At 68.4% G+C, this 115,343-nt stretch carries 90 protein-coding genes, 2 tRNA genes and 2 pseudogenes; 50 read left to right on the top strand and 44 right to left on the bottom strand.

Going from position 1 to position 115,343, the window contains the following annotated elements; translation table 11 throughout:
* Positions 1-63 precede the first annotated feature (63 nt).
* Positions 64-140, top strand: a tRNA-Pro gene (locus P5F91_RS28325).
* Between the two features lie 134 nt (positions 141-274).
* Here P5F91_RS28325 and P5F91_RS28320 read toward each other — a convergent pair.
* Positions 275-1,297, bottom strand: coding sequence for a polyprenyl synthetase family protein (locus P5F91_RS28320; protein ID WP_145608940.1), 1,023 nt, complete (start codon positions 1,295-1,297; stop codon positions 275-277).
* A 194-nt stretch (positions 1,298-1,491) separates the two neighbouring features.
* On the opposite strand from P5F91_RS28320, the gene P5F91_RS28315 reads away from it, so the two are divergent.
* Genes P5F91_RS28315 through rfbC form a run of 3 tightly spaced genes read left to right on the top strand, consistent with a single transcriptional unit; the run spans position 1,492 to position 3,133 of the window.
* Entirely contained in the window at positions 1,492-1,713 is a 222-nt protein-coding gene (locus P5F91_RS28315; protein ID WP_088872728.1) for a putative signal transducing protein, read from the top strand.
* Positions 1,710-2,519, top strand: a complete 810-nt coding sequence (locus P5F91_RS28310; protein WP_338424088.1) for a tRNA1(Val) (adenine(37)-N6)-methyltransferase — start codon at positions 1,710-1,712, stop codon at positions 2,517-2,519. Before P5F91_RS28315 ends, P5F91_RS28310 begins: the two co-directional genes overlap by 4 nt.
* A gap of 59 nt (positions 2,520-2,578) precedes the next feature.
* A complete protein-coding gene (gene rfbC / locus P5F91_RS28305; RefSeq protein WP_145608941.1) occupies positions 2,579-3,133 on the top strand; it encodes a dTDP-4-dehydrorhamnose 3,5-epimerase in 555 nt (184 codons plus the stop codon).
* A 5-nt stretch (positions 3,134-3,138) separates the two neighbouring features.
* Here the strand turns inward: rfbC and P5F91_RS28300 are convergent, their stop codons facing one another.
* From P5F91_RS28300 to P5F91_RS28245, 12 genes are all read right to left on the bottom strand, one after another.
* On the bottom strand, positions 3,139-4,191 hold the full coding sequence (locus tag P5F91_RS28300; RefSeq protein ID WP_277908902.1) for a glycosyltransferase: 1,053 nt from the start codon (positions 4,189-4,191) through the stop codon (positions 3,139-3,141).
* Between the two features lie 77 nt (positions 4,192-4,268).
* Positions 4,269-5,810, bottom strand: a complete 1,542-nt coding sequence (locus P5F91_RS28295; protein ID WP_145608943.1) for a tetratricopeptide repeat protein — start codon at positions 5,808-5,810, stop codon at positions 4,269-4,271.
* 138 nt (positions 5,811-5,948) lie between these two features.
* Positions 5,949-6,896 (bottom strand): hypothetical protein, encoded by a 948-nt coding sequence (locus P5F91_RS28290; RefSeq protein WP_145608944.1) that lies wholly within the window; start codon positions 6,894-6,896, stop codon positions 5,949-5,951.
* A complete protein-coding gene (locus P5F91_RS28285; RefSeq protein WP_145608945.1) occupies positions 6,893-8,521 on the bottom strand; it encodes a tetratricopeptide repeat protein in 1,629 nt (542 codons plus the stop codon). Before P5F91_RS28285 ends, P5F91_RS28290 begins: the two co-directional genes overlap by 4 nt.
* Before the next feature lie 6 nt (positions 8,522-8,527).
* Positions 8,528-8,719, bottom strand: a complete 192-nt coding sequence (locus P5F91_RS28280; protein ID WP_145608946.1) for a hypothetical protein — start codon at positions 8,717-8,719, stop codon at positions 8,528-8,530.
* 99 nt (positions 8,720-8,818) lie between these two features.
* Complete coding sequence (locus P5F91_RS28275) at positions 8,819-9,142, bottom strand: hypothetical protein (RefSeq protein ID WP_145608947.1); 324 nt, start codon at positions 9,140-9,142, stop codon at positions 8,819-8,821.
* Positions 9,143-9,159: 17 nt separating this feature from the next.
* On the bottom strand, positions 9,160-10,797 hold the full coding sequence (locus P5F91_RS28270) for a sigma-54-dependent transcriptional regulator (protein WP_145608948.1): 1,638 nt from the start codon (positions 10,795-10,797) through the stop codon (positions 9,160-9,162).
* Between the two features lie 195 nt (positions 10,798-10,992).
* Positions 10,993-11,922, bottom strand: a complete 930-nt coding sequence (locus tag P5F91_RS28265) for a peptidylprolyl isomerase (RefSeq protein ID WP_277908901.1) — start codon at positions 11,920-11,922, stop codon at positions 10,993-10,995.
* A 108-nt stretch (positions 11,923-12,030) separates the two neighbouring features.
* Positions 12,031-12,531, bottom strand: a complete 501-nt coding sequence (locus P5F91_RS28260; protein ID WP_186454548.1) for a spore coat protein U domain-containing protein — start codon at positions 12,529-12,531, stop codon at positions 12,031-12,033.
* 120 nt (positions 12,532-12,651) lie between these two features.
* The gene (locus tag P5F91_RS28255; protein ID WP_186454549.1) at positions 12,652-13,623 is read right to left on the bottom strand and encodes a spore coat protein U domain-containing protein; all 972 of its coding nucleotides are present in this window, start codon (positions 13,621-13,623) and stop codon (positions 12,652-12,654) included.
* A gap of 170 nt (positions 13,624-13,793) precedes the next feature.
* Positions 13,794-16,424, bottom strand: coding sequence for a fimbria/pilus outer membrane usher protein (locus P5F91_RS28250; protein ID WP_277908900.1), 2,631 nt, complete (start codon positions 16,422-16,424; stop codon positions 13,794-13,796).
* A gap of 115 nt (positions 16,425-16,539) precedes the next feature.
* On the bottom strand, positions 16,540-17,322 hold the full coding sequence (locus tag P5F91_RS28245; protein WP_277908899.1) for a fimbrial biogenesis chaperone: 783 nt from the start codon (positions 17,320-17,322) through the stop codon (positions 16,540-16,542).
* Positions 17,323-17,591: 269 nt separating this feature from the next.
* Here P5F91_RS28245 and P5F91_RS28240 point away from each other — a divergent pair, with 269 nt between their 5' ends.
* Together P5F91_RS28240 and P5F91_RS28235 are read left to right on the top strand one after the other, a co-directional pair.
* Positions 17,592-18,020, top strand: coding sequence for a hypothetical protein (locus P5F91_RS28240; protein ID WP_145608952.1), 429 nt, complete (start codon positions 17,592-17,594; stop codon positions 18,018-18,020).
* Positions 18,021-18,170: 150 nt separating this feature from the next.
* Complete coding sequence (locus P5F91_RS28235; RefSeq protein ID WP_145608953.1) at positions 18,171-19,067, top strand: bifunctional helix-turn-helix transcriptional regulator/GNAT family N-acetyltransferase; 897 nt, start codon at positions 18,171-18,173, stop codon at positions 19,065-19,067.
* 9 nt (positions 19,068-19,076) lie between these two features.
* Here P5F91_RS28235 and P5F91_RS28230 read toward each other — a convergent pair whose 3' ends face one another.
* Positions 19,077-19,739, bottom strand: coding sequence for a DsbA family oxidoreductase (locus P5F91_RS28230; RefSeq protein ID WP_145609099.1), 663 nt, complete (start codon positions 19,737-19,739; stop codon positions 19,077-19,079).
* 131 nt (positions 19,740-19,870) lie between these two features.
* Positions 19,871-20,893 (bottom strand): flagellar motor switch protein FliG, encoded by a 1,023-nt coding sequence (gene fliG / locus P5F91_RS28225; protein WP_004271656.1) that lies wholly within the window; start codon positions 20,891-20,893, stop codon positions 19,871-19,873.
* 221 nt (positions 20,894-21,114) lie between these two features.
* On the opposite strand from fliG, the gene P5F91_RS28220 reads away from it, so the two are divergent.
* A complete protein-coding gene (locus P5F91_RS28220; RefSeq protein ID WP_277908898.1) occupies positions 21,115-21,630 on the top strand; it encodes a DUF6491 family protein in 516 nt (171 codons plus the stop codon).
* Positions 21,631-21,683: 53 nt separating this feature from the next.
* Here P5F91_RS28220 and P5F91_RS28215 read toward each other — a convergent pair whose 3' ends face one another.
* From P5F91_RS28215 to P5F91_RS28200, 4 genes are all read right to left on the bottom strand, one after another.
* The gene (locus tag P5F91_RS28215; protein ID WP_145608955.1) at positions 21,684-22,046 is read right to left on the bottom strand and encodes a hypothetical protein; all 363 of its coding nucleotides are present in this window, start codon (positions 22,044-22,046) and stop codon (positions 21,684-21,686) included.
* A 149-nt stretch (positions 22,047-22,195) separates the two neighbouring features.
* Entirely contained in the window at positions 22,196-24,514 is a 2,319-nt protein-coding gene (locus tag P5F91_RS28210; RefSeq protein ID WP_145608956.1) for an ATP-binding protein, read from the bottom strand.
* Between the two features lie 96 nt (positions 24,515-24,610).
* The gene (locus tag P5F91_RS28205; protein WP_338424087.1) at positions 24,611-25,342 is read right to left on the bottom strand and encodes a 2OG-Fe(II) oxygenase; all 732 of its coding nucleotides are present in this window, start codon (positions 25,340-25,342) and stop codon (positions 24,611-24,613) included.
* Positions 25,342-26,058, bottom strand: a complete 717-nt coding sequence (locus tag P5F91_RS28200) for a 2OG-Fe(II) oxygenase (protein ID WP_145608957.1) — start codon at positions 26,056-26,058, stop codon at positions 25,342-25,344. The genes P5F91_RS28205 and P5F91_RS28200 overlap by 1 nt, the downstream gene beginning before the upstream one ends.
* A 219-nt stretch (positions 26,059-26,277) precedes the next feature.
* Here P5F91_RS28200 and P5F91_RS28195 point away from each other — a divergent pair, with 219 nt between their 5' ends.
* The 10 genes from P5F91_RS28195 to P5F91_RS28150 all read left to right on the top strand — a co-directional run bounded on the left by P5F91_RS28195 (position 26,278) and on the right by P5F91_RS28150 (position 41,911).
* Positions 26,278-27,969 (top strand): methyl-accepting chemotaxis protein, encoded by a 1,692-nt coding sequence (locus P5F91_RS28195; protein WP_145608958.1) that lies wholly within the window; start codon positions 26,278-26,280, stop codon positions 27,967-27,969.
* Between the two features lie 317 nt (positions 27,970-28,286).
* Positions 28,287-28,445: a hypothetical protein gene (locus P5F91_RS28190; RefSeq protein WP_157999591.1), complete on the top strand. Its 159-nt coding sequence runs from the start codon at positions 28,287-28,289 to the stop codon at positions 28,443-28,445.
* Positions 28,445-29,821 (top strand): efflux RND transporter periplasmic adaptor subunit, encoded by a 1,377-nt coding sequence (locus P5F91_RS28185; RefSeq protein ID WP_145608959.1) that lies wholly within the window; start codon positions 28,445-28,447, stop codon positions 29,819-29,821. Before P5F91_RS28190 ends, P5F91_RS28185 begins: the two co-directional genes overlap by 1 nt.
* Positions 29,822-29,874: 53 nt before the next feature.
* Complete coding sequence (locus P5F91_RS28180; RefSeq protein ID WP_199902739.1) at positions 29,875-30,555, top strand: ABC transporter ATP-binding protein; 681 nt, start codon at positions 29,875-29,877, stop codon at positions 30,553-30,555.
* 64 nt (positions 30,556-30,619) lie between these two features.
* The gene (locus tag P5F91_RS28175) at positions 30,620-33,100 is read left to right on the top strand and encodes an ABC transporter permease (RefSeq protein ID WP_277908897.1); all 2,481 of its coding nucleotides are present in this window, start codon (positions 30,620-30,622) and stop codon (positions 33,098-33,100) included.
* A 12-nt stretch (positions 33,101-33,112) separates the two neighbouring features.
* Positions 33,113-35,587, top strand: a complete 2,475-nt coding sequence (locus P5F91_RS28170; RefSeq protein ID WP_277908896.1) for an ABC transporter permease — start codon at positions 33,113-33,115, stop codon at positions 35,585-35,587.
* 44 nt (positions 35,588-35,631) lie between these two features.
* Positions 35,632-38,079, top strand: coding sequence for an ABC transporter permease (locus P5F91_RS28165; RefSeq protein WP_277908895.1), 2,448 nt, complete (start codon positions 35,632-35,634; stop codon positions 38,077-38,079).
* Between the two features lie 12 nt (positions 38,080-38,091).
* The gene (locus P5F91_RS28160) at positions 38,092-40,542 is read left to right on the top strand and encodes an ABC transporter permease (protein ID WP_145608963.1); all 2,451 of its coding nucleotides are present in this window, start codon (positions 38,092-38,094) and stop codon (positions 40,540-40,542) included.
* Between the two features lie 94 nt (positions 40,543-40,636).
* Complete coding sequence (locus P5F91_RS28155; RefSeq protein ID WP_145608966.1) at positions 40,637-41,623, top strand: threonine ammonia-lyase; 987 nt, start codon at positions 40,637-40,639, stop codon at positions 41,621-41,623.
* A gap of 84 nt (positions 41,624-41,707) precedes the next feature.
* Positions 41,708-41,911 carry a hypothetical protein gene (locus tag P5F91_RS28150; protein WP_145608967.1) on the top strand — a complete coding sequence of 68 codons (204 nt, stop codon included), beginning with the start codon at positions 41,708-41,710 and terminating at the stop codon, positions 41,909-41,911.
* Here P5F91_RS28150 and P5F91_RS28145 read toward each other — a convergent pair.
* On the bottom strand, positions 41,893-42,210 hold the full coding sequence (locus tag P5F91_RS28145) for a hypothetical protein (protein ID WP_145608968.1): 318 nt from the start codon (positions 42,208-42,210) through the stop codon (positions 41,893-41,895). The two genes, P5F91_RS28150 and P5F91_RS28145, sit on opposite strands and share 19 nt — an antisense overlap.
* A 778-nt stretch (positions 42,211-42,988) precedes the next feature.
* On the opposite strand from P5F91_RS28145, the gene P5F91_RS28140 reads away from it, so the two are divergent.
* The 4 genes from P5F91_RS28140 to P5F91_RS28125 all read left to right on the top strand — a co-directional run bounded on the left by P5F91_RS28140 (position 42,989) and on the right by P5F91_RS28125 (position 46,879).
* On the top strand, positions 42,989-44,008 hold the full coding sequence (locus tag P5F91_RS28140) for an ABC transporter substrate-binding protein (RefSeq protein ID WP_277908894.1): 1,020 nt from the start codon (positions 42,989-42,991) through the stop codon (positions 44,006-44,008).
* 10 nt (positions 44,009-44,018) lie between these two features.
* Complete coding sequence (locus P5F91_RS28135) at positions 44,019-44,858, top strand: ABC transporter permease (protein WP_422394502.1); 840 nt, start codon at positions 44,019-44,021, stop codon at positions 44,856-44,858.
* 1 nt (position 44,859) lies between these two features.
* Entirely contained in the window at positions 44,860-45,645 is a 786-nt protein-coding gene (locus tag P5F91_RS28130; RefSeq protein ID WP_145608970.1) for an ABC transporter ATP-binding protein, read from the top strand.
* Positions 45,646-45,766: 121 nt separating this feature from the next.
* A complete protein-coding gene (locus P5F91_RS28125; protein WP_277908893.1) occupies positions 45,767-46,879 on the top strand; it encodes an L-dopachrome tautomerase-related protein in 1,113 nt (370 codons plus the stop codon).
* 57 nt (positions 46,880-46,936) lie between these two features.
* Here the strand turns inward: P5F91_RS28125 and P5F91_RS28120 are convergent, their stop codons facing one another.
* Positions 46,937-48,724: an acyl-CoA dehydrogenase gene (locus P5F91_RS28120; RefSeq protein WP_277908892.1), complete on the bottom strand. Its 1,788-nt coding sequence runs from the start codon at positions 48,722-48,724 to the stop codon at positions 46,937-46,939.
* A gap of 315 nt (positions 48,725-49,039) precedes the next feature.
* Between P5F91_RS28120 and P5F91_RS28115 the strand changes: the two genes are divergently transcribed.
* On the top strand, positions 49,040-49,957 hold the full coding sequence (locus P5F91_RS28115) for a transglycosylase SLT domain-containing protein (protein ID WP_277908891.1): 918 nt from the start codon (positions 49,040-49,042) through the stop codon (positions 49,955-49,957).
* Here P5F91_RS28115 and P5F91_RS28110 read toward each other — a convergent pair.
* The 5 genes from P5F91_RS28110 to P5F91_RS28090 form a co-directional block, all read right to left on the bottom strand.
* Complete coding sequence (locus tag P5F91_RS28110) at positions 49,954-51,057, bottom strand: sensor histidine kinase (RefSeq protein WP_277908890.1); 1,104 nt, start codon at positions 51,055-51,057, stop codon at positions 49,954-49,956. The two genes, P5F91_RS28115 and P5F91_RS28110, sit on opposite strands and share 4 nt — an antisense overlap.
* Positions 51,058-51,129: 72 nt before the next feature.
* Positions 51,130-51,342, bottom strand: a complete 213-nt coding sequence (locus P5F91_RS28105) for a hypothetical protein (protein WP_277908889.1) — start codon at positions 51,340-51,342, stop codon at positions 51,130-51,132.
* A 165-nt stretch (positions 51,343-51,507) separates the two neighbouring features.
* The gene (locus P5F91_RS28100; RefSeq protein WP_277908888.1) at positions 51,508-52,947 is read right to left on the bottom strand and encodes an FAD-binding oxidoreductase; all 1,440 of its coding nucleotides are present in this window, start codon (positions 52,945-52,947) and stop codon (positions 51,508-51,510) included.
* Entirely contained in the window at positions 52,944-53,483 is a 540-nt protein-coding gene (locus P5F91_RS28095; RefSeq protein WP_145608976.1) for a DinB family protein, read from the bottom strand. Before P5F91_RS28095 ends, P5F91_RS28100 begins: the two co-directional genes overlap by 4 nt.
* A gap of 101 nt (positions 53,484-53,584) precedes the next feature.
* Positions 53,585-54,547, bottom strand: coding sequence for an L-threonylcarbamoyladenylate synthase (locus P5F91_RS28090; RefSeq protein WP_145609103.1), 963 nt, complete (start codon positions 54,545-54,547; stop codon positions 53,585-53,587).
* Positions 54,548-54,755: 208 nt separating this feature from the next.
* Here P5F91_RS28090 and parA point away from each other — a divergent pair, with 208 nt between their 5' ends.
* The 5 genes from parA (at position 54,756) to P5F91_RS28065 (ending at position 59,617) form a co-directional block, all read left to right on the top strand.
* Complete coding sequence (gene parA, locus P5F91_RS28085; protein ID WP_145608977.1) at positions 54,756-55,424, top strand: ParA family partition ATPase; 669 nt, start codon at positions 54,756-54,758, stop codon at positions 55,422-55,424.
* Between the two features lie 106 nt (positions 55,425-55,530).
* Positions 55,531-56,793 carry a phytanoyl-CoA dioxygenase family protein gene (locus P5F91_RS28080; RefSeq protein ID WP_246134217.1) on the top strand — a complete coding sequence of 421 codons (1,263 nt, stop codon included), beginning with the start codon at positions 55,531-55,533 and terminating at the stop codon, positions 56,791-56,793.
* Between the two features lie 31 nt (positions 56,794-56,824).
* On the top strand, positions 56,825-58,114 hold the full coding sequence (locus P5F91_RS28075; protein ID WP_246134218.1) for a phytanoyl-CoA dioxygenase family protein: 1,290 nt from the start codon (positions 56,825-56,827) through the stop codon (positions 58,112-58,114).
* Between the two features lie 100 nt (positions 58,115-58,214).
* Positions 58,215-59,114, top strand: a complete 900-nt coding sequence (locus P5F91_RS28070) for a helix-turn-helix domain-containing protein (protein ID WP_277908887.1) — start codon at positions 58,215-58,217, stop codon at positions 59,112-59,114.
* A gap of 77 nt (positions 59,115-59,191) precedes the next feature.
* Positions 59,192-59,617, top strand: a complete 426-nt coding sequence (locus P5F91_RS28065) for a VOC family protein (protein ID WP_277908886.1) — start codon at positions 59,192-59,194, stop codon at positions 59,615-59,617.
* Between the two features lie 55 nt (positions 59,618-59,672).
* Here the strand turns inward: P5F91_RS28065 and bcp are convergent, their stop codons facing one another.
* Together bcp and P5F91_RS28055 are read right to left on the bottom strand one after the other, a co-directional pair.
* The gene (gene bcp / locus P5F91_RS28060) at positions 59,673-60,137 is read right to left on the bottom strand and encodes a thioredoxin-dependent thiol peroxidase (protein ID WP_145608981.1); all 465 of its coding nucleotides are present in this window, start codon (positions 60,135-60,137) and stop codon (positions 59,673-59,675) included.
* Between the two features lie 109 nt (positions 60,138-60,246).
* Complete coding sequence (locus P5F91_RS28055) at positions 60,247-63,219, bottom strand: bifunctional [glutamine synthetase] adenylyltransferase/[glutamine synthetase]-adenylyl-L-tyrosine phosphorylase (protein WP_277908885.1); 2,973 nt, start codon at positions 63,217-63,219, stop codon at positions 60,247-60,249.
* 197 nt (positions 63,220-63,416) lie between these two features.
* On the opposite strand from P5F91_RS28055, the gene P5F91_RS28050 reads away from it, so the two are divergent.
* Together P5F91_RS28050 and P5F91_RS28045 are read left to right on the top strand one after the other, a co-directional pair.
* Positions 63,417-66,821: a YhdP family protein gene (locus tag P5F91_RS28050; RefSeq protein WP_277908884.1), complete on the top strand. Its 3,405-nt coding sequence runs from the start codon at positions 63,417-63,419 to the stop codon at positions 66,819-66,821.
* A gap of 57 nt (positions 66,822-66,878) precedes the next feature.
* A complete protein-coding gene (locus tag P5F91_RS28045; protein WP_277908883.1) occupies positions 66,879-68,009 on the top strand; it encodes a JmjC domain-containing protein in 1,131 nt (376 codons plus the stop codon).
* Between the two features lie 3 nt (positions 68,010-68,012).
* On the opposite strand, the gene P5F91_RS28040 is transcribed toward P5F91_RS28045, so the two are convergent.
* The 7 genes from P5F91_RS28040 to P5F91_RS28010 all read right to left on the bottom strand — a co-directional run bounded on the left by P5F91_RS28040 (position 68,013) and on the right by P5F91_RS28010 (position 74,645).
* The gene (locus P5F91_RS28040; RefSeq protein WP_277908882.1) at positions 68,013-69,173 is read right to left on the bottom strand and encodes an acyl-CoA dehydrogenase family protein; all 1,161 of its coding nucleotides are present in this window, start codon (positions 69,171-69,173) and stop codon (positions 68,013-68,015) included.
* 11 nt (positions 69,174-69,184) lie between these two features.
* Complete coding sequence (locus P5F91_RS28035) at positions 69,185-71,308, bottom strand: 3-hydroxyacyl-CoA dehydrogenase NAD-binding domain-containing protein (protein ID WP_277908881.1); 2,124 nt, start codon at positions 71,306-71,308, stop codon at positions 69,185-69,187.
* A gap of 186 nt (positions 71,309-71,494) precedes the next feature.
* Entirely contained in the window at positions 71,495-72,178 is a 684-nt protein-coding gene (locus P5F91_RS28030; protein ID WP_145608987.1) for a hypothetical protein, read from the bottom strand.
* An 83-nt stretch (positions 72,179-72,261) separates the two neighbouring features.
* Positions 72,262-73,062 carry a hypothetical protein gene (locus P5F91_RS28025; protein WP_277908880.1) on the bottom strand — a complete coding sequence of 267 codons (801 nt, stop codon included), beginning with the start codon at positions 73,060-73,062 and terminating at the stop codon, positions 72,262-72,264.
* Positions 73,063-73,065: 3 nt separating this feature from the next.
* Positions 73,066-73,395, bottom strand: coding sequence for a PadR family transcriptional regulator (locus P5F91_RS28020; RefSeq protein ID WP_145608989.1), 330 nt, complete (start codon positions 73,393-73,395; stop codon positions 73,066-73,068).
* 87 nt (positions 73,396-73,482) lie between these two features.
* Positions 73,483-74,307 carry an IclR family transcriptional regulator gene (locus P5F91_RS28015; RefSeq protein ID WP_246134219.1) on the bottom strand — a complete coding sequence of 275 codons (825 nt, stop codon included), beginning with the start codon at positions 74,305-74,307 and terminating at the stop codon, positions 73,483-73,485.
* Between the two features lie 41 nt (positions 74,308-74,348).
* Positions 74,349-74,645 (bottom strand): hypothetical protein, encoded by a 297-nt coding sequence (locus tag P5F91_RS28010; protein WP_145608990.1) that lies wholly within the window; start codon positions 74,643-74,645, stop codon positions 74,349-74,351.
* Between P5F91_RS28010 and P5F91_RS29950 the strand changes: the two genes are divergently transcribed.
* Complete coding sequence (locus P5F91_RS29950) at positions 74,557-75,546, top strand: protein-tyrosine phosphatase family protein (protein WP_422394501.1); 990 nt, start codon at positions 74,557-74,559, stop codon at positions 75,544-75,546. The two genes, P5F91_RS28010 and P5F91_RS29950, sit on opposite strands and share 89 nt — an antisense overlap.
* Before the next feature lies 1 nt (position 75,547).
* Here P5F91_RS29950 and P5F91_RS28000 read toward each other — a convergent pair whose 3' ends face one another.
* From P5F91_RS28000 to P5F91_RS27990, 3 genes are all read right to left on the bottom strand, one after another.
* The gene (locus P5F91_RS28000; protein WP_145608992.1) at positions 75,548-76,813 is read right to left on the bottom strand and encodes a 3-phosphoshikimate 1-carboxyvinyltransferase; all 1,266 of its coding nucleotides are present in this window, start codon (positions 76,811-76,813) and stop codon (positions 75,548-75,550) included.
* A gap of 144 nt (positions 76,814-76,957) precedes the next feature.
* A complete protein-coding gene (locus P5F91_RS27995; RefSeq protein WP_145608993.1) occupies positions 76,958-78,250 on the bottom strand; it encodes an adenylosuccinate synthase in 1,293 nt (430 codons plus the stop codon).
* A gap of 84 nt (positions 78,251-78,334) precedes the next feature.
* Positions 78,335-79,486, bottom strand: a complete 1,152-nt coding sequence (locus P5F91_RS27990) for an ATP phosphoribosyltransferase regulatory subunit (protein ID WP_145608994.1) — start codon at positions 79,484-79,486, stop codon at positions 78,335-78,337.
* 234 nt (positions 79,487-79,720) lie between these two features.
* Between P5F91_RS27990 and P5F91_RS27985 the strand changes: the two genes are divergently transcribed.
* A complete protein-coding gene (locus P5F91_RS27985; protein WP_088872782.1) occupies positions 79,721-79,987 on the top strand; it encodes a ribbon-helix-helix domain-containing protein in 267 nt (88 codons plus the stop codon).
* 7 nt (positions 79,988-79,994) lie between these two features.
* Positions 79,995-80,420, top strand: coding sequence for a putative toxin-antitoxin system toxin component, PIN family (locus tag P5F91_RS27980; protein ID WP_145608995.1), 426 nt, complete (start codon positions 79,995-79,997; stop codon positions 80,418-80,420).
* 28 nt (positions 80,421-80,448) lie between these two features.
* Here P5F91_RS27980 and P5F91_RS27975 read toward each other — a convergent pair whose 3' ends face one another.
* The 4 genes from P5F91_RS27975 to P5F91_RS27960 form a co-directional block, all read right to left on the bottom strand.
* Complete coding sequence (locus tag P5F91_RS27975; RefSeq protein ID WP_145609107.1) at positions 80,449-81,870, bottom strand: homospermidine synthase; 1,422 nt, start codon at positions 81,868-81,870, stop codon at positions 80,449-80,451.
* Positions 81,871-81,986: 116 nt separating this feature from the next.
* Positions 81,987-83,342: a type III PLP-dependent enzyme gene (locus P5F91_RS27970; RefSeq protein ID WP_277908877.1), complete on the bottom strand. Its 1,356-nt coding sequence runs from the start codon at positions 83,340-83,342 to the stop codon at positions 81,987-81,989.
* A 533-nt stretch (positions 83,343-83,875) separates the two neighbouring features.
* Positions 83,876-84,895, bottom strand: coding sequence for an MraY family glycosyltransferase (locus tag P5F91_RS27965; RefSeq protein ID WP_277908875.1), 1,020 nt, complete (start codon positions 84,893-84,895; stop codon positions 83,876-83,878).
* A gap of 75 nt (positions 84,896-84,970) precedes the next feature.
* On the bottom strand, positions 84,971-85,477 hold the full coding sequence (locus P5F91_RS27960) for a lipocalin-like domain-containing protein (protein ID WP_145608998.1): 507 nt from the start codon (positions 85,475-85,477) through the stop codon (positions 84,971-84,973).
* Positions 85,478-85,583: 106 nt separating this feature from the next.
* On the opposite strand from P5F91_RS27960, the gene P5F91_RS27955 reads away from it, so the two are divergent.
* A complete protein-coding gene (locus tag P5F91_RS27955) occupies positions 85,584-86,153 on the top strand; it encodes a CGNR zinc finger domain-containing protein (RefSeq protein WP_145608999.1) in 570 nt (189 codons plus the stop codon).
* A 46-nt stretch (positions 86,154-86,199) separates the two neighbouring features.
* On the opposite strand, the gene P5F91_RS27950 is transcribed toward P5F91_RS27955, so the two are convergent.
* A complete protein-coding gene (locus P5F91_RS27950; RefSeq protein ID WP_145609108.1) occupies positions 86,200-88,077 on the bottom strand; it encodes a PHA/PHB synthase family protein in 1,878 nt (625 codons plus the stop codon).
* Between the two features lie 352 nt (positions 88,078-88,429).
* Between P5F91_RS27950 and P5F91_RS27945 the strand changes: the two genes are divergently transcribed.
* The 17 genes and pseudogenes from P5F91_RS27945 (at position 88,430) to drmB (ending at position 114,831) form a co-directional block, all read left to right on the top strand.
* Entirely contained in the window at positions 88,430-88,663 is a 234-nt protein-coding gene (locus P5F91_RS27945) for a hypothetical protein (protein ID WP_145609000.1), read from the top strand.
* Between the two features lie 370 nt (positions 88,664-89,033).
* The gene (locus P5F91_RS27940; protein ID WP_186454551.1) at positions 89,034-89,675 is read left to right on the top strand and encodes a hypothetical protein; all 642 of its coding nucleotides are present in this window, start codon (positions 89,034-89,036) and stop codon (positions 89,673-89,675) included.
* 201 nt (positions 89,676-89,876) lie between these two features.
* Complete coding sequence (locus P5F91_RS27935) at positions 89,877-91,094, top strand: LL-diaminopimelate aminotransferase (RefSeq protein ID WP_277908873.1); 1,218 nt, start codon at positions 89,877-89,879, stop codon at positions 91,092-91,094.
* A 32-nt stretch (positions 91,095-91,126) separates the two neighbouring features.
* Entirely contained in the window at positions 91,127-92,422 is a 1,296-nt protein-coding gene (locus P5F91_RS27930) for a homoserine dehydrogenase (protein ID WP_145609003.1), read from the top strand.
* Between the two features lie 125 nt (positions 92,423-92,547).
* Positions 92,548-93,519, top strand: a complete 972-nt coding sequence (gene glpX / locus P5F91_RS27925) for a class II fructose-bisphosphatase (protein ID WP_145609109.1) — start codon at positions 92,548-92,550, stop codon at positions 93,517-93,519.
* Positions 93,509-95,356, top strand: a complete 1,848-nt coding sequence (gene recJ, locus P5F91_RS27920) for a single-stranded-DNA-specific exonuclease RecJ (protein WP_277908870.1) — start codon at positions 93,509-93,511, stop codon at positions 95,354-95,356. The genes glpX and recJ overlap by 11 nt, the downstream gene beginning before the upstream one ends.
* Before the next feature lie 614 nt (positions 95,357-95,970).
* Complete coding sequence (locus tag P5F91_RS27915; protein ID WP_145609005.1) at positions 95,971-97,479, top strand: hypothetical protein; 1,509 nt, start codon at positions 95,971-95,973, stop codon at positions 97,477-97,479.
* 133 nt (positions 97,480-97,612) lie between these two features.
* Positions 97,613-97,688: transfer RNA gene (locus P5F91_RS27910), tRNA-Glu, on the top strand.
* 67 nt (positions 97,689-97,755) lie between these two features.
* Positions 97,756-97,962: pseudogene (locus tag P5F91_RS29945) on the top strand (DUF6538 domain-containing protein); the annotation flags it as partial.
* A 12-nt stretch (positions 97,963-97,974) separates the two neighbouring features.
* A complete protein-coding gene (locus tag P5F91_RS27905) occupies positions 97,975-99,438 on the top strand; it encodes a site-specific integrase (protein WP_277908869.1) in 1,464 nt (487 codons plus the stop codon).
* A 396-nt stretch (positions 99,439-99,834) separates the two neighbouring features.
* Positions 99,835-100,350 (top strand): hypothetical protein, encoded by a 516-nt coding sequence (locus tag P5F91_RS27900; protein WP_277908868.1) that lies wholly within the window; start codon positions 99,835-99,837, stop codon positions 100,348-100,350.
* 219 nt (positions 100,351-100,569) lie between these two features.
* Positions 100,570-103,728, top strand: coding sequence for a DISARM system SNF2-like helicase DrmD (gene drmD / locus P5F91_RS27895; protein WP_277908866.1), 3,159 nt, complete (start codon positions 100,570-100,572; stop codon positions 103,726-103,728).
* Positions 103,729-107,694: an Eco57I restriction-modification methylase domain-containing protein gene (locus tag P5F91_RS27890; RefSeq protein ID WP_277908865.1), complete on the top strand. Its 3,966-nt coding sequence runs from the start codon at positions 103,729-103,731 to the stop codon at positions 107,692-107,694. It begins immediately after the preceding gene.
* 96 nt (positions 107,695-107,790) lie between these two features.
* Positions 107,791-108,897: a helix-turn-helix domain-containing protein gene (locus P5F91_RS27885; RefSeq protein WP_277908864.1), complete on the top strand. Its 1,107-nt coding sequence runs from the start codon at positions 107,791-107,793 to the stop codon at positions 108,895-108,897.
* Between the two features lie 9 nt (positions 108,898-108,906).
* Positions 108,907-109,413 (top strand): hypothetical protein, encoded by a 507-nt coding sequence (locus P5F91_RS27880; RefSeq protein ID WP_277908863.1) that lies wholly within the window; start codon positions 108,907-108,909, stop codon positions 109,411-109,413.
* A 1-nt stretch (position 109,414) separates the two neighbouring features.
* Positions 109,415-112,933, top strand: a complete 3,519-nt coding sequence (gene drmA / locus P5F91_RS27875) for a DISARM system helicase DrmA (protein WP_277908862.1) — start codon at positions 109,415-109,417, stop codon at positions 112,931-112,933.
* 11 nt (positions 112,934-112,944) lie between these two features.
* Positions 112,945-114,831: a DUF1998 domain-containing protein gene (gene drmB / locus P5F91_RS27870; protein WP_277908861.1), complete on the top strand. Its 1,887-nt coding sequence runs from the start codon at positions 112,945-112,947 to the stop codon at positions 114,829-114,831.
* Positions 114,832-115,094: 263 nt separating this feature from the next.
* Here the strand turns inward: drmB and P5F91_RS27865 are convergent.
* Positions 115,095-115,343: pseudogene (locus P5F91_RS27865) on the bottom strand (adenine nucleotide alpha hydrolase family protein); the annotation flags it as partial.

Here is a 115,343-nt window from a genome sequence, read left to right as displayed (position 1 = left end):
TTGGATGAAAGAGAGGGCTTGCGGCGGCCGGCGGATGTCGATATATACCCGCCCACCCCGAGACGGAGAGTAGCTCAGCCTGGTAGAGCACTGCTTTCGGGAGGCAGGGGCCGGAGGTTCGAATCCTCTCTCTCCGACCATCTCAGGGACGCACAAGCGGCCGGCTTCTCCCGAAGCCGGCCGTTTCGCTTTTGGGGCGATGGCATCCACAGCCAAACAAAAAGGCGCGCCGATCGAGGGCGCGCCTTTTCGAGAATCTGGCTGAAGCGGGCTGTCAGAAATCCCGGTCGACGACGAAGTCGATCACGTCCAGCAGGGCGCGCTTGATGGGGCTGGCGGGGAACAGGCCCAGGGCGTCGCGGGCCATGGCACCGTAATGGCGGGCGCGCTCAACGCTGTCGCGCAGGGTGTTGTGACGCTGCATGAGGCTCAGCGCGTGCTCCAGGTCGCCATCCCGCTGGTCGATGTCCTCCAGCGTGCGGCGCCAGAAGGCGCGTTCCTCGTCATCGCCCCGGCGGAAGGCCAGGACGACGGGCAGGGTGATCTTGCCCTCGCGGAAGTCGTCGCCGATGGACTTGCCCAAGCGGGCCTGCACGGCGGAATAGTCCAGCACGTCGTCCACCACCTGGAACGCGATGCCCAGGTTCAGGCCGTAGCTGCGCAGCGCCTCCTCCTCCGCCGCGGGGCGGCCGGCCACCACGGCGCCGATGCGGCAGGCGGCGGCGAACAGCTCCGCCGTCTTGGCGCGGATGACCTCCAGATAGGCCTCCTCGCTGGTGGTGGTGTCGTTGGCCGTGATCAGCTGCAACACCTCGCCCTCGGAAATGACAGCGGAGGCGCTGGACAGGATGCGCAGCACGTCCAGCGACCCGTCCTCCGTCATCACCTGGAAGGCGCGGGAGAACAGGAAATCGCCCACCAGCACGCTGGCCTTGTTGCCGAAGACGGCGTTGGCCGAGGGCTGGCCGCGGCGCAGGTCGCTTTCGTCGACCACGTCGTCGTGCAACAGGGTGGCGGTGTGGATGAACTCGACGCAGGCCGCCAGCGGCTGGTGGCGTTCGCCCTGATAGCCGCACAGTCGGGCGGCGGCCAGGGTCAGCACCGGGCGCAGGCGCTTGCCGCCGCTGGCCACGATGTAGCCCGCCAGCTGGGGGATCATCTCCACGTCGGAATGCATGCGGCGGATGATGAGGTCGTTGACCGCCGCCAGGTCGGTCGCCACCAGCTCCACCAGCGCCTCCAGGGCATCGGTGCCAGCCTTCCGGCGCTTGGGATCGAGGGGGGTGACGACGGCCACGAAACGAACTCCTGCCAGTAGGGGCCAACGGTGGCGGAACGCAGACCTGTTGACGGCCCTGGATAGGACAGCGAGCATACCGGCGCAACCCCCGTGGTCAAGCTGGCAGACCACATCGCCGCCCCCCATCTATGCCGCGTGCGTCAATCAGCACCCGATGCATCGCCAACCGGCGCACTTCTTATGAGGCCTTCATGCAACCCATCCTGACCAGCAACAACGCGGTGGAGATATCCTGGGCGCGGGCCGTGCTGGCTGACGCCGGCATCGAGGCCGTGCTGCTGGACGACTACACCGCCGCGGTGGAAGGCAGCATCAGCGCCATTCCGCGCCGCCTGATGGTGGCCGATGGCGCCGTCACGGCCGCCACCGCCGCGCTGGCCGTGGCACGGGCGCAGCTGGAGGCCGCGCCGTGATTCCCGCGCCCGCCGCCGCGGAACCCCGGAGGGAGGATTGCGCGGACGGCGGCATCACCGAGGATCGTCTGCTGAACGGGCGGGTGCGTCTGTTGCAGTCGGCGCAAGGATATAGAGCCGCCATCGACCCCGTGCTGCTGGCCGCCGCCACGCCGGCCGAGGGGGCTGAGCGGGTATTGGACCTGGGCTGCGGCACCGGTGCCGCCTCCTTCTGTCTCGCCGCCCGGCTGCCCGGTGTGCGCATCGCGGGACTGGAGCTGCAGCCTGAGGCGGCGGACCTCGCCCGGCGCAATGCCGAGCTCAATGGTGTCGCGCCGCGCGTACGCATCACCTTGGGCGACGCCGCCCTGGCGCCGGCTCACTTGCCGCCGGGATCGGATCCCGACCTGGTGGGTGGCCGCTTCGACCATGTCATGACCAACCCGCCCTTTTATCCCGGTGGCCGCCATACCCGTTCCCCACGGGCGGGCAAGGCGGTATCGCATGGCGAGGGCACGGCCGATCTCGCCACCTGGGTCGCGGCGGCGGCCCGCCTGCTGGCGCCGCGCGGCACATTGACCATGATCCATCGTGCCGACCGGGTGGATGAGATCCTGGCCCGCCTGGCCGGCCGTTTTGGTGCCGTGGTGCTATATCCCCTGTGGCCCCGCGCCGGGACGGAGGCCAAGCGCGTCATCGTTCGCGCCCGCCTGGGGGCCCGCACCCCGGCCCGCCTGCTGTCGGGCCTGGTGTTGCATGACGAGGGCGGGCGCTACACGCCGGCGGCCGACGCCGTGCTGCGGCACGGCGCGGCCCTGGACTTCTGATGGCCTCCGGCGTATCCCGGGCGGCACGGCACAACCGGCAGATAAAGTGGGAACCCAGCATGGACGTGAAGCGCCTGGACATCGATGGCCTGGTCATGGTGAAGCCCCGTCGCTTCGGCGACGAGCGGGGCTGGTTCGTGGAGACCTGGAACGACGAGAAGCATACGGCAGCCGGCATCACGGGTCCCTTCGTCCAGGACAACCAGTCGCTGTCGCGGATCCAGGGCACGGTGCGCGGGTTGCACTTCCAGTTGGCGCCGGCGGCCCAGGGCAAGCTGATCCGCGTCATCCGCGGCCGCATCCTGGACGTGGCGGTGGATTTGCGCCAAGGCTCCCCCACCTATGGCCGCCACGTCGCCGTGGAACTGGACGCCGAGGAAGGCTGGCAGTTGTGGGTACCGGTGGGCTTCGCCCACGGCTTCTGCACCCTCGTCCCCGATACCGAGATCGCCTACAAGGTGACGGCGCTTTACAGCCCCGCCCATGACCGTGGCCTGCTGTGGAATGATCCGGCGCTGGGCATCCCGTGGCCGGAGTTCGCCGGCGCCGTGCTGTCGGACAAGGACGGCAAGCAGCCCACCCTGGCGGACATCGGCACGCCGTTCCCGGCTTGAATGTTTCAGACCCTGGCCACCTGGGCCAGCGCCGCCGCCAGGCGGGGGCCCAGGACGGCCAAGTCATATTCCCGCGCCACAAGGTCGCGGCCGGCTGCGGCGAGGCGGTTGCGCAAATCCAGGTCGGTGCGTAACGCTTCCAGCGCCTGTACCCAGCCTTCCGGGCTGTCGGCCCAGAGGCCGGTGACGCCATCGGCCACGATGCGGCGGTTCTCTCCCACCGGGCTGGCCACCACCGCCTTGCCGGCGGCCATGTACTGCAGCAGCTTGAAGCCCGACTTGCCCTGCGCGAACGGCGTGTGGGGCAGGGGCATGATGCCGACGTCGATACCGGCCAGGGCCTCCGCCTCGCCCGTCTCGCTCCAGGGGATGAACTCCTCCGGCACGCCGGGCAGGGCGATGGGGCGGCTGGCGACGGTCACCAGGGTCAGGGGGCCGCTGGCCGCGAGCGCCGCCAGCGGCTCGGCCAGTGCCGCCAGGTAGCGGGCGGAGGAGGGTGTGCCGATCCAGCCGACACGGAACCCGGCCGCCGTCCGCTCCGGCGCCGGTGCCGCCTGATACCGGGCCAAGTCCACCGGTGTCGGCAGGCGCAACAGGCGCCGGGCGCCCGCCCCTTCCGCCCACGCGGCCAGGGCCTCGTTGGCCACCACCGTCAAGGCGGCCCCCGCCACCAGCCGTTCCAGCTTGTCGCCCAGCAGCCCGCGCACCGGCGCCAGGCGATGGCCGGCATAGCGCAGGTGCCAGGCGTCGTCGAAGTCCAGCACGTAGGGCCGGCCCCCGAACAGCAAGCGCTCCGCCCCCGCCGGCAGCCAGGGCAGCGCCTCCTTCTCGATCCACAGCAGATCCGTTCGCCCAGCCGCCCTCAGAGCGGCTATGCGCCGACGGTAGCGGCCGGCCAGGGGCCAGCCCTTCGCCGGCTGGCCGGCGTACAGCCGCCGCAGGTAGTCGTCGTCGAAAAAGGGCGCCGTGCTCACGTCGAGGCCCGCCGCCACCAGGTGGGGCAGCGGATCGAAGAAGCGCAGCCGGCTGCTCGCGCCCAGCCGGTCATAGCGGGGCAAGGCCAATACCCGCCCCGTAGGGTTGGGGGCGGGGGGCGGAAGTGGCGACATGGCGGGCGGACGCAAGGGGGTCGTGATCAGCCCTTGCGGGCCACGACCAGCAGACGCTCCACCCCGGCGGCGGTGGCGGGCGGCAGGGGTACCGCTTCAACGACCGCCAGGCCCGCCTGGCGCAGGGCCGTCTCCACGGCGTCGCGGCGATGCAGATAGCGGCCGTTTTCCTTCAGCGTCACGGCGGGGGCCCAGGGCTCCGCCGCGTCCATCACCAGGGCCAGGACGCCGCCGGGCAGCAGCGCGTCGGCGGCCGCGGCGGCCAGGGGCGCCAGGTCGCCCAGATGGTTGGCGATGTCGGTCGATACGATCAGGTTGGCGCTGTCGGCCGACTGTTCCAGCACCTGGGCGTGGTCGCCATGCACCAGCTGGTCATACAGTCCGCTGCGGGCCGCCATTCGCAGGGCGGGGTCGGACGGGTGCACGCCCACCAGATGGCTGGCGTACGGCTTCAGCAGCGGCGCCAGGGCGCCCACGCCGCAATCGATCTCCAGCACCTGCAGGGTGCCGGCCGCCGGTCCCAGGTGACGCGCCAAGGTGCTGGCCAGGGTCGGCGACAGCGTGGCGGCGGCGCTGGCCACCGTCTGCTCCGTCAACATCGCGACCTGGGCGTCGTACATCTGCTGCAGATAGGCGGGGTCGGCCCTCGGGGGCGTGGGGGCCACGCCCAGGGCGGCCTCGGTATGGCGCAGGATGGGGGTGACGCCGCAGGCCCGCCACGCGCCCACCAGGGCCTGGGCGGCGGCTCCGTTGCCGCCGGCCTGCAGGGCGGCCGCGATCTGCGCCGCTTCCAGCTCCGCTGAAATGGTCGGTTCCGGCCGGCTCAGCGCCTGGCGGATGGCGGTGGCCGCCTCGGTCAGGTGTCCCAGGCCGCGCAGGGCGTGGGCGCGGCCCACATGCGGGGCGGCCTCGAAGGGGCGCAGCGCCGCCAGCCGATCGAAGGCGGCCAGTGCCTCCTGGTACTGGCCGGCCTCGTTCAGGACCAGTCCCAGGTTGGAGAAGGTCTGCGCCACGTCGGGCTGGGCTTGGGCCGTGGCGCGCAGGTAATCCAGCGCCTCGCCCAGGCGGCCCAGGCGGCGCAGGACTAGGCCCAGGTTGGCGGCGGCCTCGACATAGGCCGGTCGCGCCTCCAGGGCGTTGCGATAGTGCTGCTCGGCGATGTCCAGATGGCCGGCGTCCTGGAACAGGGTGGCCAGGTTGAAATAGGCCTCCGCCAGCATGGGTTCGCGCTCCAGCGCGTCCAGGTAATGGGTGGCGGCCTCATGGCCCTGGCCCAGGCGCTGGCAGGCGGCGCCCAGGTTGAAGCGATAAATGGGGTTGTCTGGATCCAGCGCCACGGCCATGGCGTAGGCGCCCTTGGCGCCCTCGTTATCCTGCTGGCGTTCCAGGGCCATGCCCAGGTCGGCCCGCAGGACGGCATCGTCGGGGCGCAGGCCCACGGCCTGGGTCAGCAGGGATACCGCCTGGGCGTTGTCGCCGCTTTCCAGTGCCGCCAGGCCTTCCGCCTGCAGGGTCAGGGCGGCCGCGTCTTCCGGGGTGGCGGGCGTGCTGTCGGTCGTGTCGGTCATGCTTCCTCCGCCGGCCGGCCCCGTCCCGGGATTGCCCCTGGGGCCCGCCTTGCTTCTCTCATCGCGAGAGGATAGGGGGCGCCGCCGCTGGTGAACAGAGGCAAGATATGCCCACTGGGCGCCGATTCACCGGTTATTTCAGGGATTTCGCCCGGCCGGCGCATCCCCCAGCAGACCGTGGCGGGCCAGTGCGTCACCATGGCGCGTCACATGATCATGCAAAAGGTCCGTCTGCAGGGCGCGCAACGCCGGATTATGCAGGATGCGGAAATACCCGGCCAAGGCCCGTCCGTTGACTTCGACATGGCTTTTATAGACATCCATGAACCAGTAGCCGCAGGAGGTGCAGTGCACCAGCCGCACGGTGCGGCCCCGCACCCCATAGCCGTCGCCGGACGGGCGGATCAGCGGCAGCAGATGGTTTTGCGGTTGCCATTCCACCGGATCCAGCAGCAGCGCCCGGCCGGCATGGCCCCAGCGTGGCCCGTGGATCAGCAGGGCCATGACGTTCTGCTCAAACAGGGAATGCGGCCGCATCCCCCGGCTGCGCCGGTCCCATTCGACCAGCAGATCCCGTGACCGGCACAGCCAAAAGCCCACGCTGATATAGGGCGCGGCGGGGGTGGCGGCGCTCTCGGCCAGCAGGGCGCGGAAGGGCGCCATGCCGGTGCCCCCCTTGTCCATGGCCGCCACGTCGGACAGGGTCAGGCTGTTGATGTCGGTGGTCAGCGCGATGTCGGCGCCGCCCGCCTCCAGGCGCTGGAGGAGCTGGGCCATGACGGCGTCATTCAGACCGACCGCCAGCATGTCGGCATCGATCCAGCAGAGCGCCCGCCAGGGCAGGTCGCCGACATAGTCCAGGATGGCGGCCTTCTTGGCATAGGGATGCAGGGTTTCCGGCAAACCGGGGGGCCGGGGCAGAAGCTGTCCGCGTTCCGCCAGATAGGCGCGCTGCCCGGGACCCAGGCCATAGTCGCAGACCATCAGCCGCGCGTCCGGCAACTGCCGGGCGAAGCTTTCCAGCAGCAGCAGGGTGGTGGCGAAATAGCGCTCATCGGCGCCGGTGACATAGAGGATGCCGCTCATGACGGCGATTCCAGGTTCGGGCCCAGGCTGGCGGGCCAGCTGGCGGCATGGACCAGGCGCAGCGACGGGTACCACGGGGTGCGCTCGGCCGCCGCCGGCCAGCGCCAGTCGGCATCCAACGGCACCAGCACCACGCCTGGGCGGCCCATGGCGCCGGCCAGGTGGGCCAGCGGGCCGGCCGGCAGCGCCACGGCGTCCAGCGCGGCCAGGGTTGCCGCCAATCGGCCCCAGGCTTCGGGCTGGTTTGTGTCGGGCACGGCCAAGGGCACGGCCGTCACGCCCGGCGGCAAGGGCGGCGCCAGGTGTGGCGGCACGTTGGCGGCCACCCCCACCCCCCGCCCGGTGAAGGGCTGCGGCGGTATGCCGGCCGGCGCCGCCAGGTAAGGGCCGGTCCAGAAGTCACCGGCATCCCACAGCGACAAACGGTCGGGCAGTTCCTGCAGGGGCACCTGCAAATCGGCGCGCACCGCATCCGTTCCCCGCGTGGCGACGGTGATGCCGGCCAACGGCTGGCCCGGCCCCGTGGGCAGCAGGGCGGCCCAGCCGGGCGACACCTCCACGATCACCTCCGCGCCCCGATCCCGCAGGCGGGGCAGAAAGCGGGCCAGGTGGGGCAGGACATCCAGCTCCGCCTCGTCCCAGACCAGCAGACGTCGTCCGGAAACGTCCTGGTCGGCCCGTTCCCACAGGGGGATGGAGCCATAGAGGCGGGCGGCGGTCGGACGCATCCAGCGCCAGGAAAGATCGGCGAAGCCGTCCCGCCACGCCCCCAGGCGCAGGCAGGCCTCGGCATGCGCCAGCCGGGCCTCGGCGTGACCTGGCTCCAGCGCCAGGGCCTGGGCGTACAGGGCACGGGCGCCCGTGATATCTCCTTGGGTCTGAAGGAGCTTGCCCGACAGGTGGCGCAATTCGGCGCTGGCACCCCCGATGCTTTCCATATGGACCAGGGCGGCAGCGGCGTCCTCCGGCCTTGAAGTCATCAACAACTGCGCGCGTAGGCCCTGGGCCACGGCTTGGGCGCTGGGATTGGGTGTGGCCTGGGGCGAATCCGGTGGCGGCAAGCCGTCCAGCAGGGACAAGGCCTCGGCCCGACGTTGCCGGGCGATCAACAATTGGGCGAGACCCACCCGGGCCGGCAGATTCTGAGCGCTTGCGACCGGGCCAGCCGACAGCAGGGCGCGGTAATGCCCCTCCGCCTCCGTTCCCGCCTGCACCAGCGACAAGTTATCGGCTAGGGTCAAACGGTCGGCCGGCGTCAGGGGCAGGCCCAGCTCCTCCACCTCCAGCAGGGTTTCCAGCGCCCGGGTCCGGGCGTCCGTTCTGGCATATGCGCGGGCCAGGGCGCTCAATCCGCGCCCCAGGTTGGTGGCGATGTCGGGGATGGCGGTGGCGCCCGGCTGGGCATGGGCGCGGCGGATCAGGTTCACGCCGGCCGCGATTCGGGCGGGGTCGGCTGGCGTCATGCTAACCGCCCGCTGCAGTCTCAGGACTCCCGTCAGGTGCAGGGCGTCGATCTGGTCCGGCACCTGCTCGAGGATGGCTGCGTAAATGGCCTCCGCTTCATCCAAGCGGCCGGCGCCATGATGGGCGACTGCGGTGGACAGTACTTCGGACAGGGACGCCAAGGGGGGTCAGGCGCTGATGTCGACCAGCTGGCCGCGACCGTCGGTGGGGGCGGGGCCGGCGCTCTGCCCGGTCAGCAGTTCGGTGGCGACGGCGGATTGGGCGTCCGTGGTCTGCTTCAGGGCCTGCACCTGGAACTTCAGGCTGGCCTGAAGCACGTTGGCGGCGGTGGCCGCGGCGGCCTGGCTGTCGATCTGCATCTCAACTACTCCGGGGGTGTGCCCTTCGGGGCCGGCCCATCATTCGCACTATCGCGCCGATCGGCCGGCCGCTCAAGAGATAGAGTCGTGAAGGTTTGGCTAGCTGAGCGAGCTCATGATGCTGAAGCACAGCTGGTCACCCTGGGCGTGTAGGGTTTTCAGCGCGTCCTTGGGCAGGGGGATGCGCTTCTTCTGGCAGTAGGCCACGATCAGCCGAGCCAGCTGGTAGGATTCCAGCTGCATCACCTCACGCCCGCCGCCGGTGGGCAGCTCGCTGGTCAGCTTCACCGTCGGGGGGGGACCTTCGACCACCTGAATGCTCAGGATGCGGCGGCCGGCGTCGAATTCCTCCGGCGGCACGGTCTGGAAGATGAGCTTCAGCTCGTCATTGGAGAAGATGATGTGCCGGATTTCCGTGATCATGACCGTTTCCTTAGACGTCAGGCCGTGGCGCGCTTCTTCTGGCGGCGGCGGTAAATGGTGCAGGGGTTGATCTCCAGCAGCGCGGCAGCGCGGGTGATGTTGCCCTGGCAGAGGCGGATGGCTTCCTCGATCGTCTCCTCCTCCACCATCCACAGCGGCCGGATGCGGCGCTCAGGATTGGGATCGGTCTCGAGGGCGGCGGGCGCATCGTCCAGCGGAATGGGGGCGGCCCAGCTGGTTGCGCCGGCGGGAACGCCGGGAATGCGCGCACCGCCCACCGACACCCCCCCCGGCGCCGGTGCCGACGGCGCCATCGGCGGCAGGCCGAATCCGGTTGGCGCCACGCCGCCCAGCGTTCCCCCAGAGGCGGGGCCGGCCAGATTCGCGGCCGGCGGCGGCGTGAAGGGGAAGGGCATGGGCCCCGCCATGGCCGCCCAACGCGGGTCGTTCAGCATGGGCGGGACGATCATGGTGGGCTTGTTCAGCGGCGGCGGCAGCATGAAGGGCTGGATGACGGCGCCATCGTTCAGCACCACGACGTTGCGCACCACGTTCAGCAGCTGGCGGACGTTGCCCGGCCAGTTGTAGGTGCGCATGATCTCCTCCGCCTCATCGCTGAAGCCGGTGAAGGACTTGCGTTCCTCCTGCGTGTACTTGGCCAGGAATTCCCGCGCGATCATCAGGATGTCGTCGCCGCGGTCGCGCAAGGGCGGCAGCTCGATGGAAATGACCTGCAGGCGGTAGAACAGGTCCTCGCGGAAGCGGCCGGCCTGCACCTCGGCGAAGGGGTCGCGGTTGGTGGCGCAGACGATGCGCACGTCCACGGCCTCCGCCTTTTCGCTGCCCACCTTCTTGACCATGCCGGTCTGCAGGAAACGCAGCAGCTTGGCCTGCAGCGACAGGTCCATCTCGCCGATTTCGTCCAGGAACAGCGTGCCGCCGTCGGCCTGCAACGCCGCGCCTGCGTGATCCGTCGTTGCCCCGGTGAAGGCGCCCTTCACGTGGCCGAAGATCTCGCTTTCCATCAGGTCTTTGGGAATGGCGGCGCAGTTCACCGGGATGAAGGGGCGCCCGGCGCGCGGGCTGCGGCGGTGAATGGCCTCCGCGCAGACCTCCTTGCCCGTGCCGCTCTCGCCGGTGATGAACACCGTGGCCTTGGATGGCGCCGCCGCCTCGATCATGCGGTAGACGCCGCGCATGGCGGGCGAGGTGCCGACGAAGCCCAGATAGCCCAGCGGATCCTCCACCGGGGCGGCGGGCGGGGCGGCTTCCAGCACCTTCGCCCGTTCGGCCAAGGCGGCGGCCATGGCCTGGCGCAGGCGCTCCGTACCCGCCGGCAGCAGCAGCACGTCGACAGCACCCGCGCGCATGACGTCCACCGCCATCTGCACCGAGCCCTGGGCCGTCAGCGCCACCACCTGCGGCGCCTTGGCGTCGGCCTTCAGCTCCTTCAGCAGATCCAGGCCGTTGCCGCCCGGCAGCTGCAGGTTCAGCAGCACCACGTCGGCCGGCGCCTCCGCCAGGGCGCGGCGGGCGGCCGGCGCCGTGTCCACCACCTGCAGGGCATGCCCATCCTTGCGCAGCGCCTGGCTGTAGGCGGCGGCCAGGGACGGCGTGGGTTCGACGATCAGGACACGGCGCGGACGGGTTTCCATAGGGCGGACGCTTTCACCGGGACTTGAAGCCAGCGCCTATCCATACCGGAAATGCGTCAGGCATTGCAGCTTGCAGTTTCTCAAGCAATCGCCCAGCGCTGTCAACGCCGGACCTTGCAGGATGCAACGACGCCGACGTGTTCTTTGGGTTAGGGTCGGGCGGCCGTTGATGCCCCCGCTTCTACCCTATGGGGCTTATTTGGGCGCGTCCGCCATACGGATGGGTAGGGGAATATTACAAACGTCCACGTGGCCCGCCGGCACGGGGAAGAAGTCCTCCCGCCGGTTGCGCCGTGCCTCGACATAGGCGGCCCAGGTGGGGGTGTCGGTGCGCAGCACCGTCAGCTTCTCGCGTTGGTCGGCCGGCAGGTCGGCCGCCAACCGCACCTTGGTGATGGGAACGCGCTGTTCCGGCTTGTCATAGAAGCCCAGGGCGGCGGTGCCGCGCGGTAGACTGCTCAGGATGTCCATGCCGCGCAGGACCCGGCCCACGACGGTGATGTTGCGGTCCAGGTGGCGCGGCGCCTGGCCGATGACGGCGTACAGTTCCGCCCCGCTGCCCGTGTCCAGCGCCATGTCGCGGCCCACGCCCACCATGCCGTAGCAATGGACCAGCCAAGCCTGCTGCCCCTTGGCGTCGCGTGCTGCGGGGAAGCCGTCGCTGTAGCCCGCCTCGGGGGCGTAGGTGTCGCGGTCGGGCAAGGGGGTGAAGGCCAGCTTGGCCACGGCGGCACCACGCACCACGAATTCGGGCGCCAGCTTGGTCTGCGCCGTCCTGGGCGTGCGGGTGTTGTCGGCGTCGCCCCACTGGGTGACGTAGTTGTCCTGCACCCGGTCAACGGCCAGGCCGTCGAACCAGCCCTCGCGCACCAGCTTGCGGATGTTGTCGATATGCGCCGGGGCGAAGGCGGGCGCCAGCTCGATGATGACCCGGCCCTGGGCCAGATCCATGTACAGCAGGTTTTCCGGGTCGGGGGAGCGCCAATCCGAGGGGCTGGAAGCGGCCAGCACGTCGGCCGCGATGGGGCCGGTCTTTGCTGGCTTGGCCGCGTCCGCGGCGTTGACGGTGGCGGACAGGCAAACCAGGGCTGCCGCCAGGTGGGCGGCTACCATCGAACGACGCATCGCTTCCCCTTCATTCATCGTGGCGGCCATCTCACCCGGAAAAGGGGGGCCACCTTCCAGGCCGCAGGATCGGTCCTGGGCCTGGCCAAGGGCAAGTGATTTGAAGGGCTATTTCGCGGCGATCGAAATGGTGACCGTGTCCTGATACTGCCCGGCCACGGCTTGGTTGTTGCCCGGCAGGCTGACGGCCAGGGTGCCCTGGCGGGCCTGCCCGGAACCGGACCGGTCCGTGGTCAGCGACCCGTTCTTGGCGGCGGCCGTGTTGTCGTAGGTCAGGTTGTAGGCTACGGCGCCGGATCCGGTGGCACTGCTCTTCAGCGTGCCGCTGTTGGCCGATGCGACCGAGACGGTATAGCCGCTGCCGGCGTTGCACTGCTCCGTCACCGATCCCACGGTCACGGCGTTCTGGCCGTTGACCAGGTCCAGCGTGGCGTTGCTGTCGGTGACCGCGACGGTGCACACGGTGGGCACGGTGGCGCCTATGTGGATGGTGCCGCTGGTGCCGGCCGCCCAGGCGGCGGAGGCCAGGGCCAGGGTGGCGGCGACGGTCAGGGCCAAACAAACACCATGCGCGGGGGCATGGGGCGTATCGGGCAGATGCTGGGACATTTTAGTCTCCAAGGACACCGGCGGGGCCGGGGCCATCTGTCGTTCATGTGGGGTCACCGCCTTCTGCGGCCCCCGCGTCGGATCACATGGGCGATCCTGGACGCTGATCCAGAGCTTACGTCAGTTCGCCGTAACCGTCATCAACAGATAGTCGGTGTAGGTGCCGGCGATGACCTTGGTGACGTCGCCGATGACGACGATGAAGGTGTGCCGGTCCAGGCTGGAATAGCTGTAATAGGTCAGGGTGGTGCCGCTGGACGGCACGCCCCGGCCGTCCACGGTCATGCTGTAGGGAATCGAGGTGCCGGCGCTGTCATTCACCAATCGGCCGCCGTTCTGCGACTGGATGGAGACGCTGTAGCCGGTGTTGCCCGACACCTCCAGGTCGAAGCTGCGGCTGGCGCCGGTGGTCAGCTCCCCGAAATCCACGTTGGCGGCCGACGCGCCCAGGTTGGTGCGCACGCCGCCGACATTGACGGTGGCGGAGACGGAGGTGCGCACGGTCGCCCGCACCTGGACGATGGCGCTGTCCATGACGGCGACGATGTTGCCCGAGCTGTTCAGCTGGTACAGCGTCACCGTCACCTGATCGAAGTAGTAGTTGGATCCCACCAACTGGCCGGCGGGGACGGAGGCATAGAAGCCGGTGGTGACCGTCTGGGTGCCTCGGCCGTTGTTGACCGAACCGGTGATCAGGTTGCTGACGTTGCCGGTGCCATAGTCGCCCACCCGCTGGGTCAGCGCCGCGTCCTTGTACAGGTCATAGCTCAGCCAATTGCCGCTGAGGCCCAGCATGCGCCGCGTGCTGCCCCACAGGCCGCTGTCGATGCCGATGCCGAAGGTGCAGTTGCTGCCGGCGATATACTGCACCGTCACCGTGTTGTAGGTCGGGGGTTGCAGGGCCGCGAACGGGTCGTAGCTGGTAACCGGCGTCACCTGCGACAGGCCGCTCAGCTGGGCGAAGCACGTTTGCAGCGCGCGGGCCGGGGTGGCAGGCAGGGCCATCAGCAGGGTCAGCGCCAGCAGGGCCCATAAATGGACGCCCTGGAACCGGGCGGCAAAGGGAGGGCGAAGGCGGGTCGGCTGGTCCATGGCATCCAAAATAGCGGCGTCCCCGACCGGGCGCACCCGGTCAAGGGGATGGGCCCGGCGGCGGAGGCCGTCGGGCGATGCCGCGTCATCAAGCAAGAAACGTTCCGGCCGGGCATGCTTCGCGGCTTGGCGGCCCAACCCTATCCCCATGATCCCCAAGGTCTGGTTTCTCATGAGGGTCCGCCTCCCGTCGTCGATGCCGGCTTGGTGGGCGACAGGTTGATGGTCTGGCCGGGCAGCGCCTCCAGCTTCAGCGTGCCCAGCGGGAACATGCCTTCGGCCTCGGCCGGCACCGTCACTGGGATGGGCTTGTGCGGCACGCCCATCAGCTGCATCTGCCACTCGCCGGGGCGCACGCCCTCCACCCGGAAGCGGCCCTTGCGGTTGGTGAAGAACTGCACCTCTTGCCCGGCCTTGGGGTCCTTGGCGTTGGCGGCCTTCACGCCCTTGCCGTCGGTGCGGTGCAGGACGCCGGCCGCCAGCGGCACGGGCTTGCCCTCCGGGTCCAGCAGCACCCCATCCAGCGACACGGTGGCGTCGGTGCCGATGGGCACCAGGGTGCCGGTGTGGTTGCCGGGGACGATGGCCGGGCGGTCGTTGCCGATGTCATAGCCCATGGGCGCGTCCGGCACGTCCAGCAGCAGCGGCCGCACCAGGTATGCGGAGATGTTGGGCACCACCGGCGGGCCCAGCCAGTCGCTGGACGACAGGTAGTGGCCGGTGACGGGATCGACGCCGATCTCCTCATCCGCGATGCGGGGATGGGGCACGACCAGGGCGAAGCTGTTGGTCACGGGCCGGGTGACGCCGACATGGCCATCGGCGAAGACCAGGCCGGTGGCGAAGTTCAGGGTGGTGCGCTCATCATTCTGCAGCGGCCCGTCCAGGGTGGACAGGCGCTGGCTGTAGTCATGGCGGACGGAGGCTTCGAACCGGTCCATGGTGTACCCGACGGAGCCGCTGGCCTGGTAGGTGCCGGTGGTGTTGGTCGCGTCCACGCCCAGGTTCCAGGAATTCGTGGGCCAGGGATCCTGGTAGCGCCAGTCCAGCTCGCGCTGGCGGCTCAGCGTGTCCATGGTGAAGCCGGCGGACTGGACGCCGTCGCCGAACGTGTAGCGGAAGGCGAGGTAGGCGCTGTTGTCGGCCTCGCGCGTCACGGTGTTGCGCGCCCGGCTGAAGGTCAGCTCCAGCGTGGCATGACGCCCGAAACGGCGGCGGAAGCCCAGATCGACCGAATAGCCGTCGATCTGGCTGTCATCGCGCACCAATTGGTAGCGGCCGCTGAGCGTCGCGGTCAGATCCTCGTCCAGCGGCTGGCCATAGCGGGCGGCCAGGTCGTAGGACACGGTGTTGCGCGGGTCCAGGGTGCCCAGGCTGGCATAACCGCCGGACCGCCAGCTGCCCTGCGCCGTCAGGGTGCGCTGCTGATAGAACTGCTCGTCATTCGTATAGTTGCGGTAGGTCAGGTCCACCGACGCCCCGCGCGACGCGCCCAGGCTGGCGCCGGGGTTGATGCCGATGGTGCCCAGGCCGGTGACGAACAGCACCTCAGTGCCTATGACCTGCTGGCTTTTGTCCGCCTGCAGGCTGGCGCCCAGGGTCAGGTCATCGGTGATGCCCTGGCGGTGATAGGCGGAAAAGGTGGGGCGGCTGCGGTCGTAGATCAGGCGATCGCTGCCGGTGGTGTAGGGAATGCCCACCGTGTAGTTGAACTCCGACACGCCTTCGGCCAGCAGCTCGGAATCGAAGAAGAAGGGAAAGTCGATGGTCCGCGTCTGGCCATAGGCGTCGGTGATGCGTACCTGCACGTCGTTGGTGCCGGACGTGCCGGGAAAGTCGGACAGGTTCACGGGGCCCGCGTCCTCACGGAAGACGCGGGTGGGGCGGCCGTTCACCAGCACCTCCACCTGCGACGGCGTATCCAGGATGAAGTCCCGGCTGCCCGTGGGCTGGATGGCGCGATAAGGCTGCAGGGTGTAGTTGCGAGCGATGGACAGGCCGGTCAGGGGGCGGTTGGTCTGGATGCCGGTGATGGAATAGTCCAGGTCGCCGGCCTGCAGGCGCACCGCATCCTCGGGAAAGTCGCGGATCAGCCGGGCGGTGCCGCGCATGAAATGGTGGCTGTACTGTTCCTGGTACTGCCCCTCCCATTCGAAGGACCAGCCGTCGATGTTGCCGCCGCCATCCAGCCCCACGTTCAGCGGCTGGCGGTAGTTGCCGCTGTCGGTGGCGGGTTGGGCCAGGAAGACCTGGGCGGTGCGCAGGTTGATGTAGGCGGCGGCGTCCGCCGGCTCCAGCACCTGATAGCCGCTGGCGGCGTTGGCGCGGTTCACCACCGTCAGGTTGCGCACGGCGCGCAGCTGCGGCGGCACCTTGACCGACAGGGTCAGCTCCTTGGGGTCCACCGTGATGGAAATGGCGGCCGCACCCGGACCGCTCCTGGGGCCGCCGGCCGGCCCGCCCAGACTCAGCGCGCCCAGCTTGGCATAACCGTCGGGCCCGGCCTGGGCCACCAGGTCGCTCAGCACCTTGGCCTGGACGAAATCGCGCAGCAGCAGGGCCAGGCGGTTCAGGTCCACCTGGGTTTCGGCGGCGTCGGGCGCCACCTTGGCCGGCACCTGCCCGACCTCACGCCCCTCCACTTTCACCGGCAGGTCCAGGGTGGTGGGTTTCTCCGCCTTCTTCTTCTTACCGAAGGCCTTCTCGAACAGAGCCTCCGTGTTCTGGTTGGCCGGCGGGGCCGTCTGGGCCCGCGCCCCCCCACACACGACCAGCGCCGGCACAGCGGCCAGCAGCGCCATGAGGGTGCAAACAAGGGCGCCCCGGCGCAGTCGGCCGGGGCGGTCAAGGGGAAAGGCGCCGCCAGTCAAGCGGTTACCGGTATTCAGGCGCGACAGGCGCAACGCCGTCCTCGTATCAGGGCACCGACAGGGTCACTGTGGCGGGGCCCTGGGGCAGATCCGCCGGCCAGGGGATATGGAAACGGCGGGTGACCCCGGCAAGGACGTTTTCACCGACCATGCCCGTCAGCTGCTCCTTGCGCAGGGTGACGGTCTTGCCGTTCACCTGGGCGGTCACCTCCAGGTCGCGCATGACCTGGCGCGAGGTGCCGTCGTTGCGCACCACCACTTCCATGACGGTACCGGTGGCCGGTGCCGCGGCTGGCTTGGGCCCGGCCGATACCACGGTCAGCTTGGGCTTGGCCCCTTCCGGCACGACGTAGAGCGAGGCGACGTACTTCACCAGCAGCTTCACCTGCCCGCCCTGCACGGGCGTGCCGCCCAGGTCGATGGGCAGCTGTTCGGCCACCAGGCGAAAAGGCAGTTCCTTGGCCGGCTTGGGATCGCCCGACCATTGCACGCGGATGGACTGGTTTTCGCCGGGCTGCAGGATGATCTGCTCGGGCACGATGGCGAAGCTGTCTTCCGCGTCGGTCAGGACATCCTGGCCATCTTGGTCCATGCCGCGCGCCATGACCTTGACGTCGATGGCCACGGGGTCCTTGCCGTCATTCTCCACCCGGAAGATCTGGGTGGCGCCGCGCCCGCTGGGCTCCATGTCCATCTCTATGGGGATCAGGCGGAACGAGGCCAGCGCGCCGGTGGACAGCAGCCCGGTGAACAGCATCAGGGCGCCCGCCAGGGTCGTGGCCAGGACCCGCGTGAAGCGGAAGAAACGGAACCGGTGAAGTGCCGACATGGATGATCGCCCGACTCTTGTAGCGTTTTAGTACAGCGCGTGTGAATGCGGCCGCAGGTGTTAAATAACGGTGTATGGGTCTACTTGAACGCCGCCCCCCGGCGTTTGCGGCCTCACCATACCCACATGCGGGCGGCGTTGCATCCGCTTCCGTGACCCGTTTGCGCGAATTCCGAAAGTGTCGCGATTGGGGGCGGCTAAATCTGGTCTCCGCAGGCGCCCTGGGGTAGACCAGGGGATCGCCTTTCAACAACAGACCGGTTTCCATCATGGCCACCCTGTTCGTCGCGCGCAGTGCCAACCTGTCGAAATGGGCGTCCGATGTCGGCCTGCCCAAGAACATCTTCAAGGTGGGCGTGGTCGAGGGCGGCGCCGATGCCGTGGCCGCGGCGCTGGCCGCCGGCTGGGCGGCGGAAAAGGACTGGACCCTGGTGAAGAAGGTCGAGGTCGGCGACTGGACGGAGGAAGAGGCGCTGGAACGCCTGTCCGCCAAGGAAAAGCCCGTTGACCCCAACTACTACCCCCGCCTGAGGGGGGCTGCCGGCGTCTACAAGCTGACGCCCACCACGGTGGGCAACCACCTGATCGTGGCCCGCGCCATGGCCGGCAACGAAAGCCTGGACTTCAAGCTGAAGGTCGCCGACTACGCCAATTACCTGATCCAGTTTGCCCAGCCGCCGAAGGCGGCGGGTGAATAAGAGGGCCGAAGGCGGCGGGTGAATAAGAGGGCCGAAGGCGGCGGACTAATGAGGCGGCTGAGGCATCGGCCCGGTGGGAAAACTGCCGGGCCGTTTGTTATCCGGCGGGGATGATTGACGTCGGAATATTGTCTGACTAAAGTCAGAGATATGGACGACGACCAACTCTCCCGCGTGCGCCGTTTCAACCGGGCAGTCACCCACCGCATCGGTGTGCTGGACGGCAACTACCTGGGCAGCGGCCGCCCGCTGGGAGAGGCCCGCCTGCTGTTCGAGATTGGCCGGGAAGGGACGACGGTGCGCGAGCTGCGCGCCCGCCTGGGCCTGGACTCGGGCTATATCAGCCGGCTGCTGCGGACCTTCGAGGCAGAAGGGCTGACGAGATTGGAACCCGACGCGCGGGACGCGCGGGTGCGGCGGGTCACCCTGACGCCCAAGGGCGAGCGGGAGTGGGACATGCTGGACCAGCGGTCACGGGACCGGGCGGCAGCACTGCTGGAACCGCTGGGCCCCTCGCAGCGCCAGCGTTTGCTGGACGCCATGGCAGAGGTGGAGCGGTTCCTGCGGGCGTCGGCCGTGGCCATCCAGCCGGCCGACCCTTTCAGCGACGAGGCTCAGGCTTGCCTCCAGGCGTATTTCCAGGAGTTGGCGGCGCGTTTCGACACCGGCTTCGATCCGGCGCGCAGCGCCCCAGCGGAGCCTGGGGACCTGGTGCCGCCGTCGGGCTGGTTCCTGGTCGCGCGGCTGGACGGGGCGGCCGTGGGGTGCGGGGCCCTGAAAATCCAGGGGGATGGCTACGGCGAGATCAAGCGCATGTGGGTGGCGCCCCCCGTCCGTGGCCTGGGTGTCGCCCAGCGCCTTCTGCGAGCGCTGGAGGAGCGCGCGGCCGCCGCCGGCGTGGACGTGCTGCGGCTGGACACGAACGGCAGCCTTACCGAGGCGCGCAAGCTCTACGCCCGCAATGGCTATGGCGAGATTCCGCCGTACAACGACAATCCCTATGCCCAGCACTGGTTCGAGAAGCGGGGACTGCAGTCCGCCCGCTGACCCGGCTGGTCAGGACGCGGCGATCTTCTTCAGGGCATTCTCATAGGCGTCGGGCGGCTGGCCGCCGGAGATGAGGTAGCGGCCGTTGACGATCACGGCGGGCACCGACTGGATGCCGCGTGACAGCCACAGCTGTTCCGCCTCGCGCACCTCGGCGGCATAGCGGTCTCCGGCCAGGAGAACGCGGGCCTCCTCTACATCCAGGCCGGCCTGGGCTACGGCTGCCAGCAGCACGCCGGTGTCGGACGGATCCTCCCCCCGGGTGAAGTAGGCCTCAAACAGGGCCAGCTTCAGGGCCAACTGGTGCTCGGACCCCTGGGTTTCGGCCCAGTGCAGCAGGCGGTGGGCGTCGAAGGTGTTGTAGATGCGGCGCTTGCCGCCATTGGCGCCAGTGGCCGACATGGTGAAGCCGACGGCCGCCGCGCGGGCGCGGATCATCTCCCGCGTCTGGGCCATCTGGTCGAGGGTGGAGCCGTACTTCTGGCTGATGTGCTCATCCAGGTCCTGGCCCGCCGCCCCCATCTGGGGGTTCAGCTCGAACGGCTGGAAGTGGATGTCGGCCTCAACCTCCCCCTCCAGCCGCGCCAGCGCCGCCTGCAGACCCTTCAGCCCGATGACGCACCAGGGGCAGGAAACGTCGGAAACGAAGTCGATGCTGAGATGCTTGGACATGGGGGACAGGCTTTCCGGCAGACGGGGGCTGAGGCGGGCACCCTGCATCAGTCAGGGTCGCTATGCCGTGGTCCCCATCACAGCAACGGTATGAAGCAGAGACTTCCGCCGTTCAGGCCCAAGCGACAACCCTAATACACCAGCTCGTCGTCACCCTTGCCGGAGGCGATGACGATTTCGCCGCGGGCGGCCATGTCCTTGGCCAGCTGCACCATGTACATCTGTGCCTCGTCCACATCGCGCAGGCGCACCGGGCCCATGGCGGCCATGTCCTCGCGCATGATCTTGGCGGCGCGCTCGGACATGTTGGTGAAGAACAGGTCCTTCAGGGTTTCCGAGGCGCCCTTCAGCGCGGTCGCCAGCTTGGCCTTGTCGACGGAGCGCAGCAGCGACTGCACGCCGGACGGGTCCAGCTTGCCCAGATCCTCGAAGGTGAACATCAGGGCCCGGATGCGCTCCGCACTGTCGCGGTTGCGCTCCTCCAGTGCTGCGATGAAGCGGCTTTCCGTGCTGCGGTCCAGGCTGTTGAAAATTTCCGCCATCATCTCATGCGCGTCGCGGCGGTTGGTGCGCGCCAGGTTGGACATGAACTCGGTGCGCAGCGTGCGCTCGATGTCGTCCACCACTTCCTTCTGCACCGATTCCATGCGCAGCATGCGCATGATGACTTCCATGGCGAAGCTTTCGGGCAGCAGCTGCAGCACGCGGCCGGCATGGTCGGCCTTGATCTTGGTCAGGATGACGGCGACGGTCTGCGGGTATTCGTTCTTCAGGTAGTTGGCCAGCACCTGCTCGTTCACGTTGGCCAGCTTGTCCCACATGGTACGACCCGCGGGACCGCGGATCTCTTCCATGATGGTATCGACCTTCTCCTTAGGCAGAACCTTCATCAGCAGGCGTTCGGTGCTGTCGAAGGTACCGACCAGGGAGCCGGTGGAACTGATCTGCTCCGCGAACTCGACGAACAGGCGCTCCACGATGTTGGAACTGACCGAGCCCAGGTTGGCCATGGTCTGGGACAGTTCCTTGATCTCGTCTTCCGCCATCAGGGCGAACAGGCGGCTGGCATGCTCCTCGCCCAGCGCCAGCATCAGCACGGCGGCCTTTTCCGGCCCCGTCAGACCCCGGTAATCTTCACGTACCCGGATCGCCATGTATCGTCGTCTCCTGTCCGGCGGATGATGCCGCCGGATTGTTCCGTAAGGGCCGGGCTTTAGTCATGCCACGGTCCCTGAACCACTAGGGAAAGTACACCCGGCCCCGGCGGCAGGATAGAATTTTTGTCGCAAGCGGGTCCGGCCGGGACTCCCCCGTATAAGGGGTGTGGAACCGGGGCCTTCCAGGGCCGTTTCCACGGCAATTCGGGAGTAGGACGATGACCAAGCGGTACGTGCAGATATGGGCGGTGATGGCTTTGGCCTTGGCGGGTTGCCAGTCCGCTCCGCCGGACGCGGCCACCAAGAACGGCCCCGCCGGGGGAGCCGTAGCCCAGGCGAATGAGGCGCCCGGCGCTCAGCCCATGGCGGCGCAGCCGGCCTGCTTCTTCACCCGTGACATCGATGGCTGGAACAGCATCGACCCCTACACGGTGCGTATCCGCGTGGGCGTCAACAAGCGTTATGACTTGAAGCTGTTCATGCCGCAGCCCGACCTGTCCACCCGTCTGCAGTTGGCCATCGTGACCAAACCCGGCGGGTCGGATTGGGTCTGCTCCCCCATGGATATCGAGATCATCGGCGAGCCCCTGCACCTGCGCGTGCCGGTGCGGGAGATCATCGCCGTGCCGCCGGACCCGAAGGGCAAGGGCGGGGACCATGACAGGGATGGGGATGGTGCGGCCAAGGATGCGGCGCCCCAGGATGCTCCGAAGCCAGGAGCGACCGGCGCCTGAGGCCGAAGACAGCGGGGCACGGGCATAAGGCCCGGCCCCACGATCCCTGACGTTTACTCTTCGCTGTCGCTGTCGGCGGCCGAACCCGGTGCGGCGCGGCGGCGCGGGGGGAAGCGGTCGCCCCCGGCGGGGCCGCCATGGCTGCGTGGCGGCGCCTCGGCCCGCTGGGCGGCGGCGCCGTCGATGGAACCGGTCCAGCCGGACGACCGCGGACGCGCGCTGCGCTCCTCGGCGGCGGCGATGGTGCCTTCCAGTTCGCGGATACGCTCCTTCAGGGGGGCGATCATCGGGCTGCTGCGATTGCGGGCCAGATATTGTTCCAGGTCGCCCTTCAGGCGCTGCAACTGATTGCGCAAGGTCGCCAGGTCCGTTTTCGGCTTGGCGGAGCGGAAAACCCGTTCCTCGTGTCTGGTCACACCCGTCCTCCATTCGCGCCGGCATCAACTGTCGGCGGCTGGTCTGCCCCCCAGATATAGCAGCGACGGGCGTTTCATGAAACCCGGCGCGATGGGGGAGGGGTGACGCCGTTCTTATCGGGGTAGTCCTGCTTCCGGGGCGGCGTACGCTACCGGGCGCCCAGACAGCGGGATATCGCCTGCCGCAGCTGGGTGCTGTCCAGGGGTTTGGGCACGATGGCGAAGCCCAGGCTCTCCGCCTCCGCCACGCGGTCGCCATAGCCGCTGACCAGCAGGACGGGCAGGCCGGGGTGCAGGTGGCGCACGGCCTGGGCCAGTTCCAGGCCGTTGCGCCCCCCGGGCAGCACAATGTCACTCACCATCAGCGAGATGTCCGGCCGGTCGGCCAGCAGCGACTGGGCGGCGTCGGCCGTCGTGGCCGCCAGCACGCGGAAGCCCAATGCCTCCACCATGTCCCGCATGACCTTGGCCACCGTCGGATTGTCCTCCACCAACAGAATCTGACGTCCGTTGCCGGCGACCTCTGGAACGCCGTTGGCCGCAACGCCTTTGGCCGGGACGGTGCCGGTACCCGTGGCGGTGGCGGCGTCCTCTTCGGCCCGGGGAAGGTAGAGGGTGATGGTGGTGCCGGCCGCGGCGCTGTTCGGGACGGCCGCGTTCAGGCTGTCGGCCAGCGCCGCGCCGCCGGACTGGCGGGCCAGGCCGTGCACCTGAGCCAGCCCCAGGCCCGTGGACTTGCCGTCCCGCTTGGTGGTGAAGAAGGGGTCGAAGACCCGGTCCAGGATGTCCGGCGGAATGCCCGACCCCGTGTCGCAGACCGTCAGGCGTACGAAGTCGCCCATCAGGCCGCCGGTACGGTCGCTTTCGTGGCTGGCGGGATCGATGTGGACATTGGCGGCCGCCAGGCGCAGCACGCCGCCCCGGGGCATGGCGTCGCGGGCGTTGACCGCCATGTTCAGCAGCGCCAGGTCGAACTCCGTCCTGTCCACGCGCAGGGGCCACAGGCTGGGCGGCAGCGCCGTTTCCAGGCGGATGTCGCCGCGCAGCGCCGGGCGCAGCAGATCGGCGATGTCGCCGGCCATGTCCGACAGCCGCACCAGATCCAGGTGCAGGCGGGGCCGGCGGCTGAAGGTGCGCAGATTGTGGGTCAGCCGCTCCCCCCAGGCGATCGCCTGCAGCATGGCGTCCAACACCTCGCGCTGGGGTTCGGTGTGCGGGCGGCGGCACAGCACCTCCGCCCCGCTGCGCACGGTCATCAGCAGGTTGGCGAAGTCGTGGATGATGCCTCCCGTGATCTGGTCCAGCGCCTGCAGCCGCTGGGTGCGCAGCAGCGCGCCCTCCGCCTGCTCCCGTCGGGTCTCCGCCGCGCGCAGGGCCTGGGCCGCCAGCCGTTCCCGCCGGGCGCGGCGCATGGCCAGCAGCGTGGTGGCGCACAGCGCACCCATGACCGGCAGGGCCAGCAGCGCCAGCCATCCCAGGCGCCGGTGCCATTGGCGGTCCAGCTGGGCCCGGTCCACGCCCACCATCACTGTCAGCGGCGCGTTGGCGATAAGCCGGCAGGCCGTCAGCCGCTGTTGCCCCTCACTCGCGGCGCCGGCATCCGGCGGACTGGCGTCCCGGGAACCGGCATCCGGGGCGCCCTCGGCGCCAGCGGCGGGCCCAGTGGCGGGCCCAGCGGCGGGCCAGCCGGCGCGCCAGGCCGCGTGAAGGCCGGGACAGATGGGATCGACCTGCGCCCCGTCCATCGCGACTGGGCGGCCCGCCATGATCATGCCCTCGCGGTTGACCAGCAGGACGGTCGTCGCCGGGTCGTCTTGCGTCACCCGCCGGTAGAAATCGTCGAAATAGGCCAGCGACATGGAAACGGCGGCGATGCCGGCCAGGCTGCCGTCGGGGTGGCTTAGGCGGCGGGCCAGGCTGAAGACGCGCTGATCGCCCGATGTTCCGCTGGTGGCTGCCAGGCTGTCGGACGGGGGAATCAGCATCTCCGTCTGGCCGGCGCGCAACTGACCGTAGGCGGGGCTGTCGGTGATGTCGGGCCTGCCGGCGGCGGCGGTGTGGCGGCTGACGGCCAGGGGGCGGCCCTGTGCATCCCACAGCCACAGCGCCTGGATTTGGGGAATGCCGGCCACCATGCCGGCCAGGGCGGCACCCACCTGATTCGCGTCCCGGGGGCGGGCGAGGACGAGATGGGCGGGGTCGAGGTCGCGCACCCGGTCCAGGATCAGCCGGTCGCTCTCGATCACCTTTTGGGCGTGTTCGTCCACCGCGGCGGCGATGCGCTCCACCCGGTCGCCGGCTTGTGCGACGATGTCCCTGCGGCTTTCCAACCCCGCCGCGGCCAGCAGGGCCAGGGGGATCAGCACGGCGGCCAGCATCTGCAGGCGCAGGGCCGCGATGGTGGAGGGCGCCCGCGGCAGCTCCGCCTCCGCCACCCGCGGCGCCCCGATGTCGGAATTGACCGTCACGACCGCCCTTGCGTCCCTCAGTCCACGCCAGGCCCGATCATATGGTCCGGTTTACGCAATCTCCAATGGCGTTGCAGCCTATCCTTTTAGTTGAACTCAGGGTAGGCCGACAGGCTCGGTGGGAAAGGCCAGTTCGTGCCGCGCCCGCCACTCCGGCTTCACATAGTTGATGATGATGGTGCGGCGGATGCCCTGGAAGGGGCGTCGGGCGAAGCCGTGCCAGGTGTCGCTGCCGGGAATGAACACCAGCCCGGTGTTGAAGCGGCCCGACGCCCGGCCGGCATGGCCGCCCTCGGGCCCGTCCATGATGTCGGTGCCGAGGTTTTCCGCGTCCGGCCCGGTGCTGAGGTAGACCAGCATGGTGAACAGCTTGGCGCCGATGTCGGTATGCGGCTCCAGCCAGAACCCCTCGCGGTCCAGGCAATATTCGATGCGCAGCGATGATCCGCCGAGATCCACGCCGAACTGGCGCGCCAGGGTGGCCACCGTCTCAGGCGCCTGGAAGGCGGCCGCCACGGCGCCGCATACCGGATATAGCAGCTGGTTGTCGGTCGACAGGAAGGTGCGGGTGGAGTTGTGCGTCTCCCGCCGGCCCCGGGTATCGTCGATCTCCGGCGCCGCGAAGGGCAGGGTGGCCAGCGCCTCCGCCACGGCGGACGGGAAGACGCTGTTGAGATACCAGTGGCGGTATGGACGATCGTCCCGGTCCGCCGCGTCCAGGCAGGCGCGCACATGGCGGCCGGTGGCGGCATCGAAGGCCTGCGGGTCGAAGGCAGGCGTGTCGGCGCGAGGATGCGGGGCGCCAAGGTGGGGTGCTGGAAAGCTCATCACATCTCCCCCTTGCCGGAGAAGGCGCTGCCCAGGCGCTTCAGGCCGGCGGTGACGCCGTGGCGCAGGGTCTCGCGCCGGGCGGTGCCGGCATCCACCATCCAATTCAACATGATGTAGCGTCTCACGCCGTCGTGCGGCTTGTGGCCGTGGAAGGAATTGTCGGTGCGACGGAACGCCACCAGCGTGCCGTCCAAGGGCAGCACCTCGGCCAGCATGTCCTCCATATCGTCGGCGCTGCGCAGCAGGCGCAGGCGGCCGCCCGGCGCCGTCCAGGTGTCGTTCAGGTACAGCAGCGCCGTCAGGCGCTTGGTGACGCTGTCGGTGTGGATGCGCCCGTCCTTGGGCACGCAGCGGCTGCGCACCGTCACCATCAGGGCATCGGGGTCCAGGTCCAGGCCGAAGGTCTCGGCGAAGGCCTGCGTCGTCTCCGGCGCTGTCAAGGCGGCCAGCAGGCGGGTGAAGCCGTCCAGGTCGCCCCGCTCCAGCTCCGCGCGCGATGGGGCCGGCACCAGGCCGCCATGGGGGCTGTCGGGAAAGTCATGGCGGGCGGTGACGGCCACGACGGGAGCGATGAAGCCGGTCATCACCAGGTGGGGAAACGGCTCCATGGCCGGGCGCAGGGCGCGCAGACCATCCAGGTTCAGGACACCGTCCGTCCGATTGGCCGGCGGCACTGGGGCCACGGACGGGGCGGGGGAGGAAAGGGCGGGCATGGATTGGAAACCTTGAGAGGAGCCAGCCGGGACGGACCCCCTGGCGATGCCCCCTTTTCCACCTGTCCCGCCGGCGGGGCGTTGATCCAGGTCAAGGCCATATCCCTCCGCATATGTCGCCCACGTTAACGGAATCCACCAGACTCATCATGGAGAATGCCGGCAGCGAGGGGACGCCCCGTACGGGGTTCGCCCTTTGCGATTTCGGGAGTGGTGGCGATGCGTTGGATTTCCGATCTGGCCTTGACCCGCAAGATGGCCATACCGCTGGGCATGCTGTTGATCGTGGTCTGCGGCCTCATTCTCTATGCCGGGGCGGCGATGACCACGCTGAACCGCCAGGCGGACCAGTTGGTCGACGTGCTGGCCCTGCGCCGGCAGACGGTGATGCAGCTGGCCAACGCCATGAATGAGGGCACGATCGCCGAGAAGAACCTGCTGCTGGAGCGCAACGCCGAGGCCCGCGCCGGCTTCGACAAGCAGCGGCACGACTACTTCGCCCAGGCCGTGGACCTCGCCAACCTGCGCTTGGCCCAGGTGGACACCGCCGCCGACCGCCAGCTGACGGAGGATATGGTCAAGGCGGTGAAGCGCCGGGCCGAGGTGTCGGACATCGTGGCGCCCATGGGCCTGCGCCAGGAACTGGACCAGGCTTACGACTTCTCGGCCAAGGAAGGCCGTACCGCCCGCAAGGCCGCCGCCGCCGCCATCGCCCTGCAGGTCAAGATGACGGATGGCGAGCTGGTGGCCGGCAAGGCGGCGGCGGCGGAACAGGGCCGCCGTGCCGTCATGCTGCTGGTTGTGGCCAGCGCCATCGGCCTGGGTGCTGCCGTCACCGTGCTGTGGCTGATCGTGCAGCGCCTGGTGGCGCGTCCGCTGGTGCGCATGGCGCACACCATGGAACGCCTGGCCGGCGGCGACCAGGACATCATCGTGGAGGGCACGGACCGCAAGGACGAGGTGGGCTCGCTGGCCCGCTCGCTGGAGGTGTTCAAACAGAACGCCCAGCGGGCGGAGATGCTGGCCCTGGAACAGATGGCGGCGCAGGAACAGCGCATGCGCCGCACCCAGGTGGTGGAGCGGCTGATCATGGACTTCGACCATGCCGTCGCCGTCGTGCTGGACAATGTCTCGACCTCCGCCGACCGTCTGCACGGCGCCGCCGGCACCATGAACAGCATGGCCAACGAGACGCGGGAGCAGGCGACCGTGTCGTCCGCCGCGGCGGAGCAGACCTCGGCCAATGTGCAGACCGTGGCGGCGGCGACGGAGGAGATGACCAGCTCCATCGCCGAGATCGGGCGGCAGGTGGTGCGCTCGTCCCAGGTGGCGTCGCGCGCCGTGGATGACGCCCGCATCACCAACCAGACCATGCAGGGCTTGGCCGAGGCTGCCACCCGCATCGGCGCCGTGGTGCAGATGATCCAGGACATCGCCGGGCAGACCAACCTGCTGGCGCTGAACGCCACCATCGAGGCGGCCCGGGCGGGTGAGGCCGGCAAGGGCTTCGCCGTCGTGGCGGGCGAGGTGAAGAGCCTGGCCAACCAGACCGCCAAGGCCACGGAGGAGATTTCCGGCCAGATCGCCGCCATCCAGACGGCCACGGGCGGGGCGGTGGACGCCATCCAGGCCATCGCCGCCACCATCGGCGACATTTCGGAAATCACCACCACCATCGCCTCGGCCGTGGAACAGCAGAACGCCACCACCACCGAGATCAGCCGTAGCGTCGCCCAGGCGGCGGTGGGCACGCAGGAGGTGACCAGCAGCGTGGTGCATGTCACCCGTGCCGCCGGCCAGGCGGGCGCTGCGGCCGGCGAGGTGCTGTCCGCCGCCGGCTCCCTCTCCGGCCAAGCCGCCACCCTGAAGCGCGAGATCGAGGCCTTCCTCACCGGCATCCGCGCGGCGTGACGTTCAATCGGGCCTGAAGCGGGGCAGGACTGTCGATGGGTGGTTCCATCCCGCCCGTCTGGCCCGCCCGTCTGGCCCGCCCATTTGGCCTGTCCGTTTCGGTGGAGAGTCCGGATTCAAGCGGCAAGGGGTGTCCGCATCCGGACACTGTTCGCAAACGGACGCGGGGAATTCACGTTCAATCCATTGATAAATAAACGAGTCTGGATCTGGCATACCCTTTGCCATTGGAAGCCCGCAGCGTCCGCCTTGTGATGGGATGCTGGCGGGGTGGCCCTTCCCGGCCCGCCCTGTCCGACTGAAAAGGAAGTGGGGTTATGATGGTCCGGAACGACATCCTGATGGATATGCAAGAGGTCGCTGACACCCGGTCGCTGATCGAGCGGGTCGAGGATGCGCTGCTATCGGTCAATCCGGACCTGTGGCTGGTGAGCGCCCTGCTGGTGGTGGCCATCCGCTGCCTGGGGGCGCTGTGATGGGCGCGCCGGGTTCCTCCAGCGCGGAAGGTTCCGTTGGTGGTGTCCACATCGTCAAGGGGACGGGCGTGGGTGGCACCGGCGGCATGGGCATTGGCATGGACCGCCGGGTGGAGAAGCCCAAGGGCTGGAAGGGTTGGGTGCACCGCGCCCGCACCGACAGGCGCGCCTGGGCGGCGGGCGTGGCGCTGCTGGCGCTGACCGGCGGGGCGGTCGTCCTGACCCAGACCCAGGGAGGCCAGACCGTTCGTGTGGCGGAGTCCCGCCTGACCGTGGCCACCGTGTCCCAGGGCACGTTCGAGGATTTCATCCCCGTGCGCGGCGCGGTGGAACCGCTGAACAGCGTCTACCTCGACAGCATCGAAGGCGGCCGGGTGGAGAAGAAGCTGGTGGAGGTGGGCCAGAAGGTGAAGGCCGGCCAGCCACTGGTGGAGCTGTCGAACACCCAGCTGCAGCTGGACATCATCTCGCGTGAGGCGCAGGTGATGGAACAGATCAACCGCCTGCACGACACCGAACTGCAGCTGGAAACCAACCGCATCAGCAACCAGCGTGAGTTGGCGGAGTGCGACTACAATGTGTCCTGGCTGTCCAAGGACCTGGAGCGCAAGACGGCGCTGATCAAGACGGGTGCGTCTTCGCAACGCGACATCGACATCATCCGCGATCAGATCAAATGGTATGAGCGCCGGCGCGACCTGACGCTGGAGACCATGCGCACCACCGACAAGATGCGCGCCAGCCAGTACACCGAGATGCAGGACAGCACCCGCCGGCTGGAGGAGAACCTGGCCATGGCGCGCAAGAACCTGGACAGCCTGGTGGTGCGGGCGCCGGTGGACGGCCAGATCACCGTGCTGGACGTGGAGATCGGCCAGACCAAGCAGAAGGGTGAGCGCCTGGGCCGCATCGACCGCGACGACGGCTTCAAGGTCCAGGCCCAGATGGACGAGTTCTACCTGTCGCGCCTGGAATTGGGCCAGACGGCGGAGGCCGCCATCGGTGCCGGGGAGTACAAGCTGAAGGTCGCCAAGATTTATCCGCAGGTTCGCGACGGCCAGTTCCAGGTGGATCTGGAATTCTTGGGAGCGGCACCGCAGGATATCCGCAGCGGCCAGACCCTGCAGATGCGCCTGAAGCTGGGCGCGGCCACCACCGCGCTGCTGATCCCTAACGGCGGCTTCTACCAGGACACGGGCGGCGACTGGATCTTCGTGGTACAGCCGGGTGGCGCCTATGCCGAAAAGCGGCGCGTGCATCTGGGCCGGCGCAACGCCCAGATGATCGAAGTGCGCGACGGGCTGGCGGCGGGCGACCGGGTCATCGTCTCCTCCTATGGCGACCTGGCCCGCATGGACCGCATCGAACTGAATTGATCCGTTCGCGAAACGATCTTTGAATTTGTTGTCATAAGACGGGGATGGCAAGGATGCTGAAGCTAGTCGATCTGACCAAGGTCTACCGCACGGAAGAGGTGGAGACCACGGCCCTGAACCAGGTGAACATCCACATCAAGCAGGGCGAGTTCGTGGCCATCATGGGTCCGTCGGGCTGCGGCAAGTCCTCGTTGCTGAACATCGTGGGCATGCTGGACAACCCCAGCAGCGGCCAATACTGGTTCGGGGATGAGGATGTGGCCGGCTATGGCGAGCGTAAGCTGGCCGACATCCGCAAGAAGAACATCGGCTTCATCTTCCAGAGCTTCAACCTGATCGATGAGCTGACGGTGTTCGAGAACGTGGAGCTGGCGCTGCTCTACCACGACATCCCGGCGCGCGAGCGGAAGGAGCGGGTGAAGGAGGCGCTGGCCAAGGTCAACATCGCCCACCGTGAAAGCCACTTGCCGCAGCAGCTGTCGGGCGGCCAGCAGCAGCGCGTGGCCATCGCCCGCGCCGTCGTCTCGCGCCCCCGCATGCTGCTGGCGGACGAGCCCACGGGCAACCTGGACAGCGCCAATGGCGAAGAGGTCATGAACATGCTGACCGAACTGAACGGCGAGGGCACGACCATCGTCATGGTCACCCACTCCATGCCCCACGCCCAGTACGCCCGGCGCATCATCAACCTGTTCGACGGCCAGGTGGTGGCGGAAAACCTGCGCGCCGCCTGACGCTCCGCTTCCGTCCCGCCCGTTCCTGCCGCCGCCCTTCGCCGCAAAGGGGGAATGCTGCCCCATGTTCGCCAACTACCTGACCGTGGCGCTGCGCACGCTGATCAAGCACAGGCTCTATTCCGCCATCACAGTGGCGGGGTTGGCGCTGGGCCTGGCGGCGGCCATCCTGATCGGCCTGTTCGTCCATAACGAACTGACCTATGACCGCGACGTCACCGATGCCGACCGCATCCAGCAGGTGCTGGTCACCGCCACCCTGCCCGGCCGCGCGCCGGAGGATGGGGCGGCGCTGCCCATGCCTGTGGGGCCTGCGCTGAAGCAGGCTTTTCCCCGGCAGGTGGCCGAAATGGCCCGCATCCTGCCCCAGACATCCAGCCTCAAGCGGGATGAAACGCTGTTCAGCGAACAGGTGGCCGTGGCCGACACCAGCTTCTTCCGACTGTTCGACTGGCCCTTCCTGGCCGGCGACCGCGCCACGGCGCTGGACGACCCCAATTCGGTGGTGCTGACGCGCAAGACCGCCGCCAAGTATTTCGGCGACGCCGACGCGCTGGGCCGGACGCTGATGGTGGACGGGCATCCGCTGCGGGTGACGGGCGTCATGCGCGACCTGCCGGCCAACACCCAGTTCGCCTTCGCCCTGCTGCTGCCCATGGACAGCCAGGCCAACCAGACCCCGGACTACCTGCGGGACCACTGGGGAGGGCTGATGACCCTGACCTTTGTGAAGCTGAAGCCGGAGGTCGACCCGCAGGCCGGCGCCGACGCCATCCGGGCCGGCCTTCCCGCCTTTGGCGCCGCCATCCCGCCCATCCGCACCAGCACGGGTGAGGTTCACCTGGGCGAGGTGTTCAAATTCTTCCTGGTGCCGCTGACGCAGGCCCATCTGCATCCGGTGCGCAACGCCATGGTGGAGGGGACCAGCCCGCTGGAGGTCGGCATCTTCACCGCCGTCGCCGTGCTGGTGTTGGCCATCGCCTGCATCAACTTCATGAACCTGGCGACGGCGCGGGCCTCCTTGCGGGCGCGCGAGGTGGCGTTGCGCAAGGTGGTGGGTGCCAGCCGCGGCCAGATCATGGCGCAGTTCCTGGGCGAATCCATCCTGCTGACCGGCCTGGCGCTGATCCTGGCGGTGGCGCTGGTGGAGGTGCTGCTGCCATCCTTCGCTGCCTTCCTGGGCAAGCCGTCGCTCGCCTTCAACTATCTGCGCGACGCGCGGGTACTGGGCTGCCTGGCGGCCCTGGTGCTGGCGGTGGGCGGCGTCGGCGGACTTTATCCGGCCGTCTTCCTATCCGCCTTCCAGCCGGGACCGGTGCTAAAGGGCAACAGCGGCGGCACCGGCGCCGGTGGCCGCCTGCGCGTGGTCCTGGTGGTGGCGCAGTTCGCCATTTCCATCGGCCTGATGGTGGCGACGGGCGTGGTCTACGGCCAACTGGCCTACGCCCAGGGCCGGGCGCTGGGTTTCAACAAGGAAAACGTCGTCGTCCTGACCGACCTGTATGGCCCGGACCTGCAGCGGAAGGCGGAGACGCTGCGCGACGCCCTGCGGCAGGACCCGCGCATCGCCTCGGCGGCGCTGGCCGACTCCTATCCCGGCAGCGGCACCGAGAACAACACCGGCGTGAACCATCCCGGCGCGCCGGCCGATGACGGGGCCGTGGTGCTGCGCCGCGATGCCGTGGATCCGGACTATTTCGTCACCCTCAACGTTCGGCTGGTGGCTGGCCGCGCCTTCGACCGCGAACACCCGGCCGACACCATTCCTCCGGCCGACCCTGCCAATCCGCAGAAGCTGCGCCATGGCGGTGTGGTCCTGAACCAGTCGGCGGTGCGGCGCCTGGGCTACGCCTCGCCCGAGGCGGCGCTGGGCCAGCCGCTGATGCTGCCCGGCAAGGAGGGTGAGGCGGGGGTCGAGATCACGGTGGTGGGCGTGGTGGAGGACTTCCATCAGGGCAGCGTTCACACCGCCGTGGCGCCCCAGATTTTCATCATGACGCCCAAGAACTACAGCCAGCTGCTGATCCGGGTGAAGGCGGGGGAGATGGCGGGCGCGCTGGAGCTGATCGACCGCAGCTGGCGCCAGCTGGTGCCGGACCGGCCCGTTCCGCGCGTCTTCCTGGATGCCCAGCTGCAAAGCGTCTATGAGCGCGAGACCAAGACCGGCCAGCTGTTCGCCGCCTTCTCCGGCCTGGCCATCGTCATCGCCGCCCTGGGCCTGTTCGGCCTCGCCTCCTTCACCGCCGAGCGGCGGACCAAGGAGATCGGGCTGCGCAAGGTGCTGGGCGCCGGCGTCACCGACATCGTGCGCCTGCTGGTCTGGCAGTTCTCCAAGCCCGTGCTGGTGGCCAACGTCATCGCCTGGCCGATCGCATGGGTCGCCATGCGCCACTGGCTGGACGGCTTCGCCGATCGCGTTTCCCTCAACCCTCTACTGTTCGTGGCGTCCGGCCTGTCGGCCCTGGTGGTCGCCTGGGCCACGGTGGGGCTGCACGCCGCCCGGGTGGCGGCCACCAAACCCGTCGTCGCCTTGCGCTATGAATAAGGAGTCCTCGCCATGAAGATGCTGGGTAATTTCCTGCGGGTGGCGGTGCGCATCCTGGTGCGTGATCGGCTGTACACCCTGCTGAACGTGGCGGGCCTCGCCATCGGCATCGCCGCCGCCAGCATGCTGGGCCTCTATGTCTGGCATGAGACGCACTACGACGGCTTCTTCAGCAAGGCTGGCCAGATCTACCGCGTCGACAAGACGGAATTCGTGCCCGGCCGCATGCCCATCACCTACGATTCCACGGCCAAGCCCCTGGGTCCGATGCTGAAGCAGGATTTCCCCGAAGTCGAGGCCATGGTGCGTGTCCACAGCGAGTCGGTGGTGGTTTCGCGCGACGGCAACGCCTTTCGCGAGCGGATGCAGGTGGTGGACGGCGACTTCTTCCGGCTGTTCGACCTGCCCTTCATCGCCGGCGACCCCGGCACGGCGCTGGCCGCCCCCGGCACCGTCGTGCTGCCGGAAAGCCTGGCGCGGAAGTATTTCAATGGCGTGGACATCCTGGGCCGCACGCTGACGCTGACCAACGGCATCAGCCTGACGGTCAGCGGCGTCATCCGCGACCTGCCGACCAATACCCACCTGCGGCGTGATGCCATGCTGACCAACATCGGAACCCGGCTGGGCGAGAATTTCGACGGCTGGTTCACCCGCATGGACACGACCTGGAACACCAACTTCATCCGGACCTACATCCTGGTGAAGCCCGGCACCGACCCGGCGGCGCTGACGGCGCGCTTCCCCGCCTTCCTGGCGGCGCGCGACCCCAACTATCTGTCGACCGGCACCAACAAGCCGGCCAAGGCCCTGGTGCTGACCGGCCTCACCCACATCCACACCGATCCCACCGGGGTCAGCGCCAACCTGCTGGGCGTGCTGCGCGGCCTGCTGGCCGTGGCCGCCGTGGTGTTGGGCATCGCCATCGTCAACTTCGTCAATCTGTCGACCGCGCGGTCCTCCCTCAGGGTGCGTGAGGTGGCGGTGCGCAAGGCGCTGGGCGCGCCGCGCGGCATGCTGATCGGGCAATTCATCGTGGAATCGGTGCTGCTGACCCTGGTGGCGGCGGTGCTGGGGTACGTCCTGCTGGAAATGCTCATGCCCACCTTCGTGTCCGCGCTGGGTATCCGGTTCGACCGGGGCTATCTCTACAGCCCCTGGCTGCTGGTGGCGGAACTGGTGGGTGTGCTCGCGGTGGGCGGCCTGGCCGGCCTCTATCCGGCGCTGGTCCTGTCGCGGCCCACGGCGTCGGTCCTGTTGAAAGGCGGGACGGTGTCGTCGGGCGGATCGGCGGTGCGCACCCTGCTGGTGGTGGCGCAGTTCAGCGCCGCCATCCTGCTGGCCATCTCCACCATCGTCATCTTCCAGCAGACGCGCTACGTCAGCAGCCAGCAGCTGGGCTTCAACGCCGAAGGCGTGCTGCTGGTGCGCGAGTTGCACCAGCCTGAGGCGCGCGCCCACATTGAAAGCTTCCGCCAGGCGCTGCTGCGCATCCCGGGCGTGGCCCAGGCGGGCGCCAGCTTCCATGCCCCCGCCGACGGGTCAGACAGCACCGACAACTACCATGTGCCCGGCACGGTGGACGACGGCACCATCGTCTTCCGCAGTGAATTCATCGGGCACGATTATCTGCAGGCCATGGGCGTGCGGCTGCTGGCCGGCCGCCTGTTCGACCGTGCCGCCACGGCGGACGCGCTGCGCGATCCGGCGGCGGCCCCGGGTGAGGGCATCAACAATGTGCGCCCCACCGACCCCCTGGGCCGCACGGTGGTGCTGTCGTGGCGCGCCGCCCAGCGCCTGGGCTTTCACACGGCGGAGGAGGCGGTGGGCCGCCAGGTGGTCTATGACGTCGACTACCCGCTGACCATCATCGGCGTGGTGGACGACTTGCAGTTCAACAGCGCCCGGACGGAACTGCAGCCCACCGCCTTCCTGCTGGACGAACGCGGCCTGGACGTCATGGCCGTCCGCCTGACACCCGCCGCCGGGGCCGCCACGCTGGCCGCCATCGACCAGCTGTGGAAGGACACCTTCCCCACCATCCCCGCGAACCGGGAGTTCCTGGACGACCATATCCGCGACGCCTACACGGGCGAAATGCGCCAGGGGACCCTGTTGGCGGGCTTCACCGGCCTGGCCATCCTGATCGCCTGCCTGGGCCTGTTCGGCCTCGCCGCCTTCACCGCGCAGCGCCGGACGAAGGAGATCGGGTTGCGCAAGGTGCTGGGCGCCGGCGTCACCGACATCGTGCGCCTGCTGGTCTGGCAGTTCAGCAAGCCGGTCATGGTGGCCAACCTGATCGCCTGGCCGCTGGCCTGGCTGGGGCTCAGCCGCTGGCTGCAGGGCTACGCCTACCGCATCGCGCTGAACCCGCTGGTCTTCGCCGTGGCCGGGCTGGCGGCGCTGGTCATCGCCTGGGTGACGGTGGCAGGCCATGCCGCCCGCGTGGCGGCGGCCAAGCCGGTGGATGCGCTGCGGTACGAATAAAGGGGCGACCGCTGACGGAGGGAAGAAAAGGAAAGGAGGGGGCAATGTTCGGCAATTTCCTGAAGGTCGCCGTGCGGGTCCTGGTGCGCCAGCGCCTCTACACCGCCCTGAACATCGCCGGCCTGGCGCTGGGCATGGCCACGGCGGCCATGATCAGCCTCTTCGTCTGGCATGAGATGCACTATGACGGCTTCTTTTCCCACGCGGACCACATCCATCGCCTGATCCGCACCTTCCACACGCCCAGCGGCGCCGCCGTGACCGTGGCGGCACAGGCCAAGCCCATGGGCCCGGCCCTGGCGCGCGATTTCCCGGAGGCGGAGGCCGTGGTGCGGGTGGTGAACCATGCCGTGGCCGTGCGTCGCGACAGCGCCGTGTTCGAGGTGCACCTTACCCTGGCCGACGCGGACTATTTCCGCCTGTTCGATTGGCCCTTCCTGGCGGGCGATCCCGCCACGGCCATCAGCCAACCCGGTACCGTGGTCCTGACGGAAACGACGGCGCGCAAGCTGTTTTCCAGCGTCGACATCCTGGGCCGCGCCGTCACCCTGACCTCGGGCGTGACGCTGACAGTGGCGGGCGTCATCCGTGACCTGCCGTCCAACACCGTCTTCCATATGGAAATGCTGGCCAACATCGCCACCCGTCTCAACGACGGCTGGGATGAGCCCTTCGCCGCGGCCGACACCCAGTGGCACCACAGCTTCCTGCGCACCTACCTGCTGCTGAAGCCGGGGGTGGAGCCGGCGTCCCTGGTGGCACGCTTCCCCGGCTTCCTGGCGGCCCGCATGACGGAGTACCTGGACACGGCCACGGGCAAGCCCAGCGCGACCCTGGACCTGCAGCCGCTGACCCGGGTGCATGTCGAGGGCATCAGTGACGATGGCGTGCCTCTCAGCCTGCTGGTCACCTTCCTGGGCGTGGGGGCGCTGGTGCTGGGGATCGCGGTCATCAACTTCATCAACCTGTCCACCGCCCGCTCCTCCTTGCGCGCGCGAGAGGTGGCCATCCGCAAGACGCTGGGCGGGCGGCGCGGCATGCTGGTGATGCAGTTCCTGACGGAATCGGTGCTGCTGGCCCTCATCTCCGGCGCCCTGGCCCTGGTGCTGGTGGAACTGGCCATGCCCCGCTTCCTGGCGCTGCTGGACCTGCGCATGGATGCGCACTTCATATCCGGCCTGTGGATCGCGGCGGTGTCGCTGCCCCTGGTGGCTGTGGTGGGCTTGGCCGGCGGCCTTTACCCGGCGCTGGTCCTGTCGCGGCCCCGGCCGGGCGATCTGCTGAAGGGCGGGCCCATGGCGGCCGGCGGCGGGCGGTTGCGCGCCATCCTGGTGGTGGCCCAGTTCGCCGCCGCCATCGTGCTGGGCATCTCCACCGTCGTCATGCTGCAGCAGACGCGCTACGCCAGCACCCAGCGCCTGGGCTTCATGCCGGAAAACGTGGTGCTGCTGCGCGGATTGGACACGCCGGCCGGCCATGCCCACCAGCAGGCCTTGCGTGAGGCGCTGCTGCGCATCCCGGGCGTGATCGCGGCGGGCGGCAGCCTGTGGATGCCGGGCGACGGCGCCGATCGCTTCTCCTCCTACCGCCTGCCCGATACGCCCAAGGAGAAGGAACTGCAGCTGCGCACCGAGGGGGTGGACTTCGGCTACATGGAAGCCGTGGGCATGAAGGTTCTGGCCGGCCGGCTGTTCGACCAGGCCCACCCCATGGACGGCCAAGTCACCCGACCCGACGCGCCGGAGGATGAGGAGGCACCCCAGGGTGACAGCGTTGTGCTGTCCACCCTGGCCGTGACACGCCTGGGTCTGGGCACTCCGGAACAGGCCCTGGGCCGCACGGTGATCTATGGCGACCACACGGCCTTGACCGTCATCGGCGTGGTGGACGACGTGCAGTTCGACAGCGCCAAGTCGGTGCTGGAGCCGACCCTCTACCTGATCGAACCTCGGTTCATGGACGTCATGGCGGTGCGGGTGGCCGCCGGCGGCGGGGTTGGCACCTGGGCCGCCATCGACGACACCTGGCGCCGCCTCTACCCCGACCTGCCGCTGAAGCGGGAATTCCTGGACGACCACATCCGCGACACCTACGCCGCCACAGCGCACCAGGGCCAGCTGCTGGGCCTGTTCTCCGGCCTCGCCATTCTCATCGCCTGCTTAGGCTTGTTCGGGCTGGCGGCCTTCACCGCAGAGCGGCGGACGAAGGAGATCGGACTGCGCAAGGTGCTGGGCGCCACCGTGCCCGACATCGTGCGCCTGCTCGTGTGGCAGTTCAGCAAGCCGGTGGTCGTGGCGACGCTGGTTGCCTGGCCGGTGGCCTGGGTGCTGGCCGGCCGCTGGCTGGGCGAATTCGTCTACCGTGTCGATCGCGATCCCCTGGTCTTCGTCATCGCCGGCCTGGTGGCGCTGTTGATCGCCTGGGTGACGGTGGCCGGCCACGCCGCCCGGGTGGCCGCCGCCAAACCGGTGCGCGCCCTGCGTTACGAATAGGATGCCCGCCCCATGCTGCTGAACTATCTGCGTGTCGCGTTTCGTGTGCTCGTGCGCCAGCGGCTTTACGCCGCCCTGAACGTGGCGGGCCTGGCGCTGGGCATCGCCACGGCGGCCATGATGGCGCTGTTCGTCTGGCATGAGACGCACTTCGACGGCTTTTATCGCGATGCCGGCCGCATTTTCCGCGTGCTTCCGGCGCAATACCTGCCCGGCCATGAGCCCAGCCGCATGACGGTGACGGCGAAGCCCCTGGGGCCCGTCCTGGCGGCGGACCTGCCCGAGGTGGAGGCCATGGTGCGGGTGGTGCGCCATGCCGTGGTGCTGCGCGACAAGGGCGCGCCTGTGGAGGACCGCATCGCGCTGGTGGATGCGCCTTTCTTCCGCCTTTTCGACTTTCCCTTCCTGGCGGGCGACCCGGCCACGGCGCTGGCCGGACCTGGCACTGTGGTCCTGACGGAGGGGCAGGCACGCCGCTATTTCGGGACGACGGAGGTCTTGGGCCGCACCCTGACCCTGACGTCGGGCGCTGGACTGATGGTGACGGGCGTGGTGCGGGATCTGCCATCCAACACCCTGTTCAGCCGCGACATGCCCACCCAGATTTGGACCAACATCGCCACCAAGTTCCAGGACGGCTGGGACCCCTTGTTCGCCGAAAAGGACACCCGGTGGCGGGACGAGTTCCTTCAAACTTTCGTGATGCTGCGGCCGGGTGTGGCTCCGGCGGCCCTGGCGCCGCGCTTCCCGGCCCTGCTGGCAGCCCACCGCGAAGGAATGCAGGCCGTGGCGCCGGGCCTGGTGGAAACCCTGGAGCTGCAGCCGCTGACCGCCATGCACACCGAGCCGATCGAGGGCAGGGGCACATCTCCCGTCACGCTTGCGGGGTTCGTGGGCGTCGCCGGCCTGGTGCTGGCCATCGCCATCGTCAATTTCGTGAACCTGTCGACCGCCCGGTCCTCGCTGCGGGCGCGTGAGGTCGCCATCCGCAAGACCCTGGGCGGGCGGCGCGGTCAGCTGGTGGCGCAGTTTCTGTTGGAATCGATGCTGCTGGCCCTGGTGGCCGGCCTGTTGGGGCTGGCGTTGGTAGAACTGGCCATGCCCCGGTTCCTCAACCTTCTGAACGTGCGGTTGGACGCGGGCTTCCTGTCCGGCGCCTGGCTGCTGACGGCCATCTCGCCGCTGGTGCTGATCGTGGGTCTCGTGGGTGGCCTCTATCCCGCCTACGCCCTATCGCGGCCCCGGCCCACCGACCTGTTGCGGGAAAGCCGGGCCACCGGCGGCGGCCGGTTGCGCGCCGCCCTGGTGATGCTGCAGTTCACGGTGGCCATCGTGCTGGGCATCGCCACGATCGTCATCGGCCAGCAGACCCGCTATGCCAGCACGCAGAACCTTGGCTTTCGGGCGGAGGGGGCGGTGGTGTTGCGTGGATTTGACCGGCCGGCGGGATTGGCCGGCATCGACGTCCTGCGCCAGGCGCTGCTGCGCATCCCGGGCATCGCCGCTGTCGGTGCGGCCGCCAATGTGCCCAGTGACCGCAGCGAATGGACCAACAATTACCGCCTGCCGGATGCGCCGGAGGGATTGCCCGACCTGCTGATCCGCACCGAGCCGGTGGACGCAGACTATCTGCAGGCCCTGGGCGTGCCCTTGCGGGCGGGACGCCTGTTCGATCCGGCGCGTCCTGGCGACATCACCAGCCATGCCGCCCTGCGGGCGGGTGGTGGCGGCGTCACCATTCCCGCCATACTGTCGACCACGGCGGTGCGGCGCCTGGGCCTGGCCACGGCGGAACAGGCCGTGGGACACACGGTGATGTATGGCGGCGGCACCGCGCTGACCATCATCGGCGTGGTGGACGACGTGCAGTTCGACAGCGCCCGCTCCGGCTTCGAGCCCACGATTTACCTGGCCATGCATGACGACCGGTCCATTATGCTGGCACGTCTTGCGCCCAACGCTGACGCCGCCACCCTGGCCGCCATCGACGACACGTGGCGCCGGCTGTTCCCCGACCTGCCGCTGACACGTGAATTCCTGGATGATCATATCCGCCAAGTCTATGCGGACGAGGCGCGGCAGGGGGATCTTCTGGCCCTGTTCTGCGGCCTCGCCATCCTGATCGCCTGTCTGGGCCTGTTCGGCCTGACGGCCTTCACGGCGGAGCGGCGGACCAAGGAGATCGGCATCCGCAAGGTGCTGGGCGCCACCGTGACCGATGTCGTGCGACTGCTGGTCTGGCAATTCAGCAAGCCGGTGCTGGTGGCCAACCTGATCGCCTGGCCCGTGGCGTGGATGCTGATGGGCTGGTGGCTGGGCGGCTATGTCTATCGCATCGACCTCAATCCGCTGGTCTTCGCTTTGGCCAGCCTGGCCGCCCTGCTGGTCGCCTGGGCCACGGTGGCGGGCCATGCCGCCCGGGTGGCGGCGGCGAAGCCGGTCACGGCGCTGCGGTACGAATAAGATGACCGAATAGGCGCCATGCCCGTCGGCGGCTTGCCTTCCACAGGGCGGCGGTCCAGCCTGACGCCTCGGTTTCAACGAGGGGAAACGCATCATGGCGGCGATGGCGGTGACGGGCGCGGATGTCGAGGCGGCGGCGCAGCTTCTGGCGGGCAAGGCGGTGGCCACACCGCTGGTCACCAACGCGGCGCTGGACGCGGCGGTGGGGGCCCGCGTGCTGCTGAAGCCCGAGGTGCTGCAGCGCACCGGTTCCTTCAAGTTCCGCGGCGCCTACAACCGCCTGGGCCGCCTGACGGCTGAGGAACGGGCGCGGGGCGTGGTCGCCTGGTCGTCCGGCAACCATGCCCAGGGCGTGGCGGAGGCCGCCCGCCTGGTGGGCACCAAGGCCACCATCGTCATGCCGGCCGACGCCCCGGCCATCAAGGTGGCCGGCACGCGCGCCCTGGGCGCGGAAATCGTCTTCTATGACCGTTACACCGAGGATCGTGAGGTCATCGGGCGCGACCTGTGCGCCCGCACCGGCGCGGTGCTGGTGCCTTCCTACGACGACGCCCACATCATCGCCGGCCAGGGCACCGTCGGGCTGGAGATCGGGCGCCAGGCGGCGGCCCTGGGCCTGACGGTCGACGCCTGCCTGGTGAACTGCAGCGGCGGGGGCCTGGCCACCGGCACCGCCCTGGGCCTGAAGCAGACTTGTCCCCAGGCCAGCGTGCACACGGCGGAGCCCGAGGGCTTCGACGACATGGCGCGGTCGCTGGCCGCCGGGCAGCGGCTGGCCAACACGCCGGGCGGTAAATCCTCCTGTGACGCCCTGCTGGCGCCCATCCCGGGCACCATCACCTTCCCCTTGGCCCAGGCGCTGCTGGGGCCCGGCCTGGTGGTAACGGAGGCGGAGGTGCGCGCCGCCATGCGCTTCGCGGCCGCGAACCTAAAACTGGTGGTGGAGCCCGGCGGGGCCGCCGCTCTGGCGGCGCTGCTGGCCGGCAAGGTGGAAACGGCCGGCCGCACCATCGCCGTGGTACTGTCCGGCGGCAATGTCGACCCGGCCTTTTATGCCGAGATCTTGGCTGAGGCCGCCTGAGGCAAGCTTGCGGTAAGGGAAATGACCCCGGCGCGTCTGCGCACCTGGTCATGGGAAAGGGGTTACGGGAAAGGGATGAGCGGCATGGAACTCGAAGACCGGTTGGCGGTGAAGCTGCTGGCCCAGGCTCAAGCCCTGCTGGGCAAGGCGATGAACGAGACGCTATGCACCCATCCCGACCGCCGCCTGGTCCGCGCCCTGGTGGACGAGGCCCAGGCGATGATCGCCGAGTTCGGGGACACGTACTTCGAGGACAGGGCCGCTAAGGATCAGGCCGCTTCCGGCTGACCCGCCCCGTTGCCGTCCAACTGGGGGCCTTCCCAGCTGCGCCAGATCTGGCCGCGGCTGTCGCGGGTGCGGCGCTGGTCGGCGATGGCCGCCTCCAGGCTGCTCACGGCCCGCTCCAGCGCCCGCACGCTGCGGAAACGCTGCCCGTCCAGGGCCTGAAACAGGCTGTGCGAGGCGAAGAACTGGACGTCCCTGCCGTCCTGGACGGCCAGCCCCGCCGTATGGCGGGCGGTTTCGATGATGACCGCGGCGGGCGCGGGCGCCCGGGCGATGTCTTGATTTTGAATTCGCTGGCTCATGATGAGCTCCCTCTACACCCCGGCCATGACGGGGGTGTGAAAACAACACGATGGTTTTGTGGCTCGGACCCTGTGGGGGAGGAGCGCTGCGGCTGGACAAGGGCGGGGCGTGCATGCGCGCGCCCGGCGGATCGTCAACAGCGGCAGCCCATGCGCATGTGGGGACAGCGTCCGGCCAGGGCGGAAGCCTGGCGGTGGAATGGGCGTCGGGTCGGGAAAGTGCGGGTCATGGCTGGTCCTTCACGTTCCGGAGGAACCACGAAGGGGCTTCGTGGCGCTTTAGCGGTTGGTGACGCGGCGCAAGCTGCTCCGTCAAATGGCCGCGGGCCGGTTGGCCGGGCCCAACACCGGAAAAGGGAACGAACGGGCGGTTGTTCCTGAACGGCGAAGGGCCCGGCACTGGCCGGGAAGGAGGGCTGGGAGCGCCCCTTCCTTGGCGCCAAGGCTGTCATCCGCAGTTCATGCTGTCAATAAAGATAATAATGACGAATCTTTAATGTTGAATTGAGGATGGCGTCACTATCGGCAGATTTCCTGGGATCTCTCCCCCCGCGATGGCGTGGCGGAGAATGCCGATGGGGCCAGCCGCTGTCGGTGACGGTCGTCACGCAGCCCTTACCTCATTCGGATGTGCGGCAATTCAACATATTGCCGTGTTGAATTTACGGTAGATCACGCACGCGGGCACGGGCATTGACAGTTGCCCCGGCTCGTTGATCCTATGCCGGCCGGCTTAATCCCCGTCATTCGCCTGCCCATCCTTGAAGGGAATTGCCCCATGCGTCGTGCGTACTCGTCCCTGCTGACGGCCCTGCCGCTGATCGGCGCGCTGCTGGCGGCCCCCGCCTCCCAGGCCGCCGACCCGGTGGTCCACATCGGCTACATTCCGGTGCTGGGTGCGGCACCGGCCTACATCATCAGCCAGGAAGGCTGGGACAAGCAGGCGGGCTTCGAGCTGAAGCTGACGCAGTTCGACAGCGGGCCCAACATGATCCTGGGCCTGGCCTCGGGCACGCTGGAGGCCTACATGGGCGGCATCGGCCCCCTGATGGTGGCGGGATCGCAGGGCATCACGGTCAAGGTCGTGGCCTCCACCGCGGTGGAGGAGCTGGTGGTGGCCGGCGGGCCGGAACTGTCGGCCGAGGCGGCCAAGGGCGGCAGCAAGGCCGAAGCCATCGCCCGCCTCGCCGCCAAGCTGGGCCGCCCGGTCAAGATCGCGACCCAGCCCGTGGGCTCCATTCCCGACACGGTGCTGAAGTACTGGCTGCAGGAGGACGAGCATGTCGACGCGGCCAAGGTGCAGATTGTGCCCATGGGCATCGACGCCACCCAGCAGGCGCTGCTGGCGGGGGCGGTGGATGCTGCCACCGTGCGAGAGCCGGCCCTGACCATCATCCAGGACCGCCTGCCCACGGTGAAGGTGCTGGCCTATGGCAAGGACATGATCAAGGACCAGCCGGGCACCGTGCTGGGCGTTACCGGCGCCCTGGCCAAGGACCATCCGGAACTGGTGCAGAAGCTGGTGGAACTGGTGGACAAGGCCGTCACCCTGATCGCCCAGGATCCGGCGCGCGCGGCGGCGGACGTGGAAAAGGTGCTGGGCCGCGGCATCTTGGACGTGAAGACCATGCAGCGCGCCCTGACCTCTCCCGCCTCGCAATTCGTGGTCGATCCCCGCCGCATCGTGGAAAAGACCAAGACCCTGCAGGACTTCCAGGTGAAGACCGGCGTCTTGAAGAAGGCGGAGCCGCTGGATACGCTGTTCGACGCCAGCTATTACGAAAAACTCCATAAGTGAGCGTCGTCGTTTGACCTTCCCGACACCGCCGGATCAGTCCGGGGCCGCCCTGCCGGCCCCGGGCAAGCGCATACCGCCTTCCGCTTTCCTGGCCAAGCCGTCCCGGCGGTATCGCGGCCTGTGGGCGTTGCTGGGCGTCATCGCCTTCCTGGCGGTATGGGAAGCTGTGCCGCGGCTGGGGCTGGTGCGACCCGTCCTGCTGCCGCCGCCCAGCGCCATCCCCCAGGCCTTTGCGGCGGAGGTGCGCAGCGGGGCCTGGACGGCCGCCATCCTGCAAAGCCTGGGGCATTATCTCTGGGGCCTGGTCATCGGCTCGGTCGGCGGCATCGCCGCCGGCGTGCTGACCGGCATGTCCCGGCGGCTTGAGGATTTCACCAGCTGGGTGGTGCGCCTGCTGCGCCCCATTCCGGGCCTGGCCTGGGTGCCCTTCGCCATCATCTGGTTCGGTGTCACGCCCACGGCCGCCATCTTCATCATCGTGTTGGGCGTTTTCTGGATCAATTACTTCGCCGCCCTGGGCGCGGTGCAGGCCGTGGACCGTGACCTTCTGGAACTGGCCGACGCCTTCGGCCACCGTTCCACCCCGGCCAAACTGGTCAAGATCGTGCTGCCGGCCGCGTCCGGCGCCATCCTGGCGGGCCTGCGCACCGGCCTGGGCCAGGCCTGGATGTCGGTGGTGGCGGCCGAGCTGTTCGGCGTGCCGGGCCTGGGCCAGCGCATGATGCAGGCCAGCTCCTTGCTGGCGACCGACATCGTCATCGTCTACATGGCCACCATGGCCTTGTTCTACGGCCTGGTCGACATGGGCTTCGTCGCGGTGCGCGACCGCATGATGCGGTGGAAGGTTTAAGATGACGCAGACTGCCCCCATGATCGAGATCCGCGATCTCAGCCTGGCCTTTCCGAACCCCGCGTCGTCTGACGGACGCACCGTGGTGCTGCGCGACTTCAACCTGTCGGTGGCGCCGGGCGAGTTCATCGCCATCGTCGGCGCGTCGGGGGTGGGCAAGTCCACCCTGCTGCGCGTGGTGGCCGGCCTGGTCCCGCCCAACAGCGGCACCGTGATCCATGCGCGCAATGGCGCGTCGAACGGCCGCCGGCCCTACGGCCTGGTGTTCCAGGACGCCCGCCTGCTGCCCTGGCGCAGCGTGCGCGCCAACGTCGCCTTCGGGCTGGAGGGGCTGGGCTTGCCCCGCGCCGAACGCCGCCGCCGGGCGGAGGAGGCGCTGGCCCTGGTGGGCTTGGCGGACAAGGCCGGCCGCTGGCCGCACCAGCTGTCGGGCGGGCAGCGCCAGCGCGTGGCCATCGCCCGAGCGCTGGCGGTCGATCCCGACCTGCTGATGATGGACGAACCCTTCGGCGCCCTGGACGCCATCACCCGCCAGTCCCTGCAGGACGAACTGCTGGACCTGTGGCGGCGCACGTCCAAGACCATCCTGTTCGTCACCCACGACATTGATGAGGCCGTCTACCTGGCCGACCGCGTCATCCTGCTGGCCGGATCGCCCGCCACCGTGCGGTCGGAGGACAGGATAGTCACCGCCCGGCCCCGCGCCCGCGACGACAACGCCGCCCGCGCCCTGGCCACCCGCATCCGCGACCGCCTGTCCGACCTGATGGACGGCGGGGGGATTTGACAGGGGCGGGGCGTTGCCATTCATGGATGAATAGTTTGTCTACGAACTTGGGGAATTTCCCCGCATGGCTGAATAGGTGAGGGTTGGGCATCCGCTCGTCCCTTGTCACGGATCTGACGCCATGCCCATTCCCGCCTTCCCCCGCCGGCATCCCTCGCTGCGCATCATCGCCGCCGTGGCGGCGCAGCTGATCCTGGGGCAGCCCGCCGTCGCCGCCCCGCCGGCGCCCCCGCTGACCGTCGCCGTGCAAAACCCTGATGCCATGTGGAACGCGGTGGCGGTGGAGGGCGCCCGTGTCTTCCTGGCCGGACCGCGCTGGACCGGGACCAAGTTGCCGCCCTTGGTGATGGTGGAGGGCGGCGGCGCGCCCAGGCCCTTCCCTGACGCCGCTTGGAACGCCTGGGTGCCCGGGGCCGATCCGGCCCACGCCTTCGTGAACATCAACGCCATCCACCGTGATGACGCCGGCGGCCTGTGGGTGGTGGATACCGGCGCCCCCGACTTCGGCGGCGATCCGCTGCCGGGTGGCGCCAAGCTGGTGCGCATCGACCTCAACACGGGGCGCGTCGATCGTGTCATCCCCTTGGGGGCCGACGTCGCCCGCCCCGGCAGCTATGTCGACGACATCCGTTTTCACGGATCGCACGCCTATCTGACCGATGCCGGGCAGCCCGGCCTGATCGTCCTGGACCTGGCCACCGGTGTCGCCCGCCGGGTGCTGGACCGTCACCCGTCCACCGTGGCGCCCGCCGACCGGCCGATAGTCGTGGATGGGGAAACGGTGCTGGCGCCGGACGGCCGGCCCCTGGCCGTGCATTCCGATCCGCTGGAGGTCAGCCCCGACGGCGAATGGCTGTACTACGCGCCCCTGGAAGGGCCCTGGTCGCGGGTGCCCACACGCCTGCTGGATGATCCCGCCGTCCCCGCCGCCACCCTGGCCGACGCTGTGCGACCCTGGATCGACCTGCCGCCGGTGGGCGGCACCGCCATGGGGCCGGACGGCAGCCTGTACTACACCGACCTGGCGGCCAACGCCGTACGCCGCCGCGCCCCCGACGGCAGCGTGACCAGCGTGGCCCATGACGCGCGCCTGCACTGGGTGGACGCGCCCTATCTGGCGGCGGATGGTACCCTCTGGCTGCCGGCGGCGCAGATGGACCGCGTGGCCCTGTTCCACCACGGCAAGAGCCAGGTGCGGGCCCCCATGACCATCTTCACGGTCCGGACCCGTTGAGCGTGAACAGGCCGGGGCGATGACCCCGGCCTTCCCATAACAACAGTTCGGTTCAGCTCAGAACTGGTCTTCCGACAGGGCCATCAGGGTGCGGTGGCCGGTGCGAATCAGCTCGGCCAGGCCCAGCGACGGGCCCACCACCTGTTCCACGAAGAAGCGGGCGGTGACCAGCTTGCCCTCGTGGAAGGCCACGTCCTGGCCCTGGGCCAGCGCCTGGTTGGCGGCGACGGCACCGCGGGCCAGCAGGAAGGCGCCGGTGACGTTGCCGAACAGGGTCAGGTAGGGCACGGCCCCGGCCGCCGCCGCGCGGGCGTCGGCTTTTACATTGTCCACCAGGAAGGACGTCGCGCCCTCCAGCGCCGCGATGCCCCGCTTCAGGCCCTGGGCGATGGCGGCCAGGTCGTCGCCCGGCTGGGCGGCGGCCGCGTCGGCCGTTTCCGCCATCAGGGCGAACAGGGCGCGGGCGGTGGCTCCGCCGTCGCGGCCCAGCTTGCGGAACACCAGATCGTTGGCCTGGATGCCGTTGGTGCCCTCGTAAATCGGGGCAATACGGGCGTCGCGGTAATACTGGGCGGCCCCCGTCTCCTCGATGAAGCCCATGCCGCCGTGCACCTGCACGCCCAGGCTGGCCACCTCGACGCCGATGTCGGTGCTCCAGGCCTTGGCCACCGGGGTCATCAGGTCGTTCAGCAGGCCGGCCTGTTTGGCGGCCTCCGCGTCCGGATGATGATGGCGGCCGTCCAGGGAGGCGGCGGTGAAATAGACGATGGCGCGCGCGGCCTCCACCTTGGACCGCATGGTCAGCAGCATGCGCCGCACGTCGGGGTGGTGGATGATGGTCACCGGCTGCGGCCCGCCCGCCACGTCGCGGCTCTGCACCCGGGTCTTGGCGTAGGCCAGCGCCTGCTGGTAGGCGCGGTCACCGATGGAGACGCCCTGCAGCCCCACGCCCAGGCGAGCGTTGTTCATCATGGTGAACATGTACTCGATGCCGCGATTCTCCTCGCCCACCAGGTAGCCCACGCAGGCACCCTTGTCGCCATAGCTCATGACGGCGGTGGGGCTGGCGTGGATGCCCAGCTTGTGCTCCAGGCTGACGCAATAGGCGTCGTTGCGCTCACCCGGGGTGCCGTCGGCGTTCAGCAGGAACTTCGGCACGATGAACAGCGAGATGCCCTTGGTGCCAGAGGGCGCGTCCGGCGTGCGGGCCAGCACCAGGTGGACGATGTTGTCCGTCCAGTCATGGTCGCCATAGGTGATGAAGATCTTCTGCCCGCTGATGCGATAGGTGCCGTCGTCCTGGCGCACGGCGCGGGTGCGCACAGCGCCCACATCGGAACCCGCCTGCGGCTCCGTCAGGTTCATGGTGCCGGCCCATTCGCCGGAAATCAGCTTTTCCAGGTACAGCGTCTTCTGCTCATCCGACCCGTGGGCGGTCAGCAGTTCCACCGCCCCCTGGGTCAGCAGCGGCCCGAGCGCGAAGGACATGTTGGCGCTGGTCCAGGTTTCCAGCAGCGCGATGAACAGGGTCCAGGGCAGGCCCTGGCCGCCATGGTCGGGGTCGAAGGGCACGCTGTTCCAGCCACCCTCGACAAACTGGCGGTAGGCGTCCTTGAAGCCGTCGGGGGTGCGTACGCCCGTGTCCGTCAGCCTCGCGCCCTGGCGGTCGCCCACCACGTTCAGGGGCGCCAGCACGTTGTCGGCCAGCTTGGCGCCTTCCTCCAGCACGGCGTCCACCAGGTCGGGGGTGGCGGCCTCGAAGGCGGGGTAGGCGGCAACTTTATCCAGGCCGACGACGGAATTCAGGACGAAGCGGATTTCCTTCAGGGGCGCTTGATAGCTCATGGTCTCTCGGGTCCTCCCGGGGGACCCGCCGGTGGGGCCCGGTGCCCGTCGCTTCAGGACTGGGGCGGGACCCGCACGGCCGGCGGGGGTGCTCAATGTTATTGGGCGGGCGGGCCCGATCATTGAGCGGAAGGGCCACGTCCCGTCGACGCGGGGCCCATCCTGCCGGGACGGCGGCGGACGGGCAAGCGTCGCCGAAAGTCCGGCCCGGATCCCGCCGCCGCAACGGACTGGCACGCCCTTTGCTTTCCCTGTAGGCCAGCATCGGATCGGCCCCCATCGGCCGGTCGTTTTCCAGGTAAGTGAGGTCCGGTCGTGAACAGCGCACTGTCCACCACGCAGTTGACTGCAGCACAGGGTTTGACGTCTTCCGCCCCCGCCAAGATCGTGGCGGCGGTGCAGCAGGCCAGCACCAGGGCCGGGGTAGATTTTTCCTATCTGCTGAAGCAGGCATCGGTGGAAAGCGGCTACAACACCAACGCCAAGGCCAGCACCAGCAGCGCTACCGGCCTCTACCAGTTCACCGACTCCACGTGGCTGAACATGGTGCAGCAGCACGGCGCGGAGGTCGGCCTGGGGCAGTACGCCAGCGCCATCAAGACCCGCGGCGACGGCAGCGCCTACGTCGCCGATCCCGTCACCCGGCAAAAGATTCTCGACCTGCGCAAGGATGCCGACACCTCCGCCATGATGGCGGCGGCGCTGGCCCAGGACAACAAGACCACCCTGCAGCAGCAGGTGGGCGGCACCATCGGCGGGACCGAGTTGTACCTGGCCCATTTCCTGGGCGCCGGCGGCGCCTCCAAATTCCTGAATGCGCTGAAGAAAAACCCCAACCAGGCGGCTGACACGGTGGTGCCGGATGCGGCCGACGCCAACGACGCCGTCTTTTATGACGCCAACGGCAAGGCCCTGTCCCTGGGCCAGGTCTACGACCGCTTCGCCAAGAAGTTCGACGGCACGGGTGGTACCAGCGCGGACAAATATGCCGGGTCCACGACACTGGGCACCGTGCAGACGGCCGACACCACGTCCCAGCCGTGGGACATGGTGCGGGGCGCCAGCTCGTCCAAGATGCCGCTGTCCACCTATACCATCATGATGCTGAACGCCCTGGCCGCGCCCACCGAGGATGAGGACCAGGACAACAAGGACGGCTACAGCCAGCAGGAACAGCGCATGACCGCCAACCGCGCGCCCAACATGGCCGCCGCCTACATGGCCAGCGCCTAAAGGGCGGCGGCCTCCGGCGTCGCCGGCACGGCCAGCCAGGCCTTCACGCCGCCGTCGCTGACCTGCCCCAGCTGGCCGCCACACTGTCGCGCCAGCTGTTCCAGCAGCAGGTGGCCCAGGCCGGTGGGGGCCGGGCGGAGATGATGGATGCCTTCAGTGCCGGAATCTTCTGCCGGCCCGGCCGTTGTTGCCGGGCTTTCGCCGTTGGGGGCGGGCGGCGGCAGGCCGACGCCGTCATCCTCCACCCGCAGCACCCATCGCTGTCCCTCCGTGCCCAGGCGCACGGCCACGGTGCCGGGCCGCCCGGCGGGGAAGGCGTATTTCAGCGCGTTGGTCAGCAGCTCATTGGCCGCCAAACCCAGGGTCACGGCGGCCCGCTGCGGCAGCTTCAGGTCCTCCACCTCGACGGTGAAGGTGATGGGACGGCCGGCGACATGGGCGGCGGCCAGGTTTTCCACCAGTTGGCCCAGGAAGGCGCGGGCCGGCACGAAGGGCTCGCGCTGCAGCCGCTGCAGGCTGGAATAGACCAGGCCCAGCACCCGCACCCGTTCCCCCGCCTTGGCCAGTTCCCCCGCCTCCTTGGCACCCGCCCGGCTTTCCGCCACCATCAGCAGGCTGGCGACGGACTGCAGGTCATTGCGGATGCGGTGATAGATTTCACGCAACAGCATGGCCTGCTGCTGTTCCCCCGCCGCCAGGGTGTCCAGGGCGTCGTGCAATGCTGCGATGATGGAAACCACCACCAGGCTGGTCACGACGAACAGGGCGGGGCCCGCCCAGCCCTTGGGCGGCAGGGCCGCCAGCCGGTCGGGCAGGGTGGCCAGCTGGTGCGGCCAAGGCATGCCGTCGTCGGCCGGTGCGAAGAAGGGCAGGGCCAGCGTCGTGCTCAGGACCACGGCCACCAGGCCGGGCCCGACCCCGAACCACAGGGTGCCCAGGACCAGGGCCGGGAAGAAATGCACGACGGGATAGCCGTCCAGTACGTCGTCCAGCGCGAGACGCACGCCGAACGCCAGGCACACCAGCAGGGCGGCCCCGGCATAGCGCACAGGCGCTGATCGCCGTCGCAGGGACAGGAAGGTGGTGATGAACGGCTTCATGGCGGCCGATCATACAGCCGCCTCGGCCGAACGCACTACTGCGGTTGGCTAGGATCGTTGGGGGTACAGCCGTTAGAAATGGACCAGGGCCGGATCTTCCGACCGGCCGGCCATCATCTGACCGCCGCACGTGCCACCCGCCATCTGGCGCGGGACGGATACGGCGGCATCGCTGTCATCGGCCAGCGGGGCCTGCCCCGCCAGGGTGCCACCCCGCAGCAGCCTAAGGTAAAGGGGCACGGGGGAGGGGTGAGGGCCAATGGGGGTCGAGGTCTTGCCAGGCATAGGCTCTCTCCCTCTCTTGAGGTGGGCCGGCGACTGACGCGCGGCAACACCACGGGCTCCTTTATCTCTACAACCAAGGGTCTCATGGCCCCCGAGTCGCCGTCAATTGACGCCAAAGGTCAGTACTGGCCTATGCCTGGGCCCCGTCTCCCCGAAAAATCCTGCCTATTGGGGTAAGATTTTCCCTGGGTTCATGAGGTCGCGCGGATCCAGCAGGCGTTTCAAGCTTGCCATAAGATCGATTTCCAGGGGTGACCGCGCGCGTGCCAGTTCGTTGCGTTTCTTGTTGCCAATGCCGTGCTCGGCGCTGATCGACCCGTCCTGCTCCAGCACCACGTCGTGCACCGCCCGCATGATCCGCTCGCCCAGGGCCAGGAAGGCGTCGCGGTCGGCCGGATCGTCGCTGTCCGGCCGGGCAATATTGTAGTGGATGTTGCCGTCCCCCAGGTGGCCGAAGGGGTAGGGCCGGGCGCCGGGGCACAAGGCCGCCACCGCCCGGTCGGCCCGCTCGATGAACTGGGGAACGCGGCTGACCGGCACGGCGACGTCATGGTGCAGGGCGCCACCCACCTTGCGCCCGATCTCCGGCAGGCCCTCGCGCAGGCGCCACAGCTTCTGCCGCTGGTCGCCGCTGGCGGCCAGGGTGGCGTCGGTGGCCTCACCCGCGTCGATGGCCTCGGCCAGGGCCGCCTCCACCGTGTCGCGCAGGGCGTCGCCGGGAGTGCCGGCCGTCAGTTCCGTCAGGATGTACCAGGGGGACGGCTCCGACAGCGGGTCGTTCTGTTCACCCAGGTAGCGGGCGGCGCCGTCGATGGCAAAGCGCGGCATGATCTCGAAGGCCGAGACGGCATCGCCGCTGGCTTGGCGCAGGCGTTTCAGCAGGCGCAGGGCGGCGGTCACGTCGGGTACCGCCACTAGCGCCGTTTCCATCTGGCGCGGCCGGGGCACCAGCGACAGGGTGGCGGCGGTGATGATGCCCAGCGTGCCCTCCGCACCCAGGAACAGGTGCTTCAGGTCATAGCCGGTGTTGTCCTTGCGCAGGCGGCGCAGGCCGTTCCACACCCGCCCGTCGGGCAGCACCACCTCCAGCCCCAGCACCTGGGCGCGGGCGTTGCCGTAGCGCAGGGTCAGGATGCCGCCGGCATTGGTCGACAGGTTGCCGCCAATGGTGCAACTGCCCTCGGCGCCCAGGCTCAGGGGGAACATCAGGTCCACGTCGTTGGCGGCCTGCTGCACCGTGGCCAGGATCACGCCCGCCTCCACCGTCATGGTGTGGTCCAGGGGATCGACCTCGCGAACGCGGTTCAGGCGCCCCAGGTTCAGCAGCAGGCTGCCCTCGGCCGCCAGGGCACCCCCCACCAGGCCGGTGTTGCCGCCCTGGGGCACCAGGGCGATGCCCGCCTCCGCCGTCAGGCGCACCACGGCCGCCACTTCTTGCGTGCTGGAGGGGCGCAGCAGGGCCAGCGGCGTGCTGACGGCGTTGCCGCGTGCCTCCGTCAGGTAGGGGGCCTGCGCGTCCGTATCGGTGATGTAGCCGCCGGGCCCCAGCAAGTCGGACAGGGATTTCAGGCAGGCCAGGGCGGATTCGGAAAGGCGGACGCTCATGGGGCTTCATCCGGAATCAGGGCCACCAGGTCGGTGATGCCCACGTCCTGGCCGGCCTGGGTCAGCAGGGTGGTGACCTGGCCGCGGTGATGGGTCTGGTGGTTGAAGAAATGTACGATCAGGTCGCCGAAGCGGCGGGCGCAGGCTGTGCCGGTGCTGCTGGTGTAGGCCAGCACGTGGTTCAGGTCGCAGGGGCGGATGCAGGCCGCCCACTGGCCGATGGCCGTGTCCATCACCTGGCGATCTGCCGCCAGGCTGGCCAGGTCGGCATACAGCGCCTCATCCAGGCGGGTGGGTGGCGGCAGGGCCATCACCGGGTCCAGGGTGGTATAACCGGCGGGGTGGGTGCGGAAACGGCGCAGCCACAGCAGGTCGGCCACCATCAGATGGTTCAGCGTGCCCAGGATGGAGCGGAAGAAGGCCCCCCGGTCGGCGGTCAGGGCCTCGGCCGGCAGGCGCGCCGCCGCCTCCAGCACCTTGGCGTTCATCCAGGCGTTGTACTGGGCCAGCAGGACGATGTGCCGGGGATCGGCCATGGGCGGGACCTCGGGGAAGCCAGGGGCGTTTGGCGCCAGAGTGTCCGCTCCCGCCCGCTGTGATCAAGTGCTAACGGTGTGGTTCGTTAACCGGTTCCGTTTCAGGGCCGGGGCGCCGCCGCCCGGCGCAGGCGGTCATTGATGGCCAGGCCCAGGCCCACCTCGGGGATGGCCATGACGGCGATGCCGCTGAGACCGGGCTTGTCCAGCTTGCGCAGCATGGCGAACAGGTTGGCGGCGGCCTCGTTCAAATCGCCGGAGGGCGACAGGTTCAGCCGCTCCGCCCCGCCCAGGACGAAGCGGTCGGGGCCGAAGCCCAGCAGCGCTTCATCCTTGGCGGCGTTCAGCGCGTTCAGCCGCACCGGCAGGCCCGGGGCGTAGTGGCTTTCCAGCATGCCGGGCGCTTTTATGCCCGTGCCCGGGGTCGCTGCGCGCTTAATGGGGCCCAGCACGGCCTCGATTTCCTCCGGCGTGATGGAACCGGGGCGCAGCAGCACCGGGTGCGCGCCCGACAGGTCCAGCACGGTGGACTCCAACCCCACCGGGCAGCGGCCGTCGGCCAGGATCAGGGCCAGGCGGCCGCCGCCGCCATCGGGGAATTCCTCGCGCACATGAACGGGCGCGGTGGGGCTGACGTGGCCGGACCGGTTGGCGCTGGGGGCGGCGATGGGTCGGCCGCTGGCTTGCAGCAGGGCGCGGGCGGTGGGATGGCGCGGCACCCGCACCGCCACCGTGTCCAGCCCCGCGCTGACCAGCAGCGACAGGGCGGCATCCGCCCGCCGGGGCAGGACCAGGGTCAGCGGGCCGGGCCAATACAGGTCGGCCATCTGGTGCGCCCGCTCATCCATCACGGCGTAGCGCTCCACCGCCTCCACGTCCGGCAGGTGGACGATCAGGGGGTTGAAGCTGGGGCGGCCCTTGGCGGCGAAGATGTCGGCCACCGCCTGGTCGTTGCCGGCGTCGCCGCCCAGGCCATAGACCGTCTCCGTCGGGAAGGCCACCAGCTTGCCCGCGGCCAGCGCCTGCGACGCGCGCTCCAGCGCCTCTTTGGTGGGCGGGGACATGTCGGGGGCTGTATGGGACTCGGTCACGGGGCGGCACCTGGCAAAAGGGGTCACCTTATCTAGCCCACCCGTCCGCCCGGTCCAAGGGCACTGGCCGCAGGGCCGGCCTCCCCTTTTGGGGCATCACCCATTGTGCACTGCACACTTGCCCGCCACCGTCGCCGGGTCCACACTGCCGGCCACGGTCATTCCTGAAGGGGGAGCCATCATGGCGGGGCACGTCGTCACCATCGCGCAGCAGAAGGGCGGGGCGGGCAAGACCACGCTGGCCATCCAGCTGGCCGTGGCCTGGTCGCTGGCCGGGCTGCGTGTGGCGGTGGTGGATATCGACCCCCAGGGTAGCCTGACCGCCTGGTTCGGCCTGCGCGCCCAGGCCCTGGACGACCCCGGTCTGACCCATATGCAGATCAACGGCTGGCGCACCCAGAAAGAGGTGGAACGCCTGGCGCGGGAACATGACGTGGTGGTGATCGACAGCCCCCCGCATGCCGAGACGGAGGCGCGCATCGCCGTGCGCGTGGCCGACCTGGTGGTGGTGCCGGTGCAGCCCAGCCCCATGGACCTGTGGGCCACCCGCCCCACGCTGGAGATGGCCAAGGCGGAAAAGCGGGCGGTGCTGGTGGCGCTGAATCGCGTGCCGCCCCGCGCCAAGCTGGCGGACCGGCTGACGGAGGCGGTGGCGGGCCTGGGCGTGCCCATGGCCGAGGCCGCCATCGGCAACCGCGTCGGCTTCGCCGGCGCCATGATGGACGGCCTGTCGCTGCAGGAAACCGACCGCCGCGCCAAGGGGTCGGAGGAAATCGCCGCCCTGGCCGGCGAAATCCTGGCCCGGCTGGGCGGCACCCTCACGGCCGGAAATCGCAGCGCCAGCGCCTGAGGCCGGGCCCTATCCGCGCGGGTGCCTTCATTGCACGGGACGCGCGCGGCGGTGTATACCCGACCAGCCGCCTGGGGGGCTTGGGCGGCGTTGGGTTGGGGTTGCCATGCAAATCTTGTCGCGCCTGCTTTCGCGCCGTTCGCCCGCAACCGTGGAGGTGGTGGCGCCTGTTCTGCCGGACGTGGTCATCGCCGAACCGTTCCATGCCTTCATCCATCGGCTGAACGCCATCACCGTGCCCGGTGACCTGCGCGCCATCCGCACCGGGCGGGCGCTGCAGGCCATCGTCATGGACGAGGCGGGGGCCCAGGTCCGGGTGGGGCAGATCACCCAGTCCGCTCCTGGCGTCGATCGCATCGCCTTCCCGGAATTCCCGGACGGGACGGGCCCCGCCTTCTGGCTGTTCGTGGTCGAAACGTTGGGCGAGGCCGATCCTGCCCCCCTGGTGCCGGCGCTGCGCGCCTTGGCGGCCGGCTTGGGCCAGCGGCCGCTGCTGGCGGTGGGCTGCGAAGGCCCCCGCCTGGACCGCGCCCAGCTCAGCTTCGCCATGATCAGCGACGAGCCGCCGGCCGCCACCCTGCCGCCCCTGGACCAGCCGGTGGTGGACGGAAGCACGCTGTCGCCGGAACAGCGGCAATGGCGGGAAGAGGGGGTGGCCATCCTCAAGGGCTTCCTGTCCGACGATCTGCTGGATCCCTATATCGCCCGGCGCGAGCAGGTGGGCCGGCCGGGGGGCTGGCGCTCCCCCACGCCCTACATGCATGTGGAGGAGTTGCGGCGCATTTGCCTGCACCCGCCCCTGATGCGGGTGCTGAACAGCCTGGTGGGGGAGGAGATGCTGCTGCACCTCAATCTCACCGGCTGGGTGTCCACCGAGCGTGACTGGCATCAGGACGAGTATCTCAGTCCGCCCTTCGTGAACAGCTGGTACGCGGCCGTGTGGATCGCGTTGGACCGCATCCACCCCGACGCCGGACCTTTCGAATACATTCCCGGTTCCCACCGCTGGCCCCTGCTGCGCGGCGCGCGCGTGCGCCAGTTCATGACGGATGAGGAACGGCGCCTGGCCGCCGTGACCGACAGCGGCTATGACGCCTGGCCCAGCGTCACCCAGGCCTATGTCGCGCCCATCGTGGAGGCGGAAATCGCCCGGCGCGGTGTCGAAAAGCGCGCCTTCCTGGCGGAAAAAGGCGATGTGCTCGTCTGGCACGGCCGCCTGATGCACCGCGGTTCCCCCGCGCGGCAGCCGGGATTGGAGCGGCGGTCGCTGATCGCCCACTACACCGGCGTGAACCACCGTCCCGACATGCCGGACCGCCGGGTCGAGGGTAGCGGGCAGTACGCCGTGTTCCACACCCCCCTGATATGACCTCTCCCCACTCCATCAGCCGGCCTTCCCCATGAACCTCCTGTCCCGCCTCCTCGGCCGCCGGCCGGAACCCGCCGCCGTCGCCACGCCGGCGGCCGCACTTCCGCCGCTGCTGATCGTGGAGCGGGTGGTGACGCGGGTGGCCAACCTGGAAATCGTCGAGGTGGCAGGCGACGTCCGGGCCGGCCGGGCGGAGCGTAAGCTGCACGCCCTGCTGGTCGATGAGGCCACCGGCTTGGCGCGCCAGGGACCGCTGGTGTCGCGCACGCCGGATGGCCTGTTCGACGGCGATCTGCGCTGTGACCGAGTCACCGTGCCACCCTTCCCCGCAGGCTGCGGTCCCGTCTATTGGCTGTTCGTGGCCGAGGCGGAAGAGGCGCCGGACGCCCAGGCACTGGCGCCCGCGCTGCTGGCCCTGGCGCGCACGCTGGGGGACCGGCCGCCCCTGGGCGCCCTCTGCTACGGCACGCCGCCGGACAGCAGCGGCGGCATCCGCTTTTCCATGTTGAGCGACCATCCCGATCCCCAAGGACTGCCGCCCCTGGACCAGCCGGTGGTGGACGAGGCCACCCTGACCCCCGAACAGCGGCAGTGGCGGCGCGAGGGCGTGGTCCTGCTCAAGGGCTTCCTCGGCGACGACCTGCTGGATCCCTATATCAAGCGGCGCGAACAGGTGGATCGGGCGCTGGGCTGGATCACCCCCACCCCCTATATGCAGGTGGAGGAGTTGCGGCGCATCTGCCTGCACCCGCCGCTGATGGCCATCATGAACAGTCTGATCGGGGAGGAGATGATGCTGCATCTTAACCTCACCGGCTGGGCCTCCACCGAGCGCAACTGGCACCAGGACGAATATCTCAGCCCGCCCTTCGTCAATGGCTGGTACGCCGCGGTATGGATCGCCCTGGACCATATCGACCCGGACTCCGGGCCGTTCGAATACGTGCCTGGTTCCCATCGCTGGCCCTTGCTGCAGGGGGAGAAGGTGCGGCAGTTCATGTCCGCGGCGGAGCGCGACCGCGTCACCGGCACCACCGGCAGCGCCTCCTGGCCCCATTTGACGGAACGCTTCGTCACCCCCGCCATCGAGGCGGAGATCGCGGCCCAGGGGGTGGAAACGCGGCGTTTCCTGGGGGAAAAGGGCGACGTGCTGATTTGGCACGGCCGGCTGATGCACCGCGGCTCGGCGCCGAACCGCCCGGGTGTGGAGCGGCGGTCGCTGATCGGCCACTACACCGGCGTCAACCATCGCCCGGACATGCCCAACCGGCGGTTCGACCATGGCGGGCACTATGCCGTGTTCGACTATCCGCTGAAGTAGGTGCTGGCGGACCGGGACGCCCACGCGCCGGGCGCCGGGCCTCCCCAGCCGGGATGATCTGTGCCAAGCTGGCCGGCAGCCGCGCTGCCGGGGCCCGTCCATGACCGTTCCGTCCTCCCGTCTGCTGTCCATCCGCCGCCATGACGGCCTGCGGGACGCCTGGCATGTGGCCAGCCTGGCGCCCCCACCGGCGCTGTCGGGCCTGGTGGACGGCTATGCCGACTATCGCGAGCGGACCAGTTTCACCACCCGCCGGGAACTGCCCCACGCCCAGGCCGTGCTGATCGTCAACCTGGCGGAACCGATCGGCATCGTGGGCGGCGACGGGCGACCGATCACCCTGCGGGCCGGCGAGGGCTTCATGGCCGGTGCCCACCTGGCGCCGGCGCTGTCCCGGTCGGGCGGCACCCAGGCGGGGATGCATGTCTTCCTGTCGCTCTCCAGCCTGCGGCGCCTGCTGGGCTGCCCGCTGACGGATCTGGTCGACCGCGTGGTGCCCCTGGATGCCGTCCTGGGGCCGGCGGGGACGCGGCTGGGCCAGGCGCTGGCGGAGGCGCCGGACGGGACCGGCCGCATGGCCGCGCTGGACGACGCGCTGACCCGCCGCTTCGCCGCCATGCCCGCCCTGCCGGGGGCCCAGGCGCACGCGCTGGCCCTGCTGCGCGACCGGCCCGACCTGGACATCGCGGACATCGCGCGGGACATCGGGTGGAGCGCCAAGCACTTTGCCAATCGTGTGAAGGACGCGCTTGGCGTGGGGCCGCGTACCTACCGCCGCCTGATGCGGTTCGAGGCACTGACCAAGCGGCTGGGGACCGGGCCGCCGGACGAGGGCAGCGGCGGCTGGGCCGGCATCGCCATCGATGCCGGCTATTGCGACCAGTCGCACATGATCCGGGAATTCCGGGAGTTCGCCGGGCTGACGCCGGGGCAGTACCTGGCCCAGTCCCTTCCGGACGGCGGCGGCCTGGTGGAGGCGGGGATAGGGGAGGTTATTTAGATCCAATCCAGGCCGCGCCGTTCGGCCCTATGGTCGGGCCAGCGGCATCGTCGCCGCCTGACAGGAGACTGAGCCCCATGCCCACCCGTTCCCTTATCCCCTGCCTGCGCTATCAGGATGCGCCGGCCGCCATCGACTTCCTGTGCGCCGCCTTCGGCTTCCAACGCCACGCCGTCTACGCCGACGACCAGGACCCCAGCCTCATCCACCACGCCCAACTGACGCTGGGCGATGGCATGGTCATGCTGGGGTCCGCCAGGCCCGGGCCGTCCACCGACGCTTACCGCTGGAAAACGGCGGCGGAGGCGGGGGGCGTCACGGCGTGCGTCTACATCATCGTCGACGACCTGGACGCCCACCACGACCGCGCCCGCGCCGCCGGGGCGGAGATCGTGACCCCGCCGCACGACAATGAAGGCTACCCTGGTCGCGACTACCACGCCCGCGACCCGGAAGGAAACAGCTGGAGCTTCGGCACCTACGATCCCTGGGCGCCGCTTTGAGGACGGCGCTTCGATGACCAGCGGCGGGCGTATCCGGTCCGCCGCCTTAGCCCGCTTACAGCGCCTTCACCGCTTCCAGCACGGCGTCGACATGGCCGGGCACCTTGACCTTGCGCCAGACCTTGGCCACCTGGCCGTCCTTGTCGATCAGGAAGGTGGCGCGCTCGATGCCGAAATAGGTGCGGCCGTACATGTTCTTTTCCACCCACACGCCATAGCGCTCGCACACGTCGCTGTCGGCGTCGGACGCCAGGGTGAAGGGCAGGTTGTACTTTTTCTTGAACTTGTCGTGGCTGGCCACGCTGTCCTTGGACACGCCGATGATGGTGGCGTCCACCTTCTCGAAGTGCGGCAGGGATTCGCCGAAGCCACAGGCCTCGGCCGTGCAGCCGCTGGTGTCGTCCTTGGGGTAGAAGTACAGCACCACCGGGCGGCCTTTCAGCGACGACAGGGTGACGCTGCCGCCACCATCGGTGGGCATGGTGAAATCCGGGGCGGGGGTTCCGACCTCAACGGCCATGGTGCTTTTCCTTCCTGGGTTTGGGCCTGGGTTCGTGCCTGGGTTCGTGCCGAGGTTTGCGACGGTGGACTGATGACGGGGGCAGATACGGTCCAGCCCGCCGGTTGGATCAAGGGGCCGGCGCCGGCAGGCGGGCGGCGGGTTCCTCCACCACCTTCCGGAACAGGGCGTGGGCCTGGGCCGCCGCGGCGCGGATCTTTGCCTCCGCCGCGTCGAAGTCAAGGCCATGGCCCACCGCTTCAGCCAGGGCCAGGCGCAGGGCCGGCGGCGCCTCCGCCACCTTGACCTCGCCCGCCACCGTCAGGCGCAGGAAGGCCTGCACCCGGCGCCACAGGCGGTGGATGTCGATCAGGGCGTCGGCGTCCGCCGCGTCCAGCAGCCCGGCGTCGCGCAGGCGGGTCAGGGCGCCGGTGGTGTTGGGGTCCAGGATGCCCGGATGGTCGGCGGCATGCCGCAGGGTCAGATACTGCACCAGGAACTGGATGTCGACCATGCCGCCGCGCACATGCTTCACCGACCAGGGGTCCTTGGTGTGGTGCTCCCGGTCCACACGGGCGCGCATGTCGGCCACGTCGGCCAGCAGCTTGTCCGGATCCCGGCGCTGCACCAGCACGGCGCGGATGGCCTCGGTCAGCTGCGCCCGCAGGGCCGGCGGGCCGGTCAGCACCCGGGCGCGGGTCAGCGCCATGTGTTCCCAGGTCCAGGCGCTTTCCCGCTGATACCGGATGAAGGCGTCCAGGCTGACGGCCAGCGGCCCCTTGTTGCCCGAGGGCCGCAGCCGCATGTCGACCTCATACAGCGCGCCCTCCGCCGTGGGGGCGGTGATGGCGTTGATCAGGCGCTGGGTCAGGCGGATGTAATACTCGCTGGGCGACAGCGGCTTGGGCCCATTGGATTGGTCGGCCCCATCCGGCACCTGATAGACCGTGATCAGGTCCAGGTCCGACCCCAGCGACAGCGAGCCGGCGCCCAGGCGGCCCATGCCCAGGATGGCCATGCCGGCACCCCCATCCGTTCCGGTTTCGAAACAGCCATGGCGGGGCCTGTACTCGATCTCCACCCGCTCATGCAGGACGGCCAGCGCCGTGTCCGCCACCTCGGTCAGGAAGGGGCCGCACTGGTCGCCGTCGGCCAGGTGCCGCAGGATCTGGATGCCGGCACGCAGGCGCTGGTCGCTGGTCCAGCGCCGCGTCAGGTCCAGCACCTCTTCGAAGTGGTGGGCATCGGCCAGCTGGCGGAACAGCCCCTCGCGTAATTCCTGGGCGTCCGGCAGATGGTCGAAGAAGCCAGGGGTCAGCACGGCGTCCAGCTGCGACGGACGCCGCGACAGGCTGTCGGCCAGGCGCGGGGCCGTGCCCATGATCAGGGCCACCAGCTCCAGCAGCTTTGGGTTGGCGTAGAACAGGCTGAACAGCTGAACCCCGGCGGGCAGGCGGCTCAGGAACTCATCGAACTTCAGGAAGGCCTGGTCGGGCTGGGCCGTGCCGCCCAGGGCCGCCAGCAGGCTGGGCACCAGCTCCGTCAGCAGCTCGCGCGCCCGGGTGCTGCGGGTGGCGCGGTAGCGGCCGTGGTGCCAGGCGCGGATTTGGGCGGCGACGGCCGAGGGGTTCTGGAAGCCCAGGCCCCGCAGGGTGGTGATGGTGTCGGGATCGTCCTCCGTCCCGGTGAAGACCAGGTTGCCGGGGCCGGACAGGGGCGGCGCCTCCTCGAACAGGGCGGCGTAGCGGTCCTCCACCCGCCCCAGGGTGGCCAGCAGCTCGGTGCGGAAGGTATCGGCGTCGGCATAGCCCAGGAAGGTGGCGATGCTGGCCACGCCCTTGTCGTCCACCGGCAGCTTGTGGGTCTGCTGGTCGTCCACCATCTGCACCCGGTGTTCCACCCGGCGCAAGAAGCGGTAGGCCGCCTTCAGATCCTCGGCGGCGTCCTCGCCCACGCGGCCGGCGGCCACCAGGGCGTCCAGTGCCATCATGGTGGCGGGCGTGCGCAGGTGGGGGTCGCGCCCGCCATAGATCAGCTGCTGGGTCTGGGCGAAGAACTCGATCTCGCGGATGCCGCCCCGGCCCAGCTTGATGTCATGGCCGTTCACCGCCTTGTCGCGGTGGCCCTTATGCGCGCCGATCTGGCGCTTGATGGAATGGATGTCCTGGATGGCGGCGAAATCCAGGCTGCGGCGCCAGATGAAATGGCGGATCAGGCCCATGAAGTCCTGGCCGGCCTTGCGGTCGCCCGCCACCGGCCGCGCCTTGATCATGGCCGCCCGCTCCCAGTTCTGACCCAGGCTGCCGTAATAGGCTTCCGCGGCGGAGACGGAGACGGCCAGGGGGGTGGCGCCGGGGTCGGGGCGCAGGCGCAGGTCGGTGCGGAAGACGTAACCGTCCACCGTCCGCTCCTCCATGATGCGCACCAGGTCGCGCGCCAGGCGCACGAAGGTGCGGGTCATCTCATCCGGGTCCCGGGCCTGCACCACGCCGTCGTCGTACAGGACGATCAGGTCGATGTCGCTGGAGTAGTTCAGCTCCAGCGCTCCGAACTTGCCCATGGCCAGCACGATCAGGCCGCTGCCTGCCTCGGGGTCGTTCTCGGCATCGGGCAGGCGGATGTCGCCCTTGGCCGCCAGTTGGCGCAGCAGGTGGCGGGCGGTCAGGCGCAGGGCCGCCTCCGCCAGCTGGCTCAGGGCGCCGGTCACCTGCTCCAGCGTCCAGGATTCCGCGATGTCGGCGGCGGCGATCAGCAGGGCGGCGCGGCGCTTGGCCACGCGCAGGGCCTTCATCAGGCGGTCGGTGGTGGCCCCGCCCACCTCAGCCCACAGCCCCTCCAACAGGTCCATGAAGGCGGCGTCGAAACCCAGGGTGGCCATCTGGCGGAAAAAGGCCTGTTCCTTCAGCAGGGCCTGGCCCAGGAAGGGGCTGTTGCCCAGGATGGCCCGCAGCAAGGCCCCGCCCGCCTCATCCGCCGCGTAGGTTCGGGCGAATTCCGCCAGTTCCCTGTCGCCGGAGTCCTCCGCCCGGCGCTGCCAGGACTCCAGCCCGCGGGCCAGAAGTTCGGTATCTGCCGCTTGGGGTAGGGATTTCGCATTGAACATGGATGTCTGACCGGGCTATGCCAGGAAACGGGTCTTGCCCCCGTGTAAACCTGTCCATCGTGACCCTATGTTGCTGGGACTGGACAAGGGGTGGGACGGGGCCCCGTTCGCTGTTCGCCGTTTCGCGGTTGTGGGTTCCCGGGGCAGAGTGCCCAAGGGCCCGCAACCCGGTCAAGCCATGCCGGAAGTCTGAGCCTTTGCCCCGTCCGATCCCGCCCATTCCCCCCGCCGAGGCGCCTTCCGAGGTGCCGACCGGGACGCAGGCGTCCGGGGATGTGGGCCTGCGCGTGCCGGGCCGGCGTCCGCCCGAGCCCACAGAACCCCCACCGGCCAAGCCGCCGCGCAAGCGCCGGGGCATGATCGGCCACACGGCCCTGGTCATCCTGGAACTGGCGGCGGGCCTGCTGCTGGTGGTCCTGGTCACGGCTGGCCTTTTGACCTGGCGCCTCAGCCGAGGGCCCATGCCCATCTCCTGGTTCGCGCCCTATCTTGAGCAGGCGGTGAATTCCGGCGGCACCGTCCACATCTCCGTCCACAAGGTGCTGCTCGCCAGGGCGCCCAAGGGCGCCACGGTGGAAATCCTGGCCGACGACGTGGTGCTGACGGGCACGGGCGGCGCCACCGTGGCGACGCTGCCGGAATTCCGCGTTGCCCTGTCGGTGCCGGCGCTGCTGCACGGCCGCCTGGCGCCCACCCGTATCGTGCTGGTGCGCCCCCGGCTGAACGCCATCCGCGAGGTCGACGGCCGTTTCCGCCTGGCGCTCATGTCGGACGACGACACCGACGACGGCAACGACTTCATGGCGGACCTGATCACGGCGCTGAAGCGGCCGCCGGATCCGCTGGAACCCCTGGGCGCGCTCACCAAGCTGGTGGTGTCCGAGGCGCGGCTGTCGGTGGATAACCGCCAGCTGGGCCTTGTGTGGTCCGCCCCCCGGGCCGACATCTCCCTGACCCGCGACCGACGGGGCATCACTGGCAACGCTCAGCTGGTGGTGGACCTGGGCGGGCACATGACGCAGGTGGCGGCCGATCTCGGCTATCGCCTGGCCGACGGCACCGTCAGCGCCGTGGCCCATTTCTCCGGCGTCAGCCCGGCGGACCTGGCGCGCGTCACCCGTGCGTCCGACGGTGTGCTGGCGGCCGTGGGCGGCATCGACATGCCCCTGGCCGGCACGGTGACGCTGGACCTCGCCTCCGACTTCTCGCCCCGCATCTTCGACGTGGCGCTCAGCGGCACGGCCGGCACCGTCACCCTGCCGGGGCGGCTGAAGGCGCCGCTGGCGGTGGCCAACCTGGATCTGCAGGCCAGGCTGGAGCCGGGGGGCCTGATCCTGAACCACCTGAACCTGACCCTGCCCGGGTCCGGCGGGCCCGCGCCCGCATCCACCGTCATGCTGACGGGCAAGGGGGTGAAGCGGGACGACGGCAGCTATCGCGTGACCCTGGCCACCGAGGTCAAGTCCGTGCCGTTGAACGCGCTGGACGCGCTGTGGCCCCTGGACGCCCTGCCGAAGCCGCGCGCCTGGATCATGCAGAACCTGTCGGATGGCGCCTTCGACAAGGTCACCTTCAATTTAGAGGGCAACGCCCCGGCCGACCTGTCGGATATGGTGCCCAGCCGCATGATGGCCAACTTCGCCTTCTCCGGCGCCACCGTGAACTACATGGACGGCCTGCCCAAGGTGAAGGATGTGGGCGGCACCGCCACCTTCGACGGCGGGCACCTGGGCATCGAGCTGACGCAGGGCCGCCTGCTGGACCTGGCGCTGGGCACCTCCCGCCTGGACATCACCGGCTTGGACAAGACGGCGCAGAAGATGGAAATGACGCTGCCGGTCAGCGGCCCCATCTCCTCCGCGCTCACCGTTATCGACACCCCGCCCCTGGGCTATGCCAGGAAGGTGGGGCTGGTGCCGGCGACCGTGGCCGGCACCGCTGATATGACCCTGCGCTTCGACTTCCCGCTGGTCGCCACCCTGAAGATGGACCAGGTGAAGCTGGGCGTGCAGGCGCACCTGAAGAACGTGGCCGCCGACGGCATCGTCGCCGACATCAAGGCGTCGGACGGCGATCTGAACCTGGTGCTGGACAACAAGGGCATGGACACCAACGGCACCGCCCGCCTGAACGGCATGCCGGCCCGCATCCTGTGGCGCGAGAATTTCCCGGCGGAGGCGCCCATTGGCACCCGTGTCGCCCTGCAGGCCACGGCCAACGACCGCGACCGCCAGCTATTCCACCTGGATTTCCCCGACTGGGTGCGCGGCCCCGTGGGCGTCAGCATGGTCTACACCAGGGACGCCCAACATCAGGAGACCATCCTGGCCGACCTGGACCTGACCAAGTCGGCCCTGGCCGTGTCCCTGATGGACTGGCGCAAGGTGACGGGCGTACCCGCCTCCGGCCATGTCGAGGTGGGCTTCGACCAGGGCCGGCCGCTGCACGTCACCCGCTTTCAGCTGAAGGCGGACGGGATGGAGGCGTCGGGCAGCATGGACCTGAAGCACGACTTCTCCATCGGCCATATCGCGCTCGACCGTTACCGCCAGGGGCGCACCGACGCCGCCATGACGGTGGACGTGGACGACGCGGGCGGCATGCGGATCAAGGCAGCGGGCCCGTCCATGGACGCGCGGCCCTTCCGCCGGTCGGCGAGTGGCGGTGGGGGCCCATCCCACACGCTGACCGAGGCGGAACTGAAGGCGCTGGACGCGCGGCCGCCGCTGGATATCGATTTCAACTTCGACAAGGTGGTGACGGCCAACGGCGGGCGCGAGATCGGTGCCAGCAAGGGCCAGTTCGCCCGCCGGGGCCGCAGCTGGCGTTCCGTCGTGCTGGACAGCCGCATCGGCAAGGACAACGCCGGACACCTGGCCCTGCGCTATGTGCCGGACGGCAACGCCATGGCGCTGACCATCACCTCCGACGACGCGGGTGCGGCCCTGCAGCAGCTGGACGTGCTGGATCATCTGCGCGGCGGCAAGCTGGTGGTGAAGGGCCACAGCACGCCCGGCGACCCGCATGAGGTGGTGGACGGCACCCTGGATGTCACCGACTACCAGGTGGTGGAGGCGCCGGTCATGGCGCGCCTGCTGTCGGCGGCCAGCTTCCAGGGCTTCTCCGACTTCATGAGCGGCGCCCCCATCACCTTTGCCAAGCTGGAAGGCGGCTTCCACTGGACCGACACCGGCGTCAGCTTCCACGATGTCCGCACCTCGGGCGCCGCCATAGGCCTGACCATGGAGGGGGAGATCAACCTCAACCGCGGCATGGCCGACCTTCAGGGCACCATCGTGCCCTTCAGCACCTTCAACAAGTTGCTGGGCGCCATCCCCATAGTCGGCGACCTGCTGACGGGCGGCGAGGGGCAGGGGCTGCTGTCGGCCACGTACCGGGTGAAGGGCCCGCTGGACGACCTGGACGTGTCGGTCAACCCGCTGGCCGTGCTGGCCCCCGGCTTCCTGCGCAACCTGTTCTTCCTGTCGCCCACGGATGAGGACGGCAAGCCGGAGGCGAAGCCCGCCCCCCGGAAGAAACCGGCCAAGCCGGCGGGCGACCCGGCAACGCCCGCCCAGGTAACACCCGACACGCCGAAGTAGCAGGACTTTCCGGCGGGGTGCTATCCTGGCGCGGGTTCATGGTTTTGGGGTGGGCTTATGCTTGGTGGCGTGTCGGCGCTGGTCCGTCCTCATGACCCGGCAGATCTGGACCGGGCCTTCCTTGAAAAGCGGCGCCTGCACCTGTGCACCGGCCAGGCGGATGTTTTCGCCCGGCTGCTGCCCTGGTCGCTGATCAACGCCCAGGTGACGCTGGCCGGCCTGCACAACGGCCGCCTGCGCCTGGTCCGCTCCGGCCAGGATCTGCCCTATGAGACGGTGGTAGGCCGCAACAAGGCGGGCCAGATGTTCCTGAAAACCGCCGCCCTGCACGACCAGATCGGCCAGGGTCTCAGCCTGGCCCTGAACCACCTGCACCATGTCTCCCCCCGCATCGCCGCCCTGGTCGCGGCGGTGGAGCGGCGCTATCGCGTGCGCGGCGGCGCCAACGCCTATGTCAGCTTCCAGCGCGAGGGGGCTTTGGGTCCCCACTGGGACAACCACGACGTCATCATCCTGCAGATATCGGGGGAGAAGCGCTGGCACTGCCATGGCGTCCGCGCCGTCCATCCCCTGGTCAGCCGCAGCTATCCCACCGTGGCGGAGGCGGGGCCGGTAGAGTGGGAGGACACCTTGCGCCCCGGCGACGTGCTGTACATCCCGCGCGGCGACATCCACTGGGCCGCGGTGGCGGAGGGTGGACACTCCGTCCACCTGACCATCAACCTGGGGGGCCTGCGCGCCCGCGACATGCTGCGCGCCCTGGCCGGCCGGCTGGAGGGGGGCGAAGACGCCTTCCGGGAAGAGGTCATGGCCCTGGCCGATGAGGCGGCGACGCGCCGGCAAATGGCGGTTCAGGCCGATCTGCTGCACGGTGCGCTGGAGCAGCCGGACCTGGACGCCCTGTTCACCCAGCTGGATGGGGAGCGCGAGGCGTTCCAGCCCATGAACCTGGGCCTGGACCGCACCTTGTCGGGCACCACGGAAATCCATCCCGCCGCGCGCGGCCCGGGGCCGGTTCCATCCAGGTTGCCGCCGGATCAGCGGCGGGTGCTGACGCAGCTGCTGGCCACGGACGGTGCCCGTCTGGGCGCGCTGAAGCGGGACCTGCCGGACATGGAAGGTCCCACCGTGGCCGATGCGGTCGCCGGCCTGGCCCGCGCCGGCCAAGTCTGGCTGTTCGACGACTGAGCCTCAGCGGCCGCCCTTGGCGTCCCGGATCATGTTGCGGGCAATGACCAGCTGCTGGATCTGGCTGGTGCCCTCATAGATGCGGAACAGGCGGACGTCGCGGTAGAAGCGTTCCACCCCGTATTCGGCCATATAACCGGCGCCGCCGTGGATCTGCACGGCGCGGTCGGCCACGCGCCCCACCATCTCCGAACAGAACAGCTTGGTGCAGGCGGCCTCCGTGCCCACATCGCGGCCGGCGTCGCGCTGGCGGGCGGTCTCCAGCACCATGCAGCGGGCGGCGTAGGCTTCCGTCCGGCTGTCGGCCAGCATGGCCTGCACCAGCTGGAACTCGGCGATGGGCTGGCCGAACTGCTGGCGGTCCAGGGCGTAGGCCAGGCTGTCGCGAATCAGGCGTTCCGCCACGCCCACGCAGACGGCGCCGATGTGCAGGCGCCCCCGGTCCAGCACCTTCATGGCGGTGCGGAAGCCCTGGCCCTCGCGCCCGCCGATGATGTTGGCCGCCGGCACCCGCGCGTCCTGGAACACCACGTCGGCGGTGTGGCTGCCCTTCTGCCCCATCTTGCGGTCCGCCGGGCCGACGCTGACGCCGGGCGTGCCCGCCTCCACTAGGAAGGCGGTGACGCCCTTGGCGTCGCGGCTGGCGGGGTCGGTGCGGGCGAACACGGTGAACAGGCCGGCATGCGGCGCGTTGGTGATGAAGCGCTTGGTGCCGTTCAGTACATAGTGGTCGCCGTCGCGCCGGGCGCTGGTGCGCAAGCTGCCGGCATCCGATCCCGCCTCCGGCTCCGTCAGGGCGAAGGCGCTGATGATCTCGCCGGTGGCCAGCTTGGGCAGGTAGTGCCGCTTCTGCGCCTCCGTCCCGTCGATGACCAGCCCTTGCGAGCCGATGCCGTTGTTGGTGCCGATGAGGGAGCGGAAGGCTGGCGAGGTCTGGCCCAGTTCGAAGGCTACCTGCACCTCTTCCGCCATGGTCAGGCCCAGGCCGCCATACTCCTCGGGTATGGACAGGCCGAACAGGCCCAGATTCCGCATTTCATCCACGATGTGCGGTGGAATGGCGTCATCTTCCGCCACCTGGTGTTCCAGCGGCACCAGCCGGTCGCGCACGAAGCGGGCCACGGTGTCCAGCAGCTGGTTCAGCGTCTCTTGATCCAAGGCCATACGGTCGCCCCTTAGTTCAGGCTGGCGAAGCCGTGGCCGTCGCGTACCAGGCGCTCCAGCAACGGCGCGGGTCGCCACTGCTTGGCGCCCGTCGCCCGATGGAACCGGGTGATGGCGTCCAGGATGAGGCCCAAGCCCACCTGGTCGGCCCAGAACAGGGGGCCGCCGCGCCAGGCGGGGAAGCCGTAGCCGTGGACCCAGATCATGTCGATATCCAGGGCGCGGGCGGCTACCCCTTCCTCCAGGATCTTCGCGGCCTCGTTCACCATGACGTACAGGCAACGCTCCAGGATTTCCTGGTCGGGGACACCCCGCGGGGTGATGCCTTTGGCGGCGCGGTCCCGGGCGATCAGCTCGGCCGTGACCGGGTCGGGCAGGGGTGTGCGGCCGCCGGCTTCATAGCGGTAGATGCCGGCGCCGGTCTTCTGGCCATGGCGGCCTTGCTCCGCCAGGCGGTCCAGCCAGCCGGGGGGCGGGGTGTCGGGGTCGCCGGCCTTGCGCCGCTCCTCCCGGATGCGCCAGCCCACGTCCAGCCCGGCCAGGTCGCCCATGGCGAAGGGGCCCATGGGGAAGCCGAAACCCGTCAGCACGCGGTCCACCTGTTCCGGCGCCGCCCCCTCGTCCACCAAGGCCGTGGCCTCGCGCGCCCGCTGGTGCAGCATGCGGTTGCCGACGAAGCCATAGCAGACGCCCACGGCCACGCCCACCTTGCCGATGCGCCGCGCCACGTCCATGGCCGTCGCCAGCACGTCGGGCGCCGTCTCCCGGCCCCGTACCACCTCCAGCAGGCGCATGACGTTGGCCGGGCTGAAGAAGTGCAGGCCTGCCACGTCCTGCGGCCGGCTGGTCACGGCGGCGATGGCGTCCACGTCCAGGGTGCTGGTGTTGGTGGCCAGGATGGCGCCCGGCCGGCACACCTGGTCCAGCCGGATGAAGATCTGTTTCTTCAGGTCCATGGACTCGAACACCGCCTCGATCACCAGGTCGGCGTCCGCCAGGTCGCCGTAGTCCAGACGGGGACGGATCAGGCCAAGGCGGGCGTCTGCTTCCTCCTGGCTCAGCTTGCCCCTGGCCACGCTGGCCTGGTAGTTGCGGCGGATCGTGGCCAAACCCCGGTCCAGCGCCTCCTGGGTCGTGTCCAGCAGCACGACGGGGATATGCGCGTTGGCGAAGCACATGGCGATGCCGCCGCCCATGGTGCCGGCGCCGATGACGCCCACACGGTGCACGGGGCGGGGCGTCACGTCGGGCGCCAGCCCCGGCACCTTGGCCACCGCCCGCTCGGCGAAGAAGGAATGGATCAGGCCCGCGCGCTGGGGGCTGTCCATGCAAGCCAGGAACAGATCCCGCTCCCGCTTCAGCCCCTCGGCCAGGGGCAGGGTGCAGGCCGCCTCCACCGCATCGACGCAGCGGTGCGGGGCGAACAGGTGCGGAGATTTCCGGGCCAGATCGGCGCGGGCGGCGCCGAACAGCGACGGGCTGATGTCGGCGATACGATCCCCCCGGGCTCCGGTGCGGCGGGGCATCAGGCCCTTGGCCCGCACGCGTTTGGCGAAGGCCAGGCCGGCGGCCAGGGGGTCAGGCTCTGCCGCCACCCAATCGACCAGGCCGATGTCCAGCGCCATGGCCGCCGTGACGGGCTCGCCGCTGACGATCATCTCCAGCGCCTTGGCCGGGCCCACCAGGCGGGGCAGGCGCTGGGTGCCGCCGGCGCCCGGCAGCAGGCCCAGCTTCACCTCCGGCAGGCCCAGCCTGGTTCCTGGAAGCGCCACCCGGAAATGGCAGCCCAGCGCCACCTCCAGCCCGCCGCCCAAGGCCGTGCCGTGCAGCACGGCGATGACGGGCTTGGGACTGGCCTCCAGCGCCGCCACCACGTCCGGCAGGATGGGCACCAGCGGCGTCTGGCCGAATTCGCGGATGTCGGCGCCGGCCATGAAGGTGCGGCCGGCCGCCAGCAGCACCAGCAGGTCCGCCTCCCCGTCCGCCTGACCCAGTCCCAGGGCACGCAGCAGCCCGGCCCGCACAGCCTGGCCCAGCGCGTTCACGGGCGGCTGGTTGACGGTGATGATGCCGGTGCGGCCCTGGCGCTGATAGCGTACGGGGGTGCAGTCGGTGGCGATGCCGCTGGCGTCCATGGTGCTCTCCCTCCCTCAAGGCGCCTGGTTGGGTCGGCGCCATCCGGCAGGACAGTATCAAAGCGCCGACGCATTGCAATGTCTGCGGAATATAATTCTGCATAACGGAATTTATGGTGCGCCGCGCGGGATTATGACGCCTTGGCCCTCTCAATCTGCCCAGGGCGCCGGTCCCTGTCGGTCGGATCAGGTCGGATTGGAAAAGGGCTTCGCCGTGGCTTTTGGGGGGACGGCCGGAGGGACCGTTTGCGGGGCCGTGGCCTCGGGTGGTGGAGTGTCGTCCTGCCAGGCCACCCAGAAGCGGACCGTGCTCCGCCGCCGCGTTTCAGCCCGCTTGTTCATGAGGGTCAAGGTCAGGATTCGGGTGCCGCTCTCCAGCGTGCCGCTGTACTCGCTGCCCGTGTACATGCTGTCGGCGATGAAGGTGGCGACCCCGTCGCCGCAGACATAGCGGGCGCATTCGCCCATGGGCGCCCCATCCTGTGAGATGCCGCAATAAACGGCGACGACCTGGGCTGTCCCGGGCAGCTCCACGAACAGGTTCTCTTCCCCTCCCGGGCGGATGGTGGCCCGTGTCTGCGCCTCCGTCACCCGCACCCCGGGGGCGCCCAGGTCCCGCGCCATGCGGTTCCCGCCCTGGTAATCGTTCCAGGCCTGGCAGAAGGGATAGTCCACGACGTTGGCGCCCCGGAAATAACCGGGGTTGGTGGGTAACCCCGCCTGCCGCCACCAGGGGTCCGGTATCGAGGCCGTCATCAGGCCATAGACCAAGCTGACGGACAGTGCGGCCGAAATCAGGGATACCAGCAGCCGGCTCATGAGTGCGACGGGGAACGGCATCTGGGCCTCAAGCGACAAATTCGCGTGCATGGCTGCTGCTTCCTTAATTTATTGCACAATGTAGAAGAAATTAGCGCGACCCTTCAGGAGGGCGACGGGGGGAGGGCGGGAATTCAGGGGACGCTGGTGCCATCGTCGCGCCAGGCTATCCAGAAATGGCCGGTGACGCTGTCTTCGGGGCCGGCGGAGCGGGTGGACATGGCCAAGGTCAGGACACGGCCTTTCACGTAGGCGCTATCCTCGACGAAAGCCGAGACACCGGTACCGCAGCCGCCGCGGGAACACTCTTCGACAGTGGTTTTCACCGCACCCGGTCGGGTGATGCCGCAGTAGATGGCGGTCACCTTGGCCGCCTGGGGCAACAGGACGGCCAGATCCTGTTCCGCGCCCTGGCGCACCGCGCCCCGGGTGGTGACCTCGGTCACGTGGACGCCGGGGCCGTGCAGGTCACGCGCCAGGCGGCTTCGGCCCTGATAGTCGGTCCAGGCCTGGCAGACGGGATAATCGGGCTGGTTGAAGCCCCGGAACTGGCCGGGATAGCTGGGCATGCCGGCGCGTATCCACCAGGGGACGGGCACCAGCACCGACATCATGGCGCAGCAGACGGTGAAGGCCACGGCGATCGTGGCAAGCGATTGCAGCAGCCGGCCCCGGTCCAGGAAGCGCAGCAGCACCAAGTTTTCCAGCCGCCGGCTGGCGATGGCCAGGATGCTTGAGGCGATGTCGCGGCGATAACGGTTCAGGGCGGCATCCGGCCCCAGGGCCGCCAAGGCGTTGACGTAGGATTCCTCCAGGTCGCCCATGCGATCCTCCACCTCCTCGGGGGTGGCCACCAGCATCAGGCAAAGGCGGGGGAACAGGGGCAGGACGGTTGGGGTGACGACGGCGATGCTGTTTTCGGACGGCGTCGTCATGGTTCAGACCCCCTTGCCCGCCAGATCCAGTCCGAATTCCAACTCGTGGCGGGTGTTGACGGCGTGATCCAGCGCCTGACGCCCCTCGCCGGTCAGCTTGAAATAGCGCTTGGCCCGGCCGCCGCGCGTCGGCGTCGGCTCACCCAGGTAGGATTCCAGCAACTCCTTGGCCGATAGGCGGTCCAGGGTGGTATAGACGGCGCCCAGCGTATGCTCCCGCCGGGTGCGGCGGCTCAGCTCATCACGGATGGCCACGCCGTAGGCGCCGTCGCCCAGCGCCAGGATGACCATCATCACCGCCTGTTCCAGTGTGCCTAATGTGTTCCTGCCCATCACGCCCCGCCCGGCTTTCAATTTCTTCTACAATGTATATTCGACAGGCGCAGGGCGTCAATGGGACTGGCCAGGGCAGGAGGGGACTCAAACCGCCCGGCCGACCAGGGCCACGCGGTTGGCCAGTTCTACCAGGCGGGGACCCAGTTCCTTTTCCAGCCGCTCGGGCGTCAGAATGTAGGATGGGCCGCCGCAGTTGAACGCCAGGGGCGGCTGGCCCGGTTGGGTGGGACGCAGGGGCACGGCGACGGAATTCACGCCCTGCACCCATTCGCCGACGTTCAGGCAAAAGCCGCGTGCCCGGATTTCGTCGGCGGAGCGCAGGATGCCCCGCTCCACCATGGGCCAGAACTCCTCGCCCGCCCGTTGGCGCAGGCGTTCCATCAGCTGGGCCCGGGTGGGCTGGTCCAGGGCCGCCAGATAGGCGCGGCCGATGCTGGATCGGCCCAAGGACAGGCGCGACCCGACATCCTGCTGCAGGCTGACCATGCCGGGCGCCCGGGCGCAGGCGATGTAGACCATGCTGAGGTCGTCGCGGCCGGCCAGGGCGGTCAGCACGCCGTCGCCGGCGTGGTCGGCCAAGGCCTGCAGGTAGGGCTGCGCCGTTTCCCGAATCTTCAGCCCGCCCAGGCAGGCATAGCCCAGGCCCAGCACGGCCACACCCATGCGGTATTTGCCGCTGTCGGGCAGGTAATCCAGATAGCCCAGCTTGGCCAGGGTGTAGGTCAGGCGCGACACCGTGGCCTTGGGCAGGCCGCAGCGCTGCGCCAGGTCGGCATTGCCCAGGGGGCCGTCGGTGGGCTCGAAACAGCGCAGGATGTCCAGGCCGCGCGACAGCGCCGTGACGAACTGCCGGTCCCCGCCGGCCTCGTCACCCATGTCTTCCATGACCGGACTGCTGCGCTTCTTCAAGGCATCCCTCCCCAGGGTGGCAATACGCGCCCCAGGACTGATTATACGTCTCCGCCACCGGAGGAAACGGCGAACGACTTTTCGATGAAGCGGAAATAGCGGTGCAGCACGCCCCCGAAAAAGGCGATCAGCAGCAGAAGGCGGATGCTTTCCCACGATGCCGGCGGCAGGCCCAGCCAAGCCAGAACGCCACGGTCCGCCATCCGAGGGGCCAGCCCCCAGAACTCCGCCAGGTTCAGGACCAGAAGGATGCCGACAACGGGCATGAGCAGGACGATGAAGGCCCGTCCTTTCCTCACGCGCGCCATGGCGCCGGATGACAACGCGGCATCGTGCATAGGAGATGGCCCGGTCCGGAGACCGCGCGCCACCGTTTGGCCGGCGGTCGCGCGAAGGCCGCAGTCTCTGATGACCACGGTGTCATTGCAACCGGAAGAAGAGGGGCTATGCGATGGGTCAGGCTTCGTCCCCGAGGGCCACGCCCAGGTTGGTCGACGCCTATTCCAGGCGAAAGAACTTCGGGAGCCAAATGGCGGCGCCGTGGAGTATCAATCCGGCGCAGGCCATTATCGAGAGTATGCTGATGGACCGCCCATTGGCAGGTGGAAGGCCCAGCCAGTCCATTATGGACTTTCCGCCCAATCCGGCGGCGCTCACCAAATTTATATCAAGAGCAGGCCGATTAGGGCCGTTATGACCGCGCATCGTCTGACGAGAGGGGATCGAATGCAACCAGCGCTCTATTGGATCGCCTCCGGTGACCCGCCTTGGATAGGCCGGCTGGCCATTATGGCCAGGCCCCGGGCGGGCGACTGGCTGGAGGATGAGGTCGCTGCATGGCACGCCGCCGGGGTCAACGAAGTGATCAGCCTGCTGGAACCGGCGGAGGTCAGCGAACTGGGCCTTATGAGCGAGGAAGCTCTGTGCCGGGGGCTGGGGATGGCTTTCACCAGCCTTCCCATTCCAGACCGGGGGGTGCCGGATTCGCGGCGCCAGGTGGCCTCCCTGGCGCGGCGCCTTTCCCGGGACGTGGCGGCAGGCCTATCGGTCGCCGTGCATTGTCGGGCGGGTATCGGCCGGTCGTCACTGCTGGCGGCTTGCGTGATGGCCAGTACCGGCCTGGATGCATCGGCGGCGTTCGCCCGCATCGCCCAGGCGCGGGGCGTGCCCGTCCCGGACACGGAAGGGCAGCGTGCCTGGGTGCAATCCTTCGCCGAGGCGCTGCCCTTGCTGGTCTGACTCAGGCCTCGTCCCGAAGCTCCACGCCCAGGCTGGCCAACGCCTTCCAGTAACCCGGATAGGTCTTGGCGACGCAGCCGGGGTCCAGGATGGTGATGTCGCGGATCTTCAGGCCCGCCAGGGCGAAGCTCATGGCGATGCGGTGGTCGGCGTAGGTCTCGACGCGGGTGGGCAGGCTCTGGCCCGCCAGGCCGGGGTCGCTGGCCACAGCCAAGTCGTCGCCCTCCTCGACCGCCAGGCCAGGGCGGATGCGCGACAGTTCCGTCGCCAATGCCGCCACGCGGTCGCATTCCTTCACCCGCAGGTTGGCGATGCCGGTGAAGCGCACGGGCGTGGTGTTGAAGGCCGCCAGCACGGCCAGGGTGGGGATGGCGTCCTGCATCTGCGACCCGTCGATGACGGCCGGCAGGTGCGGAAACAGGCGAATGAAATCGTAGGCGCGAGCGTCCGGCTGGGTGAAGGCGTCGGCCGGGGTGCCCAGGTCGATGGCGCCACTGGTCAGGGCCTCGGCCGCCCACAGATAGGTCGCGGCGGAGGCGTCCGGCTCCACCGCGAAGTCGGCGGCCTGGTAGCCGGTGGCGGCGACGGTCCAGACGGTGTCGCTGGGGTGGGTGACCCGGGCGCCGAAGGCGGCCATGGCGGCGGTGGTGAGATCGACATAGCCCTTGGCGCCGATGTCGGCACCGGTCAGCACCACGTCGGTGGGCTGGGACCCCAAGGCACCCATCATGAGCAGGGCAGAAACATATTGGCTGGACAGCCCGCCATCGATCTCCACCCGGCCGCCAGCGAATCCGCCAGCATGGCCGCGCACAGTTACGGGCGGGCAGCCCGTGGGGGCGTCAATATCCACGCCCAGGGTCTTGAGGGCTGCCACCAGCGGGGCGATGGGGCGCTTGCGCATGTGCGCGTCGCCGTCCACCACCACGGTGCCGTCCACCGCCGCCGCCACGGCGGCCGTCAGGAAACGGGTGGCGGTGCCGGCGTTGCCCAGGAACAGCGGCTGGGCTGGGGCCTTCAACGCGCCGGTGCCATGGACGACGAAGGTGGTGTCATCGGGCTCATCAACACCCACGCCCATGTCGCGCAGGGCCTGGGCCATGTAGCGGGTGTCGTCGCTTTTCAGGGCGCCCGTCAGCCGGCTGGTGCCAACCGCCAGGCCGGCCAGCAGCAGGGCGCGGTTGGTGATGGACTTGGACCCCGGCGGCGCCACCCGGCCCTTCAGCGGACCCTGCGGCGGGATGATGGTTGTCGCGCCCGTACCCATTTTTTCCTTGTTCCTCAAGCGCCGGCGCGGCCATCCGGCCGCTTGGCTATCCTCGCTTTCCAGTCCGCTACGCTCCCCGGAAAGCTCCGGCGCCCGCCGTCGCGGGCTACCGGCGGCGTGACCGCCACGCCGCCGGGCTTATCCTCACCCCTGGAACGGATCCCGCATCAGGATGGTGTCGTCGCGCTCGGGGCTGGTGGACAGCAGGGTCACCGGGGCCTCGATCAGCTCCTCGATGCGGCGGATGTACTTGATGGCCGTGGCCGGCAGCTCGGCCCAGGACCGGGCGCCGTAGGTGCTTTCGGTCCAGCCCTGGAAGGTCTCGTAGATGGGCTCCACCTCGGCCTGGGCCGACTGGCCGGCGGGCAGGTGGTGGATGACCTCACCCTTGTAGCGATAGCCGGTGCAGACCTTCAGTTCCTCGATGCCGTCCAGCACGTCCAGCTTGGTCAGGGCGATGCCGTCGATGCCGCCGACCTTCACCGCCTGGCGCACCAGCACGGCATCGAACCAGCCGCAGCGGCGCTTGCGGCCGGTGACCACGCCAAATTCCTTGCCCTTGGCGCCGATCAGCTCACCGATGTCGTCGAACAGCTCGGTGGGGAAGGGGCCGGAACCGACGCGGGTGGTGTAGGCCTTGGTGATGCCCAGCACGTGGCCGACGGCGCCGGGGCCCATGCCGCTGCCGGCGGCGGCGTTGCCCGACACGGTGTTGGATGAGGTCACGAAGGGATAGGTGCCGTGGTCCACGTCCAGCATGGCGCCCTGGGCGCCCTCGAACAGGATGCGCTTGCCCTGGGCGCGGGCCTCCTCCAGGCGCTGCCAGACGACGGCGCTGTAGGGCAGGATGCGCGGGGCGATCTCGCGCAGCTGGGCCAGCAGCTCGGCCCGGTCGATCTCGGGCGCGTTCAGGCCGCGCAGCAGGGCGTTGTGGTGGAACAGCAGCTGGTCGACCTTGTGCTCCAGCACGGCCTCGTCGGCCAGGTCGCACAGGCGGATGGCGCGGCGGGCCACCTTGTCCTCATAGGCCGGGCCGATGCCGCGGCCGGTGGTGCCGATCTTGCCGGCGCCGCGCGCCTCCTCGCGGGCCTTGTCCACCGCGCTGTGCAGCGGCAGAATCAGGGTGGCGTTCTCGGCCACGATCAGGCTTTCCGGGGTGATCTGCACGCCTTGGGCTGCGATGTTCTCGATCTCGCGCAGCAGGGCCCAGGGATCGACCACCACGCCGTTGCCGATGACCGACAGCTTGCCCGGGCGAACGACGCCGGAGGGCAGCAGCGACAGCTTGTAGGTGACGCCGTTGATGACCAGCGTGTGGCCGGCGTTGTGGCCGCCCTGGAAACGGACGATGACGTCGGCGCGGCTGGACAGCCAGTCGACGATCTTGCCCTTGCCTTCGTCACCCCACTGCGAGCCGACGACCGCGACATTGGCCATGATGCTTCTCCCTCTAAAACGGCGCTCAATAGCAGGCGCGGGGCGGCGATGCGGCACCCGCAGGATTTCCAAACAGGTGGACGCTCAGACCTCGACGGTCCAGCCGTCCCGCAACAGGTGGCTGCAGCCCAGGCGCTTGGCCTCGGCCGGCTCATCGTCCAGCGGCTCCAGCGCCGCCACCGTGTCCCAGCCCTTCTCACGCAGGCGCTGGGCCTGGGCCGCCGGGGTGCCATGGGGCAGCAACAGGCGGCGGGCCGGCGCCGGCCCGGGCACGGACTCAATGACCGTGTCGGTGAACAGGGTGAAGCCGGTGGCCGGTTCCCCCGCCAGGGTGCGATAGCGGCCGCCGCGCCCAATCTCTCCGCGCACGCCACGGGCGAAAATGGTGAAGCTGACGCCGGTCTGGTATTCGAACCCGCGCTGTTCCACGGGGTCGATCGTGATCTGGACGTGCGGGGCGGCGCTGACGATCAGGTTCACCACGGTGGCCAGGCGCTGGCGTTCCGGCTCCGCCTCCGCCGGCAGTTCGACGGCGGCCAGCGCTTCCACGGCGGCGGGGGCGTTGCCGCAGCAGGCCATCACGCGGCCCAGCAGCTCGGCGGCGGCTCCGCCGATGGCGGCCAAGCCGGCGGCGTCGCGGTGGTCCAGGGCCTCGCGCGCGGCGCGCTGGGTGGCCTCATCCAGGTCCAGGGAGCGGAACAGCGCCGGCACCAGGGTGGGCACCGTCAGGTCCACGGTCAGGCCCTCGGCGCCCAGGTTGGTCAGGGCTTCCGTGGCCAGCAGCACGATCTCGGCATCAGCCTCGGCGCGCAGGCTGCCGATCAGCTCCACGCCCACCTGGCCGAACTGGCGCTCATGGCGCAGCTGCGACCCCTTCACGCGCAGCACCTGGCCGGCATAGGACAGGCGCAGGGGGCGGGGGGCGTTGGCCAGACGGGTCTGGGCGATGCGGGCCACCTGCAGCGTCATGTCGGCGCGCAGGCCCATCATGCGCTGGGACACCGGGTCCATCAGGCGGAAGGTCTGGTGCGCCAGCTTGGCGCCGGGCCCGGCCAGCAGGCCCTCCTCGAACTCGATCAGCGGCGGCTTGACCCGGTCGTACCCATGGCGGCCGAAGTCCGCCATCAGCTGTTCCACGATGCGGGCCTCGTGCTGGGCGGCGGGCGGCAGAAGATCGCGCAAGCCGGCCGGCAGCAGGGCCTTGGCCGCAATGGCCTCGTCGGCGCTGTCAGTCATAATGCAGAAGGGTCCCGGGCGTCGTAAGGGCGACAGTGCCCGTTACGGGTCTTTAATCGCTGGCCGCCCGGCACGCAATTGTTTAAGCCCCGCGCCCGCTGGGGAGGGGGCATGCGGGGCCAACCTCACCGTGTGCCTGGCCTTTAGGGAGCACAAGAAACTGAGGCGAAGCCTCTCGTATTCTGCGGGTAAGCGCTTATACTCTTATATGCTTATCCGCCTATAGGCTGCGCCATGTCCGACACCTCTTCTGAAACAACGCGCTGGAGCGTTTCGGTTTCTAAAAAGACCGATATCGCCGTTCGCACTTTCCTGGCCCAACGTGGCATGAAGAAAGGCGATCTCTCCAAGTTCATTGAGGAGGCGGTCAAGTGGCGGGTGTTCGAGCAGACCATGGCGGAGGCACGTGGCGGGTTCGATGACATGTCGCCAGACGATCTGGATGATCTCCTGAACGAAGCCGTCGCCGCGACGCGGCAAGATCGCACGCCCAAAGCCTGACTGACCGGTGCGCGTCGTCGTTGATACCAACGTCCTGATCAGCGCGCTGCTGGCAAAAGCCTCACTGCCGGCCCGCTTGGTGACCCTTTGGCGAGAGGGGAGCTTCAGCCTGCTTGTCTCGACGCCCCAGTTGGACGAGTTGATGCGTGTCACCCGCTACCCGAAGATACGGGCGCGTCTGCCGCCGGCCATAGCGGGTCAGTTGATCAATGACATGCGTGAGATTGCGGAGATTGTGGAGCCTTTGCCGACAGTCTCCGCCTCACCCGATCCCTTTGACAATTACCTGCTGGCCACCGCATTGGCAGGTGACGCGGATTTCCTGATTACCGGCGATAAACAGGATTTGCTGAGCCTGCGGCGGTTCGAGGGCACTAAAATTCTGACTGTTCGTGACTTTCTGACCTTATTCGGATTGATGCCGCCAACTTAAGGCCAAGAAGGGCGGGGGCTTTGCCCCTTCAAACCACCCGCACATTCTTGAACTGCCAGGCGTCCTCGCGGTCCAGATCCTCGGGGAACAGGGCTTCGCGGCCGTCCAGGGGGGTCCAGTCGGTGTAGACGCCGACCACGGGCCCCAGGTAGGGCGTGGCGATCTCCATGACCCGCTCAAACGAGACCTCGTCGGCCTCGACGGGGCCCTGGGTGGGGTTCTCCAGGGCCCAGACCATGCCGCCCAGGACGGTGGCGCAGACCTGCAGGCTGGTGGCGTTGTTGTAGGGCACCAGCTCGCGCGCCTCCGCCACGGTCAGCTGCGAGCCGTACCAGTAGGCACCTTTCTCGTGGCCGCACAGCAGCACGCCAAGCTCATCGATGCCGTCGACGATCTCGGTCATCAGCAGGCGCTGCCGCTCCTGCTGCACATAGCCCTTGCCCACGAACTCGTGGATCGAGGTGATGGCGTCGTCGCAGGGGTGATAGGCGTAGTGGCAGGTCGGGCGATAGGCCACGCTGCCGTCCTCGTTCCGCGCCGTGAAATAGTCGGCGATGGAAATGGCCTCGTTATGGGTGACCAGGAAGCCGTGGAAGGGGCCTTCCATCGGCGTCCAGGTGCGCACCTTGGTGCTGATGCCCGGGCGGTTCAGGAAGATGGCCGCCTGGCTGCCGAAGTCGTGGCGCTGGCCGTCGGCGGGGAAGTGGCGCTCATGCGTGCCCCAGCCCAGCTCCGCCGGCTGGCAGCCTTCGCTGACGAAGCCGTCGATAGACCAGGTGTTGACGAACTCGCCCCGCTCGCGCGGGCGGTCGGCCACCTGGGTGTCGCGCTCGGCCACGTGCACGGTCTTGATGCCCAGGCGCTGGGCAAGGCGGGCCCAGCCGTCGCGTGTGGTGGGCACGGCCACGTCCAGGCCGTTGTCCTCGGCGATGTTCAGCAGCGCCTGCTTCATGAAGTGCGACACCAGCCCCGGGTTGGCGCCGTGGGTCAGCACGGCGGTGGGGCCGCCGGGGTAGCGGGTCTTCAGCTCCAGCGCCGCTTCGCGCAGGGCGTAGTTGCTGCGCAGCGACGGCGACAGGCTGGGGTCGGTATAGCCGCCCACCCAGGGTTCGATGCAGGTGTCGAGGTAGAAGGCGCCGGCCTCCTGGCACAGTTCCACCAGCGCCAGGGAGGAGACGTCGACCGACAGGTTCAGGACGAAGTCGCCCTTGCGCAGCAGCGGCACCAGGATGTCGCGGTGGTTGTCGCGGGTCAGGGGGCGGATCTGGAAATCCACCTGGTAGTGGGCCGCCTCGTCCCGGCCGCGCGCGTCGGCCGTGATGATGGTGATGCGGTCGGCGGTGATGTCCAGGTGCCGCAGCACCAGGGGAAGCACGCCTTGGCCGATACTGCCGAAACCGATGATATAAAGTCGCCCGGGGATGGCGGCATGTTTCACGGAATGGGACATCATAAACTCTCCGGGCTTTACCAACGGTTGACCGACCGTCTGTTGCTGTCGCGAATTCGCCGGCGTTCCTTCACGGGCGCCGGCCCCTCTGTTGAATTAAGAGCGCCGTGTTTGCCTCAAGCGATGCGGCGACGCAATATGCCGTATCGCGAATTCCGCCGAACCGGGGCGGAGACCAGGCCTGCGGTCGCCACCAGCGGGGCGTCGCGGACCTCCACCAGGCGGGCCTGGTCGAAGCCGTTGAAGGCCGTGCGCAAGGCGGCGCCGTAGGCGCCCAGCTGACCGATCTCGATCCAGTCGCCCTCGCGGATGTCCGCGGGCAGCAGGAAGGGACCGCGCATATAGTCGGCGCTGTCGCAGGTGGGACCCCAGAAGCTGAACTCCTGCAGCGCCTCGGCCTGCGTCGGGCGAATCAGGCGCACGGGAAACCGCATGCCCAAGGCGCCGGCGTCGGCCAGGCTGCCGTACGCGCCGTCATTGATGAAAAGCTCCGAACCACGGCGGCGTTCCACCTGGACGACGACCGAGGCGCCGGTGGCGACCAGGGCGCGGCCCGGCTCGCACCACACCTGCACGTTCGGCGCCAGATCCATGGCCACCAGGCCGTCGCGGATGGCGGCCATATAGTCGGCCAGCGGGGGCGGGTTCATGTCGGGGTAGCGGGCGGGGAACCCGCCCCCCACGTCCACCACGTCGATGGCGACGCCGGCGGCCTTCACCACGGCGTCGGCAATGGCCAGCGCGCGGGTGTAGGCCTGCGGGTCCATGCACTGGGAACCGACGTGGAAGCAGACGCCCACGCGCATGGCCAGCGGCCGGGCGGCGCGCAGCAGGGCCACCGCCTCGTCGAAGGCGGCGCCGAACTTGGCCGACAGGTCGTAGGCGGCCTGGCCCTTGGGCATGCCCAGCCGAATCATCAGGCCCAGGTCCGCCGCCACGGGGTCGAGGCGGGCGTCCACGCCATCGGCACCGGGCACACCCTCGGCGACCACGTCGACGATCTTGGCCAGTTCATCGGCCGAATCGAGCGAGAAGTCGCGCACCGACTGCTCGAAATAGGCGGACCGGATGGCGGCGCGGTTCTTCACCGGGTGCATGTAGTGCACGGCGGCCGACGGATACATCTGGCGGGCCAGGCGGATCTCGGCGGGGGAGGCGCAGTCGAAATGGCGCAGGCCGCCTTCGGTCAGGGCGCGCAGCATGGTGGGGTCGGGGTTGCACTTCACCGCGTACATGACGGTGCCGCGCTCGCCGTCGCCCAGCGCCTGCTCCACCGCGTCATGGAAGGCGGCGATGAACTCGCGCGCGTTGGCGGCCACCTGACGCGGACGCAGGCAGTGCATCGGCTCCGCCGGCGCCAGGCTGGCGACCAGGCTGTCCACGGTGGGGGCGGGCGCCGTAACGGCGGAGGGACGGGACTGCGCGCGCACGCGGCGCAGGGGGGAAACGGCGGAACGGAAACGATAGGCCATAGCAATACCCCTGTCCGGCTCGGTCGTCGCCCTCAGGCGTACGGGGAGCCGGCTTCATTCGGCTGAACCAGGGACCGCGCGGGGAAACGGGCATGGCGGTGGCGCCAGGGGCCGTTCAACGTCAGCGATCGGTGGGAAGGGGAATGATCTGGTCTAGCGCCGTGATTGCCGGGCCATCGGGTCGATCCGTCGACCTTAAGACCTCAAAGCGTCAACAGACGCGTCAGGACCAGAAGGGGCTTACCGCTTCACCGCCCGTTTTGTGGTGGAAAGCATGATGTTGGTTCCCTCTCAAGGCCCGGCCCAGTCACTTCGGCCGGATCTGCTTAAAAAGGACGCCTAACGTCGTTGCTTAACCATCCAAGGGTTCGGGCCATGTTCGATGACCGGAACCCAGGGGCCAGTGGCACGTGCGGGTGCGTCGCGAACTCTGTATTTAGGCGATTTGTCGCCCCAAGCAAACTTAAATTTTTGAAGGTGCGCTTCCCGCTCATCGCAAGGCTGGATAAGGAACCTGTTCCGCAGGGCCGGACTCAGGTGGCGCCGCCGTCCGCCTGGCCTTTGGACGCCGTCTTGGCCTGGGCCATCCAGGCCAGCAGGGCCACGACGGTGATGGGCGCCATCACCACCCAGCTGGGGTCGGTGAACGACAGGATCGCGCTGGCGGCCAGGGCGGCATTGGCGGCCAGGATCGCCAGGGCCACCAGGTCGTGCCGGCCCAGGCGGCGCACGGCCTGCTGGTAGAAGTGCTGGCGGTGGGCCCGCCACACCGGTTCCCGCCGCCACAGGCGCTTGGCCAGGGTCAGGGTGGCGTCGCTGAGATAGTATAGCGGCAGGATCAGGGCCGGCAGCCACAGGCCGTCGCCTGCCGCGCGCAGCAGCAGCCAGCCGGACAGGAAGCCCAGGGGCACGCTGCCGACGTCACCCAGGAAGACGCGGGCAGGGTGCCAGTTCCAGGCGATGAAGCCCAGCGCCACGCCGGCCAGGGCCAGGGCGTAGGAACTCATGAACCCCATCAGTCCGGCGGCGAAGTAGGCGGCGGCCAGGCCTAAGCCCAGGCACAGGGTTTCCACCGCGCTGATGCCGTCGATGCCGTCCATGAAATTGAACAGGTTGACGAACCACACCCAGGCCAGGCCGGCCACGAAGCGGTCCAGCCAATGCGGCAGCCAGCCCTGGAACACCAGGGCCTCCGACGGCAGGGCCGACAGGCCCACGGCCACGGCCAGCACCTGGGCCAGCAGGCGCCAGCCGGGCGGCACGTCGCCCAGATCGTCAGCCCAGGAAATGACAGCCAGGGCCAGCGCGGCGGCAATGGTGGGCCACAGCGTGTCCATATCCCCCGCCACCAGGCCGGTGACGGCCCAGGCGCCCAGCAGGGCCGGCACGACCCCCAGCCCGCCGCCGCGCGGCGTGGGCAGGGTGTGGCTGGAGCGCTCGTTGGGCTGATCCATGACTTGGCGCCGTTTCAGCCACCAGGTGGCCGCCCCCACCAGGCCAAGCGCCAGCAGGAAGGGCAGGAACAGGCAGAGGAAGGGGGTCAGGATGGACATGGGCCCCTCTTGTAAGCGACTCGGGGTGGCTTCACAAGGCCGGGCGCGGTCGACGTCCCGTGATGCGGCCAGGGGTCACGGCGCCTTGCGCCACACTGAATAGGCCACGGTGCCGTCGCCCGAGGCGCTGGCCGGCACGCCATAGCTCAGCAGCCCGCCGTCGTAGGTGTAGTCGCGCACCTGCCGCTTGCCCTCCCAATTGGGGAATGACGCCGCCTGCACGTCGAACACCAGCTGGTGATGCGCCCGGTCGATCTGGACGGTGCCGAAGTGGGTGCTGGAGCCCAGGACGGCCTGCCGATACTCCTCCGCCGTGCCCTGGGTCTTCACGCCGCTGGCGAAGGCGGGCCGGCCCACCCGGAAGATCTGCATGTTGTAGCGGCCGGCCGAGTCGACGGTCAGCAGGCCCAGCGGGTGCTCGCCATAGTTGGTCGTCCGGCTGCCGTCGGCATGGATCTCATACGCCGCGTCCATCACCCAGGTGCCCTCCAGCGAAATCAGGTCGGTGGCGCGGGCGGCGGTGGATGCGCCGAGGACGGCCAGCATGGCCAGGGCGGACAGCCCCTTGTTGAAACGCGTCATCGCTTTCCCTCCCTCTCGTGTAACCGGTTCATCGGGTTTCAATGACGTGATGGTTGCCCCCAATCTTGAAACCTGTCAATACGGTTACATGAGACAGAACGACCTTATGGCAGAGGAGCGTGACGGCTTCCGCTTCCGGGGCGGCTGCCCCGCCATCGATCTGCCGGCCACCTTGCAGGCGCGGCTGAAGCCCGCACCGCGCGAACTGCTGGCGGTGCCGGAGGACGTGCGGCGCTGGATGGTGGCGGCTGGCCTGACCGACACGGCACCGCCGGCGGACGAGGGGGATTTGGCGCTGGCCCGGCGCCTGCGCGAGGCCATTTACGATCTGGCCGTCCATCGGCATGGCGGCAGCGGCCCACCCAACGGCAGCGTCGATTCGGCGCTGGATGTCCTGAATCAGGTGGCCGCCCTGCCGGCGGCGACACCTGCCCTCTCCCAGTCTGGGAACGTGCGCCTCTCGGGCCCCATGACGGCCTTCATCGCCACGGTGGCGCGCGACGCGGTGCACCTGTTCGGCAGCGGGGCACCCATCCGGCAATGCCAATCGCCTGCCTGTACCCTGTTCTTCGTCGACACCTCCCGTGCCGGCGACCGCCGCTGGTGCTCCATGAAAGGCTGCGGCACCAAGGCCAAGGTGGCGGAGTTCCGCCGGCGCAAGCGCGAGGGGGCTTGATAAAGGCAATCGGGCCGGGGACTGGTCGCCCCCGGCCCGCTCACGCTTACTCCACCACCCGCACCTTCACATAACTGCCGGGGGCGTCCTCGATGGGCTTCAGCTTGCCGTCGCCCGGCGTGCGGGCCGGCACCTGCGGGCCGGCGTATTGCTTCAGCCAGTCGGCGTAGACGGGCCACCAGCTGCCTGGTACCTGGGTGGTGCCTGCCAGCCAGTCGTCGGGCGAGGCCGGCAGCGCGTCGTTCAGGAAGTGGCTGTACTTGTTGGCCGCCGGCGGGTTGACCACGCCGGCGATATGGCCGGAGGCCGCCAGCACGAACTTCACCGGCCCGCCATAAAGCTGGGTGGCGGCGTAGGTGCTTTTCCACGGCGCGATGTGGTCCTCGCGGGTGGACAGCATGAAGGTGGGCGTCTTGATGGTGCGCAGGTCGATGGGCACGCCCTTCAGGGTGATGCCGCCCGGCCGGACCAGCAGGTTCTTCTGGTACATGTTGCGCAGGTAGAAGCTGTGCATGGCCGGCGGCATGCGGGTGCTGTCGGAATTCCAATACAGCAGGTCGAAGGGGAAGGGGTCCTTGCCCAGCAGGTAGTTGTTGACCACGAAGGACCAGATCAGGTCGTTCGAGCGCAGCATGTTGAAGGTGGTGGCCATGGACTGGCCATCCAGGTAGCCCCGGCTTTTCATGCGGGACTCCAGCGCGCCCAGCTGCTCCTCGTCGATGAACACCGACAGTTCGCCCACGTCGGTGAAATCGGTCAGGGTCACCAGGTACATGGCGCTCTTGATGCGCGCGTCCTTCTTGGCCGCCATATAGGCCAGCGTGCCCGACAGCAGGGTGCCGCCGATGCAATAGCCGATGGCGTTCACGCCCTCCTCGCCGGTGGCGTCCTTGATGGCGTCCAGGGCGGCCAGCGGCCCCTCGACCATGTAGTCCTCGAAATCCTTGGCGGCCAGCTTCTCATTGGGATTGACCCAGGAGATGACGAAGACGGTGTGGCCCTGCTCCGTCAGCCAGCGGATGAGCGAATTGGCCGGCTTCAGGTCCAGGATGTAGAATTTGTTGATCCAGGGCGGGATGATCAGCAGCGGCGTCTTGTGCACCGTCTCCGTCAGCGGCGCGTACTGGATCAGCTGCATCAGCTCGTTCTGGAAGACCACCTTGCCCGGGGTGACGGCGATGTTGCGCCCCACCTCGAACGCCGCGTAGTCGGTCATGGAGATGGCCAGCTGGCCCCGTCCGCGTTCCAGATCGCTCAGCAGGTTCTCCAGGCCCTTCAGAAGGTTGTCGCCGCCCGTCTCCAGCGTGACGCGCAGCACCTCGGGATTGGTCAGGGGGAAGTTGCTGGGCGACAGCGCGTCCACGAACTGGCGGGTGAAGAAATCCACCTTCTTGGCGGTCTTGCCCTCCAGCCCCTCTACCCCGCGCACGGCGGTCTGCACGTACTTGGCGGTCAGCAGGTAGGACTGCTTGATGAAGTCGAAGACGGCGCTCTCCTCCCAGGACTTGTCCTTGAAGCGCTTGTCCTCCTTGGCCGGGCTGATGACGGGCTCCGCCTCCTCCCCCATCAGGCGTTGGGCCGTGCGCTGCCAAAGGGCCAGATAGTCCTGCCACAGGCCCAGTTGCGCCTCGATCAGGCGGTTGGGGTCGGCCATCAGCCGGGCCGTCATCTCCATGAAGGCGCCGCCCAGGTTGAACGGATCCAGGTTGGACAGGTTGGCCGGCAGGCTGCTGAAGGGTGCGGCGATGGACATGGGGTCGGCGGCGGCGGTGCCGTCGGCCGGCGTCTGCGCCTGGCGGGCCACGAAATCGGCCACCAGCCGCTGCGCCTGCTCCGCGATGCGGTTCATGGCCAGCGTCATTTCCACCGGGTCGGGCAGACGGACCTCGCCATTGGACCCATCCTTGGCGGTATCCTTGGCCACCGGCTTGGCCGCCGCCTTGGGGGCCTCGGCAGCAGATGCTTCGGTCTTGGGTACCTCGGCCTTCGGCGCCGGGGCCGGCATGAAGGGGGGCGGCTTCGGCGCGTCCAGCGCGGCGGCGGCCGGCATCACCACGCTGGGTGGCAAGGGGGCGGCCTTGCGGCGCGGGGCCTTGGCGGCCACGGCCGGGGCGGCAGCGGCCTTGGCCGGCTTCCCGGCCCCCCGGGCCGCTCCTGGGGCGGCCTTGGCCTTCTCCGCCGTCACACCGGCAACGGGCACGGGCGCCAACGGTTCCCGCGTCAGGTTCTTATGTGCCTTCAGGTGCGGTGCGCCCGGCACCGGCGGAGCGATGGGGGTGGCGCGCACCACTTTCGGCCTTGGCGCGGCGGCGGTCTTCGCGGGCGCCTTGGGCGCCGGGGCGGCTTTGGCTGTGGCGGATTTCCCCGCCGTAGCCTTCGCAGGGGCAGCCTTCACCGGCGCGGCCTTGGGGGCGGGCTGGGGCGAGGTCCCACGTGCCTGGGCCTTGGGCGCTGCGGTCTTCGCGGCGGGCGCCGTCTTCACGGCGGCTTTCGCGGCGGCCTTCGGCTGAGTCGGGGCGGGGGGGACGGTTTCGGGGGCAGTTTTGGAAACACGCGGGGACCGGGTACGCTTGGGCGGGGTATCGGCCATGCTTTCTTGTTCCTTCGCCTCGATTACCAGGGGAGCTTACCAAGGGGCTATTCTGATGAAGCGGCACCCGCGCGAGGTGTTCCGCGCGGGTCCGGCGGGGGCGCCCGCCCGCTGCCCGGCCGTTCCGCCGCCGTAAGAAGGCTGGGTTACGGCAGGTCACGGCGCTTGCGGCCCGTGGGGATTTCATACACGATCCGGCCATGATTTTCACCGACGCTGACGCACGGCCCACGGGTGCAAGCACCCAGGAAGGTCACCCAAACCGTTCCCGCCCCGCCCTTGGCGCGTCCATGGATGCTGCCGCGGGTGCCTCTGGCGTGCGGGTGCTGGTCGGTCGCGGCCTGCTGGCGTTGGTCCTGGCGGGCGCCGGGTTGAGCCTAGCGGGATGCGCTGGCCAGCTGGTGCCCCAGGCCTTGTTCCATGATGGCCCCGAGGATCCGGAGCCCATGGCCAATGACGCCAGCAGCAAGGCCCTGCTGCTGGGTGAGCGGCCCGTGCGCCGCGTGGGGCCGCCGCCCGATGTGTGGCCCAACCTGGCCTCCGTGCCGGAACGACCCAAGGACGTGCCCGATCCCGCCACCCGGCAAAAGGACATGGACGCCCTGCTGGCGGACCGGACGGCGGCGGGCTCCATCGCCACGGACCTGAACAAGTACCAGGCCTCCCCCGACCAGCAGTCCGTGCAGCGCGCCACCTCGTCAAACGCGCTGTTCGGCGGATCGTCCGCCGGCGGCCAGGCCGCGCCCAGCCAAAGCAAGATGCCGGTGGTGCCCAGCGCGCCGCCCGCCGTGCCGGGCCGCGTGCCCGATGCCATCCCCGCCGCCCCCGTTGCCGCCCCCGCCACCGCCCCCGCCCGTGCCGCCACCGGCGCCGCGGCTAGTCAGGCTGGTGCCCCCGCCGCCAACGGCACCAGCCAGACCCCCCAGAACTAATCCGGCATATCCCGGGCCCATGTGGTCCGTGGGCAGGATTGGGGCGGAAAATTAGCTGGGTGCGGGCGTTCTTGTAAGCAAATGTCTTGAAACGGGATGCCCGCCCTGTGGAAATTGCTGTCGCCCGGCTTCGGCCGGGACGATACAAACCCATCGGCCACCATGCCTCCCATCCACCCTGAAATCGGTGCAGACCGTCCCATGAACGAAGAGTTCCACCGCATTAAGCGCCTGCCGCCCTATGTGTTCGCCGAAGTGAACGCGATGAAGGCGCGAGCTCGCGCGGCCGGTGAGGACATCATCGACCTCGGCATGGGCAACCCCGACCAGCCCACCCCGCCCCACATCGTGGAAAAGCTGGTGGAGGCCGTGCGCAATCCCAAGACGCACCGCTATTCCATGTCCCGCGGCATCCCCGGCCTGCGCAAGGCGATTTCCGCCTACTACAAGCGCCGATTCGACGTCGACATCGACCCGGAGACGGAGGCCTGCGTCACCATCGGCTCCAAGGAAGGGCTGGCCAACCTGGCCCAGGCCATCACCAGCCCGGGCGACGTCATCCTGGTGCCGAACCCCTCATACCCCATCCACCCCTTCGGTTTCATGCTGGCGGGTGCCGCCCTGCGGCACATCCCGGTGGTGGAGGGCGTGGACAATTTCGTGGAGACGCTGGAACGCGCCATCCGCCACTCGGTGCCCAAGCCCATCGCCGTCATCGTCAGCTTCCCGGCCAACCCGACGACGCAGACGGTTACGCTGGACTTCTACCGCCCGATCGTGGAGCTGTGCCTGAAGCACGGCATCTATATCCTGTCGGACATCGCGTACGCGGAGATCTATTTCGACGACAACCCGCCGCCGTCCATCCTGCAGATCCCCGAGGCGCGCGACATCACGGTGGAATTCAACAGCCTCAGCAAGACCTACAACATGCCGGGCTGGCGCGTGGGCTTCGGCGTGGGTTCCAAGAAGCTCATCGGCGCACTGGCCAAGTTCAAGTCCTACGTCGATTATGGCGCCTTCACCCCCATCCAGGTGGCGGCCACCGCCGCGCTGAACGGGCCGCAGGACTGTGTGGAGGAAATCCGCCAGATGTACAAGGCGCGCCGCGACGCGCTGATCGACGGCCTGGCGGCTGCCGGCTGGGACGTGCCGCCGCCGGCCGCCACCATGTTCGTCTGGGCCCGCATCCCCGAGCCCTTCCGCGCCATGGGCTCGCTGGAATTCTCCAAGCTGCTGCTGCAGGAGGCGCAGGTCGCCGTCTCCCCCGGCATCGGCTTCGGCGAGTATGGCGACGAGCATGTGCGCTTTGGTCTGGTGGAAAACGTTCAGCGGATCCGCCAGGCCTGCCGCAACATCCGGGGCTTCCTGCACCGGACCGGCAACGGTGGCGACGCTGCCTCCAAAAAAGTGGTCTAAGTCTAATGGTTGCGGTCGATAAGGGGGAAGGCATGGGTACGGCACCGCTGCGCGTGGGCATCGCGGGTCTTGGCACTGTCGGCGCCGGGGTCCTGAAGCTGCTCGCCACCCAAGGCGACCTGCTGGCCCGGCGCGTTGGCCGGCCGATGGTGGTCACCGCCGTCAGCGCCCGCGACCGCACCCGTGACCGGGGCGTCGATCTGTCGTCCGTGCGCTGGTACGACAACGCCGTCGATCTGGCGTCGGACGATCAGGTCGACGTGGTGGTGGAATTGATCGGCGGGTCGGACGGTATCGCCGCCCGCACCGTCGAGACGGCGCTGGCCCATGGCAAGCATGTGGTCACCGCCAACAAGGCGCTGCTGGCCCACCACGGCACGGCGCTGGCCACCCAAGCCGAGGCCCAGGGGCTGACCCTGGCGTTCGAGGCGGCGGTGGCCGGCGGCATCCCCGTCATCAAGGGCCTGCGCGAAGGCCTGGCCGCCAACCAGGTGCGCGAGGTGCACGGCATCCTGAACGGTACCTGCAACTACATCCTGACCGAGATGCGGACCACGGGCCGCGACTTCGGCGACGTCCTGGCCGAGGCCCAGGCCAAGGGGTATGCCGAGGCCGATCCCAGCTTCGACATCGATGGCGTGGACGCGGCGCACAAGCTGGCCATCCTGACCTCCGTCGCCTTCGGCACGCGGGTGGACTTCGCCAACGTGCATGTCGAGGGCATCCGGCACATCTCCGCGCTGGACATCGACTACGCCGGGCAGCTGGGCTATCGCATCAAGCTGCTGGGCATCGCCCGCCGCACGGAGAATGGCATCGAACAGCGGGTGAACCCCTGCATGGTGCCGGTGGGGTCCCTCATCGCCGCCACCGATGGCGTATTCAACGCCGTGGTCGCCGACAGCGACTTCGCCGACAAGGTGGCGCTGGTGGGCCGGGGGGCCGGGGCCGGACCTACCGCTTCCGCCGTGGTCGCCGATCTGGTGGATATCGCCATCGGCCGCCGCACCCCCACCTTCGCCGTACCCGCCGGCCAACTGGCACCCCTGACTCCTGCCCCCTTGTCGGCGCGGCGCGGACGGTATTATGTGCGCCTCATGGTGGTCGACCGTCCGGGCGTCATCGCCGACGTCGCCGCGGCCCTGCGCGACCAGAACGTCTCCATGGAGTCGTTCCTGCAGCGGGGGCGGGCGCCGGGTGAGGCTGTTCCGGTGGTGCTGACCACCCACGATACGGAAGAAGTGGCCATGTTGCGCGCCCTGACCGTCATAGGCGGACTGGACGCGGTTCAGGAAACCCCGCGGATGATCCGTATCGAGGATTATTGACACACCACCGTCACGGACCCCCGCCTTATAATAAGGGGGCCGACGGAACACAGACTCGGGGGAAGATGACTATGAGCAAGGCTATTGAGGCGCCCGTCGATCCGAAGGGCGACATCAGCCTGGTTATGGACCGCAACCTGGCCCTGGAAGCGGTGCGCGTGACCGAGGCGGCCGCCTTGTCCGCGTCGCTGCTGATGGGCCGCGGTGATGAGAAGGCCGCCGACCAGGCCGCGGTGGACGCCATGCGCAAGGCCCTGAACAGCCTGGCCATCGACGGCACCGTGGTGATCGGCGAGGGTGAACGCGACGAGGCGCCGATGCTGTACATCGGTGAGAAGGTGGGCAGCGGCCATGGCCCCAAGATCGACATCGCGCTGGACCCGCTGGAGGGCACCACCATCACCGCCACCGGCGGCCCCAACGCCCTGGCGGTCATCGCCATGGCGGAATCGGGCGGCTTCCTGAACGCGCCCGACGTTTACATGGACAAGATCGCCGTGGGTGCGGGCCTGCCCGAGGGCGTGGTCGATATCGATGAGAAGATCGAGACCAACCTGAAGAACCTGGCCCTGGCCAAGCATGCCACGGTGGAGGAGCTGGTGGTCTGCATCCTGGACCGCCCCCGTCACCGTGAGCTGATCGCCCGCGTGCGCGCCGCCGGCGCCCGCATCATGCTGATCGGCGACGGCGACGTGTCCGGGGTCATCTCCACCGCGCAGCCCGACAGCGGCATCGATTTGTATGTCGGTTCCGGTGGTGCGCCCGAAGGCGTGCTGGCCGCGGCCGCCCTGCGCTGCATCGGCGGCCAGATGCAGGGCCGCCTGTTGTTCCGCAACGACGATGAACGTGCCCGTGCCAAGCGCTGGGGCGTCACCGACCTGGACCGCAAGTACGGCCTGACGGATCTGGCCAGCGGCAACGTCATGTTCGCCGCCACGGGCGTCACCACCGGCACCATGTTGCGCGGCGTGCGCCGTTATCCGGGCGGTGCCTACACCCACTCGGTGATTATGCGGTCGAAGAGCGGCACGGTGCGCTATGTTGAGGCGCACCACAATCTCCGCACCAAGACCAGTTTCGTTCCGGATGCAAAATAACTTAACGTTTGTGGGCTCGCCGTCGGGGGATGTTTCCGGCGGCGAGCCTCGTCCCCTGCTAGGGGTCTCGCGGTCCGCCACTGGCCGGCGCTGGCTGGCCCGGCCGCATGACGAGCGGCTGGCCCTAGCTCACGCCCAGCGCGGCGGCCTGCCGGAACTGGTGGGACGAGTCCTGGCGGCGCGTGGTGTCGACCTGGACCAGGCCGAGGATTTCCTGGGCCCCACGCTGAAACGCTTCCTGCCTGATCCACACGCCCTGCTGGACATGCAGGCGGCGGCGGAGCATCTGGCCGACGCCGTGCGGCGCGGCCGGCGCTTGGCCGTCTTTGGCGATTACGACGTCGACGGCGCCACCTCCTCCGCCCTGCTGGTGCGCTTCTTCCGCGCCGTGGGCGCCGACATCCAGGCCTATATTCCCGACCGCATCAACGAAGGTTACGGCCCCAACGCCCCGGCGCTGCTGCGCCTGCGCGAGGCGGGGGTGGACTTGGTCATCACGGTCGATTGCGGCGTGACTTCGTTCGAGCCCCTGGCCGCCGCCGCGCAGGCGGGGCTGGAGGTCATCGTCGTCGACCATCACAAGGCGGAACCGGCCCTGCCCACCGCCCGGGCGGTGGTGAACCCCAACCGTCTCGACGAGACCATGACCGACCGCCTGGGCACCCTGGCGGCAGTGGGCGTCAGCTTCCTGCTGGTGGTGGCGGTCAACCGGGTCCTGCGCGCCACCGGCTGGTACGCCAACCAGGCGGAGCCGGACCTGATGGGCTGGCTGGACCTGGTGGCGCTGGGCACCGTCTGCGACGTGGTGCCCCTGGTAGGGCTGAACCGCGCGCTGGTGGCGCAGGGCCTGAAGGTGATGAGCCGTCGCAACAACGTGGGTCTGGCCGCCCTGGCCGATGTCGCCGGCATCAATGAACGCATGGACGCCTACCACGCCGGCTACATCCTGGGGCCGCGCGTCAATGCCGGCGGCCGGGTGGGCCGCGCCGACCTCGGCACCCGTCTGCTGTCCACCGAGGACCCGGTGGAGGCGCGGGACCTGGCGGCCCAATTGCACACCCTGAACGCCGAGCGCCGGGCCATCGAGGCCCTGGTGCTGGAGGAGGCCATCGCCTTGGTGGAGGCGCCGGCCGCCACCGATCCGCTTGCTGCCGGGGCGCTGGTGATCGCCGGGGCCGGCTGGCATCCCGGCGTCATCGGCATCGTCGCCTCCCGCCTCAAGGAGCGCTATGGCGTGCCGGCCTGCGTGGTGGCGCTGGAGGGCGGCATCGGCAAGGCCTCGGGCCGCTCGGTCCGGGGCATCGACTTGGGCTCGGCCGTCATCGCCGCCCGTCAGGCCGGCCTGCTGATGGCCGGCGGCGGCCACGCCATGGCGGCGGGATTCACCGTGGCGGAGGACAGGCTGGCCGACCTGCGCGCCTTCCTGGCGGAGCGCATCGCGCAGCAGACAGCGGGGCAGGGCCCGCTCGTGCCCACCTTGCACCTGGACGGCGTGGTATCGGTGCGCGGCGCTTCCGTCGACCTGTTGGGCCACATCACCCGCCTGGGCCCCTTCGGCACCGGCAACTCCGAACCGCGCCTGGCCGTGGCCGACGCGCGCATCGTGCGGGCCGACGTGGTGGGCGGTAACCATGTGCGCTGCATCCTGTCCTCCGTCGATGGCGCCCGCCTGAAGGCCATCGCCTTCCGGGCCATGGATGAGGATCTGGGCCCCGCCCTGCTGAACCATGGCGGTCGGCCCATGCATCTGGCCGGCACCCTGCGCGCCGACCGGTGGAACGGGGCGGAGGGCGTGCAGCTGACCATTGATGACGCCGCTTTGCCGGGTGCATCGTGAAGCTGGCGACATTTATCCCGGTTGAATAGGGTGGCGCGGCGCATTTGCGCTGGGTGGCCACTGTACGAAAGTAAGAAAACCGTCACGGGTCCCTACCAGGGCTGCGGGGGCGATGATTTCCCTATTTCCCGCCTCCATCGGATGTATGTTCGCTGACGTTACGGTGTTGATACCAGGTGTCAGCCGCGCTTATGCCCGCGCGCCGTCGGCTTAATGCCGCCGTGCATGGCAGTTTAACCAAAACTATCTTTCCGTCCGCCCGGAATCGCCATCCTATGATCCTATCTTCACTGCCGGGATTATTCAAATTATTGATCTGATTATTCTATCGTGTGCGAAGTACCAATGCCCGCCAGCGTCTCTTTATGCTTGGCGGTAACCGGGCTGTCACGGGTTGATCATTTTCCAATTGTGGGCGGGACTGGATTGACAGCGACGCTGCATTAAACGATCCTTACGGGTAAGGTCTCATTCTGTCCCGCCGTTACTCTCGGCGGGACGTTGAATGGCCGTCGACCATAAAAATCAAAGGGCTGGTCATTACAACGCGGGAAGGTTCCAAGGCTCCGCCCGGGCAGCCGACGAGGACATCCGGGGGGGATGAGGGGGTATTGATGTCGGGACAGCCTGGAACGAAACGGGTGGTTGCGGCCGCGCCGGAAGCCCCGGCTGACGCCGCGCCGGAATCGAGCCTCAGCCGCTTGGAATCCCACTTCCGCACCCTGGACGAGGGGTCGCTGGTCCGTGTCGCCGCCGCCGTTGAGAAGGCGCGCGCGACCGAGACGGGCGCCGCCTCCGACGAACAGATCCTGACCTGTTTGCGGCCCATGCTGCGCAGCCTGCGGCCCGTGCGCGTGCCTACCTTCCAGCGGGCGCTGTGCGTTTGCCTCGAACCCTACCTGATCGACGCCGACTCCGTGGGCGGCGTGCGGCGGGCGGTGGTGGCCCGGTCCAGCCTGGCGCCCTGGTGGCGTCTGCTCATGGGGTCATCCTACCGGCCGCGCCTGGCGGCGGCGACGGCGGAATATCGCAACGCCGTGGCGTCGGAACGGCAGGACGAAATCGATGCCGTCGTCCAGTTCGGCCGCAGCATCGCGGCTGAGGCCACCACCACCCTGTTGGCGGAGGCGGCGCAGTCCGCCGTGCGCAAGCGCGAGCTGGAGGTGTTGCTGGGCAGCGCGCGCGCATTTGAAGACGCGGCCGAAATCGCACGCATCCTGGGCCTGGATCCGCTGCTGACCCCCTGGTTCGACCAGATCCGTGCGGTGTGTCCGCGTACGGCGGACGGCAGGGTGCATGACTTCAATCCCCAGGGCACGGTCATCGCCAAGAACGGCTACATGCACCTGCATGCTGCCGACCGTGAGGTGGTCGACTATTACTTCCATGGCCTGCTGCGCCTGCTGGCCCAGCCGTGGCAGTCGCTGCGCCTGGTGCGCCTCTTGTCGGCCGATCTGCTGCGTGCCGGTGGCGACAGTGCCGGCCTGCAGATGATTCCGGCCAAGCTGTTCGGCGACCTTACCCGTACCCTGGCGGAAATCGGGCGCACGGCGGCAGGCGACCGGGGCATGACCCGGCGGGTCTGGCTGATGACCTGCGCCCGCCTCATTTCCGACGCCGGGGCCATGGTGCAGGGCATGGCTGAAGAGGTGAAGGAGTTCGGCAACGCCGGATGGGAGACCATGATGGTCGAGGCCCGGCAGAAGGTGACCCAGGCGGCCGACCAGTTCGCCAGCGTGGCGGTTCGCGACGCGGCCCTGGTGCTGCCCCAGAGGGAGGTGCGCGAGAAGCTGGAGGTGCGGCTGGTGCCCGACATGGCCCACAGCCCCTCGGATGACGAGGTGTCGGTGGCCCAGGCCGCCGCGACCCTGTTCACCGCCTGCCGGAAAGTGGCGGAAAAGGAAGGCTTCGACCGATCCATCCGTGCCAAGGAAGCGGATTTGGAGGCCACCTTCCAGACAGCCATCAACTTCCGTTTCGAATATCTGCGGGCGCGCGGCAAGAACAAGGCCGTCTCCGCCCAGCTGCAGGCGCTGGAGAAGGTCTTGCGCTCCATGCCCAAGACCGAACCCATGCTGGACCTGATCCTGAAGGCGGAACGCGCCATCGAACGCTTCCGCTGACCAGGAACCATCACCGTTTTCCCGCCCGATCCGGCCGCGCTAACAGGCAGACCCCCTATGCGCGAAAACCGGTGGGCGGGGCTTTTTATCCGCTTGCCTTATCGGGGCCGGATCATTATGTATCCACCCCGCTGTCCCCTTCGTCTAGAGGCCTAGGACACCGCCCTTTCACGGCGGCGACACGGGTTCGAATCCCGTAGGGGACGCCAAATTTAGCCTAAGGGCTTGATTTGGCTCTAGATTTCGCCTTTCGCCAAAGCCGTGTGACACACGTATGTGATACACGCGGAGGCGCTGGCTGTGACCCTCATTCCATACATCATCCAACGTCGTCGCAGACTCTACTTGCGGGTCCGCGCGCCTGCCGATATCGCTGCCTTGAGCGGCCGAACGCACATCACGCGGACATTGCGGACGGCGGACCCCCGGAAGGCCAGGGCGGAAGCGGCCCAGCTTCTGGCGGTCGTACATCGTCAATGGGGCGAGGCACGACGAATGATCGCGGCGACGGTGCTGGGCAAGCCGATCAGCGAACTGACCGACGAAGAAATCTTCCAGGTCACGCCTGAACAAATTCAGGGCCTGCCGACGCAGGACCAAGCCCGGTTCCTCGACGCTTTGGATCTCGCCGGCCAGCGGACCGTCCTGGAGGCCCGCCGTCTGGAGGTGGAGGCGCAAGAGCAGGCTGTGCAAACCCAGCGACTCGCCAATGCGATGTGGGGCTTGGAGACCGTTCGGAGGGCCACCCAACTCGCACGGCGGCAGCACACCATGCTGAGTCAGATGCAGGACGTCGCCACCGACCGAAGCCATGCCGCCTCGGTTGCTGACGCGGAGGCCGCTACGCGCGCTGAATTCATGGCCATGTTCCGGGAGGGGATGGCCGAGATGCGCGAGCTGAAGGCCGCAATATCCATCAGCACGTCTGCCACGCAGCAAGCGGTGCTTCAGCCCGAGGCGGGCGTCGCTTCCGCTGCCGCCAACGTTCCCTGGGATGCCTATCTCGAGGCTTTCTATCGGGATAAGCCGGACTTGGGGGACGCGACGCGGGCCAGCTACGGGCAGGCGTTCCGTGCCTTCGGAGGATTGTTCCCGGACAAGCTGCTGAGCGAGATCACCAAAGCCGACGTCAAGCAGTTCTGCGATCACCTGCGAGACCGGCCCATCAAACGGGCGGGACGGGAAACGATGGCGCGGGACAGCATCGTCAAGCTGCTGGGCCACCTGCGCGGTTACCTGGCGTGGACCGTATCGGCGGGCCATCTGCCGACAGGCAACCCCGCGGATGGCGTTCAACCCCGAGCGGAGAACCGGCAGGAACGTATGGACCGCGACAAGCGGCGGGCTTTCTCAGCCACGGAACTGACAAAGCTTTTCGACAGTCCGCTGTTCACGGGCTTCCTTTCCACCAGCAAGCGGGCTCAACCCGGCACCCTCCATTATCGCGACGAGCCCTTCTGGTTCTTCGCCCTCGCCGCGTTGACCGGTGCCAGGACGGAGGAGATTGCCGAACTACCCGCCCAATTCGTGAAGTTGGGGGACGTGGAGTGCTTCGACCTGCGGCACGCGTCAAAGACCGCCGCCGGGCCGCGGCTCATTCCCGTGCTGCCAGACCTCTGGCGAATGGGACTGCGGCAATGGGCGGCCGAACAGCAACGGCGCGGGCGGGGCATGGTCCAAGGGCCGGAAGCCTCTGATGATTGGAGCAAATGGTCTAATCGCTACTTGGTCAATATTGGCCTGAAGGCACCGGGGCTGGTGACCTACTCGCTCCGCCATAGTTTCCGCCAGGCGCTGCGCGCCGCAGATCTTCATGAAGAACTCGCCGACAAGGTCTTCGGCCACGAGGGCAAGTCCGTCGGCGCGGGCTATGGGCGGGACCTTGCGCCGGTGGAGGCCAAGCTGGTGGTGGAGCGCGTGAAGTTTCCGGTGCCGCTAGACCATTTATTCGCTCATTGATAAGGTATATACAATGAATGGGTGTGATTCGGCACTGGAGTGGAACCCCTTGAAGCAAGTGGAGCAACATCCTGAAATGACTGAAAAAGGGTGGAACTTCCGGCGCCAATCATGTCCCTACCCTATATGCAATTCCTGCCGATTTGTCAGGCTGCTGAGTGATTGTTAGCCTTGTATTTAAATCGATGGCGGTTCAGATTCGGTAGTAAATTTCCGATAGAATTTTATCATAAAATATAGATAGCGATCTACGTGGCGAGAGTTATTTGGCATTTTTGAAATAGCGAATGGAATAAAATAAAAACATCATACATCATAAATATATGATATTTAAATGAATTATTCGTCTCGCTTCGATAAATTTATGCATTAAATTGTGCGGAATGGGAGTCGGTTATGTCAAATAATGCTGTTAGCAAAAAAAAGAATGACGGGCGTCTTGCGGGAAAGCGTACTGCCATTCAAATCGTCTTTTATGCTGACGACAGCATCGGGCGCCACGGTTTGGCCAAGCCAGAGGGTCCAGAAATGGAGGCGCGAGCTGCCGCTAGTCTAATCTCGGCGATGGCGGCAGCTGTTCTGCGTCACCGAGGATATCAGGTAACGGCGACGGTGATCGCTGACAATGGTGGCTGGATTCCAGAAGTTTTGGCTACACATGAGGGCTCTCCATTGGATTTTGCCGCCGTTAAGGTGGTTATGGATGCTTGTGCGTTGGCCCTGCAATATGTTGGAACGCGTGCAGCCACCGGACATATCAAATGGCTTGCTCGAGAATCCGATGGAGTTGATCTGGTCAGGGCCGTCAATGAAGTGGCTGTTCTGGTAGTGAGCCATACTAAACCATGGCAAGCTATTCGTTCCGAAGCTTCTAGCCTTTATCACAGAGCCTGCGGTACTCAGGGTTTCTGATGCCTGCCGAAGCGGGGAAGTACGGCCCGGTATCATACACCTTGTTCTATGATCATCCGGCTTCCGTTTTCCTGTTGTCTCGGTTCCTGTCGGCTATCCCACTGAATCGGAGCCCCGAAGCTCAAATCCGTTACGGTTGATTGACAGCTGCCCCCTCCAAGTTGCTAACGTCCTGACCAGGGCACGCTCGGCGCGTGCCTTGGTATTTGGGAAGAAAGCATGACGGCCGTTCAGACTGGTGACTTTGTGCGGTTGCGGGGGCGGCGTTGGCTGGTTGAAGGTGAGCGTGATTTGGGCGAAGGCCTAACAACGCTCAACCTTGCCTGCGTCGATGACGACGCCCAGGGCGAACGCGCGGATATTGTCTGGTCGGCCGAATTAGATGCCGAACGGCTTGGTGATGAAGGCTGGGAGGCGCTGGCGCGCACCGGCACCGACGATCCAGCGGTCTTTTCCGCCTACCTCCGGACACTGCAATGGGGCACGGCGACCGCGACGGATCTGCGTCTCTTTCAGGCCCCCTTCCGCGCTGGCATCCGGCTCGACGCCTATCAGCTTCTTCCCCTGTGGAAGGCCCTGCGCCTTCCTCGGGTGAACCTGCTGATCGCTGACGACGTTGGCGCCGGCAAAACCGTTGAGGCGGGCTTGGTCCTGCGGGAGATGCTGCTGCGCCGCCGGGTCGATTTCGCTGTGGTGGCGGCACCCGCCGGCATGGTGCGGCAATGGCAGGATGAACTTGAGGCGAAGTTCGGCCTGACCTTCACCATTGTCGACCGCGAGCACCTTGCCCAACTGCGCCGGGAGCGCGGATTCGCGGCCAATCCGTGGACGGCGGGGTCGTTCTTCATCATCTCTCATTCGCTGTTGACCGATGATACCTACGCTGGCGGTTTGCGGGACGCACTGGGCAGTTTCCGGTCAAAAGCGATTCTGATCCTGGATGAGGCACATCATGCGGCGCCAGCTTCGGGGGCCCGCTATGCCGTCGACAGCCAATTCACCAAGGCCGTGCGGGGGCTGGCCGCCTGTTTCGAACATCGCCTTTTCCTGTCGGCCACCCCCCATAACGGGCACAGCAACTCATTTTCGTCGCTGTTGGAAATCCTTGATCCACAGCGCTTCACGCGGGCGGTCCCTGTCCGCCCGCGTGAGCTTGACGCCGTCATGGTCCGCCGCCTCAAGTCCGACCTTCGGCATTTTGGCGAACGCTTCCCCAAGCGTACGGTGGAGCCCGTCATTCTTCGTGACCTGCCGGAGGACGCCCCCGATCTTCTGCTTCCGCGGATGCTGGCCGCTTACGGCGAGGGGCTGAGGACCCGGGCGGAGACATTGCCGGCCCGGGAAGCGGGGCTGGCACGCTTGGCTTTCGTGGGACTTCAGCAGCGCTTGCTATCGTCAGCCCAGGCCTTCGCTGACACGTTGGCCATTCATATCAATGGCCTGAAGCGCCGGACCGCATCCGCCGCTGTGGCGGCAGCTTTCGTCCACGGGGCTGCCGAAGTCGAAGAAGCCGAGACCGAGGACGGCGCCGGCATGAATGACGTGCTGGAAAAGGAAGAGATGCGGCGGGCGGAAGCCGCCGCCAGCTTCGCTGCACCCGTGGCGGACCTCGCCGCCGCCCAGGCGATGTTGGACTTGGCGCTGAAGGCCGCCCGACGACCCGATGCCCGGGTCACCTGGTTGGCCAACTGGATCCGCGCGCAGATGGTGCCCAATGGCCGGTGGAATACCCGACGCCTGGTCATTTTCACCGAGTATGAGGCCACCCGGCGGTGGTTGGAGCGTCGGCTCATGGAGGCGCTGGATGATCTGGCGCCGGAGGATCGGCTGGCCCATTTCACCGGCGCCACGCCTTTGGACGAGCGTGAGGAACTGAAGCGCCGCTTCAACGCCGATCCCGCCACCGACCCCCTGCGCATCCTGCTCTGCACCGATGCCGCGCGGGAAGGCATCAACCTACAAACCCGCTGCCACGATCTCATCCACTTCGATCTGCCCTGGAACCCGGCCCGGCTGGAGCAGCGCAACGGGCGTATCGATCGCAAATTGCAGCCGGCGGAGGAGGTCTTCTGCCGCTACTTCGTCTACGCCCAGCGACCTGAGGATGTGGTGCTACAGGCGCTGGTCAGGAAAACTGAGTTGATCCGCGATCAACTGGGCTCCGCCGGCCAGGTCATCGCCGCCCGGCTGGCGGATAAGCTGGCCCGCAACGGCATCGTCGCGGCGCCATCCCTGGCCCAGGAGGTGGAGACGGCGGGCGATGATCCGCTGGTCCATCAAGCCAATGAGGAGATGGACGATGACACGCAGCGTCGCCGTGCCCGGCAGGCGCGCGAGATAGATGAACTGCGCAAGCATCTGGAACAATCGCGCGAACGCGTCGGTGTGGACCCGGAGCAACTGAGCGCCGTCGTCGCAACAGCCCTGTCACGCGCAGGCGTTCCATTGGGCCAGCCGACGGGCAGCGTCGGGGGGACGCCGGTGTTCCAGCTGGACGCCAGCAACCCGGCCTTTTCGACCGCCGGGTGGCCGGAAGCGTTGGACACGCTGCGGGCCCGTCGTCGTACACGGGCGGACAAATCAACCAAGGATTGGCGGGCTGCCACACCGTTGCGGGCCCTGTCCTTCCGCCCCGCCATCACGGCGGAGGGGGCGGACGCCGAGGGTGTCGTCCAACTGCATCTGGAACATCGGCTGGTCCGCCGCCTGCTGGGGCGATTCCTGTCCCAAGGGTTTCAGTCGGGATTGTCGCGTGCCTGCGTGGTGGTTGGCCCCGGTGCCCAGCCGCGCGTGGTCCTGATCGGCCGCCTGGCCCTTTACGGACCTGGTGCTGCCCGCCTGCACGAGGAGATGATCACCGTCACCGCGCCGTGGACGGAGGCGGGACGGGGAACCACCCCCCTGAAGCCGTTCGCCACCCGCGGCGAGGAAGCGACGATGGTCCAGGTGGAAAAGGCACTACGCGACCCGCGCCGGCCCCCGGCCGTCGCCATTGACCGCGTCCGTTCCTGGGCGGAGAAGGACGCGGCCGACCTTGAACCCGTATTGCGGACACGAGCCGAGGCCGCCCGCCGCGAGGCCGCCGCCGCCCTGACCGAGCGCGGCATCAAGGAGGCGGAGGACCTCCGCGCCCTGATCGCGGGACAGCGGAGTCGGGTGGCGACAGCGGTGGATGCGCCGGAAGACACGCAGTTGACTCTTTTTGGGGATCAGGAAGCGGCCCAGCGGCGGCGGGACCGGGAACATTGGCGGCGCAAGCTGGTGGAGCTTGACGGGCAGTTGGTCACTGAGCCAGACCGTGTCCGCGCCAGCTACGATATTCGGGCCGACCGCCTGGAAATAGTTGGTCTTCTCTACCTTTGGCCTGCGAGTAACTAAATGGCTGCCCCCGATCCCAATCTTGAGTGGCTGGGCCATGTGCAGCCGACCGGCCTGGTCGTCGCGCCCTCCGTCCTGACGCGTTATGGCCTTATCCCGGAAGAGCAGCTGCGCGCGGATAGCGACGCTGTGGCGGAACACATCGGGGTTTCGGAGGATGGCCCCGCGCTGCCCTCCCCTTGGCCCTTCTTCGCTGATATCCTGGGGTGGAGCGCCACCTTCATTGCCGGCGCGCCGGGGGGACCGGCGCTGCCGGACGATCTGGCGGCCGTCGTGCCCGAGGCTGATACGACACTGATGCCCACCTGGGCCGTGGCGGAGCCCAGCGGCGGTTGGCAAATGCTGGTCCGGATCGAAGGCCCGGGCGTGGACCCTGATGGCCGGGGCGCCCTGGATGGGTGGGAGGCGACACCACACCAGCGCCTGGAACGTCTTTTGCGGACGACCGGCGTGCCCACCGGCCTGTTGATCACCGATGATGAGTTGCGCCTGGTCCATGCCCCCAGGGGGGAGACCAGCGGCTGGCTGGTTTTCCCCCTGCGCGCCCTGCCGACCGTCGGAGGGCGCCCCATGCTGGGCGCCCTCAAGCTTCTGCTGGAGAGTTTCCGCCTGTTCGCCGACGCGACGGAGCGGCGGCTGCCGGCGTTGCTGCGGGCCAGCCGCGACACCCAGGCGGAGGTTTCCGCCAAGCTGGCGACGCAGGTCCTGGGCGCCCTGCATGAGCTGCTGCGTGGCCTGCACGCGGCCGACCGCGCTGGCGTCGAGCGGCTGGCGGCGGAACGGCCGGCCCATGTTTATGAGGGGCTGCTGACGGTTCTTCTGCGTCTGATCTTCCTGCTTTATGCGGAGGATCGGGCCTTGATCCCGTCACGCGCCGACACCGCCGCCCGCGCCCTTTATGATGAGGGTTATGGGGTGCGGACCCTGCACGCCCGCCTGCTGGGCGACAAGGCGCGCCATCCTGACACGATGGACGAGCGGCGTGGCGCCTGGGGGCGGCTGTTGGCCCTGTTCCGCCTAGTTCATGGCGGCGACACCACCGGGGGCTGGATCCGGGGCCGGGGCGGCAAGCTGTTCGACCCCGATACATTCCCCTTCCTGGAAGGGCGACGGCAAGCAAGCGATCACGCCGCCCCGCCGGCCGTCACCGATGGCTGCGTCCTGCGCGTGCTGGATGCGCTGTTGGTGCTGGATGGGGAGAAGCTGTCCTATCGGACGCTGGACGTGGAACAGATCGGCAGCGTCTATGAAACCGTGATGGGCTTCACCGTCCTGACCATGGCTGGGCCCGCCCTGGCCATCAAGGCTGGCAAGAACAACCGCACGCCGGTGTTCGTTGACCTGGCCGCGCTGGCCGCGACCAAGGGGAAGGAGCGGGAAAAGTATCTCAAGGAACAGGCTGACCGTGGCGGCCTCACCGCCCGCGTCACCACCCCCCTGACCGCCGCGGCCGATGCCGCCCAATTGGCGGAGGCCCTGCGCCCCATTGTCGATGACCGCGCCAGCCCCCACGGCATCGCGCCCGCCGGCACCCCGCTGTTGCAGCCGACGGATGAGCGTCGCCGCACCGGCAGCCACTACACCCCGCGCGACCTGACGGGACCCATCGTCCGTCACGCGCTGGAGCCCGCCTTCGCCCGCATCGGTGACAACGCCACGCCGGAGGAGGTTCTGGCCCTCAAGGTCTGCGATCCGGCCATGGGTTCAGGCGCCTTCCTGGTGGAGGCCTGCCGGCAACTGGCGGCGCGGCTGGTGGCGGCATGGGCCCTGCACCCGGGAACCCGTCCCCCCATCGCGCCGGATGAGGATGAGGATTTGCTGGCCCGGCGCCTGGTCGCCCAACGATGCTTGTATGGGGTGGACCGCAACCCGCTGGCGGCCGATCTGGCCCGCCTGTCGCTGTGGCTGGCGACGCTGGCCCGTGACCATGAATTCACCTTCCTGGATCACGCGTTGAAGAGTGGCGACAGCCTGGTGGGCCTGACCCGCGCGCAGATCAGCGCCCTGAACTGGGACACCAGCCAGCCACCCCTGGCCCTGCTGGTCGGCTTGGTCACCGAACGTGTGACCGCCGTTTTGGAGGGGCGCGAGGAAATTCGCCAGGCGCCCGACGACGTCAGTCGCGCGGTGCAGGAGAGGCGGCACCAGCGGATCGAGGCGCGCCTGGACCATGCGCGGGCGTTGGGGGACGCCGTCGTCGCCGCCTTCTTCACCAGCGGGAAGGCCAAGGAGCGGGAGTGGGCGCGCGTTGGGTTGGAGATGGAGGCCGGCGGTGGCAACACCGACAAGCTGTGGGAACGCACCTCGGCGGCCCGCATCGCCCTGGCGTCTGGCCCCCATCCGCTAAAGCCGTTTCATTGGGAGATCGAGTTTCCCGAGGTCTTCACCGGGCCACAGGGCGGTTTTGACGCCATCGTCGGCAACCCGCCCTTCGCCGGCAAGAACACGCTGATCAACGGCAACCGCGACCATTACCTGGATTGGCTCCAGACCCTGCATCCGGGGGCCCATGGGAATGCCGACATCGTCGCGCACTTTTTCCGCCGTGCCTTCGCGCTGCTGCGCCCCGGCGGCCGGTTCGGACTGATCGCCACCAACACCATCGGCCAAGGTGACACCCGGGATGCGGGTCTGCGCGTGATCCTGAAACAGGGTGGCATCATAGCCCGCGCGACGCGGCGCCTGCCCTGGCCGGGGGACGCGGCCGTCGTCGTTTCCGTCGTCCATGTGTCGAAGGGAGAAAACGGCGGGGAGGCCAGGCAAGGCCAACCCCATCTTGACGGTCGCCCGGTGCGCCGCATCAGCGCCTATCTGGTGGAGGGGGACCTGGACGCGAGCCCGGCGCGCTTGGCTGCGAATAGCGGCAAGGCCTTCGTCGGTATGTATCTTTTAGGGTTGGGCTTCACCTTCGATGACGAGGCCGCCGCCAAGGGGAAGGCGACGTCCATCGCCGAAATGCACCGGCTGATCGAGAAAGACCCTCGAAACGCCGAGAGAATCTTCCCCTATCTGGGCGGGGAGGAGGTGAACACCAGTCCCACCCATGCCCACCGCCGTTACGCTATCGACTTCAACGACTTTCCGTTGCGCCGGGATGTTCTGAAGAAGCAATGGGAGGCCATGAACGGGGACGAGCGCGCGGCCTGCCGCCGCCGGGGCATCGTGCCCCTGGATTATCCCGAACCGGTTGCCGCCGATTGGCCGGACCTGTTGGACATTGTTGAACGGTTGGTGAGGCCCGAACGGGCAAAAGACAAGCGGCCGGCGCGGCGTGATCGGTGGTGGCAATTCGCTGAGCGGGCACCAGCTTTACGTACAGCGGCGCTCAGTGCTGAAGAGGTCCATGTGTTATCCCGGGTGTCTTCTCATTTGGCCATATCAACTATTTCTAATGAACATGTTTGCGCAGAAACGACTGTAATTGTTATAGATAACGATATCGTTAAGGCGGTCGTGCAGTCGCGAATTCACGAGGTGTGGGCTCGATTCTTCGCGTCTTCATTAAAGAGCGACCTCCGTTATGGCCCCTCGGATTGCTTTGAAACATTTCCATTTCCTGAAACTTTTCAAAAAAATCTTATAAATGCCGATGTAAATTATTTTGATATTCGCGCTAAATTGATGAGTGAATATTGCGTCGGTCTAACAAAGATATATAATTATTTCCATGACCCAGCTATGAAAACTTCAAATATTCACCAAATGCGGAACTTACATCATGTCATCGACACGGAAGTTTTGCGCTCATATGGCTGGGACGACCTTGCAGCACAAGCGAAGCCAGTTTTCCTGTCTGAAGAAAATGAAAGAGACGACCGTTATCAGAATCGCCTTTTTTGGCCCTCGGATTTCCGGGATGAGGTTCTGGCGCGCTTGCTTGATCTGAACCAATCCCGGGCGGCGGAGGAGCGAGCCCTCGGCTTGTCCCCAGGGGTGGCCCCCGCGCCGGAGGAGGATGGGGAATAAGTAGCGGGCTCTTTTCTTGCAAATCAAAATTCGCAAGAAAATCTTGCGTGATCCAACTTGCTCTGCCATAGCAAGGCTCGGTTAAAGGAGCGGGTGATGTCGGACGGATTGATCGCGGCGCGGATCAAGGTGAGGCGCGAGGCGCTGGGCTTCACGCAAGATGGCGTCACCAAGCTATTGGGGTTCAGCGACCGTCAGACGCTGTCCGCCATCGAGAATGGCGACCGCCGCGTCTCCGCGTCGGAATTGGTGCGCTTTGCCGAGGTGCTGGCCGCGCCGCTGACCTATTTCACCGACCCGTTCCTGCTGGCCGGTGTCGGTCGCTTCTCCTGGCGGCAGGCGGGCGTGCCGCCCCAGAAGCTGGCCGATTACGAGGAACATGCCGGCCGGCTGATCGCGCTGTACCGCGCCCTGGGCACGGAACTGGGGCGCCGGCCGCCCCTGCTGCGCCAAGCCTTGGGCCTGACCAAAGCCAGTTCCTATGAGGAGGCCATGGTCGCGGGAGAGCGGTTCGCCGAGGAATTCGGCCTGGGCCCGGTTCCCTCGCGCCGCCTGGCAGAGGTGATGCAGGAAAGGCTGGGCATCCTGGTCCTGATGGTTGACGCCATCCGGGGAGTCTCGGGCGCCGCCTGCCACCTGCCGGAATTGGATGCCGTGCTGATCAACCGGCAGGAGGTGGCAGGCCGGCGCCATTATGACCTGGCGCATGAGCTGTTCCACATCCTGACCTGGGACGCCATGCCGCCGGATCACCTGGAGGACACCGTCGCCGCGCCCAAGGGGCGGGTGGAGCAACTGGCCGACAACTTCGCGGCGGCCGTCCTGATGCCCAGCAGCGTGATCGCGCCCTTTGGCCCTTGGGCCGATTTGGCGGATGATGCCTTGGTCAGCCGGCTGAACGACACGGCGGAGGCGCTGGGCGTGAGCGCGTCAGCGCTGCGTTGGCGATTGGTCGCAGCTGGAATGCTGACCAAGGGCCGGGCCAAGACGGTCGATGAGAACGCGTTGCGGAACAACGGCCGCAAGCCCGTGGCGGTGGAGGCGCCCCCGCTGTTCTCCCGCCCGTTCGCGGAACTTGTGACCCAGGCGGTGGATGAGGGGCTGATTTCCGCCCGAAAGGTCGCCGGCCTGCTCGACATGCCACTGGATGACGTGGCGGACGCGTTCGCGGCGCAGGGCGTCGCCTTCGATCCCGGCTTGTGAGGATCGGGCATGGGGGCGCGGCTGGTTCTGGTGGACACCAACGTCATCCTGGAGGCGCACCGGACCGGCAGCTGGCGGGCCCTGCGGGGTGGCCACCGCTTGGAGACGGTGGAGGATTGCGTCATCGAAACCCAGACTGGCGCGCAGAACCGCCGGCCGGAGCAGCGCATAGAGGAAGCCGCCTTGCGCGGGGATTTCCGGGCGATCCACGCGGTTGGCGCCGTCGACCGTGCTAATGCCGTGTTGTCACATCCGTCCATCGCCTTCCTGGACGCGGGGGAACAGGCGCTGTGGTGCCACGCCTTGACCCGGACGGATGTTTGGGTGCTGTGCGGGCCGGACAAGGCCAGCCTGCGGCTGGGCCTGGCGCTGGGCCTGGGCGGCCGGCTCATCGCGCTTGAGACGCTGTTGGATGAGGTCGGCCATCGGCCGGTCATCGCCCTGCGGCGCAACTACACCATCGCCTGGCACCGGGAAACCCTGGCCAGCCTTTCGACCGAAACGAAGCGGGTGTGACATGACCGACGCCGCGACCCCCACTCAACCATCCGCCCCGCCCCCCGGTCCGCAAAAGAATGCGGCGGCGGTCCGCCACGACCTGGTGGAGGTGCTGCGGCGTGACCTGATCGGGCCTGACCCCACCGATCCCGACCTGGCGCGGGAGATTTTGCAGGTCAATCCATCACGCTGGTATCTCAGCGGATTTTTGGCGCCATCGCTGGACGATCGGGCCGATTTGGCGGTGGATCCCCGTGATGACGACAAAGCGGAGGCCCAGGAGGACGAGGGCGATCCCCTGTTCGGCGATGATCTTGGGGCGGATCCTGAAACGGGGATGGCCCGCGCCGCCGACGACGCCCCGCCGGACGAGACATCCGCCCGGCCACGGCGCCTGCCGGCCTCGCTGGGCCTCACCACCCTGATCCCCGACGGCGTGACAGAGGTGGAGGTGGTGCTCAACTGGGGCGATTACCGCACGGAACCACCATTACCGCCCGAGGTCCTGGCCCCCGAGGCGACGGGCGGCGACCGCGCCAGTCCAGATGTACAGTGGTGCCGGGTGCCTAATGAACAGGTCCTGCGCATCGCGGTGCCCGAAGGACGGGGGGCCAGCATTCCACTGCCAGGCACGGGCGGCGCCCAACGTCCCGTCGGTGGGCTCTTCCTTGAGGCGCATGCCCGCCCCTATCTGATCAAGCAGCCGGATGGGTCATCGACCCCGGTGAGGGCCTTGACGGTGATGGTGGTCAACCGCCGGTCATCCGTGCGCCGCCGCTATGCCGATGTCGCCTACGCCTTCCAGGTGCGGTTGGAGGTGCGATGCGCGACCGGCTTCTATCCGCGCTGTGACTTGTCGGGTTACGGGTCGTCCGACGTCGACGCCGCTATCGCTGATCTGCAGTTCCGCGACGTGGCGGAATATGCCGTTGGGCGCGGCGTGTCCGCCGGCTGGCGGACGGACGCGGATGGCAAGGTCCGGGCCGTGTTCACCGACCATCTTCCCCAGGCGGAGGTGGAACGGGTGGAACCCAACGAGGCCATCGCCGATGTCGAGTTTGGGATGGAGGCGATGGCCGAAGCGGCGAAGCGCGGGGCCGAGGCGTTGACGGCCGCGCTGCGCGGGTTGCCGGCCGCCTATGGCGCGTGGCTGGGCGAACAGGAGGATGCTGCGCGCTCCATCGTCGGTGACAGGCGCCAGGCGACCGCCAGGGCCTTGTTGACGGCGGCGCGGGACGCCCAGGCCCGGGTCGCCGACGGCATCCAGTTATTGGAAGACAACGACAGGGCGCGGCTGGCCTTCGTGGCCATGAACGAGGCGGTGTCGCGCGCGTCCCGCCGCCGCAATGCCGGACGTCATGGCGATCCCCTGGCGCAGCGGGCGCCGAAATGGCGGCCCTTCCAACTGGCTTTCATCCTGCTGAATCTGCGTGGCTTGGCCGAGCCGGATCATGCCGACCGGGAAATCGCGGATCTGCTGTTCTTCCCTACCGGCGGTGGCAAGACGGAGGCCTATCTGGGCCTCGCGGCCTGGACCATCGCATGGCGCCGGCTATCAGCCGATGGTGTACTCGGGGCGGGCGTGTCGGTGCTGATGCGCTACACCTTGCGCCTGCTGACGCTGGATCAGCTGACGCGCGCCGCCGGGGTGGTTTGCGCGCTGGAGCTGATGCGCGGGGAACCAGGGTGGCAGGGCGGCCGCCGCCGCTTGCTGGGGGATTGGCCCATCGAGATCGGGCTTTGGGTTGGCTCCGCCGCCTCACCCAACCGCCTGGGTAAGACCGGCGACGGCAGGACCGACACGGCGGTGGCGCGGGTGCGCCGCTTTATTAGGGATGGGCGGGAGGCGCCGGCGCCGATCAAAGAGTGCCCTTGGTGTGGCGCACCCTTTGAGAGAAGAAGTTTCCGATGCGTCCCCAGTGATGTGGCGCCCCAGAACATGGTTATCGGGTGCGCCAACACGACCTGCGATTTCTCACGAGATAGGCCGCTGCCCATCCTGACGGTGGACGAGGCCATCTACCGCCGGCTGCCCGCCTTCCTGATCGCCACCGTCGACAAGTTCGCGGCATTGCCCTGGGTGGGACAGGTCGGGGCGTTCTTCGGGCATGTCGACCGGGCGGATGATTGGGGCTTCTACGGCGCCGCGGACCCGGGCCAGGGCAAACGGCTCTGGAATGGCAATCAGCTGGAGCCCCCCAACCTGATCATTCAGGACGAGCTTCATCTGATCAGCGGCCCGCTGGGGACCGTCGCAGCCTTGTATGAGGTGGCGCTGGACCACCTGGCGTCCCGGCAGCATGGTGGACGCCGCATCCGTCCCAAAATCGTCGCGAGCACCGCCACGGTGCGGCGGGCCGCCGACCAGGTGCGGCTTCTGTTTGATCGCCACCGTACGGCGGTGTTCCCGCCGCCCGGCCCTGATCGTCGGAATAGCTTTTTCGCCGTCACGGCGCGGCCGGATCAAAAGCCGGCGCGTCTCTATGTCGGGCTGGCATCGCCGGGGCGCGGGCCGAAGCTGATTTTCCTGCGCGCCTTGACCACGCTGCTGGCTGCGGCCCGCGCGGCTGCGGAAGCGGGTGGTGAGGCGGACGCCTATGAAACGGCGATTTGCTACTTCAACGCTCTCCGCGAACTGGGCGGGGCCCGACGCATCGTCGAGGACGAAGTGACGGCCCGATTGCGCAGTTACGGCACGGAACGCCGGCGCGTGTCACCAGCGGACGCACCCTTTGCGGATCGCCATTTGAGAGCGCCGCTGGAACTCACGTCCCGCGTCACCACCGACGACGTTGCGTCCGCCAAGGACACGCTGGCGCTGCCCTGTGCCGATCCCAAGGGCGTGGACGTCTCGATGGCGACCAATATGATCTCCGTCGGTCTGGATATTGGCCGCTTGGGGTTGATGCTGGTGCAGGGACAACCCAAGACGGCGTCGGAATATATCCAGGCGACCAGCCGTGTTGGACGTAAGGAGGAGCGGCCCGGGCTGGTACTCGTTCTGCTGAACGTCCACAAGCCGCGGGACCGGATGCACCATGAGCAGTTCCGGCATTTCCATGCTTGCTTCTATCGCGCGGTGGAAGCAACCAGCGTGACCCCATGGGCGGCGCGGGCCCTGGACCGGGCCTTGGCCGCCGTTGTCGTGGCGGCGGCGCGACATCTCGACCCCAACCTCACACCGGAAAAGGCCGCCGCGCGGGTGCTGAATAATCCCGCTCTGCATGACCAGATCGTCGAAGTCATCCTCAACCGCGCACCCAATGACGCGGTGGTCGGCGGCCGCGACGCCCTGCGCGACCTTGTGGCCGGCTTGGTTCGCGATTGGGCCGCCACGGCGGATAACCAGACCGGCAACGGCGGCGACCTTTTCTATGGTTACCCTCGTGACAAGGCCCTGTTGCATGAACCACTGGATCCACTTGTGTCGCGATTGTCGCCAGCGGCCCGACGCTTCGTGGCGGGGCGCTCCATGCGTGATGTGGAGCATGCTTCGCCGTTGAAGGTCATGGACCGCTACGGCAACGAACTGCGCTGACGGGGAGAGACATGGGTAACACAACCATCCGCATGAGCCAGGTCGTTGGTGTCTATGGCCCCGGGGCCATGATCGACCTGCCGGAGCGTTCCGTCATCGTGGGCAGCCTGGACCGGTGGAACATGGCGGGCGTCGACGCCTTTCGCCCCATTGATGAGCCTCGCCTGGCCCGACTTCTGCAACAGCGATTGGCTGGTGACCCTCGCCTGGCGGGGGATGCGCCCCCGACGTTCCGCACCCCGCCGATAGACCCCAACGACGTCAGGGCGTCCCGTCCGCCATCCATTGACGCGCCGCTGTTTCCAGAGTGGTTCGTGTGCGAGACCATCGATGGCGATAAGCTAGGCCGCCGCCGGCTGGTGCGGTTTAGCGACCTGGAACCGCAGAAGCGCAAGGAATACATCGGCGAGGATCGTAAGAAGCGTAAGGTGTCGCCGGTGCGCTTCGTTGCCGGCTGCACCAAGGGGCATCTTCAGGATATCGACTGGCGGTGGATTTTGCACCGGGGCCAGCCGTGCCGCGAGGCCATGTGGCTTGTGGACTCCAGCGCCAGCGCCGACCCGCGTGATACCCAGATCGTCTGCGACTGCGAAAAGTCGCTGACCTTGGCCGAGCTGTTTCAACCCCATCGTCTGGGAAACTGCACGGGGGAACGTCCCTGGATTGGTGATCGGGATCCCGTGACGTGTGATGCGCCGAAAGGCTTGCGGCTTCTGACCCGCAGCGCCACCAACACCTATTTCCCCCAGGTGGCCACGGTCATCTCGCTGCCGCAAGCGGTGGATGAGCTGACCCGTCGTATTGAACAGCACCTTTCTAGCCTGCGGACGGCCCAGAACGCCGCTTGGATCAGCATCGCCCGTGTCGCGAACCCCGCCATCGGCGCCGCGCTGGAGGGCTATGATGATGAGGATGTGTTCGCGCGCCTTCAGACCATATTGGCCAGCTCCGCCAGTGGCGACGATGCCAAGGACCCACGCCTCGCGGAATTCGAATTGTTTTCCTGTGGACGGGCGCTGATTGGTGAGAATGCGCCTAGCGCGCTGTTGCATGCCGAAACTCTGGACCGGGCCATCTGGGACCCAGCGGATGCGCTCGAATTGGAAAGTATCGGCTCCCTGGTGGCCGTCCACCGCCTGCGTGAGGTTTCCTGCCTCTATGGCTTTACCCGCCTGGAGCCTGCGGCGATGGCCAATGATGAATTGGAAGACGTCGGCTTGGCGGTGGAGGGCGCGCCGTTGGCCGCCAGGCCAACATGGCTACCGGCCATCGAACAGTTCGGGGAAGGATTCTTTCTGACGTTCAAGCCCGAGGCTCTGCGGGATTGGCTCTTGGGTGATGGTTTGCTCAGCAGGGCGTATGAGCTTGAGGCCGGCATCGCCACTTGGGAGCGCATCCGGCGAGACGGCGGCTTGAGCCTTGATCGCCGGTCGTTGGGGGAACGCATCCGGCCGGAGTATGTCATGGCCCATAGCTTGTCGCATGCGCTGATGACCCAGGTGGCCTTGGATTGCGGCTATCCGGCCAGCTCGCTGAAGGAGCGCATCTATGTCCCGCCCGTCCCGGCATCCGGCGAGCCGCATGCCGGGATTTTGATTTATACCGCCAGTGCCGGCATGCAAGGAACCTTGGGCGGTCTGGTTGAGGTGACCCGCCGGTTCCACCACATCCTGGCCAACGCGCTGGAGCGCTTGCGGCTCTGCTCAGGGGACCCGGTCTGCGCCGACCATGAGCCCGGCAAGGCGGACGAGGACCGCGCTCTACATGGCGCCGCCTGCCACGGTTGCCTGCTGATCGCAGAGACGAGCTGCGAAGCCCGGAACCTGCACCTCGATCGCGCCCTGCTGGTGGATACGGTTCGGACAGATGGCGCGGGGATCTTCGAGGCGCCGTTTTGAGCGTTCCCGCGGATAGCCGTGGAATAGTCTAGCCTAGTCTGCCTTGCCGATTTCGTTGTCGCCAATGGTGCCCGTTGGCTAAGCTTAGCAAGCCATGTTTACCGGTTGCGGTAAACCTCGGTTTGATTGTGTTCCCTGGTAGGCGCCGCTACCCCTCACGGCCATTTTCCATCACGCCGGTATTGGTTCAGGCGAAAATTGCCTGCGGCCATTCCACCACCCTGCGCTTAGCCTGATAGAGCGGCAGCCAGCCATGTGTGGCTTGCTGTGACCTTGCTGGCGAAGGTGCCCTGGGCCCAGCCCAGCAGCGCCGCCAGCATCTGGCCGGTCTGGTTGGCGTCGTCGTCGATGGCCTGCTTGCCCAGGATGACCAGGCCCGGCTGTTCCTTTTCCACCAACGCCTTCAGCGCCTTGGCCACGCCCAGCGACTGCGTCTCCACATCCGTCTGCACCAGGATGGCGCGATCGGCGCCCATGGCCAAAGCCGTGCGCAGCGTCTCTTGCGCCTGCGT

The organism is Nitrospirillum amazonense (genome assembly GCF_029594735.1).
Lineage (GTDB): Bacteria > Pseudomonadota > Alphaproteobacteria > Azospirillales > Azospirillaceae > Nitrospirillum > Nitrospirillum amazonense.
This window is presented reverse-complemented; position numbering and strand designations above follow the sequence as displayed.

Bases quoted from the DNA above. Each gene is read 5' to 3' on its own strand.
- P5F91_RS28315 (WP_088872728.1), top strand. From the start codon at position 1,492: ATGCAACCCATCCTGACCAGCAACAACGCGGTGGAGATATCCTGGGCG.
- rfbC (WP_145608941.1), top strand. From the start codon at position 2,579: ATGGACGTGAAGCGCCTGGACATCGATGGCCTGGTCATGGTGAAGCCC.
- P5F91_RS28295 (WP_145608943.1), bottom strand. From the start codon at position 5,810: ATGACCGACACGACCGACAGCACGCCCGCCACCCCGGAAGACGCGGCC.
- P5F91_RS28290 (WP_145608944.1), bottom strand. From the start codon at position 6,896: ATGAGCGGCATCCTCTATGTCACCGGCGCCGATGAGCGCTATTTCGCC.
- P5F91_RS28280 (WP_145608946.1), bottom strand. From the start codon at position 8,719: ATGCAGATCGACAGCCAGGCCGCCGCGGCCACCGCCGCCAACGTGCTT.
- P5F91_RS28275 (WP_145608947.1), bottom strand. From the start codon at position 9,142: ATGATCACGGAAATCCGGCACATCATCTTCTCCAATGACGAGCTGAAG.
- P5F91_RS28270 (WP_145608948.1), bottom strand. From the start codon at position 10,797: ATGGAAACCCGTCCGCGCCGTGTCCTGATCGTCGAACCCACGCCGTCC.
- P5F91_RS28265 (WP_277908901.1), bottom strand. From the start codon at position 11,922: ATGCGTCGTTCGATGGTAGCCGCCCACCTGGCGGCAGCCCTGGTTTGC.
- P5F91_RS28260 (WP_186454548.1), bottom strand. From the start codon at position 12,531: ATGTCCCAGCATCTGCCCGATACGCCCCATGCCCCCGCGCATGGTGTT.
- P5F91_RS28255 (WP_186454549.1), bottom strand. From the start codon at position 13,623: ATGGACCAGCCGACCCGCCTTCGCCCTCCCTTTGCCGCCCGGTTCCAG.
- P5F91_RS28250 (WP_277908900.1), bottom strand. From the start codon at position 16,424: ATGGCGCTGCTGGCCGCTGTGCCGGCGCTGGTCGTGTGTGGGGGGGCG.
- P5F91_RS28245 (WP_277908899.1), bottom strand. From the start codon at position 17,322: ATGTCGGCACTTCACCGGTTCCGTTTCTTCCGCTTCACGCGGGTCCTG.
- P5F91_RS28240 (WP_145608952.1), top strand. From the start codon at position 17,592: ATGGCCACCCTGTTCGTCGCGCGCAGTGCCAACCTGTCGAAATGGGCG.
- P5F91_RS28235 (WP_145608953.1), top strand. From the start codon at position 18,171: ATGGACGACGACCAACTCTCCCGCGTGCGCCGTTTCAACCGGGCAGTC.
- P5F91_RS28230 (WP_145609099.1), bottom strand. From the start codon at position 19,739: ATGTCCAAGCATCTCAGCATCGACTTCGTTTCCGACGTTTCCTGCCCC.
- fliG (WP_004271656.1), bottom strand. From the start codon at position 20,893: ATGGCGATCCGGGTACGTGAAGATTACCGGGGTCTGACGGGGCCGGAA.
- P5F91_RS28220 (WP_277908898.1), top strand. From the start codon at position 21,115: ATGACCAAGCGGTACGTGCAGATATGGGCGGTGATGGCTTTGGCCTTG.
- P5F91_RS28205 (WP_338424087.1), bottom strand. From the start codon at position 25,342: ATGAGCTTTCCAGCACCCCACCTTGGCGCCCCGCATCCTCGCGCCGAC.
- P5F91_RS28200 (WP_145608957.1), bottom strand. From the start codon at position 26,058: ATGCCCGCCCTTTCCTCCCCCGCCCCGTCCGTGGCCCCAGTGCCGCCG.
- P5F91_RS28195 (WP_145608958.1), top strand. From the start codon at position 26,278: ATGCGTTGGATTTCCGATCTGGCCTTGACCCGCAAGATGGCCATACCG.
- P5F91_RS28190 (WP_157999591.1), top strand. From the start codon at position 28,287: ATGATGGTCCGGAACGACATCCTGATGGATATGCAAGAGGTCGCTGAC.
- P5F91_RS28185 (WP_145608959.1), top strand. From the start codon at position 28,445: ATGGGCGCGCCGGGTTCCTCCAGCGCGGAAGGTTCCGTTGGTGGTGTC.
- P5F91_RS28180 (WP_199902739.1), top strand. From the start codon at position 29,875: ATGCTGAAGCTAGTCGATCTGACCAAGGTCTACCGCACGGAAGAGGTG.
- P5F91_RS28175 (WP_277908897.1), top strand. From the start codon at position 30,620: ATGTTCGCCAACTACCTGACCGTGGCGCTGCGCACGCTGATCAAGCAC.
- P5F91_RS28170 (WP_277908896.1), top strand. From the start codon at position 33,113: ATGAAGATGCTGGGTAATTTCCTGCGGGTGGCGGTGCGCATCCTGGTG.
- P5F91_RS28165 (WP_277908895.1), top strand. From the start codon at position 35,632: ATGTTCGGCAATTTCCTGAAGGTCGCCGTGCGGGTCCTGGTGCGCCAG.
- P5F91_RS28160 (WP_145608963.1), top strand. From the start codon at position 38,092: ATGCTGCTGAACTATCTGCGTGTCGCGTTTCGTGTGCTCGTGCGCCAG.
- P5F91_RS28155 (WP_145608966.1), top strand. From the start codon at position 40,637: ATGGCGGCGATGGCGGTGACGGGCGCGGATGTCGAGGCGGCGGCGCAG.
- P5F91_RS28150 (WP_145608967.1), top strand. From the start codon at position 41,708: ATGGAACTCGAAGACCGGTTGGCGGTGAAGCTGCTGGCCCAGGCTCAA.
- P5F91_RS28145 (WP_145608968.1), bottom strand. From the start codon at position 42,210: ATGAGCCAGCGAATTCAAAATCAAGACATCGCCCGGGCGCCCGCGCCC.
- P5F91_RS28140 (WP_277908894.1), top strand. From the start codon at position 42,989: ATGCGTCGTGCGTACTCGTCCCTGCTGACGGCCCTGCCGCTGATCGGC.
- P5F91_RS28130 (WP_145608970.1), top strand. From the start codon at position 44,860: ATGACGCAGACTGCCCCCATGATCGAGATCCGCGATCTCAGCCTGGCC.
- P5F91_RS28125 (WP_277908893.1), top strand. From the start codon at position 45,767: ATGCCCATTCCCGCCTTCCCCCGCCGGCATCCCTCGCTGCGCATCATC.
- P5F91_RS28120 (WP_277908892.1), bottom strand. From the start codon at position 48,724: ATGAGCTATCAAGCGCCCCTGAAGGAAATCCGCTTCGTCCTGAATTCC.
- P5F91_RS28110 (WP_277908890.1), bottom strand. From the start codon at position 51,057: ATGAAGCCGTTCATCACCACCTTCCTGTCCCTGCGACGGCGATCAGCG.
- P5F91_RS28105 (WP_277908889.1), bottom strand. From the start codon at position 51,342: ATGCCTGGCAAGACCTCGACCCCCATTGGCCCTCACCCCTCCCCCGTG.
- P5F91_RS28100 (WP_277908888.1), bottom strand. From the start codon at position 52,947: ATGAGCGTCCGCCTTTCCGAATCCGCCCTGGCCTGCCTGAAATCCCTG.
- P5F91_RS28095 (WP_145608976.1), bottom strand. From the start codon at position 53,483: ATGGCCGATCCCCGGCACATCGTCCTGCTGGCCCAGTACAACGCCTGG.
- P5F91_RS28090 (WP_145609103.1), bottom strand. From the start codon at position 54,547: ATGTCCCCGCCCACCAAAGAGGCGCTGGAGCGCGCGTCGCAGGCGCTG.
- parA (WP_145608977.1), top strand. From the start codon at position 54,756: ATGGCGGGGCACGTCGTCACCATCGCGCAGCAGAAGGGCGGGGCGGGC.
- P5F91_RS28080 (WP_246134217.1), top strand. From the start codon at position 55,531: ATGCAAATCTTGTCGCGCCTGCTTTCGCGCCGTTCGCCCGCAACCGTG.
- P5F91_RS28075 (WP_246134218.1), top strand. From the start codon at position 56,825: ATGAACCTCCTGTCCCGCCTCCTCGGCCGCCGGCCGGAACCCGCCGCC.
- P5F91_RS28070 (WP_277908887.1), top strand. From the start codon at position 58,215: ATGACCGTTCCGTCCTCCCGTCTGCTGTCCATCCGCCGCCATGACGGC.
- P5F91_RS28065 (WP_277908886.1), top strand. From the start codon at position 59,192: ATGCCCACCCGTTCCCTTATCCCCTGCCTGCGCTATCAGGATGCGCCG.
- bcp (WP_145608981.1), bottom strand. From the start codon at position 60,137: ATGGCCGTTGAGGTCGGAACCCCCGCCCCGGATTTCACCATGCCCACC.
- P5F91_RS28055 (WP_277908885.1), bottom strand. From the start codon at position 63,219: ATGTTCAATGCGAAATCCCTACCCCAAGCGGCAGATACCGAACTTCTG.
- P5F91_RS28045 (WP_277908883.1), top strand. From the start codon at position 66,879: ATGCTTGGTGGCGTGTCGGCGCTGGTCCGTCCTCATGACCCGGCAGAT.
- P5F91_RS28040 (WP_277908882.1), bottom strand. From the start codon at position 69,173: ATGGCCTTGGATCAAGAGACGCTGAACCAGCTGCTGGACACCGTGGCC.
- P5F91_RS28035 (WP_277908881.1), bottom strand. From the start codon at position 71,308: ATGGACGCCAGCGGCATCGCCACCGACTGCACCCCCGTACGCTATCAG.
- P5F91_RS28030 (WP_145608987.1), bottom strand. From the start codon at position 72,178: ATGCACGCGAATTTGTCGCTTGAGGCCCAGATGCCGTTCCCCGTCGCA.
- P5F91_RS28025 (WP_277908880.1), bottom strand. From the start codon at position 73,062: ATGACGACGCCGTCCGAAAACAGCATCGCCGTCGTCACCCCAACCGTC.
- P5F91_RS28020 (WP_145608989.1), bottom strand. From the start codon at position 73,395: ATGGGCAGGAACACATTAGGCACACTGGAACAGGCGGTGATGATGGTC.
- P5F91_RS29950 (WP_422394501.1), top strand. From the start codon at position 74,557: ATGCCGACAACGGGCATGAGCAGGACGATGAAGGCCCGTCCTTTCCTC.
- P5F91_RS28010 (WP_145608990.1), bottom strand. From the start codon at position 74,645: ATGCACGATGCCGCGTTGTCATCCGGCGCCATGGCGCGCGTGAGGAAA.
- P5F91_RS28000 (WP_145608992.1), bottom strand. From the start codon at position 76,813: ATGGGTACGGGCGCGACAACCATCATCCCGCCGCAGGGTCCGCTGAAG.
- P5F91_RS27995 (WP_145608993.1), bottom strand. From the start codon at position 78,250: ATGGCCAATGTCGCGGTCGTCGGCTCGCAGTGGGGTGACGAAGGCAAG.
- P5F91_RS27990 (WP_145608994.1), bottom strand. From the start codon at position 79,486: ATGACTGACAGCGCCGACGAGGCCATTGCGGCCAAGGCCCTGCTGCCG.
- P5F91_RS27985 (WP_088872782.1), top strand. From the start codon at position 79,721: ATGTCCGACACCTCTTCTGAAACAACGCGCTGGAGCGTTTCGGTTTCT.
- P5F91_RS27975 (WP_145609107.1), bottom strand. From the start codon at position 81,870: ATGTCCCATTCCGTGAAACATGCCGCCATCCCCGGGCGACTTTATATC.
- P5F91_RS27970 (WP_277908877.1), bottom strand. From the start codon at position 83,342: ATGGCCTATCGTTTCCGTTCCGCCGTTTCCCCCCTGCGCCGCGTGCGC.
- P5F91_RS27965 (WP_277908875.1), bottom strand. From the start codon at position 84,895: ATGTCCATCCTGACCCCCTTCCTCTGCCTGTTCCTGCCCTTCCTGCTG.
- P5F91_RS27960 (WP_145608998.1), bottom strand. From the start codon at position 85,477: ATGACGCGTTTCAACAAGGGGCTGTCCGCCCTGGCCATGCTGGCCGTC.
- P5F91_RS27955 (WP_145608999.1), top strand. From the start codon at position 85,584: ATGGCAGAGGAGCGTGACGGCTTCCGCTTCCGGGGCGGCTGCCCCGCC.
- P5F91_RS27940 (WP_186454551.1), top strand. From the start codon at position 89,034: ATGGATGCTGCCGCGGGTGCCTCTGGCGTGCGGGTGCTGGTCGGTCGC.
- P5F91_RS27935 (WP_277908873.1), top strand. From the start codon at position 89,877: ATGAACGAAGAGTTCCACCGCATTAAGCGCCTGCCGCCCTATGTGTTC.
- P5F91_RS27930 (WP_145609003.1), top strand. From the start codon at position 91,127: ATGGGTACGGCACCGCTGCGCGTGGGCATCGCGGGTCTTGGCACTGTC.
- glpX (WP_145609109.1), top strand. From the start codon at position 92,548: ATGGACCGCAACCTGGCCCTGGAAGCGGTGCGCGTGACCGAGGCGGCC.
- recJ (WP_277908870.1), top strand. From the start codon at position 93,509: ATGCAAAATAACTTAACGTTTGTGGGCTCGCCGTCGGGGGATGTTTCC.
- P5F91_RS27915 (WP_145609005.1), top strand. From the start codon at position 95,971: ATGTCGGGACAGCCTGGAACGAAACGGGTGGTTGCGGCCGCGCCGGAA.
- P5F91_RS27905 (WP_277908869.1), top strand. From the start codon at position 97,975: ATGATCGCGGCGACGGTGCTGGGCAAGCCGATCAGCGAACTGACCGAC.
- P5F91_RS27900 (WP_277908868.1), top strand. From the start codon at position 99,835: ATGTCAAATAATGCTGTTAGCAAAAAAAAGAATGACGGGCGTCTTGCG.
- drmD (WP_277908866.1), top strand. From the start codon at position 100,570: ATGACGGCCGTTCAGACTGGTGACTTTGTGCGGTTGCGGGGGCGGCGT.
- P5F91_RS27890 (WP_277908865.1), top strand. From the start codon at position 103,729: ATGGCTGCCCCCGATCCCAATCTTGAGTGGCTGGGCCATGTGCAGCCG.
- P5F91_RS27885 (WP_277908864.1), top strand. From the start codon at position 107,791: ATGTCGGACGGATTGATCGCGGCGCGGATCAAGGTGAGGCGCGAGGCG.
- P5F91_RS27880 (WP_277908863.1), top strand. From the start codon at position 108,907: ATGGGGGCGCGGCTGGTTCTGGTGGACACCAACGTCATCCTGGAGGCG.
- drmA (WP_277908862.1), top strand. From the start codon at position 109,415: ATGACCGACGCCGCGACCCCCACTCAACCATCCGCCCCGCCCCCCGGT.
- drmB (WP_277908861.1), top strand. From the start codon at position 112,945: ATGGGTAACACAACCATCCGCATGAGCCAGGTCGTTGGTGTCTATGGC.